The organism is Pseudomonas sp. UW4 (genome assembly GCF_000316175.1).
GTDB classification, from domain to species: Bacteria; Pseudomonadota; Gammaproteobacteria; order Pseudomonadales; family Pseudomonadaceae; genus Aquipseudomonas; species Aquipseudomonas laurylsulfatiphila.
In genome coordinates this window covers 3,027,780-3,143,122 of the sequence record NC_019670.1, presented here as the reverse complement: position 1 = coordinate 3,143,122, position 115,343 = coordinate 3,027,780, and the positions used below count along the sequence as shown (strand labels likewise).

The window sequence follows — 115,343 nt, the reverse complement described above, 5'->3', positions numbered from 1 at the left end:
TCCATGGCATAGAGCGCGGGCAGGGGGCGGCCGTTGTAGCGAAACTCACTGTCGCAATCGTCCTCGATGATCCAGCTTTGATTCTGCGCGGCCCAGTCGATGAGTTCCTGGCGTCGTGCATAACTCATGGTGACGCCCAAAGGATGCTGGCGAGAAGGCGTGGTAAACACCAGGCGGGCGTCAGGACACACAGCCAGGCCTTGCCGGACATCGATCCCCTGTTCGTCGATACGCAACGGCACGACCTGGCCACCCTGGGCCTGGAGCGCAATACGCGCCGCGATATGCCCCGGATCCTCCATCCAGAAGCTGTCCTGCGGATTGAGCAACAGCATGCCCAGCAGGTTGAAGGCTTGCTGGGCGCCGGACACGATGACCACCTGCTCGGCACTGCAATCAATGCCGCGGGCATCGAAGACGTACTCGGCAATCGCCTCGCGCAGGGCCAGCAAGCCCTGCAGTTCGCCATAGCCGAGCATGGCCTTGGTCGGCTTGTGCAGGTGGCGGTTCAACAGGCGCTTCCAGACCGATTGCGGAAACGCATCGTAAGCGCTGTGACTGGGCAGGAACGAGGTCGGGCTGCCGGTCGCCCAGCCGGCATAGGAAACACCACGGAAATGATCGCTGCGCAATGACAGCATCGACTGGCTCAGGTCGGACAGGCGAGGCGGCTGGCGCTTGTGCTCATCGTCTTCAATACCGCGGCCTTCCCATTCATGGCCGACGTAAGTCCCGGCCCCGGTCCGCGACGTCAGGAAACCTTCAGCAATCAGTTGATCGAACGCATTGAGAATGCTGATTCGCGACAGCTCAAGCTCCTTGCTCAGGGTCCGCGTGGACGGCAGGCGCACGCCGCCCTGAATCCTGCCACTGAGAATCTGTTTGCGAATCTGCAAGTAGAGTTGGCGGTACAAGGGGATGGAACTGGCACGATCCAGTTCGATACCCGACAACAGCAAACCTGCGGAGGATTTCATTATTCGTTCGTCCACGGAAAAGGAAGGTGCCTGATCGTCATGAGCATGCCCACGCGGTCCAGTAAAAAATCAACAGGAAGTAACAGTTTGTAAATTTGAACTATACCCAATAGGGCAATCGCTCGTGGCCCCGGGACATGATGCCTCCCCAGAGACTCGTCCCAGGAACTTCAACGTCGGACAGACCGAGAAATTCCGGTTATGAACGCTTTGAAAGTCGCTGCCAGCAATGCGGTGCGTTTACAGGCTCAAGGTCTGATCAAGCATTAGCCCCAGTCCGGCCGCGTGTTGCACGTCGCCAGGCCCAAGTTCAAAACACTGAACAAGGCAAGGAGTTTGCGATGGCTGACTCAAGCAAGAAAATGGGCCTGATGGGGCTCACGACGCTGGTAACGGTCAACATGATGGGCTCGGGCATCATCATGTTGCCCACCAACATGGCTCAACTGGGTGCCGTCTCGCTATTGTCATGGATCTTCACCGCGATCGGCTCGATGGCCATTGCCTACTGCTTTGCCCAGTGCGGGGTCTTCTGTTCGCGTTCTGGCGGCTTGTCCGCCTACACAGAAGAGGCCCATTCAAAGTCGGGTTTTTTCCTTTGCTCGTACCTGTACTTCCTGTCCCTGGCCATCGCCAACGTGGCCGTGGCCATTTCGGCGGTGGGCTACATGACCGCCTTCGTGCCCTGGCTGGGCACGGGTGCCATTCCTTTGTGCGTCGGCACCATCGGGCTGATCTGGCTGACCACTTTCGCCAATTTCGGGGGCCCGGGCATCACCGGCAAGATCGGCGCCTTCACGGTGTGGGGCGTGATCATTCCGGTAGCGGGCCTGAGCATCATCGGCTGGTTCTGGTTCAAGCCTGATGTGCTGGCCGCCGCCTGGAACCCCAACAGCCTGCCGATTTCCGAAGCCATCAGCAAAGCCATTCCCCTGACCCTGTGGGCCTTCCTGGGCATGGAGTCGGCAGCCCAGGCCACCGATGCCGTGGAAAACCCCAAGCGCAATGTACCGCTGGCCTGCCTGTTCGGCACCCTCGGCGCTGCCGTGGTCTATGTGCTGTCGACCACCGTCATCCAGGGCATCATTCCCAACGCCGAACTGGCCAAGTCCTCGGCGCCCTTTGCGCTGGTCTACGCGACGATGTTCAACCCGATGGTGGGCAATATCGTCATGGCCCTGGCGGTCATGGCCTGTGTCGGCTCGCTGCTGGGCTGGCAATTCACCCTGGCGCAAACGGCCAAGATGACGGCTGACCAGAACCTGTTCCTCAAGCTGTTCAGCAAGGTCAATTCGATGAATGCCCCCGTCGTCGGCATGATCGTCTGCGGTGTGCTGCAAACCCTGATGGCCCTGTCGACCATCTCGCCCGACGCCGCCGCGCAGTTCAGCAAGCTGGTCAGCCTGGCCGCGGTCACCAACCTCATCCCCTATATCACTGCGCTGACCGGCCTGCTGGTGATCATGCACAAGGCCGGGGTCTCGTCAGCGATTCGCACGCGTAACGTGGTGGTCTTGCTGATTGCAGTCACGTACTCCCTGTACGCCCTGTATGCCTGCGGCAAGGACGCAGTGATGGGCGGCACCCTGGTGCTCGCGGTCGGCTACCTGCTCTATGGATTCCTCGCCAAGCGCTTCACCGAAGTGCCAGTGGCCAATCAGGCCAGGGCCGCAAACCCTCAGGCGTAGCCATCAGGACTGCACAGACATCTGCATACGGGGAAACCGGACATGAACGTACCATTTGCCACAACCACCAGACTGCTGCTTGCCTTCGCACTCTTGACGCTGCCGCTGGTAGCCGGCGCCAACACCCTTGAACGCGTGCGCAGCAGCCACACCTTTAACCTGGGCTACTTGCCGGACCTGGCGCCCTTCAGCAAGCAGGAAGGCGACAAGGCCAGCGGTTATGCCATCGACCTGTGCCTGAAAGTCGCCGACAAGCTCAAGAGCGAACTGGGCCTGCCCGACCTGCAAGTGCACTACCTGCCCGTCACGGTTGCGGATCAGGTCAGTGCCGTGAGCCAGGGCAAGGTGGATATCCTCTGCACGCCGACCGCGCCCACCCTGGAACGGCGCAAGATGATCAGCTACTCCATCCCGGTCTACACCGCCGGCCTCTCGGTCGTGGTGCGCAACGATGCGGCCGAACCCTTGCTCAATGTGCTCAATGGCAAGGTCGCCACTGCGGGCCCGACCTGGCGTGCAAGCATCAACAATGGCCTGGCCAACCAGACCTACGCGACCCTCGAGGGCGGGGTGACCGAAGACTGGATTCGCGAACGCATGCGCCTGCTCAACGTGATCGCCTCGCTGGTGACCGTGGACAACAACGACGAGGGCGTCAAGCTGGTCGCCGAGGGCAAGGTCGATGCCTTCTTTTCCGAACGCATGTTGCTGCGAAACGAAATCGCCAAGGAAGGTGCGGCCAGGAACCTGATGATCCTGGACCGCATCTTCGAGTACTCGCCGGTGGCGATGATGGTCGATCGCAACGACGAAGACTTCCGCCTGCTGGTTGATACGGCCCTGAGTGAAGCCTATTACTCGGGCTTTGTGGAAAAGGCCTACGACCAGTATCTGGGCGGGAGCAACCTTACCGTGAAGAGACTGTTCAGGGTCTATGCATTGCCTTAGTGAAATCGTTGGCAATGGGCCGTCCACCGACCTATTGCTACTGTAGGAGCGAGCTTGCTCGCGATGGACTCGAGAGCGCCGTGTTCAGCCAGTGAGCACGCGTTATCGTTAACGACCTTCGCGAGCAGGCTCGCTCCTACAGATGATCAGCATCAATTGGCGAAGACCCTGGCGAAGCAGGAATCGCCCTGTCTCCTGGCTGATCGCGGCGCCTTGTTTGGCCTGCCCGGCGCTGTGATCACAGAGTTGGGCAATACGCGTGATCTGCTGATTGATGTCTTCAGCCACATGACTTTGTTCTTCAGACGCCGAGGCCATCTGCTGGCTCATTCCGGTAATCCGGGTGACGGCCTGACTGATGCCGACCAGCGCCGACTGCACCACCTCGACACGCTGCATGCTTTCGCGGGACATCTGCTCGCCACGGTTGGCCGTTGACACGGTGCGAGGCATACCTCGGGTGACGGATGTCGCCGCCCCTCTATTCAAGGCAGGCTCCAGGCATTGCGGGCAAGCCATGGAGAAAGGCGGCAATCTCCCGACTATTGCGCAAATGCACCACAGGAATCCGCGGGCCCGTGGCCATGCGTACCGCTTCGATACCCGGGCGGTAGCCTCGATCGAAATTCCACACGAACTCAAGGAACGTCAGGAACGCCCGGTCGAGCTTCTCTGCGCAGCCGGCTGCAAGGTCAGGGCGAGGACGGTTCATGACGCTGCGCAGGATCACCCGGGCGAAGCAGGTGAGTCGCGGCGTATCGAGCCAGATGATCAAGTCGGCCCGGGGCAGGCGCAGGTCGAAGGTGCGCCGGGCATAGTTGCCTTCACAAATCCAGGTATCCGCTGCGATCGCTGTGCTAACCCGCGCGCGGAACTGCTCTGCGTCGGGTTCGATCCAGCCGGGCTCCCAGAACAGGGTATCGAGGTGCACCACAGGCAACCCCAGACGCTTGCCGAGGGCGCGGGCGAGGGTGGATTTGCCGCTGCCGGCATTGCCCAGAATAACAATCCGTTGCACGAGTGACGTCCTGTCGAAAAAAAGATTCTTTACGCATTCCCGGGGAACTGTAGGCGCCCGCCTGCTGGCGATGAACTCCAGTGCGCCGCGTTCATCCAGGTCACCTGCGTTATCGTTAACGACCATCGCAGGCAAGCCAGCTCCCACAAGGGACCGCGCCCACGCTGAGACTGTAGGAGCCAGCTTGCTGGCGATGGACTCAAGTGCGCCGCGTTCATCAAGTTCACCCGCGTTATCGTTAACGACCATCGCAGGCAAGCCAGCTCCCACAAGGGACCATGCCCACGCTGAAACTGTAGGAGCCAGCCTGCTGGCGATGGACTCAGATGCGCCGCGTTCATCCCACTCAAACGCGTTATCGCTAACGACCATCGCTGGCAAGCCAGTGACCTCCAAACCAGTGAAGGCCCCAAAAACAGCCGGCAATTGTGCAGGGTTTTGCTCTTCAGTCAAAGGCCTCTGAGGGGAACCTCGCTGACATGACGCCTGCCGGCTCGTTTCGTGTTTCAGGCGGATGCACCCACGCCTTCGGCTTTCTCCTGCGCCGCAACGTCATGCAGGGAAATCCTCGAGGTCTCCGGCAATGCCAGTCCCCCGGCCAGCGCGAGCAATGCGATCGCGATCAGGTAGAACGCCGGCGACAGGTTGCTGCCGGTGGTGCTGATCAGCCACGTCGCCACCAGCGGCGCGGTGCCGCCGAACAAGGTGTACGCCATGTTGTAGGTGATGGCCGAGGCGGTGTATCGAGTGCGGGTCGGGAAGGTTTCCGAGAGCAAGGCCGCCGTCACCACGCCACACAACACCGCGCCAATCGCCAGGAGCATGACGCCGACGACGGACGCTGCGAACGAGCCGGAGCTGGCCATCAGGAACGATGGATACACGACAACGATCAACAGCGCGCAGGCCGTCATCACCGTCATGCGACGCCCGACCCGATCCGAATACAGCCCGGCCAGCGGGCAGATCGCCGCGGCGAACAGCAATGCAATCAGTGACACCAGCAACGCGGTTGCGCGACTCAGGCCACCGGCGACTTGCAGGTAAGTCGCGAAATAGGTGGTGAACATGTAAAACGACAGGGCGGTCAGTGACACGAAGGCCCCCAGGCAACAGATCGCCGCCCCATGGTTGCGCAAAGTGTCCTTGAGCGGCGAGTGGGCGACCGCATGTTCCTGGGTCACCGCCTGGAATGCCGGCGTCTCGTCGAGCTTCCAGCGCAAGTAAAGCCCCACCAGGCCCAGCGGTGCAGCAATCAGGAACGGCAGGCGCCAACCCCAACTGCCCATGGCTTCGGCCGACAATGACGCCTCGAGTGCGTAGGCCACCACGGCAGCCGCGGCGAAGGCGGAAAATGTCGACACCGGGATGAAGCTGCCGTACCAGGCGCGCTTGTCGCTCGGTGCATGCTCCATCAGGTAGGCACAGGCACCTGCGTATTCGCCCCCGGCGGAAAAACCCTGGGCGCAACGGATCAGCGACAGCAGAATCGGCGCCGTGACCCCGATCGCCGCATAAGTGGGCAGCAGGCCAATCAGGGTCGTCGCACCTGCCATCAGCAGAATGGTCATCGCCAGGGTTCGCTTGCGGCCGATCCGGTCGCCCAGCATGCCGAAGAAAATCCCGCCAAGGGGCCGAAACGCGAAGGCCACGGCGAACACGGCGAAGGTCTTGAGCAGCGCGGCGCTGGCATCGCCGCTGGGGAAGAATTGCTGGGCGATGGTCGTGGCCAGAAAGCCATAGACGGCAAAGTCGAACCACTCGACGAAATTGCCGATGCCGGCGGCGACAATCACTCTTCTCAGTGTTTGCGGGCTGACTTGTTCCGTATTTGCGTTCGTCATGCTTGACCTCGACAGTTCGTCAGTAAGCTATCGATTATCGGGGCAGGCACGGCGGCAGCTCACTTCAAAAGTGTCATCCACATAGTCAGTACCGACGTCATACCCCCTGAATGTCCCATGATTGGCGCCAGGCTGGCCGATAGTTGCAGTTGGCGAAGGGCGACGTTTTTCGTGAGTTTGTAAAGCACCGGGGGTATTGTCGGTCGCCAGGATCAGATCGATAGGGAAGGGATGAAGATGACATTGACTGCCGAAAGCCTGGTCAGGATTGCAATGACCAATCCGGTCAACGCACAAATTTACACACGCTTGCCCGAGCTTGGTTTGAACCAATGCATGCTCACGGCCGGTTGCCTGTTCCAGGCCGTCTGGAATCATCAGTCACAGCGACCGCCAGCGTGGGGAGTGAAGGATTACGACGTCTTTTACTTCGATGATGATCTGTCCTGGGAAGCAGAGAATGAGGTCATCCAGTCAGCCCGGCAGCTGTTCAACGATCTCGACGTGAACGTTGAGGTCAAGAATCAGGCTCGCGTTCACCTGTGGTACAGCCAGCGGTTCGGCGGGGATTATCCCAGGCTTGAGTCGGCCAGGGACGGGATCGATCGCTACCTGGTTGCCGGTACCTGCATCGGTTGGGATGTCGCCACCGGCGAGGTCTATGCCCCCAACGGCCTGGCCGACACAGAGCACGGGCTGCTTCGAATCAATCCAGGCAATCCCAGGCCGGACTTGTTCGATCAGAAGGCCAGAAGTTATCAGGTTCGCTGGCCATGGCTCAGGATCATCGCGCCGCACAGTTGAACGGGACCAACCGAACTGACCGATTCGGGCCTCAGATCCTTTGAGGCCCTCGTCGCTAAAGCCAGGTTGAAACTCAGTTCTTCACGACCGGCACCGTCACGGTTTTGCCTAAGGCCGACTTGATGGTCGCCGTCGGGGCAGCCGACGGGCCGCTGCCGACGGTTGTCACCGCTATATTCCAGCGCGCGCCTGTCGGCGTAAGCGTCAGGGTGGCGGTGCCAAGGTTCACTGTGCCGGTTGTGGTCGTGGCCGTCGCCGTGATGCTATTGCCCGTGCCACGGGAGGTGGTGCCGGACAGCACCCAATACCAGCGGCTGCTGCTACGGGCGGTGACGGTGGCGCTGGTGACGATCAGGTTCTCGACGACCCCTGCCGAGACCGCCACGGACACCGTCGCCGGTGCCGACTCCGCGTTCTTCGCATCGCTGGCCCTATAGGTAAAGGTCGCGGTGAACGGCGCGGGGATCGTGGCCGGTGGTGTGTAGATCACACGCAAACCGTCGGTGCTGACCGAGCCCTTGCCGGAGTCCGGTTGCTCCAGCCCCACCACTTTAAGTGGCACGTTACCGTCAGGGTCGCTGTCGTTGGCCAACACGTTGATGGTCACCGGTTGGCCGGTGTTACTGATGGCGCTGTCGGGGTTGGCGACAGGTTTCTGGTTGGCGAGGTCTTCGACACGTTCATCGCCAGTGCGGAAAGTCGGCAGCGCGGCGGAATTGACGTAGGTGACGCCGTCCCAGCCAGGCAGGGGCGTTGGCATCAACTGGAACTGGCCGGGGTGCTCGACATCCCAACGCATCAGCATGGACGTGTCCTCGTGCTGGGTGTTGTGGCAGTGTTCCAGGTAGGTCCCGGCGAACTCGCGGAAGCGGATCGCAATGTCCACATCCACCGAGCTGTCGATGCCTTGGCCGATGAGATAGACGTCCTTGCGTGCCCATTTTTCCCATTCCGGCGGCGCCTTGCCGTCGCGGTTGAGGACGATGCCTTCTTCGAAATGCACGTGCACCGGGTGGCTCCAGCCGTTGCCGCCGTTCCTGATTTTCCACACTTCCAGGGTGCCGTCTCCGGAGAACCCGGCAGGGGTCGGACCGGTGGCCAGTTGCGGAGCGGCGCTGATGATCCGAGGATCCATTTGATAGCCGAAACCGCCATCGGTCTTGATCGTCCAGGGCTCTTCGTCGGTGCCGTCGGAGCGACCGAAGATGAACTCGCGATGGCGCGCAGCCTTGAGCTTGGCCTGCATCGTCGGGTCGTCGCGATTGATCGTCAACGGGATCATGCTTTTACCCACTGGCTTGCCCGGTTTGGCGGGTTCGTAGTCGGCGGGGTTCATGCTCACGTCCTGGCCGGCATATGGCTGGACCACCATCTGCATGAACTTGCCCACCACCGGGTCTCCGTCCTCCCATCGCAAGCCAGTACTGGTCAGCTTGAGCACTGCCTTGTACCTGCCGGCCAGGACATCGGCCAAGCTCAGCGGAATACTCTCCGGACCCTTGCCGTCGTGATGTTCCATCAGGTTGACGAAGTAGAGTTTGTCGCCGGTCCTGATCCCGTATTTCGAGAAGTTGACGATGATGTCGAAGCGCTCGGCAATGCCTTGGGCGGGCAGGATCGCGTTGTGGTCCTGCAGGTCGCCGTCAGCGTCCAGATCCAGGCTGCCGTCGAACGGCACGGCGTGTTCCATGAGGTTGCCGTCGTTGGCGATCAGGTGGAACGGCACGCGGGTATAGGACAGGCCGGAGCCTGTCGGGCCGGGGAATTCGCCACCGGTGCCGACGACTTCACGCACCAGCGCGATCCTGAAGAAACGTGACACCGAGCCATTGAGGATGCGGAAACGATAGCTGCGCGCCCGCACGTTCAGGCGTGGTTGGTACTGCCAGTTGACCAGCATCTGATCGCCGAGGAAGCCGTCGGTGTTGAAGGGGTTGAACCACAGCTGGCCGTTCTGATCCCAGGCCTTGTCGGCCAGCATCAGGTTGACGTCGTAGTCGCGGTTGCCCCAGGGCAAGGCCGAGCCGCTGGGCAGTCGCAGGTTGACGCCGTCTTCCAAGGCTTCGTTACCGCGATCCAGGGCGCTGTAGTAGTTCATCATCGACGCGCTGCCCTTGTAGACGTTCTGCGCAGTGAAATCGAGCATGTGGTCGTGGAACCAGTGGGTGCTCATGGTTTCGCGCCAGTCGCCACGGATCTTGATGGTGCCGTTGTTGCAGGTCTTCAGGCCCGGCGTGGCATCGTTGACATACAGGGTTTCGCCCGGGGAGCAGGGAAAGGCCGCGCGCGGATCCTGAGCGCTGGTGTTGATGCTGTCGTAACCGGCCAACTGGATCGGCCAGCGATAGTCGAAGTACTGCCCCGGAAAGAAAAACGCATTGGCATAGCCGTCGCTTTCGGCCGGGTTGTGGCCGTTGTGTTCGTGGGTGCTGAGGGTGTGCAGGCCAAAACCCATGTTGGCTGATGGATCGATCGGCAGGGCGTTGTAGTGCCGCATCAGCACGCCCTGGCCGTAGCGCACCATCAACAGTTTTGGCGGAAAGGTGCCGTCGAAGGTCCAGAGCGCCTTGTGGTTCTGAATCGGCATGTTGGGGTGAAAGCGGGTGTCGATGCCTTTGGTGGTGCCCACAATGATCGGGTTGTCCGAGGTCTGGTTGTAGAGCCCGCCCGGCCCGAACTCACCAACGGCGTAGTTGTGCAGCTGGCGGCGGTCGCGCATGCCGCCGTTGAGCTTGGCGCCCACTTGAGCGGTCTTGAAGGCGACCTGTGGGTAGAACTCGTTCCAGCGCTGGTGCGACCAGCTTTTTCCTGGCGGACGCCCTTCGGCCGGCGAGCCGACCGGATGGCGGTTGAGGAAGGCTTCTACCTGCGCTTTCCACGGGTTACGGTCCAGCACGTTGGAATACTGTGACGGAAACGGGTACAGCCCGGGCTGGCGCATGAAGGCTTCGAGCGCCACAGCCGAAGGGCCGCTGCGGGCGATGTTGTTCGGGTCCTGCACGGGCGCCGGGCCGACGGTTGGAGGCGGGAAGGTCAGGGTGGGCGGCGGCAGTGTCGGGTCAAGTTTTTCCGTGCCGAATTCTTCAAACAACAGCAATTGCTGGGTGTACGGCTGCGCCCCGAACAACGGGCTGGGCTTACCGTTGGTGGGGATCTTGAACGATGTCTGCAGCGCTGGCGGCAGCACGTTGTCGGTCGTTGGCGTGGTGCGGGTACCATACACGCCATTGGGCAGGGCGAAGGAGCCCGTGTTGGCGGGTGGCATGGCCTCTATGGCATCCACCGCGGCCTGGGGGTCGGCCGGCGGATTGGTAAACGCCGAGGGGTCCGTCGGTGGTGGCGGGCCGAAATCATCCAGTGGTGCGGCGTCTGCCGTGGCCAGGGTAAAGAACATCGCACAAGGCAGGCTTGTTTTGCGCAGCCAGTAGAAGGAACTGCCTGGTTGAGTCGTGCGTTTCATGTTTCACCCCTCGCGTGATGTCCCGTCGTCTCCATGTCCGGGACGACTGCTGTTGTGGGCACAAGGGGGCGCGTGCAACTAATGAGCCATCACCCGGGCAAAGAGAAAACCCAGGTTAATGAACAAGTTGCTGGCGGATTTGCATTCGGGAGACGCGGGGAGAAAGGGGATGTTCCTCCAATTTGGTGGTAATTACCCGCAAGGGTGGGTGAAGTAACCCATTTATGGGGAAGCGGCAGCCCGGCCTGAATGTTTAAGCTGATATCATTCAAGAACCACCGGTTGAGCAGAAAAACATGAATCGTCGCAAGAAAATAAAGCAGCTACTGAAGGCTCACGCGAAAAAGGCCAGTGCCAAACTGGCACCGCAAAAAAAGGATAAATACATCAGCAAGGCTGACCGGTTGAAGCTGGCTGCCGAATCAGCTCAAGACCCGGTTGTTGCCGGCGAAAGCTGATCCCTGCAGGTCCTGCCCCTTTTTCGATTCGGGGGGCCTTGTCACCATCCACTCAGCGAATACCGGCACCCGCCATGGACTCCGGCACCCACTGTGCCGTCGATAGCGGCTCGATGTAACGGATGCCGCCATGAGGGCCGACCACGCCATTGATGTTGTAGGTGCCTTTCGACAGGTCGTACGTCATGAAGGGCGTGGCATCCGGGACTTGCTGGTCATAGCTCTGGCTGAAGAAAGCGAAGGAGCCACGATACAGCTGGCCACGGGTGTCGTATTGGTCGGAGGCCACCGCGGCCCAGGTATCTTCATCCAGGTAAAAGCGGCGCTTGTGGTAGATGTGCTTTGCACCGGGCTTGAGATTGCCCTCCACGACGTAGACCCGGTGTTTCTCCCAGCGAACGAAATCCGGGGCAATGAAATTCGGCGTGGTCAGGGATTTGGCATCGCGAGCGTAGGTGAGCTTGTAGGTGTTGTAGGGCACGATCATTTCCTGCTTGCCGACCAGCGTCCAGTCATACAGCTCGAGCGCACGGGCAGTACCGGGGTTGGGGGTGTCGTAGGCCAGGATCGAAATCTGTTTGACCCGGCGCTGGGCCGGCATGTATTGCCAGGCGCGACCGGGAAACTCCGTTGCATTGGTGGCGTTCTTGAGCATGATCGACTCGCCGGCTCGGCGCGCAGGCCCGGTATAGGACAATTTCAACTGATAATAAATGTCCGAGCTGTTGAACGGCTTGGACATGTTCTCGTAGATCGGGAAGGAGACGAATGCCTCGCCGGTGACCGCAAGGCTCGGTACGCCGGCTGTGTCGACAGTCCAGGAGTCGTACTTGGAATGGATGTTGACGCCCTGGTAGCGCAGCAGGAAGTTCCACATCGCCTCGGCGCCCGATTGCGGGATCGGGAACGGCACTCCGGGCATCACGTTGTCGATGGCGATCCCGCCGTTGAGGGACCTGGCATGGGTGGCATTCCTGCGGCTGTTGTCCAGTACCGCCTGGGGCAGCGATGCCGTGCGGTGGGTCGGATACACGTCGATGCGAAAGCCGGGGTAGCGCCTGGCCAATGCCACGGTGGTGGCGGTGAGCATGCCTTTGTACGCATCGACGTTCTTGCCGTTGATCACCAGCAGCGGTTTTTCGCCCGCAAAGGGGTCCGGGCGCATGCTGTCGCCGGTCTTGAAGCCGGGTGGGGCAGTGGTCAGGCCGCCGTTGTAGGGCGGAATGGAGCCATCGGCATTACCGGCTTTTTCGGCTCCCACCCACGTCAGGCTGCTGCCTAGCCGGGCGGCTTCCTGGCTCGATACATAGGCTTGGGCATCGATGGCCAGCGCCATGAGGGGTACGGCAGCCAGAAGAGTTTTCACGAATTTCATATTGTTGTTCTCCTGCCTGGTGTTCCAGGCAACTCCTTCCCGGAAAACTGTAGGAGCCAGCCTGCTGGCGATGGTCGTTAACGTTAACGCGTGTGAACTGGATTAACGCGGCGCTCTTGAGTCCATCGCCAGCAAGCTGGCTCCTACAGGTATTGCGTTTCCCGGAATTGCGTGAAGAACCATTAAAAGCCCCGCGCATCACAGACGCTTTTCATTCGACGACAGCCCCTTTGCTATTCATGACAGGCCTATTGATGACAGGTCCGGTTGGTCCCAACAGGCAATCAATCGCGCGGTCGCTGAGAGTGACCGTCACTTCTTTGTATTTCCCTGCGGAATCATTGAGTTACAGAATGGTCATAAGCATGTCTGAACACTGCCCGGATGAACGTTTCGAGCAGCCGTGACCCTTCCATAATCCGACATTCAGGACGTTTTCATGAATCGCGCAGTAATCTTTATCCTGGCCATTTCCAGCGCCGTGTTGTTGGGAGGCTGCGGCCCGCATTGGGATGATGGAGAACGTTACGGGCGATATCACGATCATGATCATCGCCGTGGTTACGACTGGAGAGGGGACGATGATCGAGGTTATGACCGTGACTATGATCGTCGTGGCTATGATCGTAGCGACTATGATCGCGATCACCGTCGCTACCGTGATCGTGATGACAATGACGACTGATATACGCAGAGAATAATTTGCAGCCCGTCTCATACCTGGCACTAAAGTGAACAAATCATTGAAAAAAACCGCTATAAGCTTTACATAAATGTGAAACTAGATGGCACATTGCTAGCAATCAGTCAGTGAGTTTCGGCAGTTTTTGGCTCAGGGAGCCCTGATGAGTTTTCGTACATTGACCGACTCCCGGCGGCATTCGAGCCATTGCGAAGTGGCCGCGCTCCAACCCATGGTGAATCCGGATGCTGTCGGCATGGCTTACGCCGGCGGCGACGACTCGATCGAACTCGTGCTGGACTCAGCGCGCAACTGGGCCCACAGCACTGACTGGGTGTTCTACCGCGCCGGCGAACAAATGCATTGGGTCGGGCAAGGCGACCCGCAGGCGCAATGGCCTTCAAGCATTGCCAATGAGGCGTTTGAAGCCTTTTGCCGGACTTCGAACTTGCATCGTTGGCCGACCGGCAGAGGCGAAAGTGAGCTGGGTTGGCTGCTCGCACCCGTCAACAATGCGGCTGAACCTGCGTTCGCGGACTTTGCCCGGCGCCTGGGCATCGAACTACAGACCAATACCCTGGCCCGTGCGCAGATCACCCAGCGTGTGCTCTATGAAATTACCTATCTGGCCAGTTCGACCCGTGACCGTTCAGTGTTCCTGGTGGGGGTTCACCGGCTGCTGGCCAGCCTGATCGACGCCGAGAACTTCTATCTCGCGCTGTATAACCCGCACACCGGCAAGATCGATTACCCGTATTACGTCGACATCATTGACGTCGACGCGCTGGAATCGGAAAACCATGAATACCTTGACCCTTCGCGCCTGTCGTTGACCGGGCAGGTGTTGACCACTGGCCAGCCCTTGCTGATCGACGCTGCCGGTATTCTCGAGGCCCAGGCACAAAATCGTTTCCACTGCGTGGGTGATCGTCCCGAGTTCTGGATGGGCGCACCGTTGAAAAATGCCTCCGATGACGTGTTTGGCATGCTGGCGATGCAGGTCTACGACGTTTCGCGCATCTACAGCGCTGAAGACCGCGCGTTGTTTCTGGTGGTCGCCCGTCACGTGGCCATGGCGCTGGACCGGATCCTGCACCGGGAGGACCTGGAAGAAACGGTGATGCGTCGCACCCTGGAACTGTCCGCACTCAACGATGCATTGCGCCAGGAAGTGGCAGACCGGGAGCGCGCCGAACATCTGCAGAGCGCGCTGTTCCAGATTGCCGAACTGTCCAGCCAGCCCGGTGACATGGCCGAGTTGTTTGAAACCCTGCATGGCATCGTCGGTGATCTGCTGTTCGCGCAGAACTTCTATATTGCGCTGTTCGACGACACCACCGGCGAGGTGACTTTTCCCTATTACGTGGATGAACGGCAGACGACCTGCCCGCCGGCACGGCGAGGGCGCAGGGGCCTGACCGAGTATGTGATCCGTCAGCGCCGACCTTGCCTGATTGACGTTGCCGAGGCCGAACGATTGCACGCGCAGGGTGAAATCGAAATCGCCCATGAGTCTGTGCGCTCTTACTCCTGGCTGGGCATTCCCTTGTTCGAAGACGACGCGGTGCGTGGCGTGCTGGCGGTGCAAAGCTATACCTCGCAGGTGCGCTATACCCAGCGTGACCAGGAACTGCTGACGTTCGTGTCGCGGCACATCGACACGGCACTGTCGCGACGCACGGCCGCTGAAGCGATCCATGCCGCCAACCTCAAGCTCGAGGCCCGGGTGCAGAGCCGCACCCGCGAACTCGATCACGCCAATGCCAAGTTGCAGCACGAAAACGCCCACGATGCGCTGACCGGGCTGCCGAATCGCACCTACCTGCAACAGCGCCTCAATCTGGCCTGGTCGCGGTTCGGCAGCGAGGGCGGGCACCTGGCGGTGATGTTCATCGATCTGGACCGTTTCAAGATGGTCAACGACAGCTTCGGCCACCACTTTGGCGACCTGCTGTTGATGCAGGCGGCCCAGCGTTTGCGCGGTTGTCTGCGCGAGACCGACATGCTGGCACGCCTGGGGGGCGATGAGTTTTCGGTTCTGGCGCCCGAGGCCCCGCTGGACGTGATGATCGAGATCGCCGAGCGGATCCTGGTGGCGTTCGACCTGCCGTTTTTCATCAATGGCCATGAGGTTTTTTCGTCGTGCAGCATCGGTATCGTCAGTGCCGACAGTCAGTTCCACCACGAACCCGCCGACTTGCTGCGCGATGCCGATGCGGCGATGTACCGGGTCAAGAGTGCCGGGCGCGACAGCTATGCGGTGTTCAACCAGGAAGTGCGCCGTGAAGTCTCGGACCAGGTCGAGCGTGAAGGGGCCTTGCGCAACGCGCTCAAGCGTACTGACGAACTGCTGCCGTATTTCCAGCCGATCGTCAGCGTCGAAACCGGCGAGCTGCTGGCCCTGGAAGCGCTGATCCGTTGGCATCAGCCGGGCGGCCGGGTGATCGCGCCGGGCGAGTTCCTGCCGGATGTCGAAGGCCTGCGCCTGATCGGTCGACTGGACCTGTACATGCTGACCAGCATTGCCGCGATCCTCGCGCAGCCCGAGCACGCCAATTGGCCTGCGGTGCACGTCAACTGTTCCAGCTACAGCATGACGCGCCCCGACTTCGCCAGTGAGGTGCTGGAACTGTTGGCGCAGCACCGGGTATCGCCGTCGCGGATCTGCCTTGAACTGACCGAAGGGGCGCTGGTCGCCGAGCCGGCGATTGCCCGACAGACCATGCAGCAACTGGCCGACAACGGTATGTCGGTGGTGCTCGATGACTTCGGCGCAGGGTTTTCTTCCCTGAGCTATGTGCATCAGTACCGTTTCAGCGGTTTGAAAATCGACAAGTCGTTCATTCTCGAGCTGACCAGCAGTTCCCGCAGTCGCGCGATCGTCCGGGCGATTGTGCGGATGGCCGAGTCGCTGGACCTGAGTGTGGTGGCCGAAGGCGTCGAGGATGAAGCGACGCTGGAGCTGCTGCGTGAAATGGGCGCAGGGCAGGCCCAGGGTTATCACTTTGCCAGGCCGATGGCGTTGAAAGCGCTGTTGGCGAGTGAACTGCTCGGCCGTCAGGGATCTAGCGGACTTCATGGCGCAAGCCAATACGGATGAACATTTTTCAAGGGAGAGACTCATGGCATCAGGGCAATGTCTTTGCGGGGCGGTACGCTTTTCCCTGGCGGTTGAACCACGATTTTTCTATCGCTGCCATTGCACGCTGTGTCGCAAGCAAACCGGGGTCGGCCATAATCTCGCCACACTGGTCAATGCCCGCGACTTTCGATGGGAAGAAGGGCAAGAGGTGATCACCGGTTGGCGCAAATCCACCGGGTACAGAAATGACTTTTGCTCGCGATGTGGCTCGACCGTGCCTAATGTTCTTCGCGAAACACCTTATTTCTGGATTCCGCTCGGACTTCTCGATGCCGGGCTGAGCATGGAGTGCATTGGAGATTTCTGCACCGATGACGCGATGCCATGGGATGAACAACGCTCGGAAAAAAGCCATTGCGCAGCCCCGGAATCACTAGGGTTTCTGCTGCATGAACTCCAGGTCAATGCCTGACCCGGAAACGGTTCACCACTGTCTGCTGCCCGGAGTGCCGAATGCCGTCCATCACCACGCCCCTGGTGGCGCTGTTTGTGCTTTGCCTGGCGCTTGAAGTGCCGGCCCAGACCAGCGACTGCCCGGCTGGCGAGAGACAGGTGTGCCTGGATGGCTGCATCTGCCTGCCGGACATGGTGCCCGAGGATATCTACCAGATCGCGACGCCGGCCCTGGCGCTGTGGCTGACCCAGGCCCGCGATGAAGCGGCCACCGCCGGTACCCAACCCATTCCACCGCATATCCGTGAGCAACTGCTGCCCTGGTACGATCCCGGCGTCCTCGATGCCGCGCGCTACAAAATCAGCGACAACGGCCAATTCAGCGCCGCCACGGCCATGCTGCAGAACCCCGATGTCGGTGCCGTGACGCTGATCGACATCATCCTCTTCCGCGACCCTCAAGCCGCAGAAACGGACGTCGCGCTCTGGGCTCACGAACTCAAGCATGTGCAGCAATATCAGGAATGGGGTGTGCACGGATTTGCCCAGCGCTATACCCATGACTTCAATGCCGTGGAGGCACCGGCTTATGCCATACAGGCCGAGGTCAGGCGGGCGGTGCGCAAAGGGGCTGACTGAAGCCGTCCCTACTCAGCCCCGGTTGGCGCAGACGATAAGTTTGATCACCGAGAAATTCACGCCCCCATGGCCGCAATCGAAATGGCGGGCAAGAGGTGCCGGGTTTTCATGCGGATCTTCCTTGATCGTTCGTTGTGGAATGACAGCTGATCAACCACAGCACCAGGGCTGTCGCACTGATCGAGGCGCCCAGCAGGCTGACGGCTGTCCAGCCCCATTGCGCATACACCTGGGTCGCGGCCGCGGCGCCCAGTGCGCTGCCCACCGAGTAAAAGCACATGTAGGCGCCCACCATGCGGCTTTGGGCATCCGGTCGTGCGGCAAAAATGAAGCTCTGGTTGGTGACGTGGACGGCTTGCACCGCGAAGTCGAGCAAGACCACTGCGCATACCAGCGCGATCAGTGACGTCTGCGCAAACGCGATGGGCAACCAGGACAGCGTCAGGATCACCAGCGAAATGCCGGTCACGCGTTGCCCCAGACCCTGATCGGCCCAGCGACCGGCTCTTCTGGCAGCAAGAGCACCGGCGACGCCGGCCAGACCGAACAGGCCGATGGCCGTGTGTGACAGCGACAGCGGAGGCGCGCTCAATGGCAGCACCATGGATGTCCACAACACCGAAAAAGCGGCAAAGATCAGCAAGGCCAGCAGGCCCCGGATGCGCAAGACCGGTTCGGTCATGAACAGCCTGAACAGCGAACGGATTAGCGCCGGATAGGTGTTTCGGTTGCGTGGAGACAGGGTGCGAGGAAGCACTTTCCAGAACACCGCCGCGAGGACCAGCATCAAGCCCGAGGAAACGAAATACACGGCGCGCCAGCCGGCCAGATCGGCGATCAGCCCAGAGGTTAACCGCGCCAGCAGAATGCCCAGGACAATGCCGCTGGTGACGGTGCCCACGGCCTGGCCCCGTTGTGACGGGGTTGCCAGCACGGCGGCATAGGCCACCAGCACTTGAACCATCACCGCCAGCAATCCGACGATGACCATGGCGCCCAACAGGGTCAGCCATTGCTGCGCTGCACCGACCCCCGCCAGTGCAATCGCAGACAGAAGCACTTGCGTCAGGATCAACCCCTTGCGGTTGAGCAAGTCGCCCAGCGGGACGATGAACAGCAACCCCAGCGCGTAACCGACCTGGGTAGCCGTCACCACCACCCCGATCATTGATGAGGCAACCCCCAGGCTCTGAGCCATTGAATCGAGCAGGGGTTGAGCGAAATACACGTTGGCGACTGCAAGCGCGCAGGTGACGGAAAACAGCAGCGTGAGTGATGGAGAAAGCCCCGCAGACCCGTCTGCGCCAGCGCTTTCTCCATTATCCGCATCGGGCAGGCCCGAAGCCTGCGGGGCGAAAGAGCAGGTGGCTGAATCGGCATCGGCTGTCACAGGAGCCTCCGTGGCGTTAAACTGGTTTCAATTAAAAACTGGATTGAATTGTTATCGAATCAGGTTTTAAATTGCAACCACTTTGCTCGGGATTGCACGGCAGGCCCGGCAATCCTTAATCCAGAAGGTCAATACGATGGTCGAAGACACTTCATCCCACAGCAGCGAATGCCCGGTAGCCAGAACACTGGAGGCCATTGGGGATCGATGGTCGCTGATGATCATCCGCGACGCATTCGACGGCATTCGCCGATTCAGCGAATTTCAAAAAAGCCTGGGCGTGGCCAAGAACATTCTGGCAGCGCGCTTGAAAACCCTGGTTGAGGTTGGTGTGTTCGACGTTCAACCCGCGTCAGACGGCAGTGCCTACAAGGAGTACGTCCTTACGGACAAAGGGCGGGAGATCTTTCCGGTGGTGGTCAGCATGCGGCAGTGGGGTGAGCGTTACCTGTTCAAGCGCGAAGAGACGCGTTCTGTCCTGCTGGACAACGAGCGCGGCCAGACGCTGATGCCGATTGTAGTTCGCTCATCCAGCGGTCAGAAGCTTGGGCCGTCCGACTGCCACAGGGTCAGGGTGGTTGCCGACGAGTCGTGAATCGATGGGCCATGACGGTCAGAGGTCAGTGGCAGCCATCGGTCCGGGGTTGATCTCGCCCCGCACCGATACGCCGCCCAAAAAGCCGCAAACTATGACAGGCGCGATTCAAGTGCCGTGTTGTTCAAACTCTCGTCCGTTGCCCCGATGCGCGAGAACACCAGCCACACGAACAACAGCACGCTGCAGCCGATGAGCAGGGAAGCAATGGCGATCAATGGTTCGACTGCCGCAAAGCCCTTGAGGCGCATCAGCAGTGCACCCAGCATCACCGGCACACTCAGGTTGTACATCCAGAACTGTGCGGCCGCCGCTCGCCCTCCGGTGATGGACGGGTGCAGCGTGCCGATGACACCGAACAGGGCCATCGACACCCATCCCAACAGATTGATATGGGCATGTACTGCGTAGAGCGAATGGTCGCCGGACGCGCCCATCACGACACCCAGCACCACGCCAGTGGCAAAGTAGATGGCCGCCAGCCGAAACCAGGTCCGCGAACGGGGATTGTGATTCATGGCATTCACCTCATGCGCCCGGGGGCGCGTTCAGTTGCTGAAATCCTGATATGAAATCTTTGAGCCCGGCGCGCTGGTTGTTCGGCACACGGGGCAGTGGCATATCCCATGCCACGCCTCTATTATGAGACAAGTGTCTCACGACAAGACGGAGTATCATTTATTCCATGCCGAATCCCAAGTCAAGCCCGTCTGTCCGCGACGGCGATTCCCAGGGCCGATCCAACCAGAAGCTCAGAACGCGGCAGGCGTTGATCGATGCTGCCATTGCCTTGCGCGACGAGGGCCATGACCCGACTGTCGCGCAAGTGGCTGAGCGCGCGATGGTGTCTCGAGCCACCGCCTATCGCTACTTTCCCTCACCTGAAGCGCTGATCAGCGAGACGGCCGCCGAGCGTGACATCAAGCCACTGGAGCAGATCTGGCGACCGGGAGACGATCCGGTGAAGGGCATTGGCCTGGCGGCGCAGGCGTTGAACAAGGTCTTGATCGACGACGAGATCGGCCTGCACGTGATGGAGCGATCGTTCATGACGGTGTGGCTGGAAAACCAGTCTCCCCAGACGCCACTGCGGCCGGGGCGGCGCATGAGCTACATCGAGCCGATCGTCGACTCGCTCAAGGACGTGCTCTCACCCCGCGCGCGCAAACGACTGAAACAGGCGCTGTCGATCGTCATGGGCACCGAGGCGTTGATCGCCGTGCGCGATATCAGTCGCGCGAGCATCGAAGAATCACTCGACACTGCCACCTGGGCAGCGCGGGCCCTCGTCCGTCAGGCATTGGCCGAAGAGGAACAGGCACGACACAAGCGCAACCGTTCGCGTTCTGATCCCGGTCGTTTCGGGCAGTTATAGGAGATTGTTTATATTCCTTAGGGGTGTTGTATCGCGGAGGTAGGGCGGTATCAGGCAGTTGAGTCAGTCGAGCAGTGTCACCAGCCGAGGCTCGATGGACTGTGCAGACAGCTCCAGCAGCGCCAGGGTGACCGGTAGCTTGAAGCGTCGACGACCGGCGCTGCCCGGATTCAGGAACAGTCGTTCGCCGCGCCATTCGATGCCTGGTTTATGGGAGTGGCCGCAGATCACCAGGTCGATACGCTCATCTGGATTGATTGCAACGTCGGCGATGTCATGCACCAGCAGGACCTTCCAGCCGTTGAGGTCCAGGCGCAGACAGTCGGGCAGCTCGCGTGCCCAGGGCGCGTCCAGGTCGTTGTTGCCACGCACCCCATACACCGGTGCAATGGCCGCCAATTGGTCGAGGATGTGCGCGCTGCCGATGTCGCCGGCGTGAATGATGCCATCGCAGCCCAGCAGGGCGGCGATGGCTTCGGGGCGGAGCAGGCCGTGGGTGTCGGAGATGACACCGACTTTCATCGCTGGCGGGTCGAGCGGCATTCTGACGGGCCTGTCTGCTGTGCGATTGTCGCCGCCACTAACCTTGCGGCACCACCCGCGCTTCGTTTCCAGTGCCCTCGACATAAACCTTCAGGCCTTTTGTCAGCGCCGGATTGATTGGCTGGGTCACCTGAACCAGTACGCCGCTTTGGGTCCGGACGATGATCTGCTGAGCGTCTACGGGCTGATCATATTTTTTCTTTTCTACGTAATTGCCGCCAACCCCGCCGGCGAGGGCACCGGCAACCATCGCCACATCCCGACCGGTTCCCTGGCCGACCAGGCTTCCCAAGGCCAAACCGCCAAGACCGCCCAATATGGCGCCGACGCCGCTATCGTGATTGGTCTGCATCTGGGTGAGTGTAATCTGCTCTATTTTCCCCGAACGGATCTGCGTCTCGCCAGCGCCTCCGCTCCCGGCGCCGACCGCGGCACAGCCGCCGAGCACCAGCCCAAGAAACGTAACCGACAGCCAGGAAGCGAAAGTTTTCATCGTCGAACTCCATTTTCAGGGGAATAGATCATGCAAACGCTTCAATTCACGTTAGACGAAAAAGCCTGGTGCATTCGGTTCTTTTACCGGGCAAGGTCGGTAGCGGGGCTTGCGCAAGGCAGAGTTGCCAGCTTCAACAGACGTCACTTGGCCTGATTCGATGGATACAGACCGGCGAACCGCGCTATCACCACACCCACGTAAAAAACGCCTGAAAATTCTTCGACCATCACCAGTGAGCGGGCATGGTTGGTCATCGGGATAAAATCACCGTAACCGGTGGTTGTGAGCGTCGTGAAGCTGAAATAAATCAGTTTGAAGAACGTGCCGGGTTGTTCGAAGTCGAAGTGGCCGGGGCCGAATGAACCAGCGCTGGATATCTCGACCAGGGCATATACGAAGGACCAGACGAAGGCCAGCATGATGTAACCCGCAAGCGCGCCATGCAGCTTGTCGGCAGAAACTGGCCCGCGATTGAGAATATAGCGAAGCACTCCGCTGAACGAGACGGCAAGAGACGCCGTATAAGCTATCCCGGCAAGGTTGAGAATCGCGATACTCTGAGCCCACAACGCCGTCCATTGAAGACCAACCCCAAGCAACGCCAGACCCAGCTTGAGGATGAACCCCCGCCGAGTCTGCCTGGTGACAAAAGCACCCACGAGCAGCACGATTGAAAACAGAATGCCAAGCAACGTACGAGCAAACAGACCTTCCTCAAGAAAGGGAAACAGCAGGATCAATCCCAGCAAGAGCAGCAACAGATAGGTGCAGGGACCTTTCCCCATGAGCATCTGAGCTAAACCCGCGTCGGATTCGGCTTTGTCTTGCGGATTTGTCATATCGGTTTCCCAAAGGGCCAAGTAGTGCTTCGGACCTGACGTCGCACGGTTGAAATCAGACTTGGCTTCAGAATAGTCGGCAGTACGATTCAAGTCGTGAATGGGTGTGGAATGCTCTAGTCCGCGCCTTCAGGCAACCCCTGTCGTGAAACTGTAATATTGCAGTCATAGAATTGACATGAGTGATTACATTTATTACAGATGGCCTTTGGCCTTTTCATGGATGAGCAAGCCTTATGCGTCGTGTCGTATTCAATCAAAAAGGCGGCGTTGGAAAATCCAGCATCGCCTGCAATCTTGCCGCTGTGAGTGCTGCCGAAGGGTACCGAACGCTGCTGGTTGATCTCGATCCCCAGGCAAACTCGACTCACTACCTCACGGGGCTGAGCAACGAGCGTATTCCTGCCGGCATAGCCGATTTCTTCAAACAGACGTTGTCCGGCGGCTTCGAAGGCCGGCGCAATCGGGTGTCCATCACCGAGACCCATTACAACAACCTCCACCTGGTGACGGCGAGTCCCGATCTGGCAGACCTGCAATCAAGACTCGAGAGCAAGTTCAAGATCAACAAGCTGCGCAAGTTGCTGGTTGAACTGTCCGAGGATTATGAGCGCATCTATATCGATACGCCGCCTTCACTGAACTTCTACACCTTCAGCGCTTTGGTGGCGGCGGACAGGTTGCTGATTCCATTCGATTGCGACAGTTTTTCTCGCCAGGCGATCTACCGGGTCATCGCTCAAGTGGAAGAACTGCGACTCGATCACAATGAGTCACTTGAAGTGGAAGGGGTGGTGGTCAACCAGTTCACCGGGCACACCGGGTTACACCAGAATCTCGTCAATGAGCTGCTGGCCGAAGGCTTGCCAGTGCTGCCGGTTTATCTCAGCAGTTCCGTCAAGATGCGCGAGTCTCACGAAGTGTCTGTTCCCATCGTGCATCTGGCCCCGCGCCACAGACTCTCGCTGGAGTACGCGGGCTTGCTGGATGCACTTGAGCGGGCGGCCTGACAGCGAGTCGCTGTCTACGTACTATTGCAAGCCGCCCGTTACGAACCTGTACTCCGATCAAAAGTATTTGAGCCAGCCGATATCACGACGACGAGCCTTCAATGCGGCAAACCAGCGCACAGGTAGATACAGCGTTATAGCCAGGAGTGCTGCCGCCAGCCACACCACCCAAATGCTGTCGAAACCGAAGTAGTTGCCCTGATTCAAACCGAACAACGCCACATGGGCCAGATACAGCATTTTCAGCGCGTAAAGATGGAGCAGGTAGAAGAACATCGGCGCTGCGCCAAATACCGCCAAAGTGCTGATCCACTTGCGTTGCTGAGCCCGCTCAAAGCCAAGCAGCAGCAACAGGCCCACCCCTAGCGTCAGCGAGAGGAACAGCAGGGAAGGCGGGTACTTTGTGATGTTGAAGAAACTCATGAGGGTTTGTGTGGTGCTTTCATGGTTCACCCAATGTGCCTCGCCATAACCGTTCACCAGGCGCAGTGCGATGAAACCGGTCAATGCGCTGGCCCCGGCCAGTAACAGATAGCGCTGACGCACGGTGGCCGAGGCTGGGCGTGCGAACCAGGGGCCGATGCAGTAACCCAGGGCGATGACACCGATCCACGGCAGCAGCGGATAGGAAGTGCGCAGGCGCAAGTTGTCGGAGAATTCGATCCAGCCGCGATCATGCAAGATTGCCCAGGGCAGGTGCATCGCTGATCCAGACGGGAAGTGCAGAGAATCGAGCAGGTTGTGCCCGGCGACGATGACCAGGCCCAAAACACACAGGAGTGGCCGGGGTAGCCAGATCAGTGCAGCGAGGGCGGTCATGCTGACGCCAATCGCCCAGATCACCTGCAGGTAGATCACATTGGGCGGGAACTGGAATGTCCAGGCAAAATTCACCAGAGTGAACTCCAGCAGAACCAGGAATAGACCACGCTTGAACAGGAACATCGACACGGCTTTCTTGCCCTGGTGCTTTTCGCCGTACAGATAAGCGGACAGTCCGGTGAGCAGAACGAACACCGGCGCACATAAATGGGCCAGAGTCCGACTGAAAAACAGCGCCGGTTCGGTGGTGTCGATGACCATCGGGTCGGCTACCTGGCGGTGCAGAAAGAACGTCTCGCGCACGTGATCGAGCAGCATCAATATGATCACCAATCCCCTGAGGGCATCGATGGATAGCAGGCGCTGGCTTAGGCTCGTGGTGGGCGGAATCTGATTGAAGTTTGTCATCGAAAGTCGCAGGCAGGGAGGGTGGATAGCTCTGCCAGTAGCCACCGACAGATTATGCGTGGTTATAGTATAACATAATATAGACCTGTCCCGCGAACGTTCCGGCCATTGCTTCGATATAGCCTGAAGCGAGTTGTTTATTCCATAAAGAAAGTGCAAATACGTTTTATAGTGCGTTTTAATCTATTCAGGTTTTTTGAATTGATTGGAGCATTTTTCTTTGAAAACTATGGCGCTTCTACCCTTTGGCCTGGCGTTGCTCGCTACCTGCTCAACGGCTTTCGCGGGTGCGACCCTGGATCGCGTGACACAGAAAGGGGAGCTGACCGGCGTCCTGATGGAAAGTTATCCGCCGTTCTCGTTTCTCAATGAGCAGAACCAACTCGACGGGTTTGACGTGGATGTTGCCAAGGCTGTTGCGCAACGCCTGGGGGTCAAACTCAAATTGGAAACACCGTCCTGGGATGTGATTGCCGCTGGCCGCTGGAGTGGGCGCTATGACATCTGCGTCTGCTCGATGACCCCGAGCAAGGCACGGGCCGAGGTGTTTGATTTTCCGGTCGAGTATTACCAGTCGCCAGCAGTCATCGTGGTGAATGCCAAGGACAAAGACATCACGGCGGGCAAAGACTTGTCCGGCAAAAAAGTCGGTGTGATCAGCGCATCGACTTACGAAGCCTACTTGAACAAGGATCTCGTGATCGAGGGCGCCGAGGACAAGCCGTTGAACTATCCGTTCGATAACGTCCAGGTGGCCCCTTATGACAATGAAACGGTGGCCTTCCAGGACCTGGCGCTGGGCACAGGCGTTCGTCTGGATGCCATGGTCACCAACCTCATCACCGCTCGCGAGCGGATTGCCCAGGATCCGCGCTTCAAGATAGCCGGCGACACGCTGTATGCCGAACCGAACGTCGTGGCCATTGAAAAGGGTGACCCGCAATGGAATGCCAAAGTCACCGAGGTCATTACTCAACTCAAGACTGACGGTACGCTGAGCAAGATTTCGCAGAAGTGGATCGGTGCCGACATCAGCCAATGACAGCCCTCAATCCACACCCGGCCAAGGCGACTGCCGCCCCTGCAATCGAGACGCGCCGATTCAGTCAATTTTTTGGATTTCGCACTCGCCTGTATCTGACGTGGGCAGCGTTGTCTGGATTGTGCGTGCTGTTCTTCATGAGCTTCGATTTGAAGTTTTCGATCATCCTGGAGAAATTGCCCAATCTGGTCGGCCTGCACCTTGGGCCAAACGGTTTCCTGCAAGGCGCCGCGCTGACGTTGTTCCTATGCTTGTGTTCGATCTGGCTCTCGTTGCTCCTTGGCTTTGTCACCGCGCTGGCGCGACTGTCACGCAGCGCAGTGGCATTCGGTATCGCCAGTTTCTATGCGTCTTTTTTTCGCGGTACACCGCTGCTGATCCAGATCCTGCTGATCTATCTGGGCTTGCCGCAGTTGGGCGTTGTACCCGGTGCAATCAGCGCGGGGATCATTGCGCTTTCGCTTAATTATGGTGCCTATCTGAGCGAGATCTTTCGCGCCGGCATCCTGGCTGTAGCACCCGGGCAGCGCGAAGCGGCGAAGGCGCTGGGTCTTGGGCCGAGGGCGACCTTTTTGCACATCATCTTGCCGCAAGCCATGCGCACGATCATTCCGCCGACAACCAGCCAGTTCATTTCAATGCTCAAGGACTCATCGCTGATTTCGGTGATGGGCGTGTGGGAGGTCATGTTCCTGGCGCAGTCCTATGGGCGGTCTTCCTATCGCTACATCGAAATGCTCACCACCGCAGCGGTCATCTATTGGTTGCTGTCCATCGGGCTGGAATTGATACAGCACCGCCTTGAGCGCCACTACGGCAAAGGTTTCAAGAATCAGCGGTGAACCGCCCCGTTTAATGACTTTACTTACAGGAATCACGATGTCCGATCCAAAACCTCTTTTGTTTGCACTCTATGAGCAAGCCAGTGTGGGCTGCGGCGGCGCACCCAGCCTTTGGACGCACCCCGCTGACGAACGACTGGCGATCAACTCTCTGGGCTATTGGTCGAACCTGGCGCGCATTGCCGATCAGGCTCACCTCGACATGCTATTTTTTGGTGATGTGCTGGGCTTCTACGATGTGTTTGGTGGCAACGCCGATGCGGCGATGAAGTGGGCGGTGGAAGCCCCGGCGAACGATCCGTTGATGATCATTCCAGCCTTGGCCGCCGCTACGGAGAACCTGGCCTTTGGCGTTACCGTGACCACCAGCTACGAACATCCCTTTACCCATGCCCGACGCTTCAGCACGCTGGATCACCTCACCAACGGCCGGGTCGGCTGGAACATCGTCACCTCATACCTGTCCAGCGCCGCCCGCAACTTCGGCTTGGAGCAGATGATCAAGCACGATCATCGCTATGAGCGTGCCGAAGAGTTTCTTGATGTGGTCTACAAACTCTGGGAGGGCAGTTGGGCCGACGACGCCGTGGTCGCGGACAAGGCGCGCCAGCTCTACGCTCGGGGCGAGCGCGTTCGACCGATCAATCATGTGGGTGAGCATTACCGGGTGGCCGGGCCGCATTTGACGTCCCCGTCGCCGCAACGCACGCCTTTGTTGATTCAGGCGGGCTGGTCGGGGCGCGGTCGTGAGTTCGCCGCCAAGCACGCCGAGTTGATCTTCATTGCCAAGTCCAACCCGCAGGAAATTCGCCTGGGGCTCGAGGAAATCTGGGCCAGGGCTCAAGCACGTGGTCGTCAGCGTGATGATGTGAAGTCCCTGACAGTGCTGCGTATCGTCACCGCGAAAACCGAGATTGAGGCGCAGCGCAAATACGACGAACTGCAAAGCAACTATCACTTGCAGGCGCAACTGGTCAGTTACGCGGGCGACACCGGCATTGATATCGGCCGCTATGCCGACAGTGAGGCGCTTTCCACCTACACCGAGGGCATGACCTCCTATGTGATGCACCCCGATGGCAGTGGCAAACCCTTGACGGCAGGTGACGTCAAACAGCGTTTTGCCAGCGTCACCCGAGGCAGTGATCTTATTCTCGTGGGCACCCCTCAACAGGTGGCCGAGCGCATTGAGGAACACGCCAGAATATCCGGTACCAGCGGTTACATGATTAACCCGCTGATCAGCCCGGGCAGTCTTGAGGATTTCGTAGAACTGGTGATCCCTCAATTGCAGAAACGTGGGCTATACCGTACACAACCGCAAAGCGGTACCTTTCGCTCGCGGTTACGGGGTGACGGTTCGAACCATTTGCCGGCGTCGGCTTATGGCGCTTCGTTCCGTTTCAATGAAGGTTTGTAGTGGCAAGGCCTGGAGGTCACTTGTAGGCGCTAGCTTGTCGGGTCGCCGCATCGCAGCGATGGTCGTTAACGATTACGCGTGTGATCTGGATGAGCGCGGCGCACTTGAGTCCATCGCCAGCAAGCTGGCTCCTACAGTTTTTCACCGTGGACGCGTTCCCTTGTGGGAGCTGGCCTGCCAGCGATGGTCGTGAACGATAACCCCGGAAGCCTGACGCCCCGAGGCGCTCTCAGGTTTTTCGCGAGCAAGCTCGCTCCTACAGTAGTTTCAGCGTGGGCACGGTCCCCTGTAGGAGCTGGCTTGCCAGCGATGGTCGTGAACGATAACGCGTGTAACCTGGATAAGCGCGGCGCACTGGAGTCCATCGCCAGCAAGCTGGCTCCTACAGTTTTTCAGCGTGGACGCGTTTTTGGAGGCTCGTCAAGTCTGAGAGGGAATTCTCGAACACGCCCCCTGAAGTCTGGAGCACCATGACCTGGGCTGAGTATTCGTAATCTCTGGTGATGCCGACGACGGTGCCGGGCGGCAAAATAGATTGACCGTCCGGGGTCTTCGGCAAGGGCGCCTTGATGGATTCAAAAACATCGTTACTGACCTTGAATATCGGTCGCGCCGCCAGTTTGATCTTGCCCTGGATTTCGGGTTGCCAGCTCATGTTGAAGCAAGCGGCGACCTGGCCGCTGAGCACCATGTACTTACAGCGTGAATAGGGCACTACTTTTAACCTGGCTTCCACGGCCATCTCTTTGAAGTCGGCGAGGACCACGTCGTTGGCGTAACCGGTACCGTTCCGTTATGGTCGACCCGACGGATGATTTGAGAAACTCGCAAAGAAGCGCTCGCTGACGGAGTAACCGGCCTATACCGTTGTTTGACGAATGCCCGGATCAAAAAGGACAACACATGACCCAGTATCTTGCCTTGTTTCTTGTCGGCGCCACGGGATTCGCCCAGGCGCAATCCCTATGCTCTGACGCCTGGTACCTAGCGATAGACAAGCGACTGCAAACGGCCGATGCGCAAGGGCACGGGCCGGATATTGGCTCCGACGAATGGAAATCGGTGATCGAATTCAAATTAGGGGTTCGCGGTAGGGCAAACGTGCCTGAACGAAACTCCGAAAAGTGGTGCATATACATCGATCAGCAGACCAAGGCGATACAGGCGACCGGGAGCGACGCCGCAAAACCCCTGGCGGTCAATGTTGAACCTGGCCCTTCTTACGATTGCGGCAAGGTGGAGCCCGACGGTATCGAAGCGATGATCTGTGAGGACAAGGACTTGTCCGCACTCGATCGCAAGCTGTCGCAGGTTTATGCCAGTGCAAGTATCAAGGCCGGCAACGAGCATCCTCCCACGCTGAAAGCAGAGCAACGTGGATGGATCAAGGGGCGCGATGACTGCTGGAAGAGCGATGACGCAGGTGCATGCGTACGCATGGAGTACCAGCGCCGCATCGCCGAGTTGCAGGCCCGGTACCGACTGGTGTCGGGCACAGGGCCTGTTTACTACGAGTGCGACGGCAACCCGGCTAACGAGGTTACGGCCATGTTCTTCAACACCGATCCGCCGACATTAATTGCCGAGCGTGGCGATAGCGTATCGCTGATGTACCAGCAGCCAGGCGGCAGTGGCATAAAGTACCTTGGGCGCAATGAGACCCTTTGGGAGCATCAGGCCGAGACGATAATCACTTGGGGATACGGTGCGCTCGAGTCGCATTGCAAAAGAAAACCTTGAAACTGCGCGCTCATCGAACGCATTGCCGGCAGGCGATCGCTCGTGGCGCCATGCTGGCTAACCCAGTGCTTTCCTCAGCCCTTTCAAGCGCACATTCGCCCGTTGCACAGCGGCCATTTTTTCAGGCCGCTTCATGCGTTTCCACTTTCTGATGTCTTCCTTGCTTCGCCCGCAACTGACACACAGATCGCCACTGAGTTGGCAAACTGCAATGCAGGGATTTTCGATTTCCTTAGCCATTGTCAGTCACCCTTTGGCTATCCGTGATTGAGCCAGGCGATTTTTCCAGTCGCCGCCGTGAGTACGTTGGCACTCTTGCTCAGAGTCGAAGCGGACATTGCGGTCTGAAGGGGTCAGGTCGATGTTGGCCTCACTCAACGCGATGGCCGTCAACTCAAAGATGCGCGCCTTCGCGTCAACCTGGGCGAGCTGCCTGTCAGCCAGGGTTTCGAACACCCAGGTGACCTTCAGGGTTTCAGCCAACGCATTCAGGTCAGCGGCGTGGGTGAGCCAGGTAAAACCTTTGATTTCACCTTTTGCGGTTTCGCATGCTTCGGTGAGCGTGGTGATCAACCGGCGCTCGATCCGCGCCAGTTCACGTTTGCCTGGTGGCATCAGGGGTTCCTTTGGAGACAAGAGTGGGGAGGTGCGGGATCAGGCCGGACGAAACTCGACCGTCAGGTGGCTGACTTCGTGCACCGGCTTGAGACGTTCACGAATGCTGTCGGCGCTTGCCGTGGCTTCGCCAAGGACGCTGACGATGGCCGCATGGGCTTGCGGCCCGACTCGCCACACGTGCAAGTCCGTGATGGTGGCATCCCCCGGTTTCTCGACCCGTTCGCGGATTTCCTCGGCAACGTGCGCATCGGTCTGATCGAGCAGCACGCCTGCGGTGGTCCCCATCAAGGTCCAGGCCCAACGCGCGATAACGATGGCGCCGACGATGCCCATGACCGGGTCCAGCCATACCCAGCCCAGATACCGGCCGGCGAGCAGTGCAACAATGGCCAGAACCGAAGTCAGCGCGTCTGCGATGACGTGGACGTAGGCTGATTTCAGGTTGTTGTCGTTGCCGTGATGGGCATGGGGATGGGCATGGCCGTGATCCTCATGATCGTGTCCATGACTGTGTCCATGACTGTGATCGTAGCCCAGCAGCAGGGCACTGACGATGTTGACGATCAAACCGGCAATCGCGATGAGCGTCGCGGTGCCGAACTGAACCTGCGTTGGCTGCAACAGGCGCATGACAGATTCAACGCCAATGCCCAGGGCGACCATACCGAGGATCAGCGCCGAGGCGAACCCGCCCAAGTCTCCAACCTTTCCGGTACCGAAACTGTAGCGCTGGCTGTAGGCATGGCGCTTTGCGTATCCGTAAGCGGCCGCCGAGATGCCCAATGCGCCGGCATGGGTTGCCATGTGAAAACCATCGGCCAGTAGCGCCATCGAGCCCGTGATGTACCCGGCGGTGATCTCGCCAATCATCATCACAACGGTCAGTGCCACAACCCAAAGCGTGCGCCTGGCATTTTCGTCGTGCGCCGGGCCAAGGAACACGTGGTCGTGCCTGTAGTTGATGTGGGGGCTGCTCATGATGTCTACCTGGATGCGTTCACTTGGAGTAACGGCGAATGGCTTCAAGCAACTCTTCGACGCCCTTGTTGCGCTCCGCTTCGCTCAGCGCAGGGTTCGCGACATGCTCGCGCGCGTGGTCCTCGATGATTTCTTCCATCAAGCCGTTGATGGCGCCGCGAGTGGCGGCCACAAGGTGCAGTGTCCTGGCGCAATCGAGATCCGATTCCAGTGCGCGTTCAACGGCCTGGATTTGTCCGGCGATGCGTTTTACACGCTTGAGAAGATCGTCTTTGTTTGCTGCGATATGGCCCATTGGATGGATACCCCCTCTACCTATGCTTTGCGCATGATAGGCATACCCCCTATACCTATGCAAACAATAAGCAACCTGTGGCGAGGGAACTTGCTCCCGCTGGGGCGCGAAGCGGCCCTAAAAATGCGACTGCTGCGCAGTCCAGCGGGACGGTGCGGCGATCCGACAAGAACTCCCTCGCCACAGATTCAGTGTTCATCCTTAAGTGAACAGCATCAGGCTGTAGACCTGACTTTGCGACAGGGCAGGCGTCAGGCTGCCATATGGGTTGCAGCCCATTGCTTTTTGCAACTGGCTTTCATCGCTTCCATTTGCTCGCCGAGGTCGTCCAGCCTGGATTTTCCCAATAGTTTTTTCGCCTGAGGAAACATTTCGGTTTCCTCCTCTTCAATGTGGTGCTCCAGCAGCTCTTTGACGACCTTCACCCGCCCGGCAAATTCCGGCGTGCCTGGATCAGTCTGCTTCAGATCCGGTAATACCAGCGAGTCGACAGTGCGATGTTCTTCCTTCGCCTCGAAGTACATGACGTCCTGCTCCTTGGTCCCTGCCGCCTTGAAGGCTGGGTAGAGGATTTCTTCTTCCAGTTTGGTATGGATGGAAATCTCCATCTCCAGCTTATCCAGAAGGTCAGTGCGTTTCTTGATCGCTTTATCAGTCGACTCGCTCAATTGAGCAAGAATGGTTTTCACGGTTTGATGATCGGCTTTCAGAAGGTCAATCGCGTTCATGTTGGCTGCCTCAGCTAGCGTGGAATTGAGCCTCAACGGGATGTGGCATTGAGGCGTCCCGGTAGCTATCGCATTTCCTGTGCCAAGGACATTCGCCAGCCAATACGCCGGTAAACAAGGGCTTGCGATCCGTGTTCATCATCTGGGGCGTGCAGTCTGCAAGAAAGGGCGATTTGAGCATTGCAGATTCACATACGGACAGGTTCTTGCGGTGCGACGAATGTTCAATCACTTGCGAAGTGTCATGCCTGTCACTGCCGCAACATCCGGCGCCGAAGAGCGGCGCCAGTACATTGATCAGCAGATCGATGCGATATCACCCCCTGCACAAAACGGATAGCGATCTGCGCAAAGCGGATATTGGCCCCCTCGCGCTCTCAATACCCTTGATTTGCATCCTGCGTAACAGTGCTTTGCATGGCAGGCAACAATGCGGCCGCCATCGGTGAACCGTTGCCCGCACCGCTCACAGCCGCACGCTCAAACGAACAAACGAACAAACGAACAAACGAACAAACGAACAAACGAACAAACGAACAATAAAAAATAACAACAAGAGACCGATGTCATGCGAAAAATCGATGTACACGAGGTTATCGACAACGCACGTTTCAACCGCTTTCACTGGATGGTTTTGTTCTGGTGCGCCCTGATCATCATCTTCGACGGCTACGACCTGGTGATCTACGGGGTGGTCTTGCCGACGCTGATGAAAGAGTGGGGATTGAGCCCGCTGGAGGCTGGGGCGCTGGGCAGCTATGCGCTGTTTGGCATGATGTTCGGTGCGCTGTTTTTCGGGCCGCTGTCGGACAAGATCGGGCGCAAGAAAACCATCACCCTTTGCGTGATGCTCTTCAGCGGCTTCACCGTGCTCAATGGCTTTGCCACAAGTCCGACTACGTTTGGCATCTGCCGGTTCATTGCCGGCCTTGGCATCGGCGGCGTGATGCCCAATGTGGTGGCGCTGATGAATGAGTACGCGCCAAAGAAAATTCGCAGCACCCTGGTCGCCATCATGTTCAGCGGCTATTCGGTGGGCGGCATGCTCTCGGCGGGCCTGGGGATTGTGCTTATTCCCAGCTTCGGTTGGCAGGCTGTGTTCTACGTGGCAGGGCTGCCGTTATTGCTGCTGCCGTTGATCATGTATTTCCTGCCGGAATCGGTGGGTTTCATGCTGCGTCAGGGCCGCAACGAAGAGGCGCGCAATGTACTGCAGCGGGTCGACGCACGCTACATCGTACAGCCCGACGACATCCTGCACATGACTGAGGTGAAGGGGATCGGCACCCCTGTGTTGCAGCTGTTTCGCGAAGGCCGCGCCTTGCGCACCCTGATGCTTTGGTTGGCGTTTTTCTGCTGCTTATTGATGGTCTACGCCTTGAGCTCCTGGCTGCCGAAACTCATGGCCAACGCCGGTTATAGCCTCGGCTCAAGCTTGTCCTTCTTGCTGGTGTTGAACTTCGGCGCGATTTTCGGTGCGGTGGGTGGGGGCGTATTGGGCGATAAGCTCAACCTTCCAAGGGTACTGGCGGTGTTCTTTGCCATTGCCGCGGTGTCGATCACCTTGCTCGGATTCAAAAGTCCAACCCCTGTGTTGTACCTGCTGATCGCCATCGCTGGCGCCACCACCATTGGTTCGCAAATCCTGCTGTATGCCTGTGCTGCGCAGTTCTATTCCATGGCCATTCGTTCCACGGGGCTTGGCTGGGCGTCGGGGATTGGCCGTAACGGAGCCATTGTTGGCCCTCTGTTAGGCGGTGCGTTGCTGGGAATCAGTTTGCCACTGCAACTCAACTTCATGGCGTTCGCCTTGCCGGGTGCGGTGGCTGCCCTCGCCATGACCCTGTATGCCATCAGCAGCGAGCGTAACGCCTCCAGCGTTGGCGAGCCGCTGTCGGCGGCCAAGGCCTGAGTCCGCAAGGAGCTGTTTGATGAAAGGCTTAATGCGTGACTTTTCACTGTCCGCTGCAGTTGCAGGCTTTATTGCCACGGTGATCTCGTATGCGGGGCCCCTGGTGATCATTTTCCAGGCGGCGGACACTGCGCATCTGTCTCGCGAACTGCTGTCGTCCTGGGTCTGGGCGATCTCCATTGGCAGTGCGCTGCTGGGGATCGGCCTGAGCCTGCGTTACCGCGTGCCGATCATCATTGCTTGGTCGGCACCCGGCTCGGCCCTGTTGGTGGCGTTGCTGCCGGGCATTTCGATGAACGAGGCCGTCGGCGCTTATCTGCTGAGTAGTCTGATTATCTTTCTGGTAGGCCTCTCGGGCGCGTTCGACCGCGTTATCAGCAAGCTGCCCGGCGCCATCGCAGCGGCAATGCTCGCGGGAATTCTGTTGCGTTTTGGCACCGGCCTGTTCGTGTCATTGCAAGGCAAGCCCGGGTTGGTGCTGGCAATGTTCACCACCTACCTGGTGTGCAAACGGCTGCTGCCGCGATACGCGGTGATGGCGGTACTGGTGGTGGGCTGTGCCATCGCCATGCTCACCGGACAATTGCACCGCGAAGCCCTGGTGATCGGCCTGGCGACGCCGGTGTGGATCGCCCCCCAGTTCAGCCTGGGTGCAACCTTGAACGTCGCCTTGCCACTGGTGATGGTGGCACTGACCGGTCAGTTCGTGCCGGGCATGGCCGTGTTGCGCGCCTCGGGTTACACCACACCGGCCAGTCCGATCATCGCCTGCAGCGCGCTGGGCACGGCGCTGTTAGCGCCGTTTGGCTGCCACGGCCTCAACCTGGCGGCGATCACTGCCGCCATCTGCACGGGCCGCGAGGCCCACGAAGACCCGGGCAAACGCTATGTCGCCGGTGTCGTCGGCGGCTTCTGTTACCTGGTCTTGGGCATTTTCGGAGCGACCCTGGTGTCGTTGTTCGCGGCCTTTCCCAAAGAACTGATCGCCGCTCTGGCGGGCCTGGCCCTGTTCGCTGCAATTGCCGGTGCCCTGGCCAATGCCATGGCCGTGCCCAATGACCGTGAAGCGGCGCTGGTGACGTTCCTCACCACCGCCTCAGGCATGTCGCTGTTCGGGTTGTCCGCCGCGTTCTGGGGGCTGATTTTCGGCATGGTCGCGCACCTGCTGTCGAGTACGCGTCGGCCACCCCTTGCAACCGCAACCAGCCGCGCCCGGGAGATGACGCGCTGACCCGTTTTCGTAACGCCTTACCTATTCATAACAACAATAAGAGCACACCGATGAAGTCAACCATTCATGCAACTCGTACGCTATTGTCCACGGCTGTCGCCTTGGGTTGTTCCAGCCAATTGATGGCCGCGCAGGGCGGTTTTATCGAAGATGCCACCGCCACCTTGCAAGCACGCAATTACTACTTCAGCCGTGACTATTCGGACATTGTCGGCGCCAACCGGCAGTCGAAGGCCGAGGAGTGGGCCCAGGGCTTTATCCTCAATGCCAAGTCCGGTTACACCCCAGGGCCGATCGGCGTCGGCATCGATGTCATCGGCCTGCTCGGGCTCAAGCTCGACAGCAGCCCGGACCGGGTCAATACCGGCCTGTTGCCGGTGCACAGCGATGGCCGCGCGGCCGATGACTACAGTCGCCTGGAAGGCACGCTGAAGCTGCGTTACTCGAAGACCGAACTGCGCGTTGGCGAGTTGCAACCCAACTTGCCGGTGCTAGTTTTCAGTGACATCCGCCTGCTGCCGCCCAGTTACCAGGGCGCGAGCATCAGCTCCGCTGAGATCAATGGCTTGACGCTGCAAGGCGGCCATCTGAGCTCCACGCACCTGCGTAACGAGGCCGGCGACGAGAAGATGCAGGCCATGCTCGGCTACGTGCCCCAGCGCCAGGTCAGCAGTGACGCCTTCAACTATGGTGGCGGCGATTACGTCTTCAACGACAAACGCACCAGCGTCAGCGCCTGGTACGGGCAGCTGGAAGACATCTACCAGCAAGGCTTCCTGGGCCTGAAACACAGCCAGCCCCTTGGCAGTTGGACCCTGGGCGCCAACCTCGGCTATTTCGACGCGAAGGAGGATGGCAAGAAGCTGCTGGGCAATATCGACAACCAGGCGTTCTTCTCCCTGCTGTCGGCCAAGTACGGCGGCCATACCTTCTATGTCGGCTACCAGGGTATCTACGGAGAAAGCGCGTTCCCTCGGGTATTTGCCAACATCTCGCCGCTGGGCAACGAAGTGCCGACCTATGAATTCGCCTCCACCGACGAGCGTTCCTGGCAGGCGCGCTACGACTACGACTTCGCCGCCCTCGGCGTGCCGGGACTGACCAGCACCGTGCGCTACATCACCGGCAACAACGTCAACACCGGCAAGGGCTTCGAAGGCAAAGACCGCGAACGCGACCTGGACCTCGGTTACGTCGTGCAGAGCGGGACCTTCGCAGGGCTGGGTGTCCGGGTGCGCAATGCCATGGCGCGCTCCAATTACCGCAGCGATATCGATGAGAACCGGCTGATCCTGAGCTACACCTGGACGTTGCTGTGAGTGAGGCGAGTATGAGCAATAAAGTCTGGGCGCAATTGGCCCTGTGTGCAGCGGGTGGCGCAGTTGTGCTGCTCGCTGTCGGCAACGGCATGCACCTGATGTATGCCGGCATTATCGACGTGTTGCTGCTGGCAGCGGCGGTGCTTTATCACCGTCAGCCAGTACGGGTAGTCGAAGTGCCCGTGCAACGGGAACCAGATCTCGTGGAGTCCAGTGCGCCGGTCCCGCTACCGTCGCTGCAAGTGGTCGAGCGCATCATGTAGCGTTTGGCCAGTTTGCACGAGTTGGCACTGCAGGCAACCCGGATAGCGGTCTGAACAACGTGGCTTGCCGGTCTCTCAAACGCCCGAGCAAATGCCCATCACCTTGTAGGTCAACGTGTGCGTTTCACCCTGGTGGTCGATGTAGACCATGGTCGCCGGCACGACTTCGCATGCAGTCGAGGTATCGGTTACCGAGATGACCTTGGCGATATCCAGAGCTGGAGATGGTGTGACCGGGGTGCTTTCGGCGGCCATCACGGCGGTTGTGGTCAGGGCCAACAGTACACTCGACAAGGTCTTCATGTGTTTTCTCCGTGGTGTTTTGATGAGTGAATTTTATTCTTCTACAGGTAGGGATAAAGAGGGCTGTACTTGATGCTGCGTTACATCAGATGCAACAGTCATTGCCGTCGGAGGGTTCATGGATTTGCTTAACAGCCTGCGGGTATTTGTGCGTGTAGCCGACGCAGGCAGCTTTACCACCGCCGCACAGGCGCTGGACTTTTCCACGGCGCAAGTGTCTCGGCTGGTGGCTGATCTCGAGCAGCACGTGCAGGCACGTCTGCTGCAGCGCACCACCCGCCGGTTGAGCCTGACCGAAGCCGGCGAACGCTTCCTGTTGCGGGCGCGGCAAATACTCGACGACATGGCCGAGGCCACCGCAGAAGCGCGTGGCGCTCACCTGGAGCCCAATGGCCGGTTGCGTCTGCACTGTTTGACCGGGCTGGGCGTGCTGATGACGCCACTGATTGCCCGCTACTGCGAGCTCTTCCCGGACGTGGTGGTTGAATTGACCTTGTCGCAACGCAACCCCGACCCCCTTGAAGACGGGCACGACGTGGTCATCTCCATTGCCCAGGAACTGGCGGATTCACAATTCGTTGCCCAAGCGGTAGGGCGCATCTTCAGCATCCCTTGCGCATCACCTGCGTACATCGCGCGTCGGGGCCTGCCCACCCACCCCGAACAACTGAATGAACACTGCTGCCTGCGCATGATCGACCCGTTGTACGGCGATGAGTGGGTTTTCCGTGATGAGCAGGGCGAGCATTCAGTGGTGCCCGGCAAGACCTTCCAGAGTAACGTTCCCGAGGCGATGGTCAATGCGTCGGAGGCCGGGATGGGCATCAGCCTGCTGCCGTTCTACACCGTAACTCGGTCGCTGCGCGAGGGCACGTTGCTGCGCCTGCTGGGCGACCATCGGCTCAGGGAGCGAAACGTCTATGCACTCTATCCTTCCAAGCGTTTTCTGGATGCCAAGGTGAGGACCTGGGTGGACTTTCTCAAGGCGGAGTTGCCCGGGCTTTTTTCCGGACATGAGATCACAGCGAATGATGTTCGACACTGGGGAGTGGGCTAGCGCCAACGATCAAGCAAAACTTCGCAGTTTTGCTAAGTCTCGTGTCGGTGACGAGCCGAATTGACGACTATATTCGCGACTGAACTGCGATGGGCTTTCATATCCCACTTGAAATCCAGCGGCTGCGACGTCGAGGCCTTCAGAGATCATGAGGCGTCGCGCTTCGTGAAGGCGAAGTTGCTTTTGATATTGCAGGGGGCTCATAGCCGTTATGGATTTGAACCTGTGGTGGAGCGTCGAGGTGCTGAGATTGACGAGTTTGGCCAGCGAATCGATTTGAAGGGGTTTTGAGTAGTTTTCATTAAACCACTCAATTGCTCGTGTTACGCGATGCGCCTGGCTGTCAACGATCGCAATCTCGTGCAGCCTCTGGCCCTGTTGGCCACGCAAGAGTCGATAGAATATTTCTCGAATGGCTAACGGCGCCAGGGTGGGAATATCCTCCGGGCTTTCCAGCAGTCTCACGAGGCGCAGCATTGCATCGAGTAACGACGTATCTATTTTGTCCAGGAAAAGGCCACGGTTTTGCGCACCACTGGGCACGCCGATCGGACTTGCGTCGGCGATCAGTTGCGTAATTTCGCAGGGATCAATATCCAGGCGGATGCATAGGTATGGCTCCTCGGGAGAAGCTTCAATCACTTGGCCCGCTAAAGGCAGCGTCACGGAAACGACGAGATAATTCAGCGGATCATAGACGTAGCCTTCATCACGCAGTCGAACCTCTTTACGACCTTGAACAACAATACACAGACCTGGTTTATGAATTGTGTGAATCGCATCTGTAGGAGCATCACTTCTGATGAAGTGAAGCGGGGGCACTGCCGTCTCGAATACACCATACTCGGGCGCAAAACGTTGAATGATGGACGCCAGTTCGGTTCGACGTTTCGTAATTTCGGCATCGGACTGAATCAAAGGAAACTCCTTGAGAGTTGCTCACGTGTGGCGGGAGTCGGGACGTTTTTTCGGCAGTACAGCTTTATTAAATATCAAAAAAGCCCAGCTATTGCCGCAATGCTGTTCAGTTAAGGATTCTGTAGGAGCGAGCTTGCTCCGGGCGGCGTTCCGACGATGGACTCAAGAGCGCCGCGTTTAGTCAGTAAACACGCGGCATCGTTAACGACCATCGCGAGCAAGCTCGCTCCTACAGTGGATCATTCTCGCTTAACTGAACAGCATTACAGCTATTGCCGGGCTTTTTGACGGTTGTGCTTTCCAGCGCAAATAAGCTCTCTAACTCCCATCCAGCCATTAAAAAAAGCACCCCTTACTCCCGGATATCATGATTTTTCACAAGCATGAGCCTTCCTTATAGTCCTCCCAAGCCCACTTGGAACACGGTTGTGTTTCCCTTGATGCGAGACAACTTTATGGAAAACAAGAAACGCGCCGTCCAGGCTTCAGAGGTTGGGATGGGAACTCGAGTCGTATGGGGAGGAGAGCAGGTTCAACATCCGTACAATGCGACCCAAACCCCCATAGTGGTCAGCGCCGCCTATGGTTATGACGATATCGATAAGTGGTATGACGTGGCATTGGGAAAGGAGCCCGGCTTCATTTACAGCCGGATGAGCAATCCCACTGTCTCTGTCCTGGAAGATAAACTCTGTGAGCTCGAAAACGCAGAGTCGGCTGTAGCTTTCAGTACCGGAATGGCTGCAATCAGCGGTGTACTACACACCTTTCTGTCCTATGGGCAGCGCGTGATATCTACACGTGACAGCTACGGTGGCACGAACAAGATTTTTGAGGAGTTTCTTCCACGCATGGGCGTGGACGTAACCCTTTGCGATACGCTCGACACTGTGGCGCTTGAGCAGGAAATTGCTAAAGGCTGCAACGTCCTGTACCTGGAAACCCCCACGAACCCGACGCTGAAGATCGTTGATATTCGGCGGCTTGTGGCAGCGGCGAAGCGAGTGGGCGCTTTGGTTGTCGCGGACAATACATTCGCGACCCCTCTGAATCAGAATCCGCTCGCTTTAGGTGTTGATGTGGTTGTGCACAGCGCGACCAAATTCCTCTCCGGTCATGGTGATGTACTCGGCGGCGTGGTGTGCGGCGCCGAGCATTTGATGTCTCAAGTTCGCCATTACCGCGAAATCAATGGGGCCTCGCTGGATCCTTTTTCAGCGTACTTAATTATCCGGGGCATCAAGACTCTGGCCCTGCGTCTTCGCCAGCAACAGGCGAGCGCACAACTTCTGGCCGAGTACCTCTGCACCGAACCGCTGGTTGAGACTGTGAACTATCCGGGGTTGCCTCAACATCCAGGTCATGACATCGCTCGATCGCAAATGAACGGATTCGGCGCCATCGTCAGCTTCGTACTCAAAGGAGGCATGGACACCGTGACCCGTTTGTTACCGCTGCTCAGATATGCGCATCGGGCGGGCAATTTGGGCGCTGTCGAAACCATTTATGGGCCGGCACGGACGACCAGTCACGTGGAAAATACCCTGGAAGAGCGTCAGGCACTTGGCATTTCCGAAGGTTTGGTTCGAGTGTCCGTAGGTATTGAGGATTCGGCAGATTTATTGGCTGATCTAAAACAAGCCTTCGCTTTAGTGCGAAGTAAAAAAGGTGATGCAACCTTTCACGCTGACAGTGCTCAACGTTTCATTGAAGTAGAAGCCTGAATACGAGCAGGACTTTCGATATTCATCTTAAGCCCTTCATGAAGAATGAAAATAATAAAATCCAGCGACGACAAAATTGTACTGCCCAAAAGCCGGTTACAAGGTGTTTGTCCGAACATTTCATGAGAATAAAACTATGTCCACGCATATCGAAGATAATCAGCCCGATCCAAACTCGCGTTTCAAAAAGGAAATGCAAACACGCCACATCGTGATGTTGGCACTGGGCGGTGTGATCGGTACGGGATTATTCCTGACCTCCGGTTACACGGTTAATCAGGCAGGACCGCTCGGTGCGGTGATCGCTTACATCATCGGTGCGGTGATGGTGTATCTGGTCATGGTCTGTCTCGGTGAGTTGGCTGTGCAGATGCCGGAAACCGGATCGTTCAGTAGCTACGCAACACGCTACCTGGGCCCAGGTACAGGCTATACAGTGGCCTGGCTTTACTGGCTCACATGGGCAGTAGCGATCGGTTCAGAATTTACCGCTGCGGGCATACTGATGGTTCGGTGGTTTCCTGACACACCGGTCTGGATCTGGAGTGCGCTGTTTGCCCTTGCAGTCTTCTTCAGCAATGTTGTCTCTGTCCGGTTGTTTGCGGAGACTGAATTTTGGCTTTCTTTGATCAAGGTTCTGACCGTTATCACGTTCATTGCGATCGGCGCAGCGGCAATTTTCGGCCTTTTGCAAGTACAGAGTTTGCAGGGGGCGGGACTTTCCAACTTCACACGTGAAGGGCTGTTCCCCACCGGGTTCCTGCCCATTGCAATGACCCTCCTGGCTGTTTCCTTCGCATTTTCCGGAACCGAGCTGATCGGAATTGCGGCAGGTGAAGCACAGGATCCACAAACCAGCGTGCCCAAGGCTATCCGCACCACAGTGGTACGTTTGGCGCTGTTCTTCGTGGGGACAATTTTCGTCCTTGCGACGTTACTGCCACGCGAGCAAGCGGGGCTCGTAGAAAGTCCATTCGTCATGGTGTTTGAGCTGATTGGCATTCCATACTCAGCCGACATCATGAACTTCGTCATTCTCACTGCACTGATTTCCGCCGCTAACTCGGGGTTGTATGCAGCCTCGCGCATGCTGTGGACATTGAGCGATCAAGGACATATGCCTAAGCGCTACGCCAGGCTTTCCAGCCGGGGCACACCGGTGAACGCCATCGTTCTGAGTATGGCGGGTGCAGTGGCTTCTCTGCTTAGCAGTGTGTTCGCTCCTGATACGGTTTACTTGGCCCTGGTGTCCATTTCCGGTCTGGCGGTCGTCGTCGTGTGGATGAGCATTGCAGCAAGCCAGATCGCGTTCCGTCGTCAATACGTCGCCAATGGCGGACGAGTTGAAGACCTGCATTTCCGTGTGCGCGGCTACCCATGGGTGCCCATCGGTGCACTGTTGTGTTGTCTGCTGGCCTGTGTGGGTATCGCTTTTGATCCCGAGCAGCGAGTGGCGCTGTACTTCGGCCTGCCCTTTATCGCGTGGTGTTATTTCGTGTACTGGATCACTCGAAACAAGAGGGCAGAGCGGTTGGCTTTGGCCGCAGCTGTTCATTCCTCTGGCACCGCGTGAATTTCTCAGGCAATGATTGTGTATAGATAAAGTCCTGATGAGGTTGCGCCGATGAGTCAAAAGTCACTACCACCCTTGAACTGGTTGAGGGCATTCGAAGTATCGGCGCGTTATTTGAACTTTACCCACGCAGCGCAAGAGCTCCATTTGACTCAAGGGGCTGTGAGTCAGCAGATCCGTCAGTTGGAAAGTCACCTCGGGGTGGCGCTGTTCAAGCGCTTGCCCCGAGGGCTTGGCTTGACCGAGGAAGGGCAGTCGTACCTGCCTGTCGTCCAGGACGCGATCAGTCGCCTCGCCGTCGGCACCAACGAGATTTTCGGCCAGCACAATCGAAGACATTTGAAAGTGCGTGGCAGTCTTTCCTTTCTTCACTATTGGTTGGCCCCCCGACTCGCAGATTTTTCTCGGGAGTACCCCCAGATTGATATTCGATATATCAGCAACATCTGGGTGAAAGAACCGGATGGCGAGGATGACCTGGAGATTCGCTGGGGATGCGGTTCGTGGTCAGGCTTGCACGCTCAGCGATTGACCTGGGACATCCTTCAGCCTGTTTGCTCCCCAGAGCTCATGGCCAGCTCACCCATACATGAGCCTCGCGACTTGATGAACCATTCTCTGCTGCATGTTCTGGGGTACGAAGAGGGTTGGGGTTACTGGTTGAAGCGAGTTGGAGCAGACGACGTCGACTATTCCCGCGGCCTTCAGTTTGACACGCTGATTTCCACGATCCGCATGGCCGAATTGGGGCAGGGCGTTGCGCTGGCACGGTCTTCGGTGGTCGAGGATTTGCTCAAGACTGGGCAATTGGTTGCGCCGTTCAGTCACCGAATCGAGGCCAGCGAATCTTTTTATCTGGTGCACGAACAGAGCGAAGCGCTATCGCCTGATGCCGCAAATTTTTCTACCTGGCTGGTGGCTCAAGCCCATCGCCTTTTGTAATACCGATTGGGAGTGGTCATGGATTATGTAAGCACACGCGGCGGTGACATGCGGGCAGATTTTCGCAGTGTGGTTCTGTCGGGGCTCGCCGAAAACGGTGGTCTCTATGTCCCAGCCAGTTTGCCGGTATTCACTGAGAAACAGATTGCCAGCTGGTCGTGGCTGCCGTTTGATGAGTTGGTTTGGCGAGTGATTTCGCCTTTTGTTGGCTCTTCCATAGATGAAAGTACCCTGCGTGGCTTGCTCAGTGACAGCTATCGACAATTCAAGCATCGCGCCATTACGCCGCTTGAGCAGATAGGGCATAACGAGTGGATACTCCAGCTGTTTCATGGCCCGACCCGTTCTTCCAAGGATTTCGCCGCGCAATTGCAGTCGCGCCTGGTCAAGCATTTTCTTGAGGAGGTCGGTAAAGAAGCGTTGGTGGTCGGTGCAACTAACGGTGATACCGGCCTTGCTGCGCTTGAAGCCTTTACTGACTGCCCGGCCGCCCGCATGGCGATACTGTATCCGCGCGATGGTCTTGCGCCTGAGCAACTCAGTGTCTTGCAGGCAGCCGACCCGCAGCGGGTCCAGCTGTTTGCGGTTGACGGTAATTTCGATGATTGCCAGATGCTGGTCTCCCGACTATTGCGTGAGTGGCCATTGGGCGCAGTGATGCCGATCTGTTTCAACTCGACCAATTGGATCGGTGTCCTGGCCCAGATCGTTTTTTACTTCCACGCGGCCTTGCAACTGGGCGGTGGCTCGCGTCCCGTCGGCTTTAGCGTTCCAGCGGCCAGCTCGGCCGAAATCTACGCCGGCTACATTGCGCAGAAAATGGGATTACCCATCAATCAGGTGATCATATCGACCAACAGCAATGATGCCCTGCACCAGTTTTTTCATTGCAATCGCTACTCCACCCGGATGACTGATCGAACAGTGTCACCGGCGATGGACTTCTCGTTGTTTTCCAACCTGGAGCGGTTTATCTGGGAGATTTACGAGCACGATGGCTGCTCGACAAAAGCGCTGATGGAGCATTTTGAAAGTTGCGGAGAAATGAGCATCGGAAACCAGCAATGGCTGCGTGCCCGAGTGCTCTTCGATTCCTATGCGGTAGACGAATCCCAGGTGCGCGATGAGGTCGTCGAACTGTTCCGCGAGACGGGCTCGGCCATCGATCCTCACACCGCTGTCGGTGTACTGGCTGGCAGGCTTCATCGACGCAGCCTGGGCGCGCCGATGGTCACCTTCGGGCAAATTGCGCCGGCCAAGTCGGCGGCGCTGTTGGCCGAGCTGGGCGTCTGGCAAGCAAGCGTTCCGAGCACTGTCGAGGTGAGCGCGCAACCACCGTACCTGGCCAAGGGCGATCTGGACGGTCTGTGCCAGGCCCTTTGTCTGGCGCAGCAGAGGCTTGTATGAAGCGCATTCTGGATCCGTTGGATGAACGCATACTGGCCGAACTGACCGCCAATGCGCGAATAGCCCATATCGAACTGGGTGCCAAGATCAATTTGTCGCGCAATGCGGTGCGCCAGCGCATCGAGCGTCTTGAGCGCGACGGTGCGATCCAGGGCTATACGGTACTTCTCGGTGAAACGCGGCGGCCTGCGTCGCTTATCAGTGCAGTGATCTTCGTCTACCGCTACGACCGCATGCGTGGCGAAGCAGTATTGGCTGCGCTGCGCTCCATTCCCGAAGTCGTGCAATGTGAAGTACTCAGTGGTGAGTTCGATTTAATGCTGCGCGTGAATGCTGCCACACCTGAGCGTGTCCATCTTGTGTGGAAGGAAATCGCGGCCATGCCAGGGGTGGAAAACACCGTGACCTCGTTCGTCCTTTCTGCCGTGTTTTAAAGAAAATGTGCTTGGGCAAAATGCCCAACTAATAGAGCAAACTGCCATATTCAACTGCCAAAGCCCGGCTCTTAGGATGTTCCTGTCGAACAACATCAATAAAGGAACAGCTTTCATGACCGAGTACAAAATTTCCTTGGTAGGGTTTGGTGGCGTGAACCGTGGCTTCGCCCAATTGGTCGCCGATCGTAATGCCCAGTGGAAAGAGTCCCTGGGCTTCACTATTAAAATTGTCGGTGTCACCGATCTGTTCCTCGGCTCCATCGTTGCCAAAGACGGTCTGGATGCCAAGCAGTTGGTCGCGCTACCGATCGAGAAAGGCGCTCTCGCTCAACTGCCCGGCGGCAATGCCGAGGCCTTCAACGAAACCGTGATCAAGCATTCCGGTGCCGACATCATCGCTGAGGCCACTTTCACCAATCCGGTGGATGGCGAACCCGCAACCACCTTCTGCCGCTGGGCCCTGGAAAGTGGCATTCATGTAGTGACCACCAACAAGGGCCCTATTGCGCTGCACGGTGCCGAGCTCAAGGCGTTGGCTCGTCGCAACCAGGTCGCTTTCGAGTACGAGGGGGCGGTGATGAGTGGCACTCCCGTGATTCGCCTGGCCAAGCAGGCCTTGGCGGGTGCCAGCGTACAAGGCTTCGAAGGCATCCTGAACGGCACTTCCAACTATGTGCTCAGCCAAATGAAAAACGGCCTGGCGTTCAACGATGCCGTCGTACAAGCGCAACAGCTCGGTTACGCCGAGGCGGATCCAACCGCCGATGTGGAAGGGTATGACGTACGCCTCAAGGTGGTCATCCTGGCCAACGAACTTCTGAATGCACGACTGAATGTCAGTGACGTAGCCTGTTCAGGCATCAGCAACATCAGCGCGCAAGATATCGCTCAGGCAAGTGCCAATGGCGCCAGCTGGAAACTGATTGGCTCAGCCGATCGTGAAGCCGATGGCTCGGTTCGAGCGAGTGTCGAGGCCCGGTTGCTGCCCAATTCCCACCCTCTGGCAGGCATTGCCGGCGCCACGAATGCAGTGTCATTCAATACCGAGTTGCTGGGAGCTGTCACGGTGTCCGGGCCTGGGGCAGGGCGTATCGAGACGGCCTTCGCATTGCTGTCGGACATCGTCGCCATCCACACCGCCCACGGCAAATAACAGGAGATAGTCATGAGCGTATCCAGCATGGCCAGTATCCAGCTTGTTGAAGCCAAACAGATTGATGTGTTCAGTCCATTCGATGGTCGCTTGGTAGGGAGTGTCCCTTGCCTTGATGCAGCCGCCGTTCCTGGCTTGCTGGAACGCGCGCGAATCGGCGTTCGCGAGAGTGCGGCAATGCCTCGTCACCTGCGTGCGCGCATTCTTGAGGATGCCGCCCGCAGTGTGGAGCTTGAGTCTGATGCATTCGCCAGGCTGATCGTTGCAGAAGCGGGAAAAACGCTGCGACAAGCAGCGAAGGAAGTGAAGCGTTGCGTGAACACGTTGAAGCTATCGGCGGAGGAGGCGCGTCGTAACGCCGGGGAAGTGATTCCATTCGGGGCCTATGAAGGATCGGAATCGCGTCAGGGTTGGTTCACGCGGGAGCCCTTGGGACTTATCGTCGCAATCACCCCCTATAACGATCCGCTGAATCTGGTCGCCCATAAACTCGGCCCCGCAATCGCCGGTGGTAATGCCGTGATTTTGAAACCTTCGGAACTCGCGCCGCTGTCCGCTCTCAAGCTCGTTGAGTGCCTGGTGAAAGCGGGTCTTCCACCCTCTGTGATTACTCCGGCGACCGGTGGTGTCGACTTGGGTAAAGCTTTGGTGGAGATTCGCGAAGTTCGGATGATTTCCTTTACGGGTGGTTTTGCAACAGGAGAAGCCATCGCTCGTAGTGCCGGGTTGAAGAAGCTGGCAATGGATCTTGGAGGAAATGCCCCGGTTCTTGTGCTTGAAGATTGTGATATGGAACCGACCGTGGAGTCCTGCGTGTCTGGTGCCTTCTGGGCAGCAGGACAGAATTGCATCGGCACGCAGCGCATCCTTATCCATAGCTCTATTTATGCGGACTTCCGTGAGCGTTTTGTCAGCCAAGCGCGCGCCCTGGTAGTGGGTGATCCTCACCAGCGAGCAACGGATGTAGGCCCGATGATTACCGAGCAGGCGGCGCGTCGTACCGAGCAATTGGTAAATGAAGCACTGGCCGAGGGGGCTGTTCTGCTGTGTGGGCACCATCGCCAAGGGGGAAGCTATGCGCCGACCGTGCTTGAACATGTGAGACATGGCAGTACGATTTGGCAGCAGGAAGTCTTCGCGCCGGTGGTTATCCTGGAGCCTTTTGACCATCTGGATGATGCTGTTGCTCTGGCCAACGCAACAGAGTACAGCTTGCATGCAGGTCTTTTCACGCGCGACCTTTCCAAGGCTTTGAAACTGGCGCGTCAGATTGAAGCAGGTGGCGTGATGATCAATGATTCTTCCGACTATCGTTTCGATGCCATGCCGTTCGGTGGTTTCAAGTACGGAAGTCTGGGGCGCGAAGGTGTTCGATTTGCGTATGAAGACATGACGCAGCCTAAAGTGGTCTGCATCAGCGAGTTGGATTGAACCTGCGAAGTAAATTGCCATTGACTCACAAGGGCCTGAGAGGGCCCTTTTTTGTTGCCCGGATTTCATTCGCAGCCGTTCTTGACTTGTACAGTTCCGATCAAAACCCAAACTCATTTGCATGGGCTGCGACTCACCCAGGGCCGCTCCAAGGGTATTGGTTTGTCACCTGGCCGTGACTCATGAGTTCGCCAATCTGTCCCACCATCAACAGCAATCGATAATGCCCCGAAAGATTCGGCACCAGGCTCGGGTGGGCATTCATCGCACGCGGCAAAAACAACTCCAACATGGCCATACAACATGCACCCGTTACGACAAAGCCTGCACAACGAACTACACGCGCGCCCGTCACTGTATTTCGATGAGCCGGCCCATGTGTTTCATCTGGCCTTCCTCGGCAGCGATCAGGCGTGCAATGCATTCCTTGAACAATGCTGCCTTGGCACCCTCGACCTGAATGCCGCCCAGGGCATTACCCAACTCGATGGCCATGCACTGAAATGGGAGCGCCATGCCGAGTTTTTCACCCTGACACTGGTGGTCACTTCATCCTCTGATGACTTGTCCTGGACCACGCTGCCCGAGGTGCTGGCGTCAAAGGTCGAAGTGCATTTGCCGGCCCTGATCAACTCGGTGCAGATTGTCGTGCGTGGTGAAACCGGCCTGGATCTGTCCCGGTACGGCTTCAAGGATCCGAGCGGTTCGTGCGTGGGCGGTGGCGATGCCATGGTCTGGAGTGATTTTCGCCTGAGCGAGGAGGGCAACAACCACATGTTGTTCGTCAACCGGCGCCTGAATGCCTACCGCCAGGGCCGGATGATACGCCGCCTGCTGGAAATCGAGACCTACAGGATGATGGCCTCGTTATCCTTGACCACGGCCAAAGACTTGAGCGCGCAGCTCGATGTTTTCGACAAGACCCTGGTCACCCTTTCCGAACGCAACGCCGACCCGGACGGCAGTAATGCGAAAGCCCTGCTTGCGGACATCTCCAACCTTTCTGCGCAAGTGGTGAGCAGCGCGGCGAAAACCCGGCACCGCTTCAGTGCCACGCAAGCCTATGCGCAATTGGTGTTCGAACGTCTGGGTGAGCTGCGGGAAAGTCACGTAGGTGATTGCCAACGCCTGGGCGTATTTATCGAACGCCGCTTCAAACCTACCGTCAGGTACTGCACCGCCACCGAACAGCGCCTGGAGCACCTGGCCGAAAGCGTGGCCAACCTGGGCGATCTGTTACAAGCACGGGTCCAGGTCGAAATGGAGGAACAGAACTCGGAAATCCTGAAAAGCCTGAATGCCCGCGCCGATGCCCAGATCAAGATCCAGCGCGCAGTGGAGGGGCTGTCGATTATTGCCATTACCTACTACCTGCTCAGTTTGCTCAAGCTGGGATACTCAGGTGTTCACCTGCTTGGATTTGGGGTGACCCCGCGAGAGGCCATGCTGGTCATGGCACCGCTCGCGATCGGTATTCTTGCGTTGATTGTGCTGCGTATCAGGAAAGTTAAAGAGCATTGAGGTGATGGACTGCGATGTTTATGAACCGTTGGGCTGCTCGTTGCCAGCAAGCCTGAGGCGATCGGTGCGTCTGTGCGGCCAATATCTGCCACTCAGTAAACTTGATGACCTACATTGCCGCGCACTTAGCCAGGTCATTGCGAGGTCGTACAGGGTGAGGAGGGGGGGATGAAATCATGTGCGTCTCACCCTCCCCAGATCACGCCCCAATATCAAAGTGGACTATCCCAACCGCGTATTCCCATCAGTGCCATACATCTCCTTGCGTTCCTGATCCTGCTGTCTGCGCAGGGGCGGATGGTAGGCATAGGCCGCTGGCCAGGGCTTGAGGATCGTAAAGATGAGGAGGGTGAATAAGGCTGGAGCCAGGCAGAGGTAGAAGGGTATTTCATGCCCACTGGCGAGCCATAGGATCAGCGTCTCAGTGCCAGACGCGTACCCTGCCCAGATATCCGTAATTATTAACAAAACCAGGCCAGTCAGGAGAGTCCCGGCTTGTTGCTGATCGATCAGCTTGCGAATCCAGATAGAGTTCTTTTCCCGATAGATCGCCATCAAGAAGTCATCACCTGTCCGTAATGCTTCGGTGTGCAAATAACAGAGCGATACCTCATTAAGCTCGGCGCTGCGCTCGGTGAATGCATTGAAAAGAAAGTTAGGCGTGAATTGGATGATGGTCGCCTTCAGGAACCCAGAAAAAAACGGGATGATGAGTGACACAGTGAGGCAGAATCCTGCTACGGCCAAGAGGAGGGCGCCAATGGATTCCCATATCTGTGCGCTGTCCGCAGTGACCGACAGCAAATTCCTGTTAAGAAACCAAGCCAGCACCGCATCGGCGTACAATGCGATGTAGATGAGCTGGATACCCCATTTGAACTCCCATGCCTTTTCAATGAACCCTATGGAGATGGCCTGAGCAGCATTGAGCTTGCCTTTGCCTTGAGCTTCTTCTGTCATTCCGATCCTTTCTTTTCGTCACTAATCATCAAGCTTGAGGCTAGGAGCGCCTCCGTCCTCCGGCTCGCGCTTAGGCGTATGTATCACTCCAGCTTCGGCGTCTGCACGCATCTGCTCGTGCTCTTTGTGAAATGCCTTGTCCTGAACCGTGGGCTTAAAGTATGAAAATAGCAAAAACAGGAGGCATATCTCAGTCTAATGTTGAATGTCGGCCTCGGTTTCGCAAGGCCGGATTTCAACGAGATATAACTATTTGCAGTTGCCCGCCTTTCGATATCCCGCAGCCTGGGCCTCAGATTCAGAGTCAAAAGTTACTTGGTTTTTCGCAGACACCTGACCATAACCAGGGCACCCCATCGAGAGGTGGTAGACTTGGCTTTTCCGATTGCCAATGATCGAACCTACTCCGCTCGCGCTCGCCAGGGTTGGCTGAGCCGGCGCGCGCGGAGGATTAACAGGAACGGCGCTAACCACCCCGTCACCAACTGCCTTGTATCCTTGCGACCATCGACGCTCGCCGGTTACGAATGGATTGGAGTGCCCCATGATTGCCGCGATGCGCCTATCACGCTCTTTTTCCCAAGACGAAACCGGGTACTGCTTGTCCCAAGCCATCAGTAGCTGTTGCTGCTGACGAGACATGCTCAGTTTGTATCTGTCGAACATGTAAAAAGTTGTTCTCGCGACCAGCCCTTTGACCTCGTCGCGCGGTTCCGCAGCACGTTGATCGAAATCAACCCGGGTCTTGCACTGCCCATACTGCGGCGCTACTCCGGTGGCCATGCCGTAGTTGAAATTACTTCGGTCGCCATTCACCTCACCAACAGATGGATAGAGGTTAAAAAGATCGGCCTCCATCACTCGAAAAACCGGGTCATCGTCTACGCAATGCTCTCGACCACCGTTCTTCCAGCATTGGCGTTGGTTACCGAATGTCCAGGCGGGAACTATGTGCTCCCACTCAGTCCGCTCTGCCCGATTCTCTTGCTTTCTGGCCTTGAGGCCACATGACTCAGCATCGATACGACCTCCTGATTTGCCAACCCACGTCCATTTGCAGCCGCAATACAACTCGCCCATCGAGCTGTTCGCCTGGTCGAGGTAAATTTTCTGCTTTGCTATGACCTTGGCTTCGGAAAAGGTCGATGGAGGGCTTGAGAAGGCGGGGGTAATTACCGAGAGGGTCAGCGTTACTACGGACAGCAGTTTTTTCATTGGAAAACATTAACAAATTAGGGGCGCGCATTGTACGCACGATACCCACGCCCGCCGCAGTATTTCTCAGTTAAACGCAGCCTCGACAAATGCCTCCAGCGCCTTGTCTTCCAGTATCTCGATAGAGAAGTGCCAGAAGCGTTTGGGCAACCAAATGATGCGTGTCCCAGACGGGGATTACCACCTGGCCCCTGAGCAAGTGATTTTGGTTTGAGTACAAGAAAAGGCCTGTGCGGCCATTTCTGCAGTCCGTGTTTTATCCAGAACCGGTCTTTACCTGGTCACTGATAAGTTGGGCCAAAATTCGTACAGGCTCGGTAAAACTCTGCCGAGACCGATGTACGAGCCCAATATCACGGTGGAAGGTGTGTTGTCCGAGATCGAGCGCTCGTACACCTACGGGCCATTCCTGATGGGTTGCTGTCTGCGGCACTAGAGCTACACCGACACCATTTTCAACCAGCTTGATGATGGCCTCTAGTTCATCCAGCTCGCAAACTTCACGCAAGGTGAAATGCATCTGCCGAAGGAAGCGATCCACTTGTCTGCCCCCGAATGATGATCGGTCATAGCGAATGAACGATTGACTGGAAAGCAGTGCTGACCAATCTTCTCCCGGCAGTTCACGCGGCACAATCAGTCGGTAGGGCTCAAGCGCTAAGGTCGTCCAGCGTAGATCACTCTGGAGCGAGAAGGGTGGGCGGATTATTGCGGCCATGTCGATTTCGCCGGCATCCACGAGGTTCACCAACTCCATCGATAGCCCCGGGATTACGCGGGTTCGGCATTGGGGGCATTGTTGGTGAAACTTGGCCAGGGCATCTGGAAGATAGGATCGCTGTACGGAGGCTATGGCACCGATGTTCACCAGAACGCTCGCAGGAAGTCCAACCGTGGTGGAACCCAGATTGTCGTAAAGCCGAAGCAGCTCTTGCGCTTGCAGGAGTATTTGATGGCCCATCCTGTTGAGGTGGGCTGAGCGTCCCTTCCTGTCGAATATCTCAAAGCCGAGCTCGGCCTCCAGACGTTGAATCTGGGCGCTCACCGCCGCTTGGGTGAGGCCGATCTTATTCCCGGCAGCGGCAAACGTACCTTCCCGTGCAACGGCAATGAGTGTTTTGAGTTCTTTGATCATTCACAAATATTAATTGTGTTTCTAAGAAAATAATATTGATTTTTTTGTTTGGATGGCCGCCCTACGATGTGCCTGTTCCCCGGCAACTGCCCGAACCTGAAAGCCGAAGTCGGTGGGACAGCGGATCGTGAAGCGTCGCGAAAAACTAACGACCAGCATTCATACGCTCCGTCCTTCACCAACAATAAAACTGTATTGGAGTTCTGATGAGCCTCTCGCCTTTCCACCTCGCAATCCCCGTTTACAACCTTGCTGGCGCACGCACATTTTACGGCGAAGTGTTCGGCCTGGAAGAAGGTCGCTCCAGCAGCCAGTGGGTCGACTTCAACTTTTATGGCCACCAACTGGTTATTCACGAACACCCAAAAACCGCGTCCCAGGAAAGCGTCCATAGCAACCCGGTAGACGGCCACGACGTACCTGTTCCGCACTTCGGCATCATTCTGCGCTGGGAAGAATGGGAAGCGCTGGCCGAGCGCTTGAAGTCTTTCGGCACGGAATTTGTGATCGAACCCTACATTCGTTTCAAAGGGCAGGTCGGCGAGCAAGCCACCATGTTCCTGTTTGACCCTTGTGGTAATGCCCTTGAATTCAAGGCGTTCAAGGATATGAGCCAGCTCTTCGCAAAATAAGAAAAGTGTCGGCACAACAGCGTTGTGCCATTTGAACTCAAGTGAGCTGGAAGCTCATGAATCTAGCAACTGCCGATTAACGCAGTCCTTTCATTCCAACAAGAAGGCTAGACATGAAACGTATTCCCCTGGTGTGGCAAATCATTGCCGGGCTGTTGCTTGGCGTGCTCGTCGGTTGGTATTTCAATACCCATCCGCAGTATCAATCGTGGGTCAGTGCAGAAATCCTGAAGCCACTTGGCGACATCTTCATCAAGATGATGAAGATGGTGGTTGTGCCGATCGTATTCTGTTGCATGATCCTGGGCATCGCAGGAGGCGGCGACAACAAATCATTTGGTCGTATGGGCTTAAAGTCGCTGGGCTATTTTTTTGCGATCACCGGCCTTGCGATTGTGATGGGACTGTGTTTCGCAAACATCTTCGAGCCTGGCACGGGCACCGATATTTCGGGCATTACGCATAGCGCTGCATCCATCACCATGGAACCTTCGAAGGGTGCATTGGTGATTGTGCAGAACATCGTCCCGGATAACGTTTTCGTGGCGATGTCGGAAGCGAAGCTGCTGTCGGTGTTGTTCTTTGCAGTGTTATTCGGCATGGCGCTGAACTCGCTGCCCAGGGAGAGGAGCGCGCCAGTGGTCGCGGTAGTTCAGGGTATTTCCGATGCGATGTTCAAAGTCGTTTCAATCGTCATGGCGTACGCACCGATAGGTGTATTTGGCATGATCGGCGCTACCGTTGCGACCTTTGGCTTTGCCTCGCTATTGCCCTTGCTCAAGCTGATTGGCGTGGTTTACCTGGCACTGATTGTCTTTGCGTTGGTGGTACTCGGCGGTATTTGCTATCTGATCGGCGAGAACATCTTCAAGCTGATCAAGTATTTCCGAAATGAGCTGATTCTTGCATTCTCGAGTGCCGCATCGGCAGCGGTTATGCCGCAGTTGATGAGCAAGCTGGAGAGCTATGGCGTTGCGCGACGAATCGTTAGCTTTGTGGTGCCGGTGGGTTATGCCTTCAATCTGGATGGCGCGTCGATTTTCCTCGGCGTGGCGACGATTTTTGTTGCACAACTCTATGGTATCGACCTGTCGCTTTCTCAGCAGATTCTGTTGGTGGTCACGATGGTGCTGACCTCCAAAGGTGCTGCTGGAGTACCTGGATTTGCGATCATTATTTTGTCTGCGACGTTGGCGTCTGCCGGTCTTCCATTGGAAGGGGTAGCGCTTATCGCAGGGATCTTCAGGATTATCGATAGCGGAACAACCACGTTGAACGTGCTGGGTAATGCGATCGCACCATTGGTTATCGCCAAATGGGAAAAGGCAGCCCTTGAGCCTTCAAGAGTCGATCGAGTGACGCCATCACCGTCAACGATCTGATCATCTCGCCGACTCGCCAGGATTGGTAATCTTCGATCGTTCATACCACGCCTGTTCAGAAGCTGATCGCTGTCCGTCATGTCGGTCTAGACCCAATGGTCATTGGTACATCATTTCAATCAGGAGTACATCATGAGCAATCCAACTTACGTCCAGGAATACAACGCGATCGTCGACGTGCTTAGCCAGTACAACGAAGGTGGTGCCAAAGCTGACAGCGCTTTGATGAAGCCCGCGTTCAGCCAGCAAGCCACCATGTTCGGTGTCGATGGCGACAAACTCGTCGGCGGCGCGATCCAGAACCTGTACGACGTCATCGACAACTCTTTCCGTCCGTCCCCCGAAGCCCGAGCTGCGATCGTTCGCATAGACATCGTGGGCACTGCCGCCAGTGCTCGGGTTGATACCGACAATGTTTCAGGATTCCGTTTCACCGACTTCTTCAACCTGCTGAAGGTGGAAGGCAAGTGGACGATCGTCAGCAAGATTTACCACACCCACCCGAGCGCTTAATCCCTTGAATGCATTTGGCGAGGTGCGTTGTACCTCGTCCTCTCTGAAAGGAGAGACCCATGTCAAAAAACATCAAAGAGTACCTGCCAGGCCCACCAACTTCTGGATGCGATCATGCCCAGTCGATCATGGGTACTAGCTTTGTGGAGTCAGCAGGACATGCACTGTTGTAAAGCGCTGCGCTTAACAAAGTGCACCAGTCGGAAGCGACGCGCTGGGCGTTCGCCTCCATTAGCCCACAGCTCATCGATTTGCTGACCTCGGCAATTCGCTTTCTCGGGATGCCTGCTCACGCCACAGAAACTCGCCTGGATCGCAGTTACCGTGATAACCACCCAAAGCTCGGGAGCCTGGACTTGCGCATAGGATGAAGTGTCTGTGCTGCCGGCTGGCACAAAGACTGCAAGACCTACATCAGGGTTACCTACCACATATTCCTCTGGACTCCTCCTCGGTCAACGATGATCGATGTACTGAACAGGTCATGAATAAGGTTGGTACCTCAGACAGAAATCTCAGGCTTTAACACTGCAAAAGAACAGGCAAAGGCGCCTGGAACCGAAGGGTTTCAGGCGTTTTTTTTGCGTTTTTTATCCGTAATTATCTTCGGAGCCGTTCATGAAAACAGCCGCACAATTGCTGAAACTGAAGGTCACGCAAAACCAGCAGGTACATAGCATCGCGCCAGATCAGATGGTGTATGAAGCGCTGAAGATGATGGCTGAAAAGAATGTAGGTGCTCTACCCGTGATAGAGGATGGGCAGGTGGTTGGCGTTATCAGCGAGCGTGATTATGCGCGCAAGGTCGTTCTACAGGGGCGATCTTCGGTCGGTACTCCAGTCCGGGTCATCATGAGCGCGCCCGTCGTTACGGCAGACAGTCAACAGAGCATCGAGCGTTGCATGATGGTTATGACCGACAGTCATCTGCGTCATTTACCGGTGGTGGAAGGTGATCAACTGATTGGCCTCCTGTCGATTGGCGATCTGGTGAAAGAGGCCATCGTCGAGCAGGCCGACCTGATCCGGCAACTGGAACACTATATCCGTGGACACTGAAACGACCAAGGCAAGGTGGATGCAGGGCGCATAGGCACATGCAGTATTCCAATGTGCTGCCCGTCGGGCGGGTATTAATCAGGGAGCATTTGATATGGCCAAGTTAAGCACGGCACGACGTATTGCTATTGGATTTGCAATTGCGCCGTTGGTATTAATCGGTCTGACGTTCTACGCGCTGCACGATCTGGCAACGCTCAAGGAACAGGCAATGGTGATCGTCAAACAGGACTGGCCGAAAATTGACCCGATCCTGGTCATTGCCACAGGTGTACGGGACAACGCCAGGAACACCAGGGATTTGCTGATCGACAAGGAGAACCAGCTAGCCCAACAATCGATTGAAGCCACTAAAAAACGCATCAGCCAAGCACTCGAAACACTTGAGTCATTGTTCGATTCACCGGATGGCAAGGCCGCCTATGCTGCCCTGAAACAGAACCGGGAAGCCTACGTCTCTGCATTCACCCAGGTGCAGGTATTGATCAGACAAGGCGCATTTGATGCCGCGATGGCGCAGTTGAAGCAGCACGTCGTCCCCGCAGAACAGCAGGTTTACAAAAGCCTGGATTCCTTGATGGTGCTGCAAGGGCAGATCTTTGCCGATCGCGAAAAGTCGGCACAGGCACTGTACAACGATGCGCGACTGAACATGTTGGGATTGCTTGTGTTCTGTCTGGTCTCAGTAATCGTCGTTGCAGTCATCGTGACGCGTAGTGTCACTCGACCTTTGGGTGGAGAGCCCATGGTTGCTGCGCAGGTCTTGAGTCAAATCGCCCAGGGCGATCTGACGATTCAAGTGCCATTGAACGCGAGTGCTGACGATAGCGTAATGATGAACATGCACCAGATGCAGCAAAGCTTGAATGCGATGGTGAAGCACATCGCGGCGGCGGTCGAACGGGTGACCAGTTCGTCCGAAGAGCTGAGCGCGGTCAGTAGCCAGACCAGCAGCAGCTTGCAGCTGCAGGGTCTGGAGATCGCGCAGGCTGCGGCAGCGGTCAATCAGATGACGGCGGCCGTCGACGAGGTCGCACGCAATGCAGTCAGCACAAGCGAGGCGTCGCGGGTGTCTGAGCAAACCGCGCAACGCGGCCGTGAGCAAGTTCAAGAAACAGTTTCCTCGATAGGAGCGCTGGCGGACGGCATGACCGATACCTCAGAGCGTATCGGGCAATTGGCCAAGGGCGTGCAAGAGATCAGCTCGGTGCTTGACGTGATTCGCAGCATCGCAGAGCAAACCAATTTGTTGGCCCTCAACGCGGCGATCGAAGCAGCTCGCGCCGGAGATGCTGGTCGTGGATTTGCGGTGGTCGCCGATGAGGTACGAGCACTGGCCCATCGCACTCAGCTGTCGACTCAGGAAATCGAACAGATGATAGGCAATATTCGGCTCGATACCGTGCAGGCAGTTAACGCCATGCAAAGCAGCCGTCACCTGGTGCAGTCGACCCTCGAAGTCGCGCAACGCTCCGGCGAGGCACTGGAAGAAATTGCCCGTTCGATCTCGCAGATCAATGAGCGCAACCTGCTGATCGCCAGTGCCACAGAGGAGCAGGCCCTGGTGGCGCGTGAGGTAGATCGAAATCTGGTAGGGATTCGTAACGTGTCCGACCAGGTCTCAGTAGGGGGCCAGCAAACCCAGGTAGCAAGTTTGGAGTTGGCGCAGATGGCAGGAGCACTGAACGAGACGGTAGCGCGCTTTAGAGTGTGAGCTTGCGCGTTTTGTCCGCTACCCGCGAAGAACTGTATTGCCCTGGCGCGGGAAAGCATTGCCTGGCAGCCCGGTTTCCCTTGCCATGGCGGCGCGCAATGCGAACGTGCCGTTTTGCAACATACCCGTCCGTCACCCACTTGAAAGCCCGGTCTGCATAACCGGCACTTACCCGAGGCCGCGTTGTCAGTAATTGGCGCCTGTAGCGACGAGGACCGTCTCTGATAGCGGCACGTCAGACTGCATTTGGTGTTTCTCCCCTTGGGCAAACGCTCGCGATGGATTGCGTCCTGTACCGACTCTTTCTTAAGCGAGCAACTTTCTATGGGTTTTTTTCTCGATCCGCGTCATGACATTGACGCCGCGTTATTAAGCTACCGCCGGGTGTTCTGGTCGTTGGCACTGTTCAGTGGCGTGATTAACCTGTTGGTGCTGGTGCCGTCGCTCTACATGATGCAGGTGTACGACCGGGTCCTTACCAGTCGTAACGAAACCACGTTGTTCATGCTTACCTTGATCGCGCTGGGGTTGTTCATGTTCAGCGCCTTGATCGAGTGGGTTCGTGGCGCGGTGATGATTCGCATGAGCGCGGGGCTCGACGAAGCCTTGGGCGAGCGGCTTTTCGACGCTGCTTTCGCCCGCAGCCTTCGCGAGCATGATGCCAACCCGGCCCAGGTGCTCACCGATCTGGCGACACTGCGGCAGTTGATCACCGGCCAGGGCCTGATTGCCTTGCTCGATGCGCCATGGTTGCCGATCTTTTTGCTGATAGCGTTCATCTTTCACCCATGGTTCGGTGTGCTGACGCTGGTTCTGGCCCTGATACTGATCGGCCTGGCTCTGTGGGGGGAATGGGCGACTCGAACACGCCTGGACGAAGCCAATCGGCTGGGTGTGCAGTCGTCGATTTATCTCAACAGCACGTTCCACAATGCCGAAGTCATCCAGGCCCTGGGCATGCTCGGGCCATTGCGTCAGCGCTGGAGCCTTCTGCAGCAGCGCATCGTTGCGGCCCAGGCCCATGCCAGTGACCGTAGTGCGCGTATCACGTCGATGACTCGTTTCGTACGCATTTGCGGGCAATCGTTGGCCCTGGGGCTCGGCGCGCTGTTGGTGCTCGAAGGCCAATTGTCGGCGGGCATGATGATCGCCATGTCGCTGCTATTGGGGCGCGCCCTGGCCCCCGTGGAAATCGCCATCGGCTCGTGGAAGCAATTCAACTCCGGCCGCCAGAGTTACCAGCGCCTCAGCCAACTTCTTGTCCGGCATCCAGGCGAGCGCCTGCGCATGTCGTTGCCGCCGCCCAGCGGCGCGGTGCGTGTGGAGCAGTTGTATGTCGGCCCGCCCGGTGCCTCGCAACCGATCCTGCGGGGGATCAATTTCAACTTGGTCAAAGGTGACGTGCTCGGCGTTGTCGGGCCCAGCGCCAGTGGAAAGTCAACGCTGGCCAGGGCGCTGGTCGGGGTCTGGCCAGCCATGGGCGGGTCGGTGCGCCTCGATAACGCCGAGATCAGCCAATGGTCTCACGACGCCTTGGGCCCGCACCTGGGCTACTTGCCGCAGGACATAGAGCTGTTCGACGGCACGGTGGCCGACAATATTGCCCGCTTCGGTGAGCAGGACGCCGACAAGATCATCGCGGCGGGGCGTCATGCTGGCATACACGAGATGATCCTGAGGTTCCCCAAAGGTTACGACACGCCGTTGGGCCCCGGCGGGCTTGGATTGTCCGGGGGACAGAAACAGCGCCTCGGCCTGGCTCGTGCACTCTATGGGCTCCCTACGCTGATCGTGCTCGATGAGCCGAACTCCAATCTCGATGAAGCCGGAGAGCTGGCGCTGGTCCAGGCGATCGGTGCGCTCAAGACTGCTGGCAGCACCGTGGTGCTGATTACACATCGGCCTAGTGTACTGGCGGTGGTTGACCACATCCTCGTGCTCAAGGACGGCACTCAACAAGCATTCGGTCCACGGGATCGGGTGCTCAAGGCATTGCTTGCGGGGCCGAGACCGGCAGCGATCAAGGAGGCTGGCGAAGATGCATGATCTGACCCCAGGCACACAGATGTACAGTGAACAACGACCGGTCGTACGTGATAAAGCCACGCCGCCAGGTGCCAATACCGACGCGGGCAGCGCGGCACGATATGGCGTGGGCTTCCTGGCCCTGGCACTGGGTAGCTTCCTGCTCTGGGCCTGCCTGGCGCCGCTCGACCAGGGTGTCGTGGGCAGCGGCACCGTGGTAGTGGCGGGCGAACGCAAAGCGGTGCAGTCGTTGGTCGGTGGCGTGGTGGAAAAACTTCTGGTCAGTGATGGCGACCGCGTCACCCAAGGGCAGTTGCTGGTGCAACTCAACACGGTGCAAGCGCAGTCACAACTGGACGTGACCCGGGGCAAATTGCTTAATGATCGCAGCGTCGAGGCTCGCTTGATTGCCGAGCGCCTGGGCACCGCCGAGATCCAATGGCCCCCTGACTTGCTGGAACACGCTGAAGAGCCGCGGCTCAAGGCAGCCATGGCCTTGCAGAGTAAGTTGTTTGCGACCCGCCGTGCGGAATTGGCCAGTCGCTTGCAGATCATCGAACACGAGACCGCCGCATTGCAGCAGCAATTGACCGGCTATGAAGGTGTCAAGCGCAACTACGAAACGCAGATGCGCTTCCAGCAGCAGGAGCTGGAAGGCCTGCGTGTTTTGGCACATGAGGGCTACGTCCCGCGCAACAAACTCTTCGAGGCCGAGCGCAACGCCGCCCAATTGGCCGGGCAGATTGCTTCCGTGACAGGTGATGCCGGCAGGACTCGCCAGTCGATCAATGAAAGTCGGCTCAAGGCCTTGCAGGCGCAGCAGGAATTTCGCCGCGATGCCGAAACCCAGCTCAGTGAAGTCTCCGCCGAGGCGTCAGCTTATGCCGATCAGATCAGTGCCTTTGAGTTTGAAGTCGACAACGGTGCGATCCGCGCGCCGGTGTCCGGACAGGTCATGGACGTGAACATTCATACGATTGGTGGCGTTACCCAGGCGGGGCAAATCCTGATGCAGGTGGTGCCGTTGGATGCGCCGATGGCGATCACCGCGCGTTTCGAGCCGTTGATGGCCAACAAGTTGCGTCCGGGGTTGCCGGTGCACGTGCATTTCACGGCGCTGCAACGGGTGGATACCCCGACTGTCACCGGGACGGTGACTACGGTGTCGGCGGACCAGTTGATCGATGAACAGACTCACCAGCCGTACTTTTCCGCCAAGGTCGAAATTCCCGCAGATACCGTTGTGTCGCTACAGGCCGCCGGCCTGTCGGTGCGGCCGGGCATGCTTGCCGATGTCACGGTGGTCACGGGCGAGCGTACCTTGATGAACTACCTGATGAAACCTTTGCGTGAACGCTTGCTCGCAGCCTTCAAAGAAGAATGAGTGGCTACCCTCGTGTTTTCGAACGCCACACATTGCGGCAGGAGCGTAATGCTGTTCAGTAAAGCGAGAATGCTCCCCTGTAGGAGCGAGCTTGCTCCGGGCGGCATTCCGACGATGGACTCAAGAGCGCCGCGTTTAGTCAGTAAACACGCGGCATCGTTAACGACCATCGCGAGCAAGCTCGCTCCTACAGAATCCTTAAACGTTAGGAGCGGGCAGGCTTGCTATCACCAATTATGGTCTGTACTCAGGCGGTGAAATCGCTGGCGTGCAACTCCTTGACGCCCAGCAGTGCGAATTCGAACTCGGGGGTGGCGTCGGCGTCGACACTGCCGTAGAGAATGCCATCGGCAAAGCGCACTTGGCCGGTGGCGTTGGCAGGGTCGAAAGCGTTGCTGGCGATGAAGGTGAAGGCATCGACAGTGCCGGTCAACGGGTTGGCGTCCAGGCCGGAGAAGTCCAGATGATCGCCTTCGATGCTCTTGAAATCGTTGAGCACATCACGCGAAGCACCGACGCCCATGTCCGACAGCGCACCAAATGCGTAGGTATCCGCACCAGTGCCACCGGTGAGATTGTCGGTGCCTGCACCGCCGATCAACCGATCATCGCCGGAACCGCCCACGAGCGTGTCATTGCCCGCACCACCGTTCAGGACGTTCGCGGCGCTGTTGCCCGACAGACTGTCTGCGTAGGCACTTCCCGTCAGGTTTTCGAAGAATTTCAAGGTGTCGAGCCCCGACCCCCCGGTGTTTTGTTGCACTGAGGTCGAGAGGTTGGCGGTGACACCGGACAGAGCGCGTTCAAAAGACACGGTGTCATTTCCCTCGCGCCCGTCCAACACGTTGTTGCCGGCAGCGGCGAACAGCGTGTTGTCCAACGCGTTGCCCGTGCCATTGGCGGCGCCCGGGTTCTCGATGTACAGATTCTCGACATGGGCGCCAAGGGTATAGGTCCCCAGGCTGCTGCGCACACTGTCGACCCCTCCGGGCAACACGTTGCCCTGGGTCTCGATCACGCTGTCGTCGGCGTTGTCGACATAGTAAGTGTCATTGCCATCACCACCACTCATGCTGTCGGCCTCTGCGCCACCATTGAGCACGTTGGCGGCGGCATTGCCGGTGATGAAGTTGCGCAGCGCGTTACCGCTGCCGTCGATCTCCGAGACACCAGTGAGCACGAGGTTCTCGAGATTGGCGCCCAGGGTCCAGCTGACTGATGCCTGCAGCGTATCGATCTGCGAGGCCGAGGTATTGGTTTCCACCACGCTGTCGGACGCGTTGTCGACCAGATAGATGTCGTTGCCATCGCCACCGGTCATGGAGTCGGCGCCCAAGTCGCCATCCAGTGTGTCATTGCCCGGACTGCCCACCAGGGTATCGGCCTGGTCAGTGCCGGAGATCATGCCGCCCTGGTTCTGAGCGTTGTCGAAAATGTCCTGAACACTATTGTTGTCGTCCGGGTTGCCTTGAAAGCCAAGGTCTGCGGCGATGTAGTCGGCCAGGCGCTGGCCGACGATTTCCGCCGACTCCTCGTGCAGGTGCCAGACGTCATCGGGATACACCAGCGGATCGACTTCGTAGCGCAAGGGCAGGTCGGTGTAGTCCACCGCCAGCTTGACGTCGGCGCGTTCGGTGGCGATGGCTTCCTGGACGGCGCGAACATAGCCTACGCCCTCGACGATGGAGGCTATCTTTTCTTCGGAATAGCCCCGGGCACGTGCCGCATCCTCCTGATAGTGGCCGGTTTCCATGATGTACACGTTGAAGTTGCCGAACTGGGCATGCAGGTAATCGAACACCTTCAGGGTGGCGTCCTTGTAGGCAGCGGCCGCCGCAGTTTTGTCCGTGGCACGCGCGATCTCCTGGGCAGCTTCCTCGCCCTGGCCCCAAATGATGCCCATGGTGACGTTATCGATCGATTGCAGTTCGGCGAGCTGGTCCCCCAGCAACGCGACGGCACGCAACAGTGCAGGCCCTGGTTGGTTGGTGTCAGTCAACCACCAGCACAACTTGAGCTCTTCGGCGCCCAGGGTCGACAGGCCGTTGACCGTGCTACCTCCCACCGCGATGTCGATGCCGTTGCCGTCGGCATCGGTGAACTGGCTGCGTACGTCATAGGGGGTGTAGCGGTCCAGGTCTTTGACCAGCATCGAGGTGCCGGACTGATCGTCATCCTCTGTCATGCGCAGCAGGCGCGCATTGGATTGACCGAGCGTGGGCAGGTAGAGAATGTCCTGTTGGGCGCGCTCGCCAAACACGAAGTCGCTGGCGGTGAGGGTGTTGAGGTAGTTGCCGTTGAGGGCGATTTCAAAACGGTTGCCATTGGCATCCGCGTCGGCGGATTTGATGTAGGTCTTGTCGCCGGCCGCGTTGAGGGTCGTGTACAGCGTGTGATTGCTGCCATCGCCGAGACCGAGAAAGCCCAGGCCCGACACATCGATCTTGTCGACGCCAGCAGTGAAGTCATAAATCGTGTCGGTGGCAGTGATGCCGCCGGCGTCGTAATCGCGGTAACTGTCGAGTGCGTTGGTGTAGCGGAAGTTGTCAGCCCCATCGCCGCCATACAGCGAGTCGCGTCCGGCACCACCGTCGATGATGTCTGCCCCGGTGCCAGCCTTGATCGTGTCATTGCCACCGTTGCCCAGGATCAGGTCAGCACCTGCCGTGCCGTTGAGCGTATCGGCATTATCGGTACCGACGAGGGTACTGGCTGGCGCATCAGCCACCGTCAGGGCGAAGCTGTCGCTGACCGAGGCACCTGAAGGATCAGTGGCCTTGACCAGTACACTGTAGTTTCCGGCCGCAGTGCTGATCGGCGTGCCGCTGAACGTCAGGTTGGTGGCATTGAAGCTCAGCCATGTGGGCAGGGCGCTTGCGTCGGCGAGGGTCGCGGTATAGACCAACGCATCCTGGTCGGCGTCGGTGAAACTGTCCTGGGTCACGGTGTAATTGAACGGCGTGCTTTCGGTGGCGTTCTGGTCGAGCAGGGGAATGGCCACCACTGGCACCGCATTGCCTGGAGTGTTCTGGTCGGCGAAGACAAAATGACTCGCCGTCAGGCCGCTCACCAGATTGCCCGCCATCGACAACTCAAAGCGATTGCCGTTGGCGTCGACGGTGAGATCCTTGAGATAAGTACGGTTGGTCGACGCACTGTAGGTCAGTTGCAGCGTACCGTTCAGACCATTGCCCAGCGCCGTGTAGCCGAGTGCCGAGACATCGATCTTGTCGGCGGTCACGTCGAAATCGAGGATTTGGTCGCTGACGCTCGTGGAACTGGTGCGGTAACTGTCGAGTTTCGAGGTATAGCGGAACACATCGGCACCCGCGCCGCCGGTGAGCTTGTCCACCCCGGTGCCACCGATAAGGATGTCGTTGCCCGCGCCACCATTGAGCGTGTCGTTACCTGCGCCACCGAGCAGTTGCTCGTTGGCTGCGGTGCCAGTGAGGGTGTCGTTGTTCGGGGTACCATTGATCACCGTGGGGCCCGCGGGTACGTCCTGCACGGCGAGGGTGAAGCTGTCGCTGACGGTGGCGTTGCTGCCATCGCTCGCGGTGACCAGGATGGAGTAAGTGCCCGACGCGGTGTCGTTGGGTGTGCCACTGAACGTGCGAGTGGCGGCATCGAATGTGAGCCAGCCGGGCAGGGCGCTGCCATTGGCCAGCTTGGCGGTGTAGCTGAGGCTGTCGTTATCCGGATCGGTGAAGCTGGTGGCGGGGACCACGTAACTGAACGCTGTACTTTCGGTCGCGCTCTGATCCAGCAGCGGCGTGGCCAGCACCGGCGCCTGGTTGGTTGGTGACGACGTGGCGAAGACGAAGTTGGCGCTGGTCAGTTTGTCGAGGTAGTTGCCGGCCAGCGTCACCTCAAAACGATTGCCATTGGCGTCGGCGGTCAAGGACTTGATGTAAGTCTTGGTGCCGGTGCTGTTGAGCACCAGGTACACGGTGTTGTTCTTGCCATCCCCCAGGCCGGTAAATCCGATGGCCGACAGGTCGATCTTGTCGTTGCTGACATCGAAATCGGTGATCAGGTCGCTAAGGTTGGCACCGCCGGTGTTGTAGTTGCGGTAACTGTCCAGGCGATTGGAGAACACAAAAGTGTCCGCCCCGGCGCCACCGGTGAGGCTGTCCATCCCGGCGCCGCCGTCGAGCTTGTCGTCGCCCGCGCCGCCACTGAGATTGTCGTTTCCTGCGAGGCCGAGCAGGGTGTCGGCCGAATCGCTGCCCAGCAACGCGTCGCTGGCGCTGGTGCCGGTGACCACCCGATTGAAAATGAAGTTGCTGGCGGTCAGGGTGCTGGCGAGGTTGCCCGAGAGAATCAACTCGAAGCGATTGCCGCTGGCGTCGGCATCGTAGTCCTTGATGTAAGTGCGGTCGTTGCTGGCGCTGTAGCTGACCTGCAGGGTGCCACCACGGCCATTACCCAGGCCGGTGAAGCCCAGGCCGGCCAGGTCGATCTTGTCCTGGGTGACGTCGAAGTCGGTCACAGTGTCATCGAAGCTTGCGGTTGCATTGCGGTAGCTGTCGGACTGAGAGGCGAAACGGAACGTATCGGCGCCGGTACCACCGGTGAGTTTGTCGATGCCCGCACCGCCCACCAGAATGTCGCCACCGGCCCCGCCATTGATCGTATCGTTGCCGGCCCCGCCGTAGAAAATCTCGCTTTCGGCGCTGCCCGACAGGGTGTCGTTGCCAGCCGTACCTTGCACAGTGGTCATCGGCACCGTGTCGCTGACGTAGCTGCCGTCACCATAGATCAACGTGGCACCCTTGCTGATGTGACTGATGGTATTACCGATGATGGCATTGCGATCCGTGCCGTCTTCATTGCGTTCTGCAACACCGTAGGTCGAGAGGTTGCTGCCGCTGATGATGTTGCCCTGGATGGTGTTGTCGCTGCCGTTGAAGTACTTGCCTGACACGCCCAGGGTGTCGTCGTAGGACTGGATGATGATTTCCGGTACGGGGCTGACCAGTGAATTGTTGTGGAGCGTGTTGTCGGTGATTTCAACGTGGTTACTGCCGTAGATGCGAATCCCGGCGCTGGCATTGTCGTGAATATCGACGCCGCTGACAGTCACCTCGCTGGACATCTTGATCAGCACCCCTTCGGCGCCGTTGCCGTACACCTCGCCACCGGTAATGGTTATGTTGCTGGGGGAGGGGATGTCCTCGCTGCCGCGCTGCACCACGATGCCATTACCGCCGTTGTTGTAGGCAATGTTATTGGTCAGGGTGAAGTCGTGGGTACTGGTAACGACGTTGAAACCGTGCCGGTCGTTGTCGTAGGCGATGTTGTTTTCAAAGGTGCTGTCGCTCAGGAAATCAGCGACGAAGCCGTCCAGGCCATTGCCGTGGGACACGCTGTTCTTGATGACCATGTTGACGGTCTGCTCGTGGGGGTCGAAACCGTACCCGGAGCAATCCTTGATTTCGACACTGTCGAGGGTGACGTTGGAGTCGTAGCCTTCTTCGCCGGGAATGAAGCCGTTGAACCAACCATCGATCTTGCCCGTTGTGTTGTCACGATTGCCATCGATGGTGAGATTGCTGACGCCAAAGTCGTGGGTTTCTTCGCCATAAGCGGAGCGAATAACCCCCGTGATCTTGGTATCCGAACCGTCAGCCACTTTGACGTTGGTGGCGCCCATGCCGTCGCCGTACAGGTAGACGTTGCTCTTGAGCATCAGGCATCCGTCAGAGGGTTCCGCGCCTGCGGAAACGATATAGGTCCCGGTTGGCATATACACCTGGCCACCGCCAGCGGCAGCTGCGGCATCAATCGCACTCTGTATTGCGGCCGTGTCGTCGGTAATCCCATCGCCTTTAGCGCCAAAACTTTGTACGTTGAAAATCATTAGGTTATCTCCGTATCAGTCTAAATAGCGGCGCACGCCAATATTCCATCGACGAACAGCTTGTTAGGACTCGGAGACGCGCGAAAGTTGTGACCGCATATCGGAAGCACGTCAAAAAACAGATATTACTGATCAGTGGTCTGAACGATCTTTTATGGAAACAACTTTATTTTGACTCTCACCGTGGGCAGTGCCTCTCGGCGTTTTTCCGACCCTGGACCGGAAAAGAGCACTGTAACTATGTGCTGCGGGTCAGGACATGACACGGGAATCAGCGACGGTGAAAGCAGCCCGTAGAGTAGGTATGGTCGGCTTCCAGGTAAAATTCAGGTGGCTTTACCCACGGATATTGGAGCCGACGACCCACGACGGTTTTGTCGCTCAAACCATTCGAATAGCGCCATGCCGGCCAGCATGGCCATGACAAACACCGCGCCCTTGAAAATGCCCGAGCCCAACAGCACCAGAGCGGGGCCCGGGCAAATCCCGGCCAATCCCCAACCGACCCCAAATAGTAGGCTGCCGATGATCAGGCGTCGGTCGAAGTGTCGAGCTGTGGGCAGATTCATCGGCAAGCCAAGCAGTGATCGCGTTCGTTTTCTTGCCACCCAAAAGCCCAGGGTAGCCACGGCAATGGCACCGGCCATGACGAATTCCAGCGAGGGATCCCACGTCCCGGTCAGGTCCAGGAACCCCAGCACTTTGGCGGGGTTTGTCATGCCTGAAACCAGCAAACCGACCCCAAATATGAGCCCGCAAATCCAGGCGAAGAAGAGTGCCATGATCAATTCCCTCCCAGGAGGTGGCGAACCACAAAGACGGTGGCAAACCCGGCACTCATGAACACTACAGTCGCCACCCCTGAACGCGGCGACAAGCGCGACAGGCCGCAGACACCGTGACCGCTGGTGCAGCCAGCCCCATAGCGCGTGCCAATGCCGACCAACATCCCGGCGACAATCAATAGCGGATAACCGGCATCGATTTGCAAATTAGGCAGTGGCGCAATCAGGCGGTAAAGCAGCGGAGCCATGAGCAGCCCCAGGACAAATGCTATGCGCCAGGCGACATCACCAGCCAACGGGCGCAGTAAACCGCCGACAATGCCACTGATGCCGGCGATGCGCCCATTAAACAGCACGAACAGGGTAGCGGCAGTGCCTATCAACAGGCCGCCAATCAGAGCGCTCAGCGGTGTGAAATGGTTCAGATCGATCATGGCGACCACCTATCGTAAACCGTCGCTACATTGTCTACAGACTTGTGTGCGTCACTTGCTCATCGGCATGTTCATCATGCTCGATTGCTGATCCATCATTTTCATCATCATGTTCATCATTCCCATCTCCATGCCGTCTTTGTTGCCGGCCATGCCCATGCCATGACAGTTCTTATGCATCATGGCCATGCTGTCCTTCATCGTCTTCATGCTCTCCTGCATGGCGGCGTGTCGCTCGGCAGGGGTCTTGGCTGCGGCTGCCTTGTCGTGTGCAGCCTGCATTTTTTGCATTTGCTCGGTCATGACATTGTTTTGCTTCGGCGTAGCTGTTTCGCTCGTCTGGCCAGGCGCGGTCTGTCCTTGCTCCGGGTGATGCTCGTCGACTGCCGAGGCGATGAGTGGGCTGCTGATCAGCAGGGTGGCGAGGATTATTTTCAATGAGGCATGCATGGCAATCTCCAAAGGGTGAGGACAACTCAGGTAATACCAGGCCGCGCCAGGTTGGCGCAGTCAGACAATGCGCCGAAGATCGGCGCGCAGAAGGTCGGATTAATCGTTGAAACGGACGAAAATCAGGCGGGCAGGCGGCCTGGCCGGTACAGGGCGCCGTAATGCAAGAAAGGCAAAAGCGCAGGGATTTGCGGGAAACAAAATCAGCAACGCAGGGATCAGTAACAGAAACGTCCAACTGAACAGATCAAATGTTTGAAGATGGAGCGAAGGACTTACAGCTATCGCCGCATCGGCGCAGTGCTGAAGGCAGCCCAGGGCGTGGGCGTCGTGGCTATCGTGATCTTGCGCAGTGTTCAGTGAGACATGCGTTGTAGCCGGATTGTGGCTGGGCTGTGCCAGACATCCCTGGGTCGCTGCCACACCAAACGCTAACACCCACAGCACGATGGCGAGGCGTATGAACGTTGGTTGACGATGGCGAAACCAGAACATGGAGAATCTCCGGTACTGATTAGCAAGTTTTGATTTATCAACATACAGCACATCGAAGTGCCACGGTTGATCCACATCAATTTATGCCGCCGGGTGTCGGCTCTTGTGATGTGGTCAAAGAGCGTATGTTCGGGTGACACATGATTTAACAAGTGGGCCATGTCATATGTTCATAGGCAGGCCGTTACTATGTTCTGCCGCAGGCCCGACGGCTGATGGCGTGGAAATGTTCATCGGTCGATGTTCATGGAAACCGGGCAGCAGCTTCCGAACTGTCCGGCCCAGCAGAACATCGAAACGGCCGAACACCCCGACCATTCCAGCTCAACGGCGGCAATCTGATACTGTTTTTTGTGTTGAATCTGAGCCTTTTATTAGTTAGCCGGTGCTCTATAGAGTGCGCGTCCGACGCACTAGTGGACAGTGATCGGCCGCCACTATTTCTGGCTCTCTGAAGACCGGACGACCTCGAGAGTCTTCAGGAACAACCATGAATACTCGTCCGAGCTTTCACAGCAAGACCTTCCCCGAGTCGCAGCGTGACATTCTCGGTATGATCGCGACCGATCATCATCTGGGCGACATACTCTGCGCCATCTGCCAGATGCTTGACGATCAGGCCCCCGAAACCTTCTGCTCCATCCTGCTAACTGATGCCGAGGGCAAACGCTTGCTGAGCGGCGCGGCGCCCAGCCTGCCGGCCGAGTACAGCGAGGCGATTGATGGAATGGCCATTGGTCCACACGAAGGAACCTGCGGCACCGCAGCGTTCCGGCGCGAACTTGTGGTCACCGAAGACATCGCCCGGGACCCAAACTGGGAGCGTTTCCGCAGCCTGGCTTTGGGGCATAACCTGCGTTCCTGCTGGTCGGTACCGTTGCTCTCCCATCAAGGATGCGTGTTGGGCACATTTGCCCTGTACCAGAACCGCGCCCATACGCCGGACGAGGCGCAGATTCAACGACTGGCCTTTGCAGCCCAACTGGCAGTCATTGCGATCCGCCGTGAACGTGACGGCCAACGTCTGGAGGAAAGCGAACAACGTTTTCGGTCATTGTTCACCTACAACCCCAACCCGGTGTTCGCTCTCGATCTGGCCGGCAACATCCAGAGTGTGAATCCAGCAGGCCTGAAGCTGAAACCGCACACCGCAACCGATTTTCTCGGTCATCACTTTTCCCGCCTGTTGCTCGAAGGAGACCTGGAACGGGTCAGTCAGCATTTTTCCGCAGCCCGCGCTGGAGAGCCTCAACGCTTCGAGGCACGGCTTCTCGACGAGAGTGATAAATTGCTGACCATGGACATTTCCAACCTGCCGATCATGGTCAACGGAGAGATCGTCGGGGTATTTGGCATTGCCCGGGACATCAGCGAACAGAAGCATTTCGAGCGCCAATTGAGCTTCAACGCCAGCCATGACCGGCTGACAGGTTTGCTCAACCGTGTTTCGCTTGAAGACCGGCTTGTTCTGGATTGTCACATCAGTCGTCGGCGTAAGCGTCGTCTGGCTGTGATGTGCATAGATCTGGATGGATTCAAATCCATCAACGATTCGACCGGGCACTACTTCGGCGATCAGGTGCTGATTGAGGTGGCGCAGCGTATGACCCAGCAGGTTCGTCCCGGGGATACCATCGTGCGCATGGGCGGTGATGAATTTATCGTTCTGCTGCCAGACCTGCTTCGTGATGAGGACGTTGTACCGGTGGCCGAGCGCTTGATGGCCAGCATTGCCAGACCCTACTGTGTCCAGGGCATTGACCTGCACGTGAGTGCCAGTATCGGTATCACCCTGAGCGATGGTCACATCGAGCAGCCGATGCAGCTGATCCAGCAGGCTGACATGGCCATGTACAAAGCCAAGCAGCAAGGGCGCAACAACTTTCAGTGGTATACCAGCGATCTTAATCAGCGCGTTTGTGAGCACGCGAGCCTGCGCAATGACCTGCAAAAAGCTATCGAAACTCAATCGTTACAGCTGCATTATCAACCGCAGATAGAGGCGCGCACGTGCCGGGTGGTCGGGATCGAAGCGTTGCTGCGCTGGGAGCATCCGGAAAAAGGATTTATCTCACCCGCGGTGTTTGTGCCGGTGGCAGAGGACAGCGGCCAGATCATCGCGCTGAGCCTGTGGGTACTCGATACGGCTTGCGCGCAGCTGCGCGAGCTAGGCGAGCAGGGCATCACCGGCATCTCAATGGCGGTGAATATTTCGCCGATGCATTTTCAGCGTGGCCAGTTCGTCCAGTGTGTCCAGGCCACCCTGGGGAAACATGGTCTGCGTGGTGAGCAGTTGGAGCTGGAGATCACCGAGTCGCTGCTGTTGCATAACGCTGAACAGGCGATCGACACGTTGCACCGGCTCAAGGCGTTGGGGGTGCGCATCGCGCTCGATGATTTCGGCACCGGGTTTTCCAGCCTCAGCTACCTCAAGCGTTTGCCCATCGACAAGATTAAGATTGACCGCTCGTTCATCCAGGAAATCGCTACCGACCATCACGATGCAGCGATCACCCAAGGAATTATTTCCATGGCCCATCACCTTAGCCTGACGGTAGTCGCCGAAGGCGTGGAAACGGCGTTTCAGGTGGATTTCCTGAAGGGCAGTCGCTGCGATATTTTTCAAGGGTATTTCTTTGCCAAACCGATGCCCTATGCAGAAGTCGAAGCTTTCCTGAGCCTTCTCGCGTCCCATCCCTGACCGGCAATTCTGTCGGGTCCCAGACCTGAAAATCAGACGCTAAGGCAAATTTTCAGACCCCAGCGCAGAACTCCCTCTCCCCAGGCAAGGCGCTCCCTGCGCCTTTCTCACACACTCGGCTCTAACGCTATCGCGCTGCAAAACAACAAGAGCCGCGAAAAAATGACTAGTTTCCAACCTGCTACCGAAAGCCAGACCGGCCACATCGGCGCCCGTCAGACCCGTGTCGAGGACGCCGCATTGTTGCGCGGCCTCGGCTGCTATGCCGATGACGCTGCGATCCCTCCGGGTACGCTACATGCGGCGATCATCCGTTCACCCCACGCTCATGCGCGGATCACCTCGGTGGACTTTTCCAAAGCGCTGCTGATGAAAGGCGTGCACGGCGTGCTGGTCGGCGAAGACGTCAAACGCTGGGCGCTACCGTTCCCGGTGGGTGTACGGCAGCCGATGGAGCACTGGTGCGTCGCCGTGGACAAGGTGCGTTATGTCGGAGAGCCAGTGGCCGTGGTGATCGCTGAGAGCCGTTATTTGGCTGAGGACGCCATCGAAGGTGTGCGCGTTGAATACGAGCCGCTGCCCCCGATCATCGATCCCGAACTGGCCACCGCCGAACAGGCGCCGATCCTGCACGAAGCCGTCGGCAGCAACGTGGTCAACGAACGACGCTTTCGTTATGGCGAGCCGGAGCAGGCGTTCGAGCAGGCGCCGCACAAGGTCTCGCTCAAAGTGAAGTTTCCGCGCAGTTCCTGCACACCCATTGAATGCTATGTGGTGCTGGCTCAGTACGAGCGCGCCACCGGCATTTATGACGTGCTGGCCAATTTCCAGGGCCCCTATGCGTTGCACACGGTCATGGCCCGTGCACTGAACGTTCCCGGCAACCGCTTGCGTTTGCGCACTCCGAAGGATTCCGGCGGCAGCTTTGGCATCAAGCAAGGGGTTTTCCCTTACGTGGTGATGATGGGCCTGGCGTCACGCAAGGTCGGTGCACCGGTGAAGTGGGTCGAGGACCGTCTGGAACATCTTCAGGGGGCTTCTTCGGCAACCAATCGGGTGACCGAAATTGAAGCGGCGGTCGAAGCGGATGGCCGCATCACCGCTTTGCGTTATGACCAGATCGACGATTGTGGTGCCTACCTGAGAGCGCCTGAGCCAGCGACGTTCTACCGCATGCACGGCAACCTGACAGGTGCCTACGCGATCCGCAATGTGCAAGTGCGCAACCGGGTGGTGCTGACCAATAAAACCCCTTCCGGCCTGAACCGAGGTTTCGGTGGCCCGCAGGTGTATTTCGCCCTGGAGCGGCTGCTGCAACACATCGCCGTGCAATTGAACCTTGATCCGCTGGACGTGATCCGCCGCAACCTGGTGCCGGCCGATGCCTTTCCTTATCAAGCGGCCGCCGGTGCGTTGCTCGATTCAGGCAATTACCAGGCGGGTATTGCCTTGGCGGCGACTGACGGCGGTCTCGACGAGTTGCTCAAACGTCGTGATCAGGCGCGTGCCGAAGGCCGGATCTATGGCATCGGTTATGCGGCAGTCATCGAACCATCGATTTCCAACATGGGCTACATCACCACTGCGATGACATCCGAAGAGCGGCGCAAGGCCGGTCCGAAAAACGGCGCTGTCGCCACCGCCACCATCAACGTCGGCCCGTTGGGTGACGTCAGCGTGCACGTGTCCTCGGCACCGCAAGGGCAGGGGCATCAAACCACCGTCGCTCAGGTCGTTGCCGAAGTGCTTGGGGTTGCGCTGGAATCCATCGTGGTCAACGTCGAACTGGATACCCAGAAGGACGCTTGGTCGATCGCCTCGGGCAACTATTCCAGCCGTTTCGCCGGCGCTGTGGCCGGTGCCGTCTACAAGGCAGCGCTGAAGATCCGCGATCGCCTCGCCAAAATTGCCGCCGAGCAATTGCAGGCCAGTCCCGAAGATATTCGTTTCGCGGGCGGCAAGATTTTTGTGGTCAATGGTGGAGCGGTGGCGCCATTCCATCGGATTGCCGGTGCGACCCACTGGTCGCCGGGACTGCTGCCGGAAGGTGAAAGTGGCGGCCTGCGCGAAACCGCCTTCTGGAGCCCGCCGCAATTGGTGGCCCCGGACGACCAGGATCAGGTCAACAGCTCGCTGTGCTACGGCTTTGTCTTCGACATCTGTGGTCTGGAAATCGACCGCATGACCGGCGAGATCCACATTGATCGCTACGTCACCTGTCATGACGCCGGCCGCCTGCTCAACCCGGCGCTGGTCGATGGCCAGATTCGTGGTGGCTTCACCCAAGGCCTCGGCGCGGCGCTGATGGAAGAGTTCGCCTACGGCGAGGACGGCAGCTTCCTGAGCGGGACCTTCGCCGATTATCTGGTGCCGACCGCACCGGAAGTGATCGAACCGATGATCCTGCACATGGAAACGCCATCGCCATTCACCCCGCTGGGCGCCAAGGGCGTGGGCGAGGGCAACAATATGAGCACGCCGGTGTGTATCGCCAACGCGGTGGCCGACGCCCTCGGTCGCTCGGACATTCGTCTGCCACTGACTCCCTCCAAAGTACGCACGCTCATCGGGATCGACGAACCACCACGGCCCGCCGGTATGGAGCCTGATGAAAACCTGGACACAGCACCTGCCGGTGGACCGGCACTGCGGGCCAACGACTCGGTGGTGATTCCTGCTTCGCCGCAACAGGTCTTCGATACCTTGCTCGACCCGCAGACGCTGGCGGCGATCATTCCCGGTTGTCACGACCTGGTGCTAGAAGGCGAAAACCGTTACCGCGCGGATGTCACCGTCGGCGTCGGCATGATCCGTGCGCGCTTCGAGGCCAAGGTTGCCCTGAGTGATCTGGACCCTCCGCATTCATTGCGACTGTCCGGTTCCGGAAGCAGCTTGATGGGTTCGGCCCAGGGCCAGGCCAAGGTGCGTTTCGTCGAACTGGAAAATGGCCACACACGCCTGGAATACCAGTACCAGGTGGCGGTCAGCGGCAAAGTCGCCGCGGTCGGCGGCCGAATGTTGCAAGGGGCCTCGAAAGTGATCATCGGACAAATCTTTACTCGCCTGTCGCAACGGGTCAGCGGCCAAGCCATTTCCACCAGCTGGTGGGCACGATTGCAGGCCTCGCTTGGCGCGCTGTTTGGCAAGGGAGGTGCGCAATGAAACCGGCTGCTTTCGATTACGTTCGGGCTGACACCCGTCGTCAGGTGATGGAGTTGCTCGCCGAGTACGGCCAGGAAGCTCGCATCATTGCCGGTGGCCAATCGCTGATGGCGGTGTTGAACATGCGGCTGGCTCAACCCAAGTTGCTGATCGATATCAATCATGTGGCTGAGCTGGCCTACATCGAACTGCGCAAGGATTGCCTGGCGGTAGGTGCCGGGGTACGACAGGCGCAGCTGTTGGCGCGTTCGACCCTGATGGACGAGGTGCCTTTACTGGCACTGGCGATGCCCTGGATCGGTCACTTCCAGACGCGTAATCGCGGCACCGTCTGCGGTTCGGTGGCTCACGCCGACCCCAGCGCCGAGCTGCCGCTGTGCCTGGTGACGCTGGGCGGCGAGATCGTTCTCGAGTCGAAAAAAGGCAAACGCATCGTCAAGGCTGCCGACTTCTTCCAAGGCATTCTCACCACCGATAAGCGTGCAGATGAACTGGTCGTCGAGGTGCGTTTTCCGCTCAAGCGCGAAGGCATCACTTATCGCTTCCGCGAAATCGCCATGCGCCACGGCGACTTTGCAATTGTCTCCCTGGCCGCGGCCATCGGCGCGGAGCAGGTCGAACTCGGCATCGGCGGGGTCGCTGACCGTCCGCAACGTCGCAGTCTGCCTCGTGGTGCGGGGCTGCCGGACGCGCTCAATCAAACCGCCTGGTCGCTCGACGCTCAAGACGACGTGCAGGCCAGCGCTGCCTATCGCCGCCAACTGATTCGCGAGCTGGGTCATCAGCTGATCGAAGGAGTCTGAACATGCGTGTAACTGCCGACCAAACCTTTCCGATTCGCCTGGAACTCAATGGCCGCTCCCGCGAAGCACTGGCTGAACCGCGGACCCAACTCTGCGACTTCCTGCGCCACGACCTCGGTGCCACCGGTGTCCATGTCGGATGCGAACACGGCGTCTGCGGCGCCTGCACGGTGTTGGTGGACGGAGTCGCCATGCGTTCCTGCCTGATGCTCGCGGTACAGGGGCACGAGCGCCGTATCGAGACCGTCGAGTCCCTGGCCGACGACGACACGCTGAGCGATCTGCAACAAGCCTTTCGCCGACATCACGCCTTGCAGTGTGGCTTTTGCACTGCGGGCATTCTCATGTCCTGCGTGGATTTCCTCGAACGGGTACCCAGCCCGGACGAGATCCAGGTACGCGACATGCTTTCGGGGCATCTATGTCGCTGCACCGGCTACACAGGCATCGTCCAGGCCGTGCTCGAAGTCGCTGCCCAGCGCCAAACGAACAAAGGGGTATAACAAAAATGTTCGATCTCGGACGCAGTTTCCTCGCTGCCGTTGAACGCCGGCCGCACGCCGTGGCGGTCAGTGACGGTGCACTGAAGAAAACCTATGAGGACTGGTTCGTCGATATCCAGAGCGCCGCTTGGGGCTTGCAATGCCTTGGGCTGCGACGCGGTGATCGACTGCTGGTAGCAATGCAAAACCGCTGGCAGATGGCAACCCTGCATTGGGCCTGCCAGTTTACGGGCATCGTCATGACCCCGTTGAACTGGCGTTCGACCGCCGATGAACTGGGCTACTGCATCGAAGATGCGCAAATCCGTGCAGTGGCTTACGACGACGCTACCGTGACCGCCGTGGCCGGTTGCAGCGCCGCCACAAGGCTGCCACGGATCACCGCCGGTCTGCGTGCCGCCAACACCGACCTGAGTTTCGAGGAACTGTGTTCGCAGACCCCCTCAGGCATCATTTTGCAGGCCGACGCCGAGGATTTTTCACTGCTGCTGTACACCTCCGGAACCACCAGCAAGCCCAAGGGCGTGCCCCGGCGGCACCGTTGCGAACGCGCCGCGGCGGTTGCCCACGTAGCGCAAAACCTCTACCGCCAGAGCGAGTGCACGCTGGGTGTCATGCCGCTTTACCACACCATGGGCGTGCGTTCGTTGCTGTCCATGGCGCTGATCGACGGACATTTCGTCTGTGTGCCGAAGTTCGACGTGGAAGCCACGCTGCAGGCCATCGAACGGGAAAAGGTCAGCAACCTGTACCTGGTGCCGACGCTCTACCACATGCTCATTGAGCACCCGGCCTTTGCCCGTGAACGAGTCGCCAGTGTGGAGAAAATCGGCTTTGCCGGTGCGCCGATGAGCGACGGTTTGATGCGTCGCGTCGAGCAGGCGTTCCAGCCGCAATTGTTCGTCAATCATTACGGCAGCTCGGAAATCTACACCTTCACCATCGACCAGCAAGCCAACCGCAAACCCGGTTCGTCAGGGCGCAGTGCTATGAACCAGCGCGTGCGCGTGGTGCCGATCGATGCTCAAACGCCGGACGTGCAGGTCAACCCATTGGAGGAGGGCCAGATCATCGCCGACCTGGCAAGTGACGAGGCGTTCGAGGGCTATCTGAACCGCCCCGAAGCGACCGCCAAGGCGTTGCGTGATGGATGGTATTTCACCGGCGACATCGGCTACTTCGATCTGGAGGGCGATCTGTTCGTCACGGGTCGTGTCGATGACTTGATCATCACCGGCGGCGAAAACGTCAGCCCGGCAGAAATCGAAAACATGCTTTCTCTGCACCCGGCAGTGGAAGAAGTGGTGGTGGTCGGTCTGCCCGACGAGCAGTGGGGCAAGATCATTGCCGCGTTTATCAAGCTGCGCGCCGAAGTCTCGGAAGGCGACCTCGATGCCCATTGCATCGCTTCGGGCCTGGCCAAATTCAAGCGGCCACGGCGTTACCAGTTCATCGAGCAGATTCCCAAATCTCCAGTGGGCAAGGTGCTGCGGCGCGTGCTGCTGGCGCAATTCCAGGAACAGGCCTTGAAGGCCATCAGCTAATCATCCAGAGGACACTCCCATGCAACAACAAGCGATCCAGCAATTTCTCGACACTCAGTTCGATGGCTTCCAGGTTGAAGTCGATGTGTCCCGCGAGCGCGCTGACATCATCCTGAACCGGGCGCCGTTGAACGTCATTTCCATGGGGCAGCGCGATCAACTGCGCCTGGTCTTCGAAGCCCTTGATGCACACAAAGATGTGCGCGTCATCGTGCTGCGGTCGGTGGGTGAACACTTCTCCAGCGGCGGCGACATAAAAGGCTTCCTCGAAGCGTCGCCGGAGCACGTTTCGAAGCTGGCCTGGAACGTCGCGGCACCGGCACGTTGCGAAAAACCGGTGATCGTTGCCAACCGTGGTTATACCTTTGGCGTCGGTTTCGAGCTGTCCCTGGCCTGCGATTTCCGCATTGCTTCGCAAACCACTCGCTACGCCTTGCCCGAGCAGAACCTAGGGCAGATCCCGGGCTCGGGTGGCTCCGCACGCCTGCAGAAAATCATCGGCATCACCCGCACCAAGCACATGGTGATGCGTGCCAAACGCATCACCGGCGACCAGGCCTATGCCTGGGGTATCGCTACCGAGGTCGTGCCGGATACCGAACTGGAAAGCACTGTCGATGCGTTGGTTGAAGAACTGCGGCGCTTCTCGCCGCTGGCTCAGCGCACGGCAAAAAAACTGATCAACGACAACGAAGATGCGCCGCTGACCGTCGCGATTGAAATGGAAGGTCACTGCTACAGCCGTCTGCGCAGCTCCAAGGACTTCAAGGAAGGCGTTGAAGCGTTTCACAGCAAGCGCGCGGCCGTGTTTATCGGCGAGTAAATCGTACCGGCGAGCAGGCCCGGGAGTATGTTGGTAACGGCGTACACCTTACGGAGCAGGGCCTGCCGCCCCTTTTGATTCACCGCTTGTGTGAGGCAACCATGACTACGACAACAACAATAACTGCATCACCCAACAGCGCCGCTATCGATACACCGCAGATTCCACCGGGCAAGGCTTTGCTCGCGGCATTTGCCTCGACATTCGGCTGGGCGTTGGATTTGTTTGACCTGTTCATTCTGCTCTATGTGGCGCCGATCATCGGCCGCATGTTCTTCCCCTCGGACACCCCGACCCTGTCGCTGGCCGCGGTCTATGCCTCGTTCGCCGTGGCCTTGCTCGTGCGTCCACTGGGCTCGGCGATCTTCGGCGCGTATGCCGATAAACACGGCCGCAAGCGTGCGTTGATGGTGTCGATGGTCGGCGTCGGTATTTCCACGGCACTGTTTGGCGCGTTGCCAACCATTCATCAGGTCGGCATATTGGCCCCGATACTGTTCCTGATATTACGGGTGATTCAGGGCATCTTCGTTGGCGGCATCGTTGCCTCCACTCACACCATCGGCACCGAATCCATCTCGCCGCGCTATCGCGGCTTGATGTCCGGGTTGATCGGTGGCGCTGGCGCCGGCATGGGCGCGCTGTTGGCGTCAGCTACTTATCTGGTGTTGTCGCAGATCTTTCCCGGGGAGGAATTTGACGTCTGGGGCTGGCGCTTCATGTTCTTCTGCGGCCTGCTCAGCACGGTTTTCGGTCTGGTGATGTTCCGTTACCTGGAAGAAACCCCAGTCTGGCAGCAACTGCAGCAAGCCCGCAAAACCAAAGGGCCGGCGGTAGTTGTCGTGTCGCCGCTCAAACGTCTGTTCGGTCGCGAGTACCGCGCCGTGATGCTGGTCAACTTGCTGATTACATTTGGCGGCGGTGCCACGTATTACCTGGCCTGCGGTTATCTGCCGACATTGCTCAACGTGGTCGCCAAAGTGCCTCATACGCAGACTTCGCAAATGCTCATGTACGGGTCGGTGGCAACCATTGTCGGAGCACTGGCCTTCGGTTACCTGAGCGACCTGATCGGTCGAAAGAAGACCTTCATGCTGCTGGGTGTGATCAACCTGGTGAGCCTGCCGATGATGTTTCTGGGTGTCGCCGAATCGGGTTCGCTGACCCGTACTGCGCTGTATTGCGTGGGCATAGGCTTCATGGGCGGGGCGATCATCGCGCCGATTCTGATCTTCCTCAACGAACGCTTTGCCACCGAGCTGCGAGCCAGCGGCACCGGATTGTCCTGGAACATCGGTTTCGCCCTCGGCGGAACCATGCCGACCTTTGTCTCCCTGGTCAGCAGCAGCCCGGCGCAGATTCCCATGGTGCTGGCGATGTTCGCCGTCGGTCTGTCGGTGATCTACTTGATCGGCAGCGTGGTGATTCCAGAAACCCAAGGCAACTTCAAATAACGGTGGGGAGGTGCTCCAGGAATTCGCCGATCAGCTGCAAAGTCCGCTCTGGCGCTTCGGTTTGAGGAGAGTGCCGACAGTCATCCAGCAACACACAGCGGCACGGTCCAGCGACCTGTCGCTGGATGACCACCAGTTGCTCGGGCGTGGCGTAGTGGTCGTCGCGACCCTGAATGACCAGCAGCGGCTTTTCGATACAAGCCAACTGCGCTTCGAGATCGTCCAGGGAAAAGTCCGGATGCAACCAGCTGTCGCTCCAGCCGTAGAAAGCGCCGTCGACATTGGTGCCATGGTGGCGTGCCAGGCGGTCGCGCAACTCGCCCTGATGCCAGGCCTCGGTGGTGTGGCGAATGCCATCGAGGCTCTCGGCCTCGACAATTACGTGAGGCGCCAGTGCGATGCTGCCCAACACGCGTGGATCGTTGGTGGCGGCATAGGCAAGGACGATGGATGCGCCGTCACTGTGACCGAGCAAGACCACTTGCGACAGTTGCAAGGCATCGAGCAATTGCCGCAGTTCCCGAGGGCCGTCGCTGCTCAGGTAGTTCAGCGGACGCGGCAGGTTTACCGGGCTCGATTGCCCATAACCCTGACGGCTGTAAGTGATCACACCGTAACCGCTGGCCTGGGCCAGTTGCAGAGGGAAATCTTTCCATTGTTCGGCGCTGCCGAGGCCTTCGTGCAACAGCACCAGCGTCGGTCGCGAAGGATCAGCCGCAGGCAGTTGGCGATATTCCAGGCGTAGCGGCCCAAGTTGCAGAAATTGTTGTGGAGACATGTTGAATCAACGATTGAACAAGGTTGCTCGCAGGTTACCGTAAACGTAACCCGGCATGCAGTACCACGCTTTGCTTGAGGTACAGACAATATGCGTCATCTCGATGTTCAGGTGATCGACCAGGCACTGCAATGGGCTCGCGACGGGCAGGCCCAGTGGCTGTGCACGGTGCTCTCCACCTATGGCTCGGCGCCGCGTGCGCCGGGGGCGATGCTGGTGACCAATGGCGCGGGCGAACACGTCGGCTCGCTGTCGGGGGGCTGCGTCGAAGAGGAGTTTCTCGAGAGCCTGACGCGCGGTGAATTACGCGAACCGTCGCAGATCGTCAGTTATGGCGACAGTGTCGAGCAACGCCACCGTTTACGATTGCCCTGTGGCGGTGTGCTGATCGTGCTGGTCGAGCACCGCGCTGCCAGTCTCGAATGGATCGCGCACCTGGAGAGCCTGCAAGCGGCGTTACTCGGCCAGCGTCGTCTGCTGCGTCACGTCGAGCTAAGCAGCGGTGCCTTGCGCCTGGACCCGGACACCGGACACGGCAGCGAGCGAGTGCAAGTCGTCGACGAAAGGGTGCGCATCAGCGTTGGCCCTGCCTTGCGATTGATTCTGGCGGGGCTCTCGCCGGTCGCTGAAGCTTGCGCCAGTTTCGCCCGCGCCATCGGCTGCGAAGTCATCGCCTGCGACCCCCGGGAGGAGATGCTGCATGTCCAGCTCGAAGGCGTGGAGATGCAACGTGTGCTGCCTTCGATGTTCATAGCCGCCGGAGGCTGCCACGCGGCGACCGCGGTGGTGGCGCTGACTCACGATCCGCGAATCGATGATCTGGCGCTGATGGAAGCAGTCCACACCCCGGCGTTTTACATTGGCGCCATGGGTTCTCAGGCAACCTCGGCCAAACGCGCCGAGCGGCTCAAACGCATCGGTGGTCTGACGGATGAACAGATCGCCCGTTTGCACATGCCCATCGGCCTCGATCTGGGCAGCAAGGCCCCGGCGGAAATCGCCTTGGCGGTGGTGGCCGATATCCTGCGCGTTTATCACGGGAAAGAGCGCCATGCCTTGTAAGGCGGTTTTCCCGACGAGCGTGGGGCCTGCGAAAGTCGATATAGACGCTCGGTCATTCGCGCGCGATAGTGGCCAGCCAAGTGTTGCTGAACCATAGAGCGATCGCCGGACTTGAGAAATAGATAGACGCCCCGATGATATGCATTGAGGCCGATAACGATATCGCTTCAAGCGAGCGGAGGAATCTGATGTCGATTGCCCAACGGGTTTTCCACGGCAGGTTTGGCCGGGTCGCCTTGCTGAATATGGATCATTCGCTGGTCACCCATACCCATTCCGAATGCCATGTGCTGGTCAAAGTGTCCGGCGAGGACACTTACTTCAACGTTAACGGTCGGCGGGTTCCGCTCAGTGATCGCACGGCGGTGCTGGTCAACGCCTGGGAGCCGCATTTCTACGATCCGCAGCCGGGTGCGGGTGCCACCGTCATCCTGGCGCTCTACATCGAGCCCGCCTGGCTGGCCACTGCCCAGCAGTCGCTGGCGCTCAGCGGTCGGCCGGACTTTTTTTCCCAATCATGCATCGAGCTGTCGAGTCGAAATCGCACCCTGGCCGACATCCTGGTCGCCGAAGCGCATGGTTGTGGGATCGTGCCGAAAGAGCGCTTGGAGTTCATGCTGTTCGACTTCCTGATCGAACTGATCGAGGACTTTTCCAGCTGGCGGCATTTGTCGCTGCTGGGTGCGCCGAACTCAAATGAGTTTCGGGACGCGCGCGTGCGCCGTGGCACCGCCTGGTTGCTTGAGCACCTCGATGATCCGAACCCGATCGACAACGCCGCGCGGGCTTGTGGTCTGTCTCGGGCACACTTCTTTGCGCTGTTCAAGAAAGACACCGGCATGACGCCGACCCTTTTGCTGAACGACGCGCGCATGCGCCGGGCTTTTGCCTGGCTGGAGCGTGAGCGCAGTGGAACGTTGGGCCTGTTGTCGGAGAATCTCGGGTTCTCCGAGCAAGGTCATTTCACACGGTTTTTCCGCCAACACATCGGAGCTTCTCCCAGCCAGTATCGGCGTGTAGTGGATTGTTACGCGGCGGTTTGAACCGAGAGAAGGGCGGGGGTATTTGCCAATACTCCCGCCGATGAAGTTAGTCTTTGATCTTTAGAATTAGTGGTGTGTATAGATTACGAAACTTGTAGGATGCACTAATCGTCCAAAAAATCATAAATCTCTTTCATGCGTTCTTCACGCATCAACTCAAGCTCTTCCATGGTTTCGGCTACCCACTGCAGAATGAAATCCCAGCAATCGCAGTCGTGAGCGTCTGCTTCTGCTTCAAATGCTTCTTTTAGAAATTTAAGGCGATATTCTTCCGGCGACAATCCACAATTATCAGCGAGGCTGTAGTTCAGCTCGCTGAGTTCAAGTTGGATCCATAAGTTGCAATCCAGAAACTTCTTCAGGGCAAGTTCTGCTCTAAGTTCTTTTGCGATCATGAATGCTCTCTTCTGGCATACAATAAGTTGCTGGTTGTCCGAAGTTGGCTCGGTGCTCAATAGGGCTGTGTCAATTTCCTGCCATCATCCATCCTCGAACGCCATGACTTTCACTCAACTCTTTCACGACTCGAGCTGCGTCTTGTTTTTGTTTATACGGGCCGATGACGACAAAGTTGTTTTCTTTACGCGCTACCGGTAATTCCAGTTGCTTAATGGCATTTGTGGCGCGATGGCGGCTGGGTGTGTTCAACGCTATTTCGATCACCCACAAGCCTGATGAAGGCGTGGTTGAAGCTTCTTTTTTAGCGTGGAAAATATAGCTACCACACGTTAAGCACGGGCTTTCCAGCGTGATTAGCGACCCAGGTACGGAGCGAAAGACGTGCCATTGCGGATCAGAGGTTTTTTTGCGGGCGAAGAGCACCAGGAGCAGGCCGGTAGAAGTAATCAGGCCGCTAAGGATAATTGTCCAATTGCGTGCTTGTGTGGGCAGTGAAGGCAGCGAAAATACTGGCGATTCGTCTGGCTTTTCGATCAAAAACTGTACGGCGTGAGCCTCCGTTGAGTCGGGTATGGGGGATTCGTTTTCCGCAAGGGGCGTGAGCCCGTCGGAATATTTTGTAGTGAGGTTTGTTACAACTTCATTAGCGGTGTCATCGATGAGTTGTTTTAGCTTTGTCACGTTTTTCTGGATGTAGGAGTTGTCGACATTGTTTTCACAAAGTGGTCCTGTGGCTGTGTACGTCCATAATAATGCTGATAGTTGCCCTACAACGCCCGTTACCAGGAAACCCAAGCCAAGCTTTCGCACGGCACCATCTCCAAATCAAATGAATAGTTATTTGTCCCATTTCTTTCTGATAAAGCATGGTCCTATTGTTTATCCTGGGATGGTCTGGATTCTTGAGCGCGTCAGTGTGCCCAAGCGCCAAAATAAGTTGGCTTCTTTTTTGTTGTTTTAAAGAACATCGGGCTTGCACTTTATAGAATGCTGGTTGACGAAAAAGGCTCAGGTGAACGAAAAAAAATAGTATCAGATGGGTTGTATGCTGGCCTATTAAAGCACTTGTATTTAAGGTTAATGTTGTGGCCGAAGTAACTGGCCAAAGATTTAGGTCATACCTATGCGCTTGCTATAAAGGAAAGGACTGTTAGCCGGCCCTTTACGGTACGGACAGGGAGAAGCTATTGAATTTTTTGTCACCCTTTCAAACGATGCCGGTGTCCTGCGCTACATTTCAGGTGTCATTCCTACCTTGGAGCGTTCTTGGTGAACGCTCCGGATATTGTGCTTGGTGAGCGCATTGATCCGCCGAACCACGAAGCGAGGGATGCTCAACAAGCATCAATTGTCGTCATTCGGTTCAACTGCGCTTCAGCGCAGAAAACTGACCACTCAACCACGTATAAAGCTGGGAAACCGCAGGGCTGATCTGCTTGCGATGCGGGCACACCAGACTCAAAGGCGAAGCTTCGCCAGGAAAATCCGGCAGCAGCACAAGCAGGCGCCCATCGGCGATATCGGCACTGACATCCAGCCAGGATTTGTAGGCGATACCTTCACCGTCCAACGACCAGCGTCGCACGACATCGGCGTCATCGCTGAACAGTGGCCCCGAAACCTGCACGGTTTGCCCGCCCAGGTTCCACTTGTCGTAGACCCGGCCATTTTGCAGATAGAGCAGGCAGTGATGCTTGCTCAAGTCATCCGGCGTTTGGGGAGAACCGCAGCGTTGCACATACTCTGGCGAGGCAACCAGCACTCGCTGGTTCCACGGTGCAAGCGGCAGTGCCACGTAGTTGGCGTCTTCATTCGGGCCGTATCGAATCGCCACGTCCACCGGGTCGCGAAAAAGATTGGCCATCTGGTCCGATAGGAAAAAACGCAAAGTCAATTCTGGATGCTGACGGCGGAACAGCGTCAGCCACGGCAGCAGTATGTTGCGCCCCAGATCGGAGGGTGCTGTCACCTGCAGGACGCCCCGTAGCGTGGCGTTCTTACCACGCAAATTTTCCTTGCCTTGCTGCAGGGTCTCAAGCACTGAGTGGGCGGTGGGCAGATATTGCTCGCCTTCGGCAGTCAATCGCAGGCTGCGAGTGGTGCGGGCGAACAGGCGTACGTCCAGCTCGAGTTCCAGACGTTTGATGGCGGCGGCGACCTGACCAGGCAGAAGATCAGCCTCCAGCGCCGCTGCGGTGAAACTGCCCAGCGTGGCGCTGCGGATGAATAAACCAAGATCATCGATGCGGATCATTTTCACTCCTGTAGTGAAAGTGTTGGCGCATTCTGCTTGTTTTTCTTTGTGCATGGGAAGTCGAAGATGGCTGCGAACGAGTGCATCACCCTTCAGACAGCGAGTGTCCATGAAAGCCATCACCTTTACCGAACATGCTTTGCCCATCGACAATCCACACGCATTGATCGACATCAGCCTCCCGGTGCCCACGCCTGGTCCACGGGATCTGGTGGTTGAAGTTCGCGCGGTATCAGTGAATCCCGTCGATACCAAGGTGCGCGCCGGAACTTTCACAAAAGAACCGAAAATCCTCGGCTGGGATGCCACAGGCATTGTCCGCGAGGTCGGCGCTGACGTGACGCTGTTTCAGCCGGGCGATGAAGTGTTCTATGCCGGCTCGATTGCCCGCACCGGCAGTTACAGCGAATTCCATCTGGTCGATGAGCGGATCGTCGGGCACAAGCCTGGGTCATTGAGTGCCGCCGATGCGGCAGCGTTGCCGTTGACCTCGATCACTGCATGGGAATTGTTGTTTGACCGGCTTGGTGTCGTCGAGGGGTCAGGGGAGGGCAAGTACCTGTTGATCACCGGAGCGGCTGGCGGCGTCGGTTCGATGCTGGTGCAACTGGCCCGACAGTTGACCCGCCTTACCGTCATCGGAACTGCCTCACGCCAGGAAACCGCTGATTGGGTGCGGCAGCTGGGCGCGCATCACGTGATCGATCACAGCCAGCCACTGCTCGCACAGTTGCAAGCGCTCGGCGTGCCGGAAATCGACTATGTCGCCAGCCTGACTCACACCGAACAGCACTTTGCACAACTGATCGACGTGCTCAAACCGCAAGGGCGTCTGGGTGTGATTGACGATCCCGACAGCCTTGACGTGATGCCGCTCAAGCGCAAGTCGCTGTCGTTGCATTGGGAGCTGATGTTCACCCGCTCGCTGTATGAAACCCCGGACATGATCAACCAGCATCACCTGCTCAATCGGGTCAGCGCTCTGATTGACCAAGGAGTTCTGCAAACCACTGTGGGCGAGCACTTCGGTGCGATCAATGCGGCAAACATCCGTCGTGCCCATGCGCTAGTCGAGAGCGGCAAGGCCCGGGGCAAGATCGTTCTCGAAGGTTTCTGATTTCACTTCAGGCGGGTCGCTTGCGGGCCCGCTGAACCGCCTGCGGCATCACTTGCCATTTTTTTAATGTTGGAGCGTTGACGATGAATTCGTCCAGTAACGTGTTGGTATCGATTGCCGTGCTCAAGGCCAAGGCAGGCAAAGAACTGGCATTGAAACAAGAACTGCTGGCGCTGGTAGAGCCGACCCGAGCAGAGCCGGGCAATCTCGATTATGTGTTGTTCAAGCTGCGCGACAAGCAGGACACGTTCTACATGCGCGAGGCTTTCAGGGATCAGACGGCGCTGGATGCGCATTTTTCGATGCCTTACTTTCAGCGCTTTGCCGCCACGGCAGATCACCTGCTCGAAGAGCCGTTGCAACTGATATTCCTTGAGCAGGTATTGGCCTTATGATTCAACCAGTTGAATCGCACCACCTCAGCCGGCGTGGAGGCGGCCGGCGGATCAATTCGCTTCAGGACGTGGCTGTACTCCGAATTGCGGAACGATGTGAGTCCCCAGCTCCTCAATGACTTGCGCAGCAGGGCGCTTTCCGTATTTGAGATTCAGGATAACGTGGTCCACTCCGATTTCCTCAAGCGACTCCAGCAAAAACCGGAGATGGTAGTGTCCAAGTTTGAACCCCAAATGAATGCGAGTGGGCGGCGTGGACGGGTTCTCATCGAGGTCGATGTAAAGCGACTGAGTGAAGGGCTTATAGACGGAACCACATTGCTTCATGACCTCCAGCCGCCAATCTTCCACGATCAGTCGCTGCATGTTCGGTGGGCGTGGATAGTTGATCCATCCGACGCTTTCGCGCGCGATCCAATCCAGTGACTGGCGGCTATTGCCTGTCACGAACATTGGAATGACTTGGGTTGTGGGTTTCGGAATGAGGTCTGCACCCTGCATCTCACCACCGCTCCAGCGAATGGGCTCAAAGCTGGTGCTGTGGGCTTGGCGAATCACCTCGTAGTGCTCTCGAAAGATGTCTCCGCGCCTTTCGGGATCGATGCCAAAAGCCGAAAACTCCACTGGGCGATCGCCGGAAGCCACACCCAGAATCAAGCGACCTGCGCTCAACTGATCGACGCTGGCTGATGCCTTGGCCGTGTGCAGAGGATGGTGTAACGGGATGGCAATGGATGCGGTGCCAAGCGCTATCTCCGACGTATGAGCGGCCATATAGCCCAGGTAAACCCAGGGGTCGAAGACTTGGCCGACATCACCGAAATTAGGGTCCCGAAGAGGCACATCGCGAAACCAGAGCGCGCAGAAGCCCAGCGCCTCTGCTCGTTTGGCCAATGCGACCTGGTTGAGCATGTTCGGCGTGTCCCCATCGAAGGCCTCCAAAGGAAAGAACAATCCCAGGCTCAAATGACCCGGAGTGAAGGTTCGGCTGAACCCTCGATGCTCCTGATAAGGAATCGTGCTCGGCCGATACATACTCATCTTCCTCAATGGGAGAGCGTGAACAGCGCCCCTGTTTCCAGAGGTGCTGCGGCATCGGTCGCTTGGGAACGACAGGTGGGGTAGTGGGTGCAATCTTTGCCCGTTGCGCCGTACATGCTGGTCGGGTCGACCGGAGTGAGGGGCCTGTTGCTGGCAGTACGCGCGGGCAGTTCCGGATTGGCGATGAGCGGACGGTCAAAATAAACCAAGTCTCTCCAGCCCGACACATCGCCTGAGCAAAAGCACGGGGATCATCCAACAAGCGTAGGCGGCTTTGCGCGGAACCGCCATGTTCGTCGCCCGTCTCGATACCAGTCGCAGATGGTTACACCGCAGTCTGGGCCTTGGGCGTCGTGATCGGCGCGCCTCGGGTTGCTATTTTTGCCGCATGCTGGAGCGATGGTCACATCGAGCAGCCGTTGCAACTGATCCAGCAGGCTGAGTGGCTATGTACAAAGCCAAGCAGCAAGGGCGCAACAACTTTTCAGTGTGCGCTGGGAGCATCCTGACAAAGGATTATCTCACCCGGTATTTGTACCCGCGGCAGAGGACAGTCGTCAGGTCAACCCGCTGAGCCTTTGGGTGCTCGACCGGCAATTGTGTCCGGCCCCAGTCCTGAAATTCAGACGATAAGATAAATTTTCAGACCCCAACGCAGAACTCCATCTCCCCAGGCAAGGCACTCTCTGCGCCTTTCTCACACACTCGGCACTAATGCTATCGCGCTGCATAACAACAAGAGCCGCGAAAAAATGAGTAGCGCTGGGACTCCGGTTCGAGGCATGACTTCAAGGCAATAACTAACCGCTCAGGCCGCTAGCTCATTTATCTAAATATACCTGAACACTATCTACCGTTCCTTCGTGTGCATTGCGTTGGCCTGGAAGATTTTGCGTTGCTTCTATTACTTTAAAATAACAAATGGAGCGCTATATAAGTGAATGTAAAAAAAATTGCTGCAAGTTCGGTGTTTCTTAGTATCACCCTGTGTGCCCAAGCGCATGCTGACTTCCTGAGTGATAGCAAAGCCACCTTGGGAATGAGAAACTTCTACTTCAATAACGACAACCGCGATGGCGTTGCCGCCCCTTCCAAAACCGAAGAATGGGCGCAGGGTTTCATGTTGGACTTCAAATCGGGCTATACCGATGGCATGGTTGGCTTTGGTGTCGATGGCCTGGGGTTGCTGGGGGTTACCCTGGACAGCGGCAAAGGACGGCATGTCGGCAGCACCATGATGCCTTCTGACAGTGACAATCGTGCCGTCGACGAGTGGAGCCGGCTCGGGCTGACCGTAAAAGTCAAAATGTCGAAAACAGAACTTCGCTACGGCACTTTGATTCCGAAACTCCCAATTCTGGTCGCCAACGATGGGCGCGTGCTTCCACAAACCTTCGAAGGCGGTCAAATCACCTCGAGCGAGTTCAAGGGGCTGACCTTGACTGGAGGTCGGATCGAACATGCAACAGGACGTGGTTCGAGCGATCAGACGGGGTTGGCCGTTGCTGGTGGTACGCGGGAAAGCAATCAGTTTGACTTCGCCGGGGGCGATTGGAACGTTACCAAGAATCTGACAGCTCAGTACTACTACGCCAGCCTCGACAACTACTATACGCAGCATTTTATGGGATTAATTCACACCCTTGCCCTCTCGGACAATCAGTCCCTTAAAACCGACCTGCGCTATTTCAAAACTGACTCGTCAGGGGCAAATAGCTCCGGGACGTCAGGCTACAGAATGAGTGGCTACACCAAAAACGGTAGTGGAGAAATCGACAACCGTACCTGGAGTGCCGCGTTGATTTACACACTGGGTGGTCACGCGATTACTGCGGGGTACCAAAGTGTGTCAGATGGCAGCAACTTCACTCAACTCAATCAGGGTAGCCTGACTGACAAGGGCGCCGGTGGAGCAAGCCTGTATCTGTATACAGACCGCCTGATCCAAACTTTCACCCGCGCAGGCGAGCGCACAGCTTTCGGTCAGTATGCTTACGACTTCGCCGCTCTGGGGGTCCCTGGCCTGAAAGGCTCGGTCATGTACCTCTCCGGCGATAATATTAAAACTACGTCAGGCAACAACCAAAAGGAATGGGAAAGAGACATTAGTCTGGACTACGTCCTTCAATCCGGAGCGCTCAAAGGCGTCGGGTTTGGCTGGCGTAACGGCAAGTCCAATAGTGAAGCATCTCGTAACGTAGATCAGAATCGTATTTTTGTGAGTTACAGCATTCCGCTTCTCTAGACAGTGGTGCGGGAAGTTTGATTTAACCAACGTCCGAACCCGTTATGGCAGACAAACGATTGTAAAGGGCGGGCCGGGATATCGGATGCTCATGATCGGCGCAGACCCGTGGTGCGACACGCCAGTCATGGTCAAGCTGGTCGTCGATGCCGAGGTTAAAGTGGTCCTTTTCTACCGGTCGGGTGCCATGCACCTCGGGCTACATTTGATAGTGTCCATTCGAAGGCATACGATTGAGCGCGAGGGTGTCTACGTACAAGTTACAGCGCCGCCACGGTGACACCACGCCGGATGCGGTCAGCAGACCGGGAGGTGTTACTTGAAGCACACAACTGATATGCCCGCTAGCGTCATCACGAAACTGACCTACCTGGTCAAGCACGATGCGAAGCCCTATGTGCATACCGAGGCTCTGACCGGTAACAGTGAACCGCACTACTTTGCTGAGCAGGAGGAGCGCGAGGTCACGATACACAACGGTCGTCCGTTGGCAGACAGCCTTTCTCTGGACAAGCAGGGGTTTAAACTCCATCGGCAGGATACGGTGGTCGACGATCTCTACGACGATACCTCAGTGGAAAGCGTCTACTATGACGAGGTCAAGGCCTTGATCAAGGAGTTGACGGGCGCGAGCCGGGTCGTCATCTTCGACCACACCAGGCGCAGCGACGCCGAGCGGCGGGATATTCGCGGCCCAGCCAGCCGTGTGCATAATGACTACACCGACCGCTCGGGACCTGAGCGTATTCGCGACGTGCTGGGCCAGGATCAGGCCGCCGCACTGGTGTCGGTGGCCCAGATTAACCTCTGGCGCCCGATGAGCGGGCCCGTCAAGCGCTCACCGCTGGCCGTGCTGGACGCCTCGACGCTCGACCCCAATGACCTTCTGGCCACCGACTTGGTCTATCCGGATCGTATCGGTGAGATCTACCACCTGGCCTACAATCCGCAACAGCGCTGGTACTATTTTCCGGACATGCGCCGTGACGAAGTCTTGCTGATCAAGGGGTATGACTCACGTCACGACGGCCGTGCCCGCTTCACGCCCCATACCGCCTTCAAAGACCCCAATACGCCGCCGGGAGCGCCGCCGCGAGAGAGTATCGAAGTTCGCACCCTGGCCTTCTTCGATTAGATTTTGCCACTTGGCGCGGGCTTCCCCCCGCACGGTGTTTGCCCCCGTGCTTTACCAGGCGACCATCCGCTTCTCGTTGGTAGGGATGTATAGCGACTGGGTGAAGGGTTTGAACAGCTAACCACATTCTGCACGATCCGCAGTGCGCCAGTCCTCGACAATCAGCTGCTCAGTCTTTGGTGCGCGCGGATAGCTGATCCACCCGTGATATGGCTTAATTATAAAGATTCAACGATACCTGAAGTTAAGGAAAACATAGCAGATCATGGTTGCTGTTAGGCCGACCAATATGTACTCGACGCGGGGTAGGAATATAACCAACCCACCTAGAGAAAACACGATCAAGGTGTTTTGTAGTATGTATTTCCTTATTTTAGGTACGGCTATGAAATAGCCATATTGCTTGCCTAGGAAAAATAAGGCCATGCCGATGATTGACATAATCTGGAAATCGCGCATTGCAATGTCATTCAAGATCGCATGTCTGATCAAATTTGCGAGGAGTGCTAGCCCCATAAATAGAAAAAGGTGCGAGTAGATTAAGGAGTGTCCACTCATACTACTTTCATTTTTGCTCAGTAGGTAAAAGCTATCAAAATAGATCCACCAGATACTGCAAATCATGATAAATCCGGTGATTGCCGCCATCACATTATAACGATCCCATTGAATGTTAGATAACCCTCCAGAAAGGCTAATTACCGACTCGCCCAATAAGATGAGGGTGAGTAAACCTAGTCGTTCAACCAAGTGTTCTGTATGTGCTGGCAATGGCTTTAGCTTACTCCAAGAAAATAAAGGGAGCAGAATATCAAGAAGAATCCCAATGTAAGCGACAAGGTAACGCATAGGTGGGTCAAAAAGAATGGATGAAAGACTAACAACTGCGCTAACTAACAGGGCGAAGCCAAGCCTGGAGGAGAATTCGCTACGGTGATCGAATTTACTTATGGACGAAATGTACATAATGCTGATGATGGCACGTATACCAAAATAGCAGGCAATAACAAGCGCATAATTTACTTCCAATTCTTCCCCAATCCGTGCAGACAGCACAATGAGCAGCAACATTAAAAATAATGTTGCCAAGCGGTGAAGGTTACTGTCTGTATCAAACCTGTTTGAGTAAATCGTGTGGCTGGACCAGATCCACCATAATGGAACAAAAAGCAGTAAAAATGTCCATAATTGCTCCTGTTCAAAGTGGCCGTGATGAAGATGTCCGAGAGTATGCGTAACCTTGCCAATTGCAACAACAAAAATCAGGTCAAAAAACAACTCTAACCATGTGGCGTGTCGATTTTTTTCATAATACTTCAAAGATTTCATTCGCTGCTGGCTCCGTGTGCACCTCTTTAATGTAGAAGGAAACTAACGGTTAAGCGAACGGGTGGACGGGTGGACGGGTATAGGCGTCAACCTTGGGAGGCGGTCGCAAAAACTGAGTGCAACACCTGACCTAGTCCACCACCACGTCTGTTAGTACGGTCAATACAGAATCCAGCGTGCCATCGGGCCGATAGCAACATTGCGCACGGGCGGACCTTAGCGGGCAACTGGGCTGCTGTTCCGCCAACCATTCATTCAGCGCCTCGACCAGGACACGGGCCTCGACTATGGAATCTTCCGAACTGTCAAAAATTAACATCGCCATTTTTTATGTCCTCGGTTCGCTGGGCTGATATTTTCGTGCCACTGCTTTATGAGCGATGCTTGTCGCTGGTAGCACCGTGGATTCTTCAATCTCCCGTATTGAAATATCATCGAATGCAAACGTTCATTGCTTGAGCCCTGATAGATGGATGGTTGGGGTGTGCTCAGCGGGAAACGAATTGCCCGGCGGGAAAACTCCATCCACCATCAAGGGATTTATAAAGGCAACGATGCCCTGATCTCAGCTTGAGCCTGAGTGTTTTCGGCAGCTAGACGTTCACGTTCTGCGTCAAGAAGCACGACGACGTCCGCTGTGCTTTCGCGGTATTGATAGAGGGCCAGGTGGGTAAAGCGGCGACAGGATTCGCTCTGGCTCACCAATGACTATAGTCGCTATTGTCGGGTGCCGTAGTCGCTGAACGCGTTTTCGGTTTCCTTAGCAAGGCCTCGCGTGCTCGTTCTGTTGCCCATCCGCCTTCACCGTAAACGCGCGGTCATCTCATTGCCGATCGATTTGCCCCTGCGAATTCGGATATCGAAGCGTTGCTCGATCACTCTGGTGATTCCATAGCCTCAATTGCTGATTAGCTGGTGGTTTACCACTGGCGGTATTTTTGATCATGAATTTATCTGACGTCGTTCGTCGGTAACCTGGGGCGATTCAGGATGTTGAGCCATGTCGTCCTGTCCTGGTGTTGGCTTGCGCTGGGCTTTCACCCGCTTTTGACTGATCTTACAATTGGCTGATCGAACTCTTGAAGCGCGCTCGATGCTCTTTGCGCGACGCCAGCTCACTCACAAGGAACGCCAAGCATTCACTTGCAGCCTTTGCTTTCTTTAAGCATTCCCCTTCGGGAAGGTTATGTACCCCTTCGCTCAAAACCTGATACAGCTTGCCCAAAGGATTGAGACCATCCGGCTTCAGATGCGCGGGAAGCGCAAGGTTGGCGATTTTAATTTTTTCGCTCATTGGCGATTCATCGCGCAGAGACTGAATCGCAGTGAAAGTCTCTTGGTCCCCTCCGGACGATTGCACATCCTCCTGTAGTAGATCCAGTAAACGGTTGATGTTGTTTTCCACGATCCGCCTAACCGTACTCATAACTTAGGCAGATCACTGCTTTTTCGTAGTTATCGCGATCTTCCTTAAAGAATTTTTGCAGCGTTTTGTCTCGCGGTATTCCCGCACGCGGCAGTTGGCCGTACTTCTGAATCGTTATGGTTTCATCTTCGACAGTCTGCTCAAGCAGATAGATTCTGTTTGATTTTTTACACGAGACGCAGGTGAAAGAAAAACCAGCCTTTCCAGTTCTCAACGGCTGAAAGGCCATCAGTGCGGCCTTCGCACCAACAACACGATCACTGCGCAAAGTGCTGTCATGAAACGGACGTTTCTGTTCGCAAAATTCGCAAAATGAGTCGATCTCATTGATACGCAGGTCCTCGCGCGGCTCCGGCGGCAGTTTGAAACTTCTCTTGGAGTAAAGCGGAGCTGACTCAAGGAAGCATTTGATACCGATATCCGTCAGTTCTGGGAGTCCATCTGTATTCATTGAATCATCCGCGCAGCCTTTGGCTATTTCATTAAACTCTGGAGTTAAGTCAAGCTCGGCCCAATCAATTTTCAGTGCAACTCCACCGTCGTACCATGTCCACACATTCAAACGAGTATCGACGTAGCGTGGCTGGTCATTAGTGCGAGTTCGAATAGCAACCTGAGCCGGGCCCTCAAATACGTAAGCCGGCAAAGAGGAGGAGGGTGAAGCCTGTTCTTGATCGGCTGATTTGGTCACGTTGAACCTCCTTAACTGTCAAGTCGGCTCCAGGCTGCCGAGGCGCGCTCGGCGTTATGGCGGTTGGCCGACTCGGCTAGATAACGACTTGCATAACGGCGTGGCATCGCCGACGTCTCAGACCAGCCGCAGACTCGTCGGAGTTCGTCCGTGGCGCGCTCGAGGTCATGCCCACGCTTCTCGACCAGGTAAGCCAAGAAACGGTCGGCGAAGGTGTGGCGAAAGTCATGCGCAGAAAGTGTAGGCAACAACCCCGGATGAGCCAGTTCAATGGTCAGAAACAGCCGATCGAGGACGTTAGACAATGCGCGAATCGACAGCGGGCGGCCTCGGTCAGAGATGAACAGATAGCGGTACAGCAATTTCATCGGTTTGCCGTCACGCAGAGGGCGCCGTTCGCCCTGGATATAGTGCTCGTAGACCTCATGCAACTGTGCGGAGATACCTATTGTCCGTCCGTGTGTTTTCAGCGCAGGCTCTTCAGCGCGTGGGTCGCCTGGGTCATGTTCGCGGTCATTGATGCTGACATAGGCATGCTGAGAACCCTGATTGATGTCCGTGGTGTAGAGCTTCAGAAGCTCTCCGCGACGGATACCGGTCTCCAGCAGCAATTCAATCATTAGCCAATTGCGCAACTGCAATCGTTCCGGAAACGGATTCTCCGCAGCGCCCGGGCGAATCAGCGTGCGAATGATCTGGAGTTGCGTATCTGTCAGGCTGCGGTAACGAGCGTGGTCGGGACGAACATTGATGATATGGCTCTCAAAGCGCCGTTCAATGACGTCGGCGACATCTGCAAATGCCACCTCAATGTTAGCCAGGCTGGTTGAGTTCTGACGGGCGCGCGGGATGTATCGGGTGACACACCAGGACAGGTACTGCTTCAACAATCGCAGGTACTGGTCACGGGTGCGCGGATCGATCTGCGGAAAAGGTGCCGTTGCAGCTGTGCCGATTCGGGCGACCAGATTATCGGCCTGACGGCCGCTTTGGAGCCAAATCGCGTAACCATCCAACAAGGCGAGAATCGCCTCAAAACGGCCAGCCAAGATGGCTTCATCGATATCCTGCTCCCGGCTTTCCGCATAGGTGTAGAAAGCCTGGATCGCACGCAGGTGCGCTGCGGCGGTGTTGTATGCACGATGCCTGAGCTTGAGCTGGACGTAGATGAATGGGACTAGCTTGGGCAATGGTGCCGCCTGACCATCCTGCACAAGCAGCGGTACACGCTGACCGGAAGAGAAACGGCTCTGAACCAACTTCACTGGAAGGTCCTCACTCAAAGGCTCACCATGAACATCTAGTACATGGCCCGTTGAGAGAGTGGACGCCAGAAGCGGGTTTGTCGAATCAGTGCTTTAGGCTGCTGATGAACATATCTAACATAGCACCTCGTTTAACATAATATACATTATGCGCACTAATAGGTATTCCACACAGGGCGTCTCCCAGGTACATTTCAACCCCCAGCCACATCCCTCGACCACATCCCCCCAGGACTCTCCCTCATGCATGAAGCAGCCCATCAGATCATCGATCTCTACGAACGTCACGCTCAAACATGGGATCGTGTTCGCTCGCGGCGTCTGGTCGAACAATCCTGGCTGGATCGTTTTCGCCAGGCCATGCCGGTTGCGGCTGGTCATGTCCTCGACATCGGCTGTGGCTGTGCCGAACCCATGGCTGGTTACTTGATCGGCGCGGGACACCCTGTGTCTGGCATTGATTCGTCCAGGGCGATGATCGCCTTGTGTCGGCAACGTTTTGCGCAGCACGATTGGCATATTGCCGACATGCGCCAACTGGCGCTTGAACAGCGTTTCGCTGGCATTCTGGCGTGGGACAGTTTCTTTCACCTGACGCCTGAGGATCAGCGTCGAATGTTCCCGATTTTCCAGGCCCATGCCCAACCTGGTGCTGCGCTGATGTTTACCAGCGGAACGGCCCATGGCGTTGCGTTGGGCAGCTTCGAGGGTGAAACGCTTTATCATGCCAGCCTGGACCACGATGAATATGTTGCGCTGCTCGATGCCCATGGTTTTAGCGTCGTTGAGCAAACAACGGAAGATCCGGCTTGTGGTGGACATACGATCTGGTTGGCTGTTTTCGGTTAGAAACCCCTTTGCCCTGCTCGTTTATATAGCTGTATATTATAATTAAACTAAACAACTATTTAGTTGAGTTATATAAAGACGAGGTTCTGATCGTATTCGACCAACGCGGGCAATCTCCTTCCAACTCCCCTCTCCCTCCATTTCGCTGGCGCCGCCATAGATCCGGCACCCTGGCTCTCAAGATAGTACCGAGCCACCGTGAAGCCCTCCGCCCCCCAACGTTGGGGGGGGCGCAAAACCCCGGCTGCATTATTTTCAACGCATGACAATCCGTTGCGCCCTTCACGTTCGCGAACAGGTGAGCCTATGAAAATAATAATAATGCTATGTGTCATTGCATCGCTGACCGCGATGCTGGTAACCATCACCCCGATCAGGGAAGTCTGGTTGCAATCGCGTTATCTGCCCGCCGATCCGTGTAAATCCCATCCATACACCTGCTTCAGGCCTGCGGTGAGTTTCGCCTCGCTGCACTGACCGCTCTCAGCCGCGACCGACACCGGACCGGGTGCGAAACTGGGCCGGTGTGGTTCCGTGGGCCGTCCTGAAGGCGGCTGTCAGGTGGCTTTGTGAACTGAATCCGCACGCCAGCGCTACATGCAGGATGGGCAGGTCGGTTTGCATGAGCAGTTCTCGCGCGTGCTCGAGCCGCAGGTTCATCACATACCGGTGTGGTGCAATGCCCATGGCATTGTCGAACAGCCGGCGAAAATGCGCCGGGCTGACCCCGGCCCGGGTCGCCAACTGGTTGATCGACAAGTCTTCGGCCAGGTGTTCGCGCATGTAAGCCACCACCGATTGCAGACGCGCCAACTGAATGTGCGGCGGGTTGATCGAACCCGGGGTCTGCATGCGCAGCGCACGGCACACCTGTTCGAGCATCACACTCGCCAGCCGCGCCATGAACCCCTGGTCGGCCTGTTTTCCCAAATTCAGCTCATCGAGCAACTGCCGGGCCGCCGCGCTGACCAGGGCGTCGCTGAAGGCCAGCGGTGCCTGGGTCCGGGCACAGCATTCCAGCAACCGGCCAAACACACCGTCACTGCGCTCGGGAATGTAGAACACCGCGAAGTCCACGCTGCCCGAGTAGCGCCAATGGGTTGCGCAGTGGGCCGGCATCAGCATCGACATGCTGGGCAACGTGCTCAGGCGCGACGTCTCGTCCGTGCCCTCTTCCACCCGCGAACCACCGAATTGAGTGAGCAGGGTCATGACCCCCACCGGGGGCATGTCGAGGTCTGTCTCGTGCAGGAAATAGCGCTCGGCATACAGCGGCATCTGGTTGCACACAAGGCCACCGACCATGGGCAGCCCCAACACGTCATGAACTTTCTGTTGCGGCGTCACCGGCACTCCCTGATGAGCAGATTTTGACAAATATGCCCCCTTTTCCAGTGAGTTGTCGATCCCGGGAAGAACAATCATGGCGTCCATGTTCCAGCCCCACGCGGTCGATTGCGTGGGTTCGTTCCTTCCCCGGATGAGCAAGCGCCAATGATCACATTACATGACACCTTGCAGTTGCCCGCCGTTGGCTTGACGGGTTTTGAAACGCCATTGAGCGAAGAAGAAGCGGCCATCCAGCAATCGGTGCATCAGTTCGCCAGGAACGTGCTGCGTCCGGTCGGCCAGGCCCTCGACAAGATGCAAGCGGCCGATGTCTGCGCACCCGGCTCGCCCTTCTGGTCGGTGTTCGCCCAAGCGGCACAGCTGGGTCTGGACCCGGAACTGCTGACGCAGTTTTCCGCCGAAACCGCCGTGCGCCTGGAGTCGCTGATTGGCGAGGAAATGGGCTGGGGCGATGCCGGCCTGGCCGTTTCCCTGGCGGTCGCCGGTTTCCCGCTGCGCATGGCAAAGGCCGTGGGCAATCAGGAGTTGGTGGAACTGTGCCAGGGCAAGATCGGCTGCTGGATGATCACTCATCCGGACAAGGGCAGCGACATCATGGTCTATGACATGAAGCGCGAATGGCCCCACGGCCAGTCCGGCAACAAGGGCACCCTCACGGCAAGAGTCGGCAAGGACGAGATCGTCCTCAACGGCCAGTGCTCGGCCTGGGTCTCCAACGGGGCTGTGGCGCAGGTGGCGCTGGCCTACATCACCGCCGACTATGGCGACGGCTTTTTCGACGCCGACGGCCGCCCCAACGGCGTCGCCGTGATCGTGCCCCTGGACCTGCCCGGCGTATCGCGCGGCAAGCCGCTGGACAAGATCGGCCAACGCTCGCTGCCCCAGGGCGAAGTCTATTTCGACAACGTGAAAATACCGGCGCGCTTCGCCATCGCCGGCAAGGATCAATACTACGGCAACCAGTCCTCGGCCTGGTCCTACGCCGGCACGCACATGTCCCAAGTGTTCACCGGAGTGGCACGCGCGGCGTTCGAAATGGCCTTGCAGTACTGCCATGAACGCAAACAAGGCGGTCAGTTGCTGATCGACCATCAGCTCACGCGCTATCGACTGGGCGACATGCAGCGTCAGGTCGAACTGGCACGCGCGGTGGCCCGACGTTCCCTGGCATTCGCGCGCCTGTCGCCACAGAGCCATCCCTACGCCACGGCGTCGGCCAAGGTGACCGTCACTGAAGCCTGCATGAAGGTCGCCAATGAAGCGCTGCAGCTGTTCGGCGGTGCCGGTACTTCCCGTGAATACCCGATCGAGAAAATCTTCCGCGATGCCCGCGCCGCCCTGATCGAAGACGGCGAGAACTCCATCATCACCATGCGTGTTGGTCTGTTGTGCCAACAGCTTTATGCCGAAGGCTGGTCGCAGTACTGACCCCGGCCCTGCCCCTCAACCCCAAAAAACATCCTTTTAAAAACAAGAGAGACACGAAAATGGCTAAATATCCCGTCGTCGTTTATGGCGCCAGCGGCTACACCGGCATGCTCACCATGGACTGGCTGATCGACCAGAACATCCCCTTCACCGCCGTGGCACGCAATGCCGGACGCGTGCACGAGATGATGGCCCAGCGCGTGGTGCGCCTGGAGTCGGCCACCTATGAAGTCATCGAAGCCGAACACACGGTCGAGGCGCTGACCGAGGCGTTTCGTGGCGCCAAGGTGGTCTGCAACACCGTCGGCCCGTTCGTCAAATTCGGCCTGACCACGGTCGAGGCCGCGCTCAAGGCCGGCTGCCATCACCTGGATACCACCGGTGAGCAAAGCTACATGCGCGAAGTGCGGGAGAAGTTCGGCAAGCTCTATGCCCAGGCCAGCCTGCTGGTTTCGCCATCGTTGTCCTACATGTTCACCTACGCGGAAATCGCCGCCGAACTGGCCCTGGAAACACCCGGCATCGACGCCCTGGAAACCTCGACCCTGTGCCGTGGCCCGCGCGGAGTCGGTGCCGGTGTGACCGTGGGCTCGACCGCCTCGATCTTCGAGATGTACCGCGCCGAACAATGCTACCTGTGGGAGAAGAAACTGGTTCCGCACGCTGTCGGCACCTCCTTCAGCATTCCTTCGCCTGATTTCCTGCAGCCGGTCTTTGCCCTGCCATGGGGCGGCACCTCATTGCCGGTGTACTTCGAGAACGACCCGCGCGTGCGCTCCTGTGTCTCCTGCGTCGGCTTCTACGACAACGACGTCATGAAGATGGTGCATGGCCTGGGGCAGAAGTGGGACGCCGAATACAAACACCTGCCAACAGAGCATCAGGATGAAGTGCTCAAGCAGATCGTGCAGTCGACCACGCCGAGCATGCCGCCGCGCGAGCGCACTACCACCGTGCGCATGGTCGACACCGCCATCGGCCGCGGCCAGCTGTCGGCCGTGCGGGCCACCGTGCATGGCACCACCGCCTACATCGCCACCGGGGCCTTGCAGGTTGCCGCCGCGATCAAGCTGATCGATGGCGAAACCGCCAAGGTCGGCTTCGCTTCCGGCTCCAAGGCATTCGGGCATCGCTACCTGCTGGGTTTCCTGGAAGAGCGTGGCCTGGCACGGGCCACGGTCACCCAGCTCTGATCGGCAGCACGGGAGTCCTTCATGGCCATCATTGATTTCTACGACCGCGGCTGGGGTTTGAACCCGGACGGCATCGCCTATATCCAGGGCGCGCGGTCCTACACCTTCGAGGAAGTGGGCGCGTTGTCCTGTCGCATCGCCAACACCCTGCTGGCCCTGGGCTTGCCCAAGGAAACCAAGGGCGCGGTGTGGTCGGCAAACGACGTCACCGCCTGGGCCTGCACCCTGGGCCTGTGGCGCGCCAACATGACCTGGATACCGGTCAATGCGCGCAACTCGGCGCAAGAGAACCACTACATCCTCGATGCCTTCGATTGCGAGGTGATGTTCTACCAGGACGAGTTCGCCGCGATCATCGACGACCTGCGTCCGTCGCTGCCGAAGATCCGGCACTGGGTCTGCATCGATGCCGAAGGTCGCGATGCGCCGTCGCTGCAACGCTGGAGCGCGGAGCAGCCCTCGACCCGTCCTGAAGTCAGCTACGACATGGACGACGTGGTCATGCTCTCGCCGACGGGCGGCACCACCGGCATGCCCAAGGGGGTGATGAATACGCACCGCAGCACGCAGACCTTCATCGCCCACTTCATGCTGGCCTGTGCCTACCGCAATGGCGAGACGCCGGTGAACCTGGCCGCCGCGCCCATGACCCACACGGCCGGTCTGCTGGCCGTGCCGTGCACCGCCCAGGGCGGCACGGTGGTCGTGGTGACCCGGCCCGACCCGGCGGTGATGCTCGACGCAATCATGCAGCACAAGGTCACCGAGTTTTTCCTGCCGCCGACGGTGATCTACAAGCTGCTGGAAATGCCCGGCATCGAGACGCTAGACCTGTCCTCGGTCAAGTACCTGATGTACGGCGCGGCCCCCATGTCGGTGCAGAAACTGAAAAAGGCCATCGAGGTGTTCGGCCCGATCATGGCCGGCGGTTACGGCCAGACCGAAGCCCCGGCCAGCATCGCCTTCCTGCGCCCCGACGAGCACTTGGTCGACGGCCAGTTGGCCGGCGACGAGCGCCTGTCATCGGTCGGCCGTCCCTACCCGCTGATCCGCGTGGAGGTGATGGACGATGACCAGCGGATCCTGCCACGCGGTGCCACCGGAGAGATCTGCGTGCGTGGCGACCTGGTCATGAAGGGCTACTACAAGCAGCCGGACAAGACCGCCGAAACCCTCATCGACGGCTGGCTGCACACCGGCGACATCGGCCACATCGACGCCGAAGGCTACCTGCACCTGACCGACCGCAAGAAGGACATGATCATTTCCGGCGGCTTCAACGTGTACCCCAGCGAAGTCGAGCAAGTGCTGTGGAGCCATCCGGCGGTCCAGGACTGCGCTGTGATCGGTGTACCGGACGAGAAATGGGGCGAAGCGGTCAAGGCCGTGGTCGAGCTCAACCCCGGCCTGAGCGTCAGCGCCCAGGCACTGATCGATTTGTGCAAGGAACGGCTGGGCCACGTCATGGCGCCCAAGTCGGTCGACTTCGTCGACAGCCTGCCGCGCAGCCCGGTGGGCAAGGTGTTGAAGAAAGACCTGCGCCAGCCCTATTGGCAGAACCTGGATCGAAACATCTGACGCCTGTAACCGGCCCTGGCCTGCATCGGCGACTTCGTCCCGCGCAAGGCCCGGGCCCCCAGCTTACTTCCCTGACTCATCACAAGGAATTTTCATGAGCACCGTCTATATCGCCGGCATCGCCATGACCGTCTTCGGCCGACACCTGGAACGCAGCCTCGATGACCTGGCGCGCGAAGCGCTCAATGGCGCATTGCAGGATGCCGGGTGCCGCACCGAAGACCTGGGCATCGCCTTTTATGCCGGCATGACCAATGGCCCGCTGCAAGGCCAGATCGCCATCCCCGGCCAGGTCGTACTGAGCAAGGTCGGCATCGAAGGCATCCCCATCTACAATATCGAAAACGCCTGTGCCTCGGGCAGTGCCGCCTTCAACCTGGCCGTGCAGAGCCTCAAGGCCGGCACCACCGACGTGGCGCTGGCGATCGGCGCCGAGAAAATGAACATCGCCGACAAGCTCAAGGCCCTCTCGATTTTCGAGGCAGGCTGGGATATTTCCCGCGCCGAGCAGAACTACCAGACCCTGGTGCAAATGGGCGAAGGGGTCGAAGTGCCCGAAGGCAGCGAATCGGACAAACCCTACAGCAAGTTCATGGCCATCTACGCCGCGATGTGCCGGCACCACATGAGTACCTATGGCACCACGCAACGGCAGATTGCCGCGGTGTCGGCGAAGAACCATACCCACTCGGTGCACAACCCTTACTCGCAATTCCGTAAGCCTTTCAGCATCGAAGAGATCCTGGCGGCGCCGCCCATCACTTACCCGATCACCCTGCCGATGTGCGCCCCTCTGTCCGACGGCGCCGCCGCCGCCATTCTCTGCACCGAGGAAGGCCTCAAGCGCATCGGTGCCGACAAGGCCCGTTGCATCAAGGTCGCGGCCAGCGTCATCCGCAGTTTCAGCAACCGTCGCCTCGATCAGCCCGAGCTCCACGTCGGGCGCCTGGCCGCCAAAATGGCCTATGAACAGGCCGGCCTCGGCCCCTGCGACATGCACGTGGCCGAGGTGCACGACGCCTCGGCCATGGGCGAAATCATCCAGGTGGAGAACCTCGGCTTCGTCGCCCCCGGTGAAGGCGGCCCGGCCGCCGAACGTGGCGAGTTCACCCTGGGCGGGCGCGTTCCGGTCAACACCTCCGGCGGTCTTGAATCCAAGGGCCATCCGCTGGGCGCCACCGGTATCGGCCAGCTCTTTGAACTGGTGACCCAGTTGCGCGGCGAAGCCGGCAAGCGCCAGGTCGAAGGCGCGCGGCATGCCATACAGGAAAACGGTGGCGGCCTGCAGGGCGTCGAAGAAGCGGCGGTGGCGATTCACATCCTGAGCAAGTAACCGCCCCCCTGCCATAAAAGAGGTAGCCAAGATGTTCAACAACAAAGTGGTGGTGATCAGTGGCGCCGGCTCCGGTATCGGCCGCGAACTGGCTGTGCAACTGGCCCGGGAGGGAGCGCTGCTGGCGCTCTCGGACATCGACCGTTCGAGCCTCGATGCCACCCTGGGCTTGCTCCCTGAAGCGAGCCAGGCCCGGGGCTACACGCTGGATGTTTCGTCCTGGTCGGCATTCCAGGACCACGCCGAAGAAGTCATGCGCGATTTCGGCACGGTTCACTACGTCATCAACAATGCCGGCGCCACGGTGATCGGCACTGTGGCCAACACCAGCATCGAAGAGTTCGAGTGGCAACTGGGCATCAACCTGTGGGGCGTGCTGTACGGCACCAAGGCCTTCCTGCCGAAGATGCTGGCCCAGCGTGAGGGTTGCATCGTCAACATTTCCAGCGTGTTCGGCCTGCTCAGTTACCCCACGCAAAGCGCCTACAACATGTCGAAGTTCGCCGTGCGCGGCCTGACCGAATGTCTCTGGGCCGAACTCAGGGGCAGCGGCGTGCGCGCCATCAGCGTCCATCCCGGCGGTATCAGGACCAACATCGAGCGGGCCGGCCGGCGCTGCAAGGCTGCAGGCGAGGAGGAAGCGAAGTTCGCCCGCCTGGCCGACAAGATGCTGCTGACCCCGCCCGCCGACTGCGCCGCCGACATCATTTACGGCATGCGCAACGGCAGCCGCCGGGTCATCACCGGCAACAAGTCCGGCACCCTGTTCTGGCTGAGCCGATTGTTCCCCAACAGCTACCCCACCCTGCTCAGGCTGCTGGGCTGAGCCTTGTCTGACCCTATTGAGGAGTACTCCATGTCCAACGCTTACGCCCGCACCCTGTTCAGTATCGCCGCCGGCTTCAACATCCTGGCGGGCCTGCCCTTGCTGGTGGCCACGCAGCCGGTGGCCCAACTGATGGGCTTGCAGATGACCCCGACCACGGGCCTGTTCATCCAGATCACCATGATCGTGGTGCTGATGTTCGGCTGGGCCTACTGGATGATCAGCCGCGACCCGGTGCGCTATCGCCCCTACATCGTGCTGGGGATCGCGCTGAAGATCCTCGTGGTCGCAGTCATCACCAGCCACTGGCTGGTGGGCACCATTGCCTGGCCGCTGCCGGCACTGGCGGCGAGCGACATCGTCTTTGCCCTGCTGTTCTGGCGCTACCTGAGCAGCACCCGTTCGGCGCAAGCCCTCTCGCCATTGCACTGATTGAAGACCGCGCGCATCGCCCACCCCCCTCGTCGCCGGGGGGGTAATTTCTGCCCGCTCCCGCACGATGCCACTCAGAACATCCACCTGCCGCCAACGGCCCATCCGAGGAGCACCACCATGCTGTATGAAAGCATCGATACCGCCGCCATCAACGCCGACGACCTGCCCTGGGTGCCTTTCGCGCCTTACAACGACGAGGTGTTCATCAAGTACATCAAGTGCGATCCGGTGCGTGGCGAGGTCATTACCCTGCTCAAGGCACCCGCCAGCATGACCCTGCCCAAGCACCACCACTCCGGCACCGTGATCGTCTACACCATCAAGGGTGGCTGGAAGTACCTCGAACACGACTGGATCTCCACCGAAGGTGGCGTGGTGTTCGAGACGGCCGCCACCAGCCATACGCCCATCGGCCTGCCCGAGCACGGCGACGAGGTGATCACGTTCAACGTCACCCTGGGCGATCTGATGTACATGGACGAAAACGACAACATCGTCGCCATCGAGAACTGGAAGACCAGCGTGCAGCGCTACCTGGCCTACTGCGAGGCCAACGACATCCAGCCCAAGGACATCACCAGTTTCTCGGTCTGACCGACGCCCGGCGCCCCTCCCCGAGAGGGGCGCCCCACTCACTCCGCCAACTACAAGAACAGGAGTCTTCCATGATTCAGAAGTTTGCGCGCACCGGGCATTTCTCGCTGAAGGTGAGCATGCTGCTGGCGAGCTCCGTCGCCTGCGCCCAGGACACCCTGCCCTTCGCGCCGACGCCTTCGGCCAGCACCGCCGGGCCGACCCTGCAGGATTCCCATCACCAGAAGCGCCAGGCCCAGTCCCATGTGCCGGCCGGTGCACCGAACATCCTGGTGATCATGCTCGATGACGCCGGCTTCGCCCAGGCCGACACGGTTGGCGGCGCCATCCACACCCCGACCCTGAGCCGGGTGGCCGACAGCGGTGTGCGCTACAACGCCTTCCATACCACCGCCATCAGCTCGGCCACCCGTGCCGCCCTGTTGACCGGACGCAATCACCACCGGGTCGGCAATGGCGTGATCGCCGAGCTGGCCACCGATTGGGACGGCTACACCGGCAAGATTCCCAAGAGTTCGGCGACCATGGCCGAAGTACTCAAGCAATACGGCTACAGCACCGCCGCCTTCGGCAAATGGCACAACACACCGACGTCGGAAACCACCGCCGCCGGACCGTTCGACAGCTGGCCGACCGGCTATGGCTTTGAACACTTCTATGGCTTCATGGCCGGGGAAACCTCCCAGTACGAGCCGCGCCTGTATCTCAACACCACGCCGATCGAACCGCCTCGCGATCCCAAGTACCACCTCAGCGAAGACCTGGCCAACCGCGCGGTGAACTGGCTGCAGGACCACAAGACCTACGCCCCGGACAAACCCTTCTTCATGTATTGGGCCCCCGGTGCCGTGCACGGCCCGCACCAGGTCAACGCCCAATGGGCCGATAAGTACAAGGGCAAGTTCGACGCTGGCTGGGATGCGTATCGCGAGCAGACCTTCGCCCGCCAGAAAGCCATGGGCTTCATTCCCAAGGACGCCAAGCTGACCCCGCGCCCCGCCGAACTGCCGGCCTGGGACAGCCTCGACGCCGGGCAAAAGCAATACCAGGCGCGCCTGATGGAGGTTTACGCAGGCTTCCTCGAGCATGCCGATACCCAGGCCGGGAAGATCCTCGACGAGCTGGAGCTGGAGGGTAAACGCGACAACACCCTGATTTTCTATGTGCTCGGCGACAACGGGGCCTCGGCCGAAGGCATGGAAGGCACCATCAACGAACTGCTGGCGCAGAACGGCATTCCGGTGCCCAAGGAGCAGCAGCTCAAAGTGCTCAACGGCAGCTACGGTGGCCTGTCAGCCCTCGGCGGCCCGAAACTCGAGAGCATGTACAACGCCGCCTGGGCCTGGGCGGGTTCAGGCCCCTTTATCGGGACCAAACTGGTGGCGGGCTACTTCGGCGGCACGCGCACGCCGATGGCGGTCTCCTGGCCCAAGCAGATCAAGGCCGATGCCAAGGTCCGCGGGCAGTTTCACCACGTCAACGACATTGTCCCGACGGTCTACGACCTCCTCGATATCAGCGCGCCCAAGGTGGTCAACGGCGTCGAGCAGGACCCGATGGACGGCGTCAGCCTGCGCTACACCTTTGCCGACGCCGATGCAAAGTCGCGCAAGCCCCCGCAGTATTTCGAAGTGCTCGGCAGCCGTGGCATCTACAAGGACGGCTGGATCGCCTCGGTATTCGGCCCGCGCAAACCCTGGGTGCAAGGGTTTGCCCAGTTCATGGGCTGGAACCCGGACAACGACCAGTGGGCACTGTATGACCTTGGCAACGACTACTCGCAAGCCACGGACGTGGCGGCCAGTCACCCGGAAAAACTCGCTGAGCTGAAGGCCGAGTTCGATACCCAGGCCAAGGCCAACAACGTCTACCCGATCGGCGCCGGTCTGTTTCCCTTCATGAACCCGGATGTACGCCCGGGTACCGACAAACATGAATGGAACTTCAGCGATCGCACCCAGCGCTTCCCGGAGTTCACCGCCCCCAACCTGCGCAGCCGCAACAACCGGGTACTGGTGACGGCCGACGTGCCGGCCAAGGCCAGTGGCGTGCTGTATGCCATGGGCGGGATCGGTGGCGGTGTCAGCCTGTACCTGGACGATGGTTATCTGGTCTACGAGTACAACGCCCTGGCCATTGCCCGGGTCAAGCTGCGCTCGACCGAACGCGTGCCGGCCGGTAAAGCCAACATCGAAGTGTTGACCCAAATGAGCACGACCAAACTGGGCGCGCCGGCCAACCTCAGCCTGCGTCTGGAGGGACAAGAAGTCGCCAGCGGCGTGACGCCGTTCACCCCGGCATTCACCTTCACCGCCAGCGAAACCTTTGACGTGGCCCAGGACCTCGGCTCGCCGGTCGCCCTGGATTACTTCGACCGCGCGCCGTTCGCTTTCAACGGCAAGGTCGACGACGTGCATGTCGCTTACTTGCCCTGAACCCTTGCCCTGCCCAGGAGATTTCCATGGCCACCACCGAACTTAAAAACAAGAACGTCCTGATCACTGGCGCCGCTTCCGGCATCGGTCGCGCCGCGGCGCTGGCATTCGCCCGCCGTGGCGCCCGGATCATTGCCACCGACATCAATCTCGTTGCGCTCAGGCAGGTGCAAATGGACGTCGAAGCCCTCGGTTCCCGCTGCACCATCCATCAGCTCGATGTCTCCAGCAGCGAAGCCGTGCGGGAGCTGGCCGAGAAGCTCCATGCCTCGCTCGGGGCGCTCGACGTGCTGATCAACAACGCCGGCATCGGTTACCTGGGCCAGTTCCTGCAAAGCGACCTGGCCCACTGGCAGCGGGTGCTGGACATCAACGTGATGGGGGTGGTGCATGGCTGCTATCACTTCATCCCGCAGATGCTCAAGGCCGGCGGGCCGCGCCATGTGCTGAACGTGGCGTCGGCGGCCGGCCTGTACCCGTCGCCGACGATGGCGGCCTATGCCGCCTCCAAACATGCGGTGTTCGGGTTCAACGAAGTGCTGAAGATGGAGTTGGCCGCCAGCGATATCTGCGTAACCACGGTGTGTCCCGGCATCATCAATACGCCGATCACCCATGCCCGCAGCAACGTCTCGCCCTCGGTCGACGAAGCCCAGCTCACGCGACTGCACAAATACTATCAGACCAAGGGCTGCGGGCCTGAGGTGGTTGCCGAAGGCATGGTCCGCGCGGTGCAAAAGAGCCAGGACCTGTTGCTGGTCGGGCCCTTTGCGAAGGTGCTGTATCACCTGCGTCGCCTGTCCCTGGGTTTGTTGCGTCGCTTCGTGCTGAACGATGCACGCAAGGTCGGGTTCCTCTGATGGCGAGCGCTTCTACTGTCGTGCAAGGGTTGCACTTGATGGCCAAGCCGGTCGGTCCGATCTGCAACCTCGATTGCAGCTACTGCTTCTACCTGGAAAAGGAGCAGTTGTACCCGCCCAGAGAGCGCTTTCGCATGTCCGACGAGGTGTTGCGCGCGTACATCCAGGGTTACATCGCCGCGCAACCCAGCCCCGAAGTGGAGTTCACCTGGCAAGGCGGCGAGCCGACCTTGCTGGGTCTGGATTTTTTCCAGCGGGCGGTGGCCTGTCAGCGCGAGTTTGGCGCTGGCAAGGTCATCCGCAATACCCTGCAAACCAACGGCACCCTGCTCGATGACCAGTGGTGTGCCTTTCTTGCCCGCGAGGGGTTCATGGTCGGCCTGAGCCTCGACGGGCCGCGTGAAGTCCACGACCTCTACCGACCGGACAAGCGTGGCCGCTCCAGTTTCGATGCGGTCATGGCTGGCCTGGGCCTGCTGAAGAAACACGGGGTGCCGTTCAACGTGCTGGTCACCGTGGCCCGCGACGTGGCGAACCATCCGCTGGAAATCTATGGTTTCCTCAAGGCCCAGGGCGTGCGGCATATCCAGTTCAACCCGGTGGTCGAACGCCTTCCGGGCGCAGCGGACGTCAAGCAGGGCTTGAGCTTCGCCACACCGCCGGAACTGCGCCTGCATGCCGTGGACGAACCCGGGGTGGTCACGGCGCAGAGTGTCGAACCCGAGCGCTATGGCGATTTTCTCATCGCCATCTTCAACGAATGGGTACGCCATGACGTCGGCGACATCCATGTGATGAATTTCGAATGGGCGCTGGCGGCCTGGTGCCAGCTGGCGCCTTCGGTCTGCCTGTTCAGCCCGCGCTGCGGCAAGGCAGCGATCGTCGAACATGACGGCAGCGTCTACTCCTGCGACCACTTCATGTACCCGGAGTATCGCCTGGGCAATCTCAACGAAGATGACCCGGCCGCCCTGCTTGCCTCCCCGGCCCAGCAGGCGTTCGGCGCGGCCAAGGAAACCACGTTGCCGACTTTGTGCCGGCAATGCGACTACCGCTTCGCCTGCCATGGCGAATGCCCGAAAAACCGGTTCATGACCGCGCCCAACGGCGAACCCGGACTGAACTACCTGTGCCCCGCCTACAAGAAATACTTCCGCCACCTGACGCCCTACATGAACGCCATGGCCCAGTTGATCAGCCATGACCAGCCCGCTTCGTTGATCATGCAGGCGTTCGACGGCCCGCTGATCGTGCCGCTCAAGCCGGTGCGGTAATGAGTTGGGGTTCTGTGGGAGCGGGCTTGCCCGCGAAGGCAGCCTGACAGGCGACCCGGGATGTACACCCTCAAAACATTTGTCGCCTGACACTCAGTCATCGCAGGCAAGCCAGCTCCCACAGAGTCCGGGTATATCCGCCAAATTCAGGTCGGCTGGCAGACCGCCTTCGCGAGCAGGCTCGATCCTACATTGGAACCGCAGACAGGCCCGCAACCAGGTCGGCTTTCAGGCCGTCTCGTTTTGGCTTTTGATCTTCCTGCCCCTCGTGAGGCTTCGTTCCGGTTCTGCGTAGTGGGCACCTCGGCATGGATGGCCGAGGGCGGTGGGCTCTGTAGGAGCGAGCCTGCTCGCGAAAGACCTGAGAGCACCGCGGGGTGTCAGGTTCCCCGCATCATCGTTGACCTCCATCGCGAGCAAGCTCGCTCCTACAGGCCAGGCGGCGTTCCGTTTTCCCAAGTGACCCGTCGTAACGGCAGCACCCTAAGTGGCCGTTACCGCAGAAACGGATATGTACACCCTCAATACATCCACCGCCTGACACACAGTCTTCGCGAGCAGGCTCGCTCCCGCAGTGGGCTCGCCGACAGATCAGCGAGCCTTCCTGAGCAAGAAGTGCGACAACGCCGGTATCAGCACCAGCGCACCGATCATGTTCCAGATGAACATGAAGGTCAGCAGGATCCCCATATCCGCCTGGAACTTGATCGGCGACCAGGCCCAGGTGATGACGCCCGCCGCCAGGGTGATGCCCACCAGAGCGACCACCTTGCCGGTGAACGCCACCGAGTTCTTGTAAGCCTCGGTCAACGACAGGCCGGCTCGCTGCTGGGCCAGTTGCACACTGAGCAGGTACAGCGCGTAATCCACGCCGATCCCCACGCCCAGGGCGATCACTGGCAGCGTGGCCACTTTAACGCCCATGCCAAGACAGACCATCAATGCCTCACAGAGCACTGACGTCAGCATCAACGGCACCACCGCCACCACGACCGCGCGCCAGCTGCGAAAGGTGATGAAGCACAGCACGATCACCGCGCCATACACGTACACCAGCATGGTGCGGTTGGCCTCGCGGACCACGATGTTGGTCGCCGCTTCGATCCCGGCACTGCCGGCGGCGAGCATGAACTGGCGTTCACCATTGCTGTGTTCGCGAGCGAAAGCCCCGGCGACACTGACCACATGCTCGAGGGTCTGTGCCTTGTGGTCAGCCAGGTAGGCCACCACCGGCATCATCGAGCAGTCGCTGTTGAACAGTTCAGGGTTGTTCACCGAGGCCTGTTGCGCGCCATAGTTGAGTACGTCCTGATTGCGCGCGATGGTCAGCATCTTCGGGTTGCCTTCATAGGAACCCGCGGTGATCTGCCGTACGGCGTTGACCAGCGACACGGTGGTCTGAACCCCCGGCTGCTGTTGCAACAGCCAGCCGAGACGGTCGGCCTCGACCAGGGTCTCGTACTTCAGGCAACCTTCGCTCGCGGTCTTGACCATCACGGCGAACTGGTCGCTGGACAGCGAGTAATTGTCGGTGATGTAGGCGTTGTCGCGATTGTAGCGGGAGTCTGCGCGCAGCTCGGGCGCGCCGGGATCGAGGTCGCCGATCTGCAGCTGGGTGCTGACCATGAACCCGCCCACCGCCAGCAGCCCGGCGACGATCACTGCGACTGTGGCCCAGCGGCGCTCGGTGAAGCGGTCGAGCAGGCTCCACAGGTTGCCCAGGCCCTTGCCGTGCAGTTCCTTGTGTTCCTGACGCAGGCTGCGCGCCGCTGCCTTGCGACTGACACCGCAATACGACAACAGCACCGGCAATAGCACCAGATTGGTGAAGATCAACACCGCCACACCGATGCTGGCAGTGACGGCCAGGTCCTGGATCACCGGGATGTCGATCAGCATCAGCACGGCAAAGCCGACCGCATCGGCGAGCAAGGCCGTGAGCCCCGCGAGGAACAGGCGGCGGAAGGTGTAGCGCGCCGCGACCAGTTGGTGTGTGCCGCGCCCCACATCCTGCATGATGCCGTTCATTTTCTGCGCACCGTGGGACACGCCGATGGCGAACACCAGGAACGGCACCAGGATCGAAAACGGGTCGAGCGCATAGCCCATCAGCGCAACCAGACCCAGTTGCCAGGCCACGGCGATCACCGAGCAGAGAATCACCAGCGTGGTGCTGCGCACGCAGCGGGTGAAGAAATAGATGATCGACGTGGCGATCAGCGCAGCAGCGCCAAAGTACATCATCACCAGCACCAGGCCGTCGATCAGGTCGCCGACCAGCTTGGCGAAACCGATCACGCGGACCTTGATCGGGCCCTTGCCCTCCTCGCCCCGGGCATGGGCATCGCTGCCGCCGGCGAACTCGTACTTGTTGCGCAACTGTTCTTCGAGAACCCGCGAGAAAGCGTGGTAGTCGATGGCCTGGCCGGTGACCGGATCTTTCTCCAGCAGGGGCACGAAAATCATGCTCGACTTGAAGTTGTTGCCCACCAGGCTGCCGACGATGCCGGATCGGGCAATGTTCAAGCGCAGCTGCTCGACGCCCTTGGCCGAGCCGTCGTAGGCATCGGGCATCACCGGCCCGCCGCGAAAACCCTCTTCGGTCACTTCGGTCCAGCGCACCGCCGGCGTCCACAGCGACTTGACCCAGGCACGGTCCACACCCGGGGTCACGAACAGGGTGTCGTTGATCTGCTTGAGCACATCGAGGTATTGCGGGTCGAAGATATCGCCTTCGGTGTTTTCCACCACCACCCGCACCGCATTGCCGAGCCCGCGCAAGGACTGGCGGTTTTCCAGGTAGTTCTGAATGAACGGCTGGCTTTGCGGCAGCATTTTTTCGAAGCTGGCAGTCAGGCTCAGGCGAGTGGCTGCGAAGTAACCGAGCAGCACGGTGATCACCAGGCAACTCAGCACCACCAGCAGGCGGTTGTTGAAGATCAAGCGTTCGAGCAGGTTGCCGGAACGGGCGTCGAAGCCCTTGAGCTCCCGCACCACCGGCATTGTATCGAGTTCGTAGGTACCCATATCGTGTCTTGTCTCTTTTGTTGTACGCAGGTGGGCTTATTCGAGGGGTAGCTGGCGAAGACCGCGGGCGCCGGCCAGTACCAGTGCACCAGCCGTTGTCACTTGCGCCGCGGCCACCGGCGCCAGGCCGTTTTTCGCCTGCAGCTTGAAACTTGCGCCGTCGTCGTTGCTGACCAGGACATGGCCGGCCTGGCTCAGCAGGATGATCCGGCCGTCCGCAGTGACCGTGCCGGCGGTGATGCTCAGGGGCAGGCCAAGCTCGACCTGGTTCCAGTGGGCGCCGCCATCGACGCTGCGGTAGGCGTTGCCGCGCAGGCCGAACACCAGCACTGCGCCGGGCTTGCCGACAATGCCGAAAAAACTGCCGTTGTAGGGCGTGGGGGTGGCCTTGAAACGCTCGCTGGCCGGATCGAACTTGAGCACCAGGCCCTGCTCGCCGACAACGAACAGTTCATTGCCGGCCGGGCGCAAGGCATACAGGTTCAAGGCACTGGGGTTGTCGGTCCGGTCCAGCCACGGCGTCCAGCTGCGGCCAGCATTGTCGGTACGGAAAATCAGGTTGAAGGCGCCGACGATGTAACCGACCTGGTCATTCTCGAACCACACATCGAGGAACGGCTTGTCGGCGCCCTCTTCGAACATACGCTGGGCATCGGCCAACAAGCCGGCGACTGCCTCGTCGTCCGGCCGAGCCGCAGCCTGCTTGCGGTAATAGGCGAGCAGGGTCGAGCCGACGTCGCGGCCGTCGAATTGACGGCTCCAGCTTTCGCCCGCGTCGCTGCTGTGCAACACCACGCCGTCATGGCCGACGGCCCAGCCCTGGGACGGACTGGGGAAATGCACGGCCACCAGGTCAGAGCTGACCGGTACCCTGGCTTGACGCCATTGCAGGCCTGCATCGTCCGAATAGAAAATGTGGCCGCGCTGGCCGACCGCGACCAGGCGCCCGCCGGCACTGGCCAGTCCCGTGAAAATGCCATGCAGCGCCTTGTCGGTCTGCAACGCCGGCCGGTCGAGAGTATCGGCGAAATTCGCCGCCACCACGGCACGGGTGAAAGGCAAGGCCAACGCGGCACCCAGTGCAATGAGCACTATCCATCTGATTTTATTCATCGCTGTTTCCCGGATAAAAAAAGCCACCGGAAGAGGTGTGGCCTCTCCCCGATGGCAAATACCACATGGAGT

98 protein-coding genes and 6 pseudogenes (1 of these 104 only partly in view) are annotated in these 115,343 nt (G+C 58.5%); 60 read left to right on the top strand and 44 right to left on the bottom strand.

The window, feature by feature from the left end:
* A protein-coding gene (locus PPUTUW4_RS13645; RefSeq protein ID WP_015095189.1) for a PLP-dependent aminotransferase family protein crosses the window boundary here: on the bottom strand, nucleotides 1–977 show its 5' portion. The gene continues 532 nt to the left of window position 1, outside the view; the window shows 977 of its 1,509 coding nt (coding positions 1–977); its start codon is at nucleotides 975–977; the stop codon falls past the left edge of the window.
* A 341-nt stretch (nucleotides 978–1,318) separates the two neighbouring features.
* Here PPUTUW4_RS13645 and potE point away from each other — a divergent pair, with 341 nt between their 5' ends.
* A complete protein-coding gene (potE, locus tag PPUTUW4_RS13640; protein ID WP_015095188.1) occupies nucleotides 1,319–2,665 on the top strand; it encodes a putrescine-ornithine antiporter in 1,347 nt (448 codons plus the stop codon).
* Between the two features lie 42 nt (nucleotides 2,666–2,707).
* A complete protein-coding gene (locus PPUTUW4_RS13635) occupies nucleotides 2,708–3,613 on the top strand; it encodes an amino acid ABC transporter substrate-binding protein (RefSeq protein WP_015095187.1) in 906 nt (301 codons plus the stop codon).
* Between the two features lie 108 nt (nucleotides 3,614–3,721).
* Here the strand turns inward: PPUTUW4_RS13635 and PPUTUW4_RS13630 are convergent.
* The 3 genes and pseudogenes from PPUTUW4_RS13630 to PPUTUW4_RS13620 form a co-directional block, all read right to left on the bottom strand.
* Nucleotides 3,722–4,054 (bottom strand): annotated as a pseudogene (locus tag PPUTUW4_RS13630) (methyl-accepting chemotaxis protein); the annotation flags it as partial.
* A gap of 40 nt (nucleotides 4,055–4,094) precedes the next feature.
* Complete coding sequence (locus tag PPUTUW4_RS13625) at nucleotides 4,095–4,631, bottom strand: hypothetical protein (protein WP_015095185.1); 537 nt, start codon at nucleotides 4,629–4,631, stop codon at nucleotides 4,095–4,097.
* A gap of 506 nt (nucleotides 4,632–5,137) precedes the next feature.
* On the bottom strand, nucleotides 5,138–6,475 hold the full coding sequence (locus PPUTUW4_RS13620) for an MFS transporter (protein ID WP_015095184.1): 1,338 nt from the start codon (nucleotides 6,473–6,475) through the stop codon (nucleotides 5,138–5,140).
* Between the two features lie 237 nt (nucleotides 6,476–6,712).
* Between PPUTUW4_RS13620 and PPUTUW4_RS13615 the strand changes: the two genes are divergently transcribed.
* Complete coding sequence (locus PPUTUW4_RS13615) at nucleotides 6,713–7,279, top strand: nucleotidyltransferase family protein (RefSeq protein WP_041475035.1); 567 nt, start codon at nucleotides 6,713–6,715, stop codon at nucleotides 7,277–7,279.
* A 73-nt stretch (nucleotides 7,280–7,352) separates the two neighbouring features.
* Here the strand turns inward: PPUTUW4_RS13615 and PPUTUW4_RS13610 are convergent, their stop codons facing one another.
* On the bottom strand, nucleotides 7,353–10,673 hold the full coding sequence (locus PPUTUW4_RS13610; RefSeq protein WP_227698134.1) for a multicopper oxidase domain-containing protein: 3,321 nt from the start codon (nucleotides 10,671–10,673) through the stop codon (nucleotides 7,353–7,355).
* Nucleotides 10,674–11,035: 362 nt separating this feature from the next.
* On the opposite strand from PPUTUW4_RS13610, the gene PPUTUW4_RS28120 reads away from it, so the two are divergent.
* Nucleotides 11,036–11,197 carry a DUF2986 domain-containing protein gene (locus tag PPUTUW4_RS28120; RefSeq protein WP_083884568.1) on the top strand — a complete coding sequence of 54 codons (162 nt, stop codon included), beginning with the start codon at nucleotides 11,036–11,038 and terminating at the stop codon, nucleotides 11,195–11,197.
* 52 nt (nucleotides 11,198–11,249) lie between these two features.
* On the opposite strand, the gene PPUTUW4_RS13605 is transcribed toward PPUTUW4_RS28120, so the two are convergent.
* Nucleotides 11,250–12,572, bottom strand: coding sequence for a DUF1329 domain-containing protein (locus PPUTUW4_RS13605; protein ID WP_015095181.1), 1,323 nt, complete (start codon nucleotides 12,570–12,572; stop codon nucleotides 11,250–11,252).
* A gap of 439 nt (nucleotides 12,573–13,011) precedes the next feature.
* Between PPUTUW4_RS13605 and PPUTUW4_RS13600 the strand changes: the two genes are divergently transcribed.
* The 4 genes from PPUTUW4_RS13600 to PPUTUW4_RS13590 all read left to right on the top strand — a co-directional run bounded on the left by PPUTUW4_RS13600 (nucleotide 13,012) and on the right by PPUTUW4_RS13590 (nucleotide 17,428).
* Nucleotides 13,012–13,257 (top strand): hypothetical protein, encoded by a 246-nt coding sequence (locus PPUTUW4_RS13600; protein ID WP_083884567.1) that lies wholly within the window; start codon nucleotides 13,012–13,014, stop codon nucleotides 13,255–13,257.
* Between the two features lie 160 nt (nucleotides 13,258–13,417).
* On the top strand, nucleotides 13,418–16,354 hold the full coding sequence (locus tag PPUTUW4_RS13595; RefSeq protein ID WP_015095180.1) for an EAL domain-containing protein: 2,937 nt from the start codon (nucleotides 13,418–13,420) through the stop codon (nucleotides 16,352–16,354).
* A gap of 22 nt (nucleotides 16,355–16,376) precedes the next feature.
* Entirely contained in the window at nucleotides 16,377–16,808 is a 432-nt protein-coding gene (locus PPUTUW4_RS28115) for a GFA family protein (RefSeq protein WP_015095179.1), read from the top strand.
* A 41-nt stretch (nucleotides 16,809–16,849) separates the two neighbouring features.
* Entirely contained in the window at nucleotides 16,850–17,428 is a 579-nt protein-coding gene (locus PPUTUW4_RS13590; RefSeq protein ID WP_015095178.1) for a DUF4157 domain-containing protein, read from the top strand.
* 106 nt (nucleotides 17,429–17,534) lie between these two features.
* Here the strand turns inward: PPUTUW4_RS13590 and PPUTUW4_RS13585 are convergent, their stop codons facing one another.
* Nucleotides 17,535–18,764: an MFS transporter gene (locus PPUTUW4_RS13585; RefSeq protein ID WP_049810833.1), complete on the bottom strand. Its 1,230-nt coding sequence runs from the start codon at nucleotides 18,762–18,764 to the stop codon at nucleotides 17,535–17,537.
* Nucleotides 18,765–18,954: 190 nt separating this feature from the next.
* Here PPUTUW4_RS13585 and PPUTUW4_RS13580 point away from each other — a divergent pair, with 190 nt between their 5' ends.
* Entirely contained in the window at nucleotides 18,955–19,413 is a 459-nt protein-coding gene (locus PPUTUW4_RS13580; protein WP_015095176.1) for a helix-turn-helix domain-containing protein, read from the top strand.
* A gap of 92 nt (nucleotides 19,414–19,505) precedes the next feature.
* On the opposite strand, the gene PPUTUW4_RS13575 is transcribed toward PPUTUW4_RS13580, so the two are convergent.
* A complete protein-coding gene (locus tag PPUTUW4_RS13575) occupies nucleotides 19,506–19,931 on the bottom strand; it encodes a hypothetical protein (RefSeq protein WP_015095175.1) in 426 nt (141 codons plus the stop codon).
* Nucleotides 19,932–20,098: 167 nt separating this feature from the next.
* Here PPUTUW4_RS13575 and PPUTUW4_RS13570 point away from each other — a divergent pair, with 167 nt between their 5' ends.
* The gene (locus tag PPUTUW4_RS13570; protein ID WP_015095174.1) at nucleotides 20,099–20,788 is read left to right on the top strand and encodes a TetR/AcrR family transcriptional regulator; all 690 of its coding nucleotides are present in this window, start codon (nucleotides 20,099–20,101) and stop codon (nucleotides 20,786–20,788) included.
* Nucleotides 20,789–20,851: 63 nt separating this feature from the next.
* Here the strand turns inward: PPUTUW4_RS13570 and PPUTUW4_RS13565 are convergent, their stop codons facing one another.
* From PPUTUW4_RS13565 to PPUTUW4_RS13555, 3 genes are all read right to left on the bottom strand, one after another.
* A complete protein-coding gene (locus PPUTUW4_RS13565; protein WP_015095173.1) occupies nucleotides 20,852–21,310 on the bottom strand; it encodes a metallophosphoesterase family protein in 459 nt (152 codons plus the stop codon).
* A 58-nt stretch (nucleotides 21,311–21,368) separates the two neighbouring features.
* Nucleotides 21,369–21,824: a glycine zipper 2TM domain-containing protein gene (locus PPUTUW4_RS13560; RefSeq protein ID WP_041474867.1), complete on the bottom strand. Its 456-nt coding sequence runs from the start codon at nucleotides 21,822–21,824 to the stop codon at nucleotides 21,369–21,371.
* Between the two features lie 143 nt (nucleotides 21,825–21,967).
* The gene (locus PPUTUW4_RS13555) at nucleotides 21,968–22,666 is read right to left on the bottom strand and encodes a potassium channel family protein (protein ID WP_015095172.1); all 699 of its coding nucleotides are present in this window, start codon (nucleotides 22,664–22,666) and stop codon (nucleotides 21,968–21,970) included.
* Nucleotides 22,667–22,902: 236 nt separating this feature from the next.
* Here PPUTUW4_RS13555 and PPUTUW4_RS13550 point away from each other — a divergent pair, with 236 nt between their 5' ends.
* On the top strand, nucleotides 22,903–23,676 hold the full coding sequence (locus tag PPUTUW4_RS13550; RefSeq protein ID WP_015095171.1) for a ParA family protein: 774 nt from the start codon (nucleotides 22,903–22,905) through the stop codon (nucleotides 23,674–23,676).
* 57 nt (nucleotides 23,677–23,733) lie between these two features.
* On the opposite strand, the gene PPUTUW4_RS13545 is transcribed toward PPUTUW4_RS13550, so the two are convergent.
* On the bottom strand, nucleotides 23,734–24,906 hold the full coding sequence (locus PPUTUW4_RS13545) for a DUF1624 domain-containing protein (RefSeq protein WP_015095170.1): 1,173 nt from the start codon (nucleotides 24,904–24,906) through the stop codon (nucleotides 23,734–23,736).
* Nucleotides 24,907–25,126: 220 nt separating this feature from the next.
* Between PPUTUW4_RS13545 and PPUTUW4_RS13540 the strand changes: the two genes are divergently transcribed.
* The 4 genes and pseudogenes from PPUTUW4_RS13540 to PPUTUW4_RS30260 form a co-directional block, all read left to right on the top strand.
* Complete coding sequence (locus PPUTUW4_RS13540) at nucleotides 25,127–25,948, top strand: ABC transporter substrate-binding protein (protein WP_041474866.1); 822 nt, start codon at nucleotides 25,127–25,129, stop codon at nucleotides 25,946–25,948.
* Nucleotides 25,945–26,790, top strand: a complete 846-nt coding sequence (locus tag PPUTUW4_RS13535) for an amino acid ABC transporter permease (RefSeq protein ID WP_015095168.1) — start codon at nucleotides 25,945–25,947, stop codon at nucleotides 26,788–26,790. Before PPUTUW4_RS13540 ends, PPUTUW4_RS13535 begins: the two co-directional genes overlap by 4 nt.
* A gap of 37 nt (nucleotides 26,791–26,827) precedes the next feature.
* Nucleotides 26,828–28,210 carry an LLM class flavin-dependent oxidoreductase gene (locus tag PPUTUW4_RS13530; protein ID WP_015095167.1) on the top strand — a complete coding sequence of 461 codons (1,383 nt, stop codon included), beginning with the start codon at nucleotides 26,828–26,830 and terminating at the stop codon, nucleotides 28,208–28,210.
* 183 nt (nucleotides 28,211–28,393) lie between these two features.
* Nucleotides 28,394–28,474, top strand: a pseudogene (locus PPUTUW4_RS30260) (outer membrane lipoprotein carrier protein LolA); the annotation flags it as partial.
* Between the two features lie 118 nt (nucleotides 28,475–28,592).
* On the opposite strand, the gene PPUTUW4_RS29910 reads toward PPUTUW4_RS30260, so the two are convergent.
* On the bottom strand, nucleotides 28,593–28,946 hold the full coding sequence (locus tag PPUTUW4_RS29910) for a hypothetical protein (protein WP_158467550.1): 354 nt from the start codon (nucleotides 28,944–28,946) through the stop codon (nucleotides 28,593–28,595).
* Between the two features lie 167 nt (nucleotides 28,947–29,113).
* Between PPUTUW4_RS29910 and PPUTUW4_RS13520 the strand changes: the two genes are divergently transcribed.
* A complete protein-coding gene (locus PPUTUW4_RS13520) occupies nucleotides 29,114–29,950 on the top strand; it encodes an MliC family protein (protein WP_015095165.1) in 837 nt (278 codons plus the stop codon).
* Nucleotides 29,951–30,007: 57 nt separating this feature from the next.
* Here PPUTUW4_RS13520 and PPUTUW4_RS28105 read toward each other — a convergent pair whose 3' ends face one another.
* The 5 genes from PPUTUW4_RS28105 to PPUTUW4_RS13500 form a co-directional block, all read right to left on the bottom strand.
* Nucleotides 30,008–30,190, bottom strand: a complete 183-nt coding sequence (locus PPUTUW4_RS28105; protein WP_015095164.1) for a DUF1289 domain-containing protein — start codon at nucleotides 30,188–30,190, stop codon at nucleotides 30,008–30,010.
* Between the two features lie 6 nt (nucleotides 30,191–30,196).
* A complete protein-coding gene (locus PPUTUW4_RS13515) occupies nucleotides 30,197–30,565 on the bottom strand; it encodes a hypothetical protein (RefSeq protein WP_015095163.1) in 369 nt (122 codons plus the stop codon).
* 39 nt (nucleotides 30,566–30,604) lie between these two features.
* Nucleotides 30,605–31,546, bottom strand: a complete 942-nt coding sequence (dmeF, locus tag PPUTUW4_RS13510; protein ID WP_015095162.1) for a CDF family Co(II)/Ni(II) efflux transporter DmeF — start codon at nucleotides 31,544–31,546, stop codon at nucleotides 30,605–30,607.
* A 19-nt stretch (nucleotides 31,547–31,565) separates the two neighbouring features.
* A complete protein-coding gene (locus PPUTUW4_RS13505; protein ID WP_007974809.1) occupies nucleotides 31,566–31,841 on the bottom strand; it encodes a metal/formaldehyde-sensitive transcriptional repressor in 276 nt (91 codons plus the stop codon).
* A 251-nt stretch (nucleotides 31,842–32,092) separates the two neighbouring features.
* Nucleotides 32,093–32,569 carry a hemerythrin domain-containing protein gene (locus tag PPUTUW4_RS13500; RefSeq protein ID WP_015095161.1) on the bottom strand — a complete coding sequence of 159 codons (477 nt, stop codon included), beginning with the start codon at nucleotides 32,567–32,569 and terminating at the stop codon, nucleotides 32,093–32,095.
* A gap of 568 nt (nucleotides 32,570–33,137) precedes the next feature.
* Between PPUTUW4_RS13500 and PPUTUW4_RS13495 the strand changes: the two genes are divergently transcribed.
* Genes PPUTUW4_RS13495 through PPUTUW4_RS13480 form a run of 4 tightly spaced genes read left to right on the top strand, consistent with a single transcriptional unit; the run spans nucleotide 33,138 to nucleotide 37,294 of the window.
* Entirely contained in the window at nucleotides 33,138–34,481 is a 1,344-nt protein-coding gene (locus tag PPUTUW4_RS13495) for an MFS transporter (protein WP_015095160.1), read from the top strand.
* A 19-nt stretch (nucleotides 34,482–34,500) separates the two neighbouring features.
* Nucleotides 34,501–35,712 (top strand): benzoate/H(+) symporter BenE family transporter, encoded by a 1,212-nt coding sequence (locus PPUTUW4_RS13490; protein WP_015095159.1) that lies wholly within the window; start codon nucleotides 34,501–34,503, stop codon nucleotides 35,710–35,712.
* Between the two features lie 50 nt (nucleotides 35,713–35,762).
* Entirely contained in the window at nucleotides 35,763–37,031 is a 1,269-nt protein-coding gene (locus tag PPUTUW4_RS13485) for an OprD family porin (RefSeq protein WP_015095158.1), read from the top strand.
* A gap of 11 nt (nucleotides 37,032–37,042) precedes the next feature.
* Nucleotides 37,043–37,294, top strand: coding sequence for a hypothetical protein (locus PPUTUW4_RS13480; protein ID WP_015095157.1), 252 nt, complete (start codon nucleotides 37,043–37,045; stop codon nucleotides 37,292–37,294).
* A 75-nt stretch (nucleotides 37,295–37,369) separates the two neighbouring features.
* Here PPUTUW4_RS13480 and PPUTUW4_RS13475 read toward each other — a convergent pair whose 3' ends face one another.
* Nucleotides 37,370–37,597 (bottom strand): DUF2790 domain-containing protein, encoded by a 228-nt coding sequence (locus PPUTUW4_RS13475; protein WP_015095156.1) that lies wholly within the window; start codon nucleotides 37,595–37,597, stop codon nucleotides 37,370–37,372.
* Nucleotides 37,598–37,715: 118 nt separating this feature from the next.
* Between PPUTUW4_RS13475 and PPUTUW4_RS13470 the strand changes: the two genes are divergently transcribed.
* Nucleotides 37,716–38,654, top strand: a complete 939-nt coding sequence (locus PPUTUW4_RS13470; protein ID WP_015095155.1) for a LysR family transcriptional regulator — start codon at nucleotides 37,716–37,718, stop codon at nucleotides 38,652–38,654.
* Nucleotides 38,655–38,663: 9 nt separating this feature from the next.
* Here the strand turns inward: PPUTUW4_RS13470 and PPUTUW4_RS13465 are convergent, their stop codons facing one another.
* On the bottom strand, nucleotides 38,664–39,572 hold the full coding sequence (locus PPUTUW4_RS13465; RefSeq protein WP_015095154.1) for an AraC family transcriptional regulator: 909 nt from the start codon (nucleotides 39,570–39,572) through the stop codon (nucleotides 38,664–38,666).
* A 455-nt stretch (nucleotides 39,573–40,027) separates the two neighbouring features.
* Here PPUTUW4_RS13465 and PPUTUW4_RS13460 point away from each other — a divergent pair, with 455 nt between their 5' ends.
* From PPUTUW4_RS13460 to PPUTUW4_RS13425, 8 genes are all read left to right on the top strand, one after another.
* Nucleotides 40,028–41,296 carry a cystathionine gamma-synthase family protein gene (locus PPUTUW4_RS13460; protein ID WP_015095153.1) on the top strand — a complete coding sequence of 423 codons (1,269 nt, stop codon included), beginning with the start codon at nucleotides 40,028–40,030 and terminating at the stop codon, nucleotides 41,294–41,296.
* Nucleotides 41,297–41,432: 136 nt separating this feature from the next.
* Nucleotides 41,433–42,869, top strand: coding sequence for an amino acid permease (locus tag PPUTUW4_RS13455; RefSeq protein ID WP_015095152.1), 1,437 nt, complete (start codon nucleotides 41,433–41,435; stop codon nucleotides 42,867–42,869).
* A gap of 51 nt (nucleotides 42,870–42,920) precedes the next feature.
* Complete coding sequence (locus tag PPUTUW4_RS13450; RefSeq protein ID WP_015095151.1) at nucleotides 42,921–43,811, top strand: LysR substrate-binding domain-containing protein; 891 nt, start codon at nucleotides 42,921–42,923, stop codon at nucleotides 43,809–43,811.
* Nucleotides 43,812–43,829: 18 nt separating this feature from the next.
* The gene (gene thrC / locus PPUTUW4_RS13445; RefSeq protein WP_015095150.1) at nucleotides 43,830–45,218 is read left to right on the top strand and encodes a threonine synthase; all 1,389 of its coding nucleotides are present in this window, start codon (nucleotides 43,830–43,832) and stop codon (nucleotides 45,216–45,218) included.
* On the top strand, nucleotides 45,215–45,652 hold the full coding sequence (locus PPUTUW4_RS13440) for an Lrp/AsnC family transcriptional regulator (protein ID WP_015095149.1): 438 nt from the start codon (nucleotides 45,215–45,217) through the stop codon (nucleotides 45,650–45,652). The genes thrC and PPUTUW4_RS13440 overlap by 4 nt, the downstream gene beginning before the upstream one ends.
* Before the next feature lie 115 nt (nucleotides 45,653–45,767).
* Nucleotides 45,768–46,808 (top strand): homoserine dehydrogenase, encoded by a 1,041-nt coding sequence (locus PPUTUW4_RS13435; RefSeq protein WP_015095148.1) that lies wholly within the window; start codon nucleotides 45,768–45,770, stop codon nucleotides 46,806–46,808.
* Between the two features lie 12 nt (nucleotides 46,809–46,820).
* A complete protein-coding gene (locus PPUTUW4_RS13430) occupies nucleotides 46,821–48,239 on the top strand; it encodes an aldehyde dehydrogenase family protein (protein ID WP_015095147.1) in 1,419 nt (472 codons plus the stop codon).
* A 303-nt stretch (nucleotides 48,240–48,542) separates the two neighbouring features.
* On the top strand, nucleotides 48,543–49,760 hold the full coding sequence (locus tag PPUTUW4_RS13425; protein ID WP_015095146.1) for a DUF3422 domain-containing protein: 1,218 nt from the start codon (nucleotides 48,543–48,545) through the stop codon (nucleotides 49,758–49,760).
* Nucleotides 49,761–49,982: 222 nt separating this feature from the next.
* Here PPUTUW4_RS13425 and PPUTUW4_RS13420 read toward each other — a convergent pair whose 3' ends face one another.
* The 4 genes and pseudogenes from PPUTUW4_RS13420 to PPUTUW4_RS13410 all read right to left on the bottom strand — a co-directional run bounded on the left by PPUTUW4_RS13420 (nucleotide 49,983) and on the right by PPUTUW4_RS13410 (nucleotide 53,070).
* Nucleotides 49,983–50,720 carry a hypothetical protein gene (locus PPUTUW4_RS13420; protein ID WP_015095145.1) on the bottom strand — a complete coding sequence of 246 codons (738 nt, stop codon included), beginning with the start codon at nucleotides 50,718–50,720 and terminating at the stop codon, nucleotides 49,983–49,985.
* A 249-nt stretch (nucleotides 50,721–50,969) separates the two neighbouring features.
* A complete protein-coding gene (locus PPUTUW4_RS13415) occupies nucleotides 50,970–51,935 on the bottom strand; it encodes an endonuclease (protein WP_015095144.1) in 966 nt (321 codons plus the stop codon).
* Nucleotides 51,936–52,001: 66 nt separating this feature from the next.
* Nucleotides 52,002–52,112 (bottom strand): annotated as a pseudogene (locus PPUTUW4_RS30255) (methylmalonyl-CoA epimerase); the annotation flags it as partial.
* Nucleotides 52,113–52,191: 79 nt separating this feature from the next.
* Nucleotides 52,192–53,070: a LysR substrate-binding domain-containing protein gene (locus PPUTUW4_RS13410; protein WP_015095143.1), complete on the bottom strand. Its 879-nt coding sequence runs from the start codon at nucleotides 53,068–53,070 to the stop codon at nucleotides 52,192–52,194.
* Between the two features lie 206 nt (nucleotides 53,071–53,276).
* Here PPUTUW4_RS13410 and PPUTUW4_RS13405 point away from each other — a divergent pair, with 206 nt between their 5' ends.
* The 7 genes from PPUTUW4_RS13405 (at nucleotide 53,277) to PPUTUW4_RS13375 (ending at nucleotide 61,779) form a co-directional block, all read left to right on the top strand.
* Entirely contained in the window at nucleotides 53,277–53,702 is a 426-nt protein-coding gene (locus tag PPUTUW4_RS13405) for a VOC family protein (RefSeq protein WP_015095142.1), read from the top strand.
* Nucleotides 53,703–53,815: 113 nt separating this feature from the next.
* The gene (locus PPUTUW4_RS13400; RefSeq protein ID WP_015095141.1) at nucleotides 53,816–55,084 is read left to right on the top strand and encodes a cation:dicarboxylase symporter family transporter; all 1,269 of its coding nucleotides are present in this window, start codon (nucleotides 53,816–53,818) and stop codon (nucleotides 55,082–55,084) included.
* 132 nt (nucleotides 55,085–55,216) lie between these two features.
* Nucleotides 55,217–55,597: a nuclear transport factor 2 family protein gene (locus PPUTUW4_RS13395; RefSeq protein ID WP_015095140.1), complete on the top strand. Its 381-nt coding sequence runs from the start codon at nucleotides 55,217–55,219 to the stop codon at nucleotides 55,595–55,597.
* Between the two features lie 618 nt (nucleotides 55,598–56,215).
* A complete protein-coding gene (locus PPUTUW4_RS13390) occupies nucleotides 56,216–56,656 on the top strand; it encodes a CBS domain-containing protein (protein WP_007971558.1) in 441 nt (146 codons plus the stop codon).
* Between the two features lie 94 nt (nucleotides 56,657–56,750).
* Entirely contained in the window at nucleotides 56,751–58,370 is a 1,620-nt protein-coding gene (locus tag PPUTUW4_RS13385; protein WP_015095139.1) for a methyl-accepting chemotaxis protein, read from the top strand.
* A 324-nt stretch (nucleotides 58,371–58,694) separates the two neighbouring features.
* On the top strand, nucleotides 58,695–60,416 hold the full coding sequence (locus PPUTUW4_RS13380) for a type I secretion system permease/ATPase (protein ID WP_015095138.1): 1,722 nt from the start codon (nucleotides 58,695–58,697) through the stop codon (nucleotides 60,414–60,416).
* Nucleotides 60,409–61,779: an HlyD family type I secretion periplasmic adaptor subunit gene (locus tag PPUTUW4_RS13375; RefSeq protein ID WP_015095137.1), complete on the top strand. Its 1,371-nt coding sequence runs from the start codon at nucleotides 60,409–60,411 to the stop codon at nucleotides 61,777–61,779. Before PPUTUW4_RS13380 ends, PPUTUW4_RS13375 begins: the two co-directional genes overlap by 8 nt.
* Before the next feature lie 247 nt (nucleotides 61,780–62,026).
* Here the strand turns inward: PPUTUW4_RS13375 and PPUTUW4_RS13370 are convergent, their stop codons facing one another.
* From PPUTUW4_RS13370 to PPUTUW4_RS13350, 5 genes are all read right to left on the bottom strand, one after another.
* Nucleotides 62,027–67,642, bottom strand: a complete 5,616-nt coding sequence (locus PPUTUW4_RS13370; RefSeq protein ID WP_015095136.1) for a putative Ig domain-containing protein — start codon at nucleotides 67,640–67,642, stop codon at nucleotides 62,027–62,029.
* 326 nt (nucleotides 67,643–67,968) lie between these two features.
* Nucleotides 67,969–68,424, bottom strand: coding sequence for a YeeE/YedE family protein (locus tag PPUTUW4_RS13365; protein ID WP_015095135.1), 456 nt, complete (start codon nucleotides 68,422–68,424; stop codon nucleotides 67,969–67,971).
* Between the two features lie 2 nt (nucleotides 68,425–68,426).
* Nucleotides 68,427–68,861 (bottom strand): YeeE/YedE family protein, encoded by a 435-nt coding sequence (locus PPUTUW4_RS13360; protein ID WP_015095134.1) that lies wholly within the window; start codon nucleotides 68,859–68,861, stop codon nucleotides 68,427–68,429.
* 51 nt (nucleotides 68,862–68,912) lie between these two features.
* A complete protein-coding gene (locus PPUTUW4_RS13355) occupies nucleotides 68,913–69,311 on the bottom strand; it encodes a hypothetical protein (protein ID WP_015095133.1) in 399 nt (132 codons plus the stop codon).
* Nucleotides 69,312–69,410: 99 nt separating this feature from the next.
* Nucleotides 69,411–69,806 (bottom strand): hypothetical protein, encoded by a 396-nt coding sequence (locus PPUTUW4_RS13350; protein WP_015095132.1) that lies wholly within the window; start codon nucleotides 69,804–69,806, stop codon nucleotides 69,411–69,413.
* 490 nt (nucleotides 69,807–70,296) lie between these two features.
* Between PPUTUW4_RS13350 and PPUTUW4_RS13345 the strand changes: the two genes are divergently transcribed.
* The 7 genes from PPUTUW4_RS13345 (at nucleotide 70,297) to PPUTUW4_RS13315 (ending at nucleotide 80,796) form a co-directional block, all read left to right on the top strand.
* Nucleotides 70,297–72,507, top strand: a complete 2,211-nt coding sequence (locus PPUTUW4_RS13345) for an EAL domain-containing protein (protein WP_015095131.1) — start codon at nucleotides 70,297–70,299, stop codon at nucleotides 72,505–72,507.
* Nucleotides 72,508–72,669: 162 nt separating this feature from the next.
* Entirely contained in the window at nucleotides 72,670–75,669 is a 3,000-nt protein-coding gene (locus tag PPUTUW4_RS13340) for a molybdopterin cofactor-binding domain-containing protein (protein WP_015095130.1), read from the top strand.
* Nucleotides 75,666–76,472, top strand: coding sequence for an FAD binding domain-containing protein (locus tag PPUTUW4_RS13335; protein ID WP_015095129.1), 807 nt, complete (start codon nucleotides 75,666–75,668; stop codon nucleotides 76,470–76,472). The genes PPUTUW4_RS13340 and PPUTUW4_RS13335 overlap by 4 nt, the downstream gene beginning before the upstream one ends.
* A gap of 2 nt (nucleotides 76,473–76,474) precedes the next feature.
* The gene (locus tag PPUTUW4_RS13330) at nucleotides 76,475–76,975 is read left to right on the top strand and encodes a (2Fe-2S)-binding protein (RefSeq protein WP_015095128.1); all 501 of its coding nucleotides are present in this window, start codon (nucleotides 76,475–76,477) and stop codon (nucleotides 76,973–76,975) included.
* Nucleotides 76,976–76,980: 5 nt separating this feature from the next.
* On the top strand, nucleotides 76,981–78,519 hold the full coding sequence (locus PPUTUW4_RS13325) for an AMP-binding protein (RefSeq protein ID WP_015095127.1): 1,539 nt from the start codon (nucleotides 76,981–76,983) through the stop codon (nucleotides 78,517–78,519).
* Between the two features lie 19 nt (nucleotides 78,520–78,538).
* The gene (locus tag PPUTUW4_RS13320; RefSeq protein WP_015095126.1) at nucleotides 78,539–79,342 is read left to right on the top strand and encodes an enoyl-CoA hydratase/isomerase family protein; all 804 of its coding nucleotides are present in this window, start codon (nucleotides 78,539–78,541) and stop codon (nucleotides 79,340–79,342) included.
* Nucleotides 79,343–79,443: 101 nt separating this feature from the next.
* The gene (locus tag PPUTUW4_RS13315) at nucleotides 79,444–80,796 is read left to right on the top strand and encodes an MFS transporter (RefSeq protein WP_015095125.1); all 1,353 of its coding nucleotides are present in this window, start codon (nucleotides 79,444–79,446) and stop codon (nucleotides 80,794–80,796) included.
* Here the strand turns inward: PPUTUW4_RS13315 and PPUTUW4_RS13310 are convergent.
* On the bottom strand, nucleotides 80,789–81,574 hold the full coding sequence (locus PPUTUW4_RS13310; RefSeq protein ID WP_015095124.1) for an alpha/beta hydrolase: 786 nt from the start codon (nucleotides 81,572–81,574) through the stop codon (nucleotides 80,789–80,791). The genes PPUTUW4_RS13315 and PPUTUW4_RS13310 overlap by 8 nt on opposite strands.
* Before the next feature lie 90 nt (nucleotides 81,575–81,664).
* Here PPUTUW4_RS13310 and PPUTUW4_RS13305 point away from each other — a divergent pair, with 90 nt between their 5' ends.
* Both PPUTUW4_RS13305 and PPUTUW4_RS13300 read left to right on the top strand, forming a co-directional pair.
* On the top strand, nucleotides 81,665–82,636 hold the full coding sequence (locus PPUTUW4_RS13305) for an XdhC family protein (protein ID WP_015095123.1): 972 nt from the start codon (nucleotides 81,665–81,667) through the stop codon (nucleotides 82,634–82,636).
* A 188-nt stretch (nucleotides 82,637–82,824) separates the two neighbouring features.
* Entirely contained in the window at nucleotides 82,825–83,679 is an 855-nt protein-coding gene (locus PPUTUW4_RS13300; protein WP_015095122.1) for an AraC family transcriptional regulator, read from the top strand.
* Between the two features lie 104 nt (nucleotides 83,680–83,783).
* Here the strand turns inward: PPUTUW4_RS13300 and PPUTUW4_RS13295 are convergent, their stop codons facing one another.
* From PPUTUW4_RS13295 to PPUTUW4_RS13290, 3 genes are all read right to left on the bottom strand, one after another.
* Nucleotides 83,784–84,074, bottom strand: coding sequence for a DUF6388 family protein (locus tag PPUTUW4_RS13295; protein ID WP_015095121.1), 291 nt, complete (start codon nucleotides 84,072–84,074; stop codon nucleotides 83,784–83,786).
* 70 nt (nucleotides 84,075–84,144) lie between these two features.
* A complete protein-coding gene (locus tag PPUTUW4_RS28090; RefSeq protein ID WP_015095120.1) occupies nucleotides 84,145–84,888 on the bottom strand; it encodes an SPOR domain-containing protein in 744 nt (247 codons plus the stop codon).
* 553 nt (nucleotides 84,889–85,441) lie between these two features.
* A complete protein-coding gene (locus PPUTUW4_RS13290) occupies nucleotides 85,442–86,332 on the bottom strand; it encodes a LysR family transcriptional regulator (RefSeq protein WP_015095119.1) in 891 nt (296 codons plus the stop codon).
* A 109-nt stretch (nucleotides 86,333–86,441) separates the two neighbouring features.
* Between PPUTUW4_RS13290 and PPUTUW4_RS13285 the strand changes: the two genes are divergently transcribed.
* Entirely contained in the window at nucleotides 86,442–87,449 is a 1,008-nt protein-coding gene (locus tag PPUTUW4_RS13285; protein WP_015095118.1) for a zinc-binding alcohol dehydrogenase family protein, read from the top strand.
* Nucleotides 87,450–87,532: 83 nt separating this feature from the next.
* Nucleotides 87,533–87,844, top strand: coding sequence for a putative quinol monooxygenase (locus tag PPUTUW4_RS13280; RefSeq protein ID WP_015095117.1), 312 nt, complete (start codon nucleotides 87,533–87,535; stop codon nucleotides 87,842–87,844).
* Nucleotides 87,845–87,895: 51 nt separating this feature from the next.
* On the opposite strand, the gene PPUTUW4_RS13275 is transcribed toward PPUTUW4_RS13280, so the two are convergent.
* Together PPUTUW4_RS13275 and PPUTUW4_RS30250 are read right to left on the bottom strand one after the other, a co-directional pair.
* A complete protein-coding gene (locus PPUTUW4_RS13275; RefSeq protein WP_015095116.1) occupies nucleotides 87,896–88,879 on the bottom strand; it encodes an LLM class oxidoreductase in 984 nt (327 codons plus the stop codon).
* 71 nt (nucleotides 88,880–88,950) lie between these two features.
* A pseudogene (locus PPUTUW4_RS30250) lies at nucleotides 88,951–89,109 on the bottom strand (alkene reductase); the annotation flags it as partial.
* A gap of 713 nt (nucleotides 89,110–89,822) precedes the next feature.
* Here PPUTUW4_RS30250 and PPUTUW4_RS13270 point away from each other — a divergent pair.
* Both PPUTUW4_RS13270 and PPUTUW4_RS13260 read left to right on the top strand, forming a co-directional pair.
* The gene (locus PPUTUW4_RS13270) at nucleotides 89,823–91,130 is read left to right on the top strand and encodes an OprD family porin (protein ID WP_015095115.1); all 1,308 of its coding nucleotides are present in this window, start codon (nucleotides 89,823–89,825) and stop codon (nucleotides 91,128–91,130) included.
* A 319-nt stretch (nucleotides 91,131–91,449) separates the two neighbouring features.
* On the top strand, nucleotides 91,450–92,265 hold the full coding sequence (locus PPUTUW4_RS13260; RefSeq protein WP_049810806.1) for a CmcJ/NvfI family oxidoreductase: 816 nt from the start codon (nucleotides 91,450–91,452) through the stop codon (nucleotides 92,263–92,265).
* Nucleotides 92,266–92,493: 228 nt separating this feature from the next.
* Here PPUTUW4_RS13260 and PPUTUW4_RS13255 read toward each other — a convergent pair whose 3' ends face one another.
* From PPUTUW4_RS13255 to PPUTUW4_RS13240, 5 genes and pseudogenes are all read right to left on the bottom strand, one after another.
* A complete protein-coding gene (locus tag PPUTUW4_RS13255) occupies nucleotides 92,494–93,594 on the bottom strand; it encodes a low temperature requirement protein A (RefSeq protein WP_015095113.1) in 1,101 nt (366 codons plus the stop codon).
* 488 nt (nucleotides 93,595–94,082) lie between these two features.
* A pseudogene (locus PPUTUW4_RS30245) lies at nucleotides 94,083–94,356 on the bottom strand (TolC family protein); the annotation flags it as partial.
* A 295-nt stretch (nucleotides 94,357–94,651) separates the two neighbouring features.
* Entirely contained in the window at nucleotides 94,652–94,999 is a 348-nt protein-coding gene (locus PPUTUW4_RS30240; RefSeq protein WP_227698128.1) for a hypothetical protein, read from the bottom strand.
* 7 nt (nucleotides 95,000–95,006) lie between these two features.
* Nucleotides 95,007–95,711: a hypothetical protein gene (locus tag PPUTUW4_RS30235; protein WP_015095111.1), complete on the bottom strand. Its 705-nt coding sequence runs from the start codon at nucleotides 95,709–95,711 to the stop codon at nucleotides 95,007–95,009.
* An 11-nt stretch (nucleotides 95,712–95,722) separates the two neighbouring features.
* On the bottom strand, nucleotides 95,723–96,976 hold the full coding sequence (locus PPUTUW4_RS13240) for a site-specific integrase (RefSeq protein ID WP_015095110.1): 1,254 nt from the start codon (nucleotides 96,974–96,976) through the stop codon (nucleotides 95,723–95,725).
* Between the two features lie 243 nt (nucleotides 96,977–97,219).
* Here PPUTUW4_RS13240 and PPUTUW4_RS13235 point away from each other — a divergent pair, with 243 nt between their 5' ends.
* Nucleotides 97,220–97,825 carry a class I SAM-dependent methyltransferase gene (locus PPUTUW4_RS13235; protein WP_041474864.1) on the top strand — a complete coding sequence of 202 codons (606 nt, stop codon included), beginning with the start codon at nucleotides 97,220–97,222 and terminating at the stop codon, nucleotides 97,823–97,825.
* 483 nt (nucleotides 97,826–98,308) lie between these two features.
* Here PPUTUW4_RS13235 and PPUTUW4_RS13225 read toward each other — a convergent pair whose 3' ends face one another.
* A complete protein-coding gene (locus PPUTUW4_RS13225) occupies nucleotides 98,309–99,202 on the bottom strand; it encodes a helix-turn-helix domain-containing protein (RefSeq protein WP_227698127.1) in 894 nt (297 codons plus the stop codon).
* A gap of 117 nt (nucleotides 99,203–99,319) precedes the next feature.
* On the opposite strand from PPUTUW4_RS13225, the gene PPUTUW4_RS13220 reads away from it, so the two are divergent.
* From PPUTUW4_RS13220 to PPUTUW4_RS13175, 10 genes are all read left to right on the top strand, one after another.
* Complete coding sequence (locus tag PPUTUW4_RS13220; protein WP_015095106.1) at nucleotides 99,320–100,603, top strand: acyl-CoA dehydrogenase family protein; 1,284 nt, start codon at nucleotides 99,320–99,322, stop codon at nucleotides 100,601–100,603.
* Nucleotides 100,604–100,662: 59 nt separating this feature from the next.
* Nucleotides 100,663–101,796, top strand: coding sequence for a DUF5938 domain-containing protein (locus tag PPUTUW4_RS13215; protein ID WP_015095105.1), 1,134 nt, complete (start codon nucleotides 100,663–100,665; stop codon nucleotides 101,794–101,796).
* A gap of 21 nt (nucleotides 101,797–101,817) precedes the next feature.
* Entirely contained in the window at nucleotides 101,818–103,374 is a 1,557-nt protein-coding gene (locus tag PPUTUW4_RS13210; RefSeq protein ID WP_015095104.1) for an AMP-binding protein, read from the top strand.
* A 94-nt stretch (nucleotides 103,375–103,468) separates the two neighbouring features.
* Nucleotides 103,469–104,707 (top strand): thiolase family protein, encoded by a 1,239-nt coding sequence (locus tag PPUTUW4_RS13205; protein WP_015095103.1) that lies wholly within the window; start codon nucleotides 103,469–103,471, stop codon nucleotides 104,705–104,707.
* A 31-nt stretch (nucleotides 104,708–104,738) separates the two neighbouring features.
* Entirely contained in the window at nucleotides 104,739–105,533 is a 795-nt protein-coding gene (locus tag PPUTUW4_RS13200; RefSeq protein ID WP_015095102.1) for an SDR family oxidoreductase, read from the top strand.
* Between the two features lie 30 nt (nucleotides 105,534–105,563).
* Nucleotides 105,564–105,965, top strand: coding sequence for a hypothetical protein (locus PPUTUW4_RS13195; RefSeq protein WP_015095101.1), 402 nt, complete (start codon nucleotides 105,564–105,566; stop codon nucleotides 105,963–105,965).
* Nucleotides 105,966–106,085: 120 nt separating this feature from the next.
* Nucleotides 106,086–106,562: a 2,4'-dihydroxyacetophenone dioxygenase family protein gene (locus PPUTUW4_RS13190; protein WP_007998330.1), complete on the top strand. Its 477-nt coding sequence runs from the start codon at nucleotides 106,086–106,088 to the stop codon at nucleotides 106,560–106,562.
* 71 nt (nucleotides 106,563–106,633) lie between these two features.
* Nucleotides 106,634–108,997, top strand: coding sequence for an arylsulfatase (locus PPUTUW4_RS13185; protein WP_015095100.1), 2,364 nt, complete (start codon nucleotides 106,634–106,636; stop codon nucleotides 108,995–108,997).
* A 26-nt stretch (nucleotides 108,998–109,023) separates the two neighbouring features.
* The gene (locus PPUTUW4_RS13180) at nucleotides 109,024–109,857 is read left to right on the top strand and encodes an SDR family NAD(P)-dependent oxidoreductase (RefSeq protein WP_015095099.1); all 834 of its coding nucleotides are present in this window, start codon (nucleotides 109,024–109,026) and stop codon (nucleotides 109,855–109,857) included.
* On the top strand, nucleotides 109,857–111,131 hold the full coding sequence (locus tag PPUTUW4_RS13175) for an anaerobic sulfatase maturase (RefSeq protein WP_015095098.1): 1,275 nt from the start codon (nucleotides 109,857–109,859) through the stop codon (nucleotides 111,129–111,131). The genes PPUTUW4_RS13180 and PPUTUW4_RS13175 overlap by 1 nt, the downstream gene beginning before the upstream one ends.
* A 333-nt stretch (nucleotides 111,132–111,464) precedes the next feature.
* On the opposite strand, the pseudogene PPUTUW4_RS30620 reads toward PPUTUW4_RS13175, so the two are convergent.
* The 3 genes and pseudogenes from PPUTUW4_RS30620 to PPUTUW4_RS13165 form a co-directional block, all read right to left on the bottom strand.
* Nucleotides 111,465–111,590 (bottom strand): annotated as a pseudogene (locus PPUTUW4_RS30620) (outer membrane lipoprotein carrier protein LolA); the annotation flags it as partial.
* 132 nt (nucleotides 111,591–111,722) lie between these two features.
* The gene (locus tag PPUTUW4_RS13170; protein ID WP_015095097.1) at nucleotides 111,723–114,158 is read right to left on the bottom strand and encodes an MMPL family transporter; all 2,436 of its coding nucleotides are present in this window, start codon (nucleotides 114,156–114,158) and stop codon (nucleotides 111,723–111,725) included.
* Between the two features lie 36 nt (nucleotides 114,159–114,194).
* Nucleotides 114,195–115,271, bottom strand: a complete 1,077-nt coding sequence (locus PPUTUW4_RS13165) for a YCF48-related protein (RefSeq protein ID WP_015095096.1) — start codon at nucleotides 115,269–115,271, stop codon at nucleotides 114,195–114,197.
* Between the last annotated feature and the right edge of the window lie 72 nt (nucleotides 115,272–115,343).

Coding starts and splice junctions, on each gene's coding strand:
- potE (WP_015095188.1), top strand. CDS start 1,319: ATGGCTGACTCAAGCAAGAAAATGGGCCTGATGGGGCTCACGACGCTG.
- PPUTUW4_RS13635 (WP_015095187.1), top strand. CDS start 2,708: ATGAACGTACCATTTGCCACAACCACCAGACTGCTGCTTGCCTTCGCA.
- PPUTUW4_RS13620 (WP_015095184.1), bottom strand. CDS start 6,475: ATGACGAACGCAAATACGGAACAAGTCAGCCCGCAAACACTGAGAAGA.
- PPUTUW4_RS13615 (WP_041475035.1), top strand. CDS start 6,713: ATGACATTGACTGCCGAAAGCCTGGTCAGGATTGCAATGACCAATCCG.
- PPUTUW4_RS13610 (WP_227698134.1), bottom strand. CDS start 10,673: ATGTTCTTTACCCTGGCCACGGCAGACGCCGCACCACTGGATGATTTC.
- PPUTUW4_RS28120 (WP_083884568.1), top strand. CDS start 11,036: ATGAATCGTCGCAAGAAAATAAAGCAGCTACTGAAGGCTCACGCGAAA.
- PPUTUW4_RS13605 (WP_015095181.1), bottom strand. CDS start 12,572: ATGAAATTCGTGAAAACTCTTCTGGCTGCCGTACCCCTCATGGCGCTG.
- PPUTUW4_RS13600 (WP_083884567.1), top strand. CDS start 13,012: ATGAATCGCGCAGTAATCTTTATCCTGGCCATTTCCAGCGCCGTGTTG.
- PPUTUW4_RS13595 (WP_015095180.1), top strand. CDS start 13,418: ATGAGTTTTCGTACATTGACCGACTCCCGGCGGCATTCGAGCCATTGC.
- PPUTUW4_RS28115 (WP_015095179.1), top strand. CDS start 16,377: ATGGCATCAGGGCAATGTCTTTGCGGGGCGGTACGCTTTTCCCTGGCG.
- PPUTUW4_RS13590 (WP_015095178.1), top strand. CDS start 16,850: ATGCCGTCCATCACCACGCCCCTGGTGGCGCTGTTTGTGCTTTGCCTG.
- PPUTUW4_RS13580 (WP_015095176.1), top strand. CDS start 18,955: ATGGTCGAAGACACTTCATCCCACAGCAGCGAATGCCCGGTAGCCAGA.
- PPUTUW4_RS13575 (WP_015095175.1), bottom strand. CDS start 19,931: ATGAATCACAATCCCCGTTCGCGGACCTGGTTTCGGCTGGCGGCCATC.
- PPUTUW4_RS13570 (WP_015095174.1), top strand. CDS start 20,099: ATGCCGAATCCCAAGTCAAGCCCGTCTGTCCGCGACGGCGATTCCCAG.
- PPUTUW4_RS13565 (WP_015095173.1), bottom strand. CDS start 21,310: ATGAAAGTCGGTGTCATCTCCGACACCCACGGCCTGCTCCGCCCCGAA.
- PPUTUW4_RS13560 (WP_041474867.1), bottom strand. CDS start 21,824: ATGAAAACTTTCGCTTCCTGGCTGTCGGTTACGTTTCTTGGGCTGGTG.
- PPUTUW4_RS13555 (WP_015095172.1), bottom strand. CDS start 22,666: ATGACAAATCCGCAAGACAAAGCCGAATCCGACGCGGGTTTAGCTCAG.
- PPUTUW4_RS13550 (WP_015095171.1), top strand. CDS start 22,903: ATGCGTCGTGTCGTATTCAATCAAAAAGGCGGCGTTGGAAAATCCAGC.
- PPUTUW4_RS13545 (WP_015095170.1), bottom strand. CDS start 24,906: ATGACAAACTTCAATCAGATTCCGCCCACCACGAGCCTAAGCCAGCGC.
- PPUTUW4_RS13535 (WP_015095168.1), top strand. CDS start 25,945: ATGACAGCCCTCAATCCACACCCGGCCAAGGCGACTGCCGCCCCTGCA.
- PPUTUW4_RS13530 (WP_015095167.1), top strand. CDS start 26,828: ATGTCCGATCCAAAACCTCTTTTGTTTGCACTCTATGAGCAAGCCAGT.
- PPUTUW4_RS13520 (WP_015095165.1), top strand. CDS start 29,114: ATGACCCAGTATCTTGCCTTGTTTCTTGTCGGCGCCACGGGATTCGCC.
- PPUTUW4_RS28105 (WP_015095164.1), bottom strand. CDS start 30,190: ATGGCTAAGGAAATCGAAAATCCCTGCATTGCAGTTTGCCAACTCAGT.
- PPUTUW4_RS13515 (WP_015095163.1), bottom strand. CDS start 30,565: ATGCCACCAGGCAAACGTGAACTGGCGCGGATCGAGCGCCGGTTGATC.
- dmeF (WP_015095162.1), bottom strand. CDS start 31,546: ATGAGCAGCCCCCACATCAACTACAGGCACGACCACGTGTTCCTTGGC.
- PPUTUW4_RS13505 (WP_007974809.1), bottom strand. CDS start 31,841: ATGGGCCATATCGCAGCAAACAAAGACGATCTTCTCAAGCGTGTAAAA.
- PPUTUW4_RS13500 (WP_015095161.1), bottom strand. CDS start 32,569: ATGAACGCGATTGACCTTCTGAAAGCCGATCATCAAACCGTGAAAACC.
- PPUTUW4_RS13495 (WP_015095160.1), top strand. CDS start 33,138: ATGCGAAAAATCGATGTACACGAGGTTATCGACAACGCACGTTTCAAC.
- PPUTUW4_RS13490 (WP_015095159.1), top strand. CDS start 34,501: ATGAAAGGCTTAATGCGTGACTTTTCACTGTCCGCTGCAGTTGCAGGC.
- PPUTUW4_RS13485 (WP_015095158.1), top strand. CDS start 35,763: ATGAAGTCAACCATTCATGCAACTCGTACGCTATTGTCCACGGCTGTC.
- PPUTUW4_RS13480 (WP_015095157.1), top strand. CDS start 37,043: ATGAGCAATAAAGTCTGGGCGCAATTGGCCCTGTGTGCAGCGGGTGGC.
- PPUTUW4_RS13475 (WP_015095156.1), bottom strand. CDS start 37,597: ATGAAGACCTTGTCGAGTGTACTGTTGGCCCTGACCACAACCGCCGTG.
- PPUTUW4_RS13470 (WP_015095155.1), top strand. CDS start 37,716: ATGGATTTGCTTAACAGCCTGCGGGTATTTGTGCGTGTAGCCGACGCA.
- PPUTUW4_RS13460 (WP_015095153.1), top strand. CDS start 40,028: ATGGAAAACAAGAAACGCGCCGTCCAGGCTTCAGAGGTTGGGATGGGA.
- PPUTUW4_RS13455 (WP_015095152.1), top strand. CDS start 41,433: ATGTCCACGCATATCGAAGATAATCAGCCCGATCCAAACTCGCGTTTC.
- PPUTUW4_RS13450 (WP_015095151.1), top strand. CDS start 42,921: ATGAGTCAAAAGTCACTACCACCCTTGAACTGGTTGAGGGCATTCGAA.
- thrC (WP_015095150.1), top strand. CDS start 43,830: ATGGATTATGTAAGCACACGCGGCGGTGACATGCGGGCAGATTTTCGC.
- PPUTUW4_RS13440 (WP_015095149.1), top strand. CDS start 45,215: ATGAAGCGCATTCTGGATCCGTTGGATGAACGCATACTGGCCGAACTG.
- PPUTUW4_RS13435 (WP_015095148.1), top strand. CDS start 45,768: ATGACCGAGTACAAAATTTCCTTGGTAGGGTTTGGTGGCGTGAACCGT.
- PPUTUW4_RS13430 (WP_015095147.1), top strand. CDS start 46,821: ATGAGCGTATCCAGCATGGCCAGTATCCAGCTTGTTGAAGCCAAACAG.
- PPUTUW4_RS13425 (WP_015095146.1), top strand. CDS start 48,543: ATGCACCCGTTACGACAAAGCCTGCACAACGAACTACACGCGCGCCCG.
- PPUTUW4_RS13420 (WP_015095145.1), bottom strand. CDS start 50,720: ATGACAGAAGAAGCTCAAGGCAAAGGCAAGCTCAATGCTGCTCAGGCC.
- PPUTUW4_RS13415 (WP_015095144.1), bottom strand. CDS start 51,935: ATGAAAAAACTGCTGTCCGTAGTAACGCTGACCCTCTCGGTAATTACC.
- PPUTUW4_RS13410 (WP_015095143.1), bottom strand. CDS start 53,070: ATGATCAAAGAACTCAAAACACTCATTGCCGTTGCACGGGAAGGTACG.
- PPUTUW4_RS13405 (WP_015095142.1), top strand. CDS start 53,277: ATGAGCCTCTCGCCTTTCCACCTCGCAATCCCCGTTTACAACCTTGCT.
- PPUTUW4_RS13400 (WP_015095141.1), top strand. CDS start 53,816: ATGAAACGTATTCCCCTGGTGTGGCAAATCATTGCCGGGCTGTTGCTT.
- PPUTUW4_RS13395 (WP_015095140.1), top strand. CDS start 55,217: ATGAGCAATCCAACTTACGTCCAGGAATACAACGCGATCGTCGACGTG.
- PPUTUW4_RS13390 (WP_007971558.1), top strand. CDS start 56,216: ATGAAAACAGCCGCACAATTGCTGAAACTGAAGGTCACGCAAAACCAG.
- PPUTUW4_RS13385 (WP_015095139.1), top strand. CDS start 56,751: ATGGCCAAGTTAAGCACGGCACGACGTATTGCTATTGGATTTGCAATT.
- PPUTUW4_RS13380 (WP_015095138.1), top strand. CDS start 58,695: ATGGGTTTTTTTCTCGATCCGCGTCATGACATTGACGCCGCGTTATTA.
- PPUTUW4_RS13375 (WP_015095137.1), top strand. CDS start 60,409: ATGCATGATCTGACCCCAGGCACACAGATGTACAGTGAACAACGACCG.
- PPUTUW4_RS13370 (WP_015095136.1), bottom strand. CDS start 67,642: ATGATTTTCAACGTACAAAGTTTTGGCGCTAAAGGCGATGGGATTACC.
- PPUTUW4_RS13365 (WP_015095135.1), bottom strand. CDS start 68,424: ATGGCACTCTTCTTCGCCTGGATTTGCGGGCTCATATTTGGGGTCGGT.
- PPUTUW4_RS13360 (WP_015095134.1), bottom strand. CDS start 68,861: ATGATCGATCTGAACCATTTCACACCGCTGAGCGCTCTGATTGGCGGC.
- PPUTUW4_RS13355 (WP_015095133.1), bottom strand. CDS start 69,311: ATGCATGCCTCATTGAAAATAATCCTCGCCACCCTGCTGATCAGCAGC.
- PPUTUW4_RS13350 (WP_015095132.1), bottom strand. CDS start 69,806: ATGTTCTGGTTTCGCCATCGTCAACCAACGTTCATACGCCTCGCCATC.
- PPUTUW4_RS13345 (WP_015095131.1), top strand. CDS start 70,297: ATGAATACTCGTCCGAGCTTTCACAGCAAGACCTTCCCCGAGTCGCAG.
- PPUTUW4_RS13340 (WP_015095130.1), top strand. CDS start 72,670: ATGACTAGTTTCCAACCTGCTACCGAAAGCCAGACCGGCCACATCGGC.
- PPUTUW4_RS13335 (WP_015095129.1), top strand. CDS start 75,666: ATGAAACCGGCTGCTTTCGATTACGTTCGGGCTGACACCCGTCGTCAG.
- PPUTUW4_RS13330 (WP_015095128.1), top strand. CDS start 76,475: ATGCGTGTAACTGCCGACCAAACCTTTCCGATTCGCCTGGAACTCAAT.
- PPUTUW4_RS13325 (WP_015095127.1), top strand. CDS start 76,981: ATGTTCGATCTCGGACGCAGTTTCCTCGCTGCCGTTGAACGCCGGCCG.
- PPUTUW4_RS13320 (WP_015095126.1), top strand. CDS start 78,539: ATGCAACAACAAGCGATCCAGCAATTTCTCGACACTCAGTTCGATGGC.
- PPUTUW4_RS13315 (WP_015095125.1), top strand. CDS start 79,444: ATGACTACGACAACAACAATAACTGCATCACCCAACAGCGCCGCTATC.
- PPUTUW4_RS13310 (WP_015095124.1), bottom strand. CDS start 81,574: ATGTCTCCACAACAATTTCTGCAACTTGGGCCGCTACGCCTGGAATAT.
- PPUTUW4_RS13305 (WP_015095123.1), top strand. CDS start 81,665: ATGCGTCATCTCGATGTTCAGGTGATCGACCAGGCACTGCAATGGGCT.
- PPUTUW4_RS13300 (WP_015095122.1), top strand. CDS start 82,825: ATGTCGATTGCCCAACGGGTTTTCCACGGCAGGTTTGGCCGGGTCGCC.
- PPUTUW4_RS13295 (WP_015095121.1), bottom strand. CDS start 84,074: ATGATCGCAAAAGAACTTAGAGCAGAACTTGCCCTGAAGAAGTTTCTG.
- PPUTUW4_RS13290 (WP_015095119.1), bottom strand. CDS start 86,332: ATGATCCGCATCGATGATCTTGGTTTATTCATCCGCAGCGCCACGCTG.
- PPUTUW4_RS13285 (WP_015095118.1), top strand. CDS start 86,442: ATGAAAGCCATCACCTTTACCGAACATGCTTTGCCCATCGACAATCCA.
- PPUTUW4_RS13280 (WP_015095117.1), top strand. CDS start 87,533: ATGAATTCGTCCAGTAACGTGTTGGTATCGATTGCCGTGCTCAAGGCC.
- PPUTUW4_RS13275 (WP_015095116.1), bottom strand. CDS start 88,879: ATGTATCGGCCGAGCACGATTCCTTATCAGGAGCATCGAGGGTTCAGC.
- PPUTUW4_RS13255 (WP_015095113.1), bottom strand. CDS start 93,594: ATGAAATCTTTGAAGTATTATGAAAAAAATCGACACGCCACATGGTTA.
- PPUTUW4_RS13235 (WP_041474864.1), top strand. CDS start 97,220: ATGCATGAAGCAGCCCATCAGATCATCGATCTCTACGAACGTCACGCT.
- PPUTUW4_RS13220 (WP_015095106.1), top strand. CDS start 99,320: ATGATCACATTACATGACACCTTGCAGTTGCCCGCCGTTGGCTTGACG.
- PPUTUW4_RS13215 (WP_015095105.1), top strand. CDS start 100,663: ATGGCTAAATATCCCGTCGTCGTTTATGGCGCCAGCGGCTACACCGGC.
- PPUTUW4_RS13210 (WP_015095104.1), top strand. CDS start 101,818: ATGGCCATCATTGATTTCTACGACCGCGGCTGGGGTTTGAACCCGGAC.
- PPUTUW4_RS13205 (WP_015095103.1), top strand. CDS start 103,469: ATGAGCACCGTCTATATCGCCGGCATCGCCATGACCGTCTTCGGCCGA.
- PPUTUW4_RS13200 (WP_015095102.1), top strand. CDS start 104,739: ATGTTCAACAACAAAGTGGTGGTGATCAGTGGCGCCGGCTCCGGTATC.
- PPUTUW4_RS13195 (WP_015095101.1), top strand. CDS start 105,564: ATGTCCAACGCTTACGCCCGCACCCTGTTCAGTATCGCCGCCGGCTTC.
- PPUTUW4_RS13190 (WP_007998330.1), top strand. CDS start 106,086: ATGCTGTATGAAAGCATCGATACCGCCGCCATCAACGCCGACGACCTG.
- PPUTUW4_RS13185 (WP_015095100.1), top strand. CDS start 106,634: ATGATTCAGAAGTTTGCGCGCACCGGGCATTTCTCGCTGAAGGTGAGC.
- PPUTUW4_RS13180 (WP_015095099.1), top strand. CDS start 109,024: ATGGCCACCACCGAACTTAAAAACAAGAACGTCCTGATCACTGGCGCC.
- PPUTUW4_RS13175 (WP_015095098.1), top strand. CDS start 109,857: ATGGCGAGCGCTTCTACTGTCGTGCAAGGGTTGCACTTGATGGCCAAG.
- PPUTUW4_RS13170 (WP_015095097.1), bottom strand. CDS start 114,158: ATGGGTACCTACGAACTCGATACAATGCCGGTGGTGCGGGAGCTCAAG.
- PPUTUW4_RS13165 (WP_015095096.1), bottom strand. CDS start 115,271: ATGAATAAAATCAGATGGATAGTGCTCATTGCACTGGGTGCCGCGTTG.